The organism is Pseudomonas syringae (genome assembly GCF_001698815.1).
Taxonomy (GTDB): Bacteria; Pseudomonadota; Gammaproteobacteria; order Pseudomonadales; family Pseudomonadaceae; genus Aquipseudomonas; species Aquipseudomonas syringae_A.
In genome coordinates this window covers 57672-158114 of the sequence record NZ_LGSI01000032.1, presented here as the reverse complement: position 1 = coordinate 158114, position 100443 = coordinate 57672, and the positions used below count along the sequence as shown (strand labels likewise).

General features: G+C 59.0%; 96 protein-coding genes (1 of these 96 cut by a window edge). 53 read left to right on the top strand and 43 right to left on the bottom strand.

The features are described from left to right. The 7 genes from AFK24_RS31165 to betT all read left to right on the top strand — a co-directional run. On the top strand, positions 1-600 hold a 600-nt coding region (locus AFK24_RS31165; RefSeq protein ID WP_430962151.1), incomplete at its 5' end, for a bacteriophage T4 gp5 trimerisation domain-containing protein. After that, a complete protein-coding gene (locus AFK24_RS08685; protein WP_065832857.1) occupies positions 597-1472 on the top strand; it encodes a DUF4123 domain-containing protein in 876 nt (291 codons plus the stop codon). The genes AFK24_RS31165 and AFK24_RS08685, both read left to right, overlap by 4 nt. Beyond that, positions 1465-4830, top strand: coding sequence for a toxin VasX (locus tag AFK24_RS08680; RefSeq protein ID WP_065832856.1), 3366 nt, complete (start codon positions 1465-1467; stop codon positions 4828-4830). The genes AFK24_RS08685 and AFK24_RS08680 overlap by 8 nt, the downstream gene beginning before the upstream one ends. A 4-nt stretch (positions 4831-4834) precedes the next feature. Then, the gene (locus AFK24_RS08675; protein WP_080482083.1) at positions 4835-5554 is read left to right on the top strand and encodes a hypothetical protein; all 720 of its coding nucleotides are present in this window, start codon (positions 4835-4837) and stop codon (positions 5552-5554) included. Positions 5555-5592: 38 nt separating this feature from the next. Then, positions 5593-6336 (top strand): hypothetical protein, encoded by a 744-nt coding sequence (locus AFK24_RS08670; protein WP_139110468.1) that lies wholly within the window; start codon positions 5593-5595, stop codon positions 6334-6336. Continuing rightward, positions 6329-7048, top strand: a complete 720-nt coding sequence (locus AFK24_RS08665) for a hypothetical protein (RefSeq protein ID WP_080482086.1) — start codon at positions 6329-6331, stop codon at positions 7046-7048. Before AFK24_RS08670 ends, AFK24_RS08665 begins: the two co-directional genes overlap by 8 nt. 280 nt (positions 7049-7328) lie before the next feature. Next, positions 7329-9284 (top strand): choline transporter BetT, encoded by a 1956-nt coding sequence (betT, locus tag AFK24_RS08660; RefSeq protein WP_240500363.1) that lies wholly within the window; start codon positions 7329-7331, stop codon positions 9282-9284. 194 nt (positions 9285-9478) lie between these two features. On the opposite strand, the gene ntrC is transcribed toward betT, so the two are convergent. The 7 genes from ntrC to glnA all read right to left on the bottom strand — a co-directional run bounded on the left by ntrC (position 9479) and on the right by glnA (position 16337). Beyond that, on the bottom strand, positions 9479-10915 hold the full coding sequence (gene ntrC, locus AFK24_RS08655; RefSeq protein ID WP_020291930.1) for a nitrogen regulation protein NR(I): 1437 nt from the start codon (positions 10913-10915) through the stop codon (positions 9479-9481). Then, positions 10912-11997: a nitrogen regulation protein NR(II) gene (glnL, locus tag AFK24_RS08650; protein ID WP_065832851.1), complete on the bottom strand. Its 1086-nt coding sequence runs from the start codon at positions 11995-11997 to the stop codon at positions 10912-10914. The genes ntrC and glnL overlap by 4 nt, the downstream gene beginning before the upstream one ends. 322 nt (positions 11998-12319) lie before the next feature. Continuing rightward, the gene (locus AFK24_RS08645) at positions 12320-12937 is read right to left on the bottom strand and encodes a DUF4124 domain-containing protein (protein WP_065832850.1); all 618 of its coding nucleotides are present in this window, start codon (positions 12935-12937) and stop codon (positions 12320-12322) included. Between the two features lie 10 nt (positions 12938-12947). Next, positions 12948-13478 (bottom strand): DUF4124 domain-containing protein, encoded by a 531-nt coding sequence (locus AFK24_RS08640; RefSeq protein WP_065832849.1) that lies wholly within the window; start codon positions 13476-13478, stop codon positions 12948-12950. Between the two features lie 53 nt (positions 13479-13531). Next, positions 13532-13987, bottom strand: coding sequence for a cupin domain-containing protein (locus AFK24_RS08635; protein ID WP_240500362.1), 456 nt, complete (start codon positions 13985-13987; stop codon positions 13532-13534). A 200-nt stretch (positions 13988-14187) separates the two neighbouring features. After that, positions 14188-14748 carry a chorismate mutase gene (locus AFK24_RS08630; RefSeq protein WP_065832866.1) on the bottom strand — a complete coding sequence of 187 codons (561 nt, stop codon included), beginning with the start codon at positions 14746-14748 and terminating at the stop codon, positions 14188-14190. 182 nt (positions 14749-14930) lie between these two features. Further along, the gene (glnA, locus tag AFK24_RS08625) at positions 14931-16337 is read right to left on the bottom strand and encodes a glutamate--ammonia ligase (protein ID WP_020291936.1); all 1407 of its coding nucleotides are present in this window, start codon (positions 16335-16337) and stop codon (positions 14931-14933) included. A 333-nt stretch (positions 16338-16670) separates the two neighbouring features. On the opposite strand from glnA, the gene thiI reads away from it, so the two are divergent. Then, positions 16671-18125 carry a tRNA uracil 4-sulfurtransferase ThiI gene (gene thiI / locus AFK24_RS08620; protein WP_065832847.1) on the top strand — a complete coding sequence of 485 codons (1455 nt, stop codon included), beginning with the start codon at positions 16671-16673 and terminating at the stop codon, positions 18123-18125. Between the two features lie 145 nt (positions 18126-18270). Then, on the top strand, positions 18271-20091 hold the full coding sequence (gene typA, locus AFK24_RS08615; protein WP_065832846.1) for a translational GTPase TypA: 1821 nt from the start codon (positions 18271-18273) through the stop codon (positions 20089-20091). 210 nt (positions 20092-20301) lie between these two features. On the opposite strand, the gene AFK24_RS08610 is transcribed toward typA, so the two are convergent. The 3 genes from AFK24_RS08610 to AFK24_RS08600 all read right to left on the bottom strand — a co-directional run bounded on the left by AFK24_RS08610 (position 20302) and on the right by AFK24_RS08600 (position 23693). Beyond that, positions 20302-20757, bottom strand: a complete 456-nt coding sequence (locus AFK24_RS08610) for a YkgJ family cysteine cluster protein (protein ID WP_065832845.1) — start codon at positions 20755-20757, stop codon at positions 20302-20304. 148 nt (positions 20758-20905) lie between these two features. Beyond that, a complete protein-coding gene (locus AFK24_RS08605) occupies positions 20906-22321 on the bottom strand; it encodes a GTPase/DUF3482 domain-containing protein (RefSeq protein ID WP_065832844.1) in 1416 nt (471 codons plus the stop codon). Next, positions 22314-23693 carry a DUF2868 domain-containing protein gene (locus tag AFK24_RS08600; RefSeq protein ID WP_065832843.1) on the bottom strand — a complete coding sequence of 460 codons (1380 nt, stop codon included), beginning with the start codon at positions 23691-23693 and terminating at the stop codon, positions 22314-22316. The genes AFK24_RS08605 and AFK24_RS08600 overlap by 8 nt, the downstream gene beginning before the upstream one ends. 106 nt (positions 23694-23799) lie before the next feature. Here AFK24_RS08600 and AFK24_RS08595 point away from each other — a divergent pair, with 106 nt between their 5' ends. Beyond that, on the top strand, positions 23800-24312 hold the full coding sequence (locus AFK24_RS08595; RefSeq protein ID WP_065832842.1) for a dihydrofolate reductase: 513 nt from the start codon (positions 23800-23802) through the stop codon (positions 24310-24312). 321 nt (positions 24313-24633) lie between these two features. Further along, positions 24634-25689 carry a phosphorylcholine phosphatase gene (locus AFK24_RS08590; protein ID WP_065832841.1) on the top strand — a complete coding sequence of 352 codons (1056 nt, stop codon included), beginning with the start codon at positions 24634-24636 and terminating at the stop codon, positions 25687-25689. 215 nt (positions 25690-25904) lie between these two features. Here the strand turns inward: AFK24_RS08590 and ilvD are convergent, their stop codons facing one another. The 4 genes from ilvD to AFK24_RS08570 all read right to left on the bottom strand — a co-directional run bounded on the left by ilvD (position 25905) and on the right by AFK24_RS08570 (position 31840). Continuing rightward, positions 25905-27752, bottom strand: coding sequence for a dihydroxy-acid dehydratase (ilvD, locus tag AFK24_RS08585; protein WP_065832840.1), 1848 nt, complete (start codon positions 27750-27752; stop codon positions 25905-25907). Positions 27753-28068: 316 nt separating this feature from the next. Next, positions 28069-30915, bottom strand: a complete 2847-nt coding sequence (locus tag AFK24_RS08580; protein WP_065832839.1) for a class I adenylate cyclase — start codon at positions 30913-30915, stop codon at positions 28069-28071. A 188-nt stretch (positions 30916-31103) separates the two neighbouring features. Continuing rightward, positions 31104-31352 (bottom strand): TIGR02647 family protein, encoded by a 249-nt coding sequence (locus AFK24_RS08575; RefSeq protein WP_020291946.1) that lies wholly within the window; start codon positions 31350-31352, stop codon positions 31104-31106. Between the two features lie 212 nt (positions 31353-31564). Beyond that, positions 31565-31840 carry a hypothetical protein gene (locus tag AFK24_RS08570; protein ID WP_065832838.1) on the bottom strand — a complete coding sequence of 92 codons (276 nt, stop codon included), beginning with the start codon at positions 31838-31840 and terminating at the stop codon, positions 31565-31567. A 202-nt stretch (positions 31841-32042) separates the two neighbouring features. On the opposite strand from AFK24_RS08570, the gene AFK24_RS08565 reads away from it, so the two are divergent. Next, positions 32043-32702 carry a glutathione S-transferase family protein gene (locus tag AFK24_RS08565; RefSeq protein WP_065832837.1) on the top strand — a complete coding sequence of 220 codons (660 nt, stop codon included), beginning with the start codon at positions 32043-32045 and terminating at the stop codon, positions 32700-32702. Positions 32703-32807: 105 nt separating this feature from the next. On the opposite strand, the gene argH is transcribed toward AFK24_RS08565, so the two are convergent. Continuing rightward, on the bottom strand, positions 32808-34202 hold the full coding sequence (argH, locus tag AFK24_RS08560) for an argininosuccinate lyase (protein WP_065832865.1): 1395 nt from the start codon (positions 34200-34202) through the stop codon (positions 32808-32810). A 111-nt stretch (positions 34203-34313) separates the two neighbouring features. Between argH and AFK24_RS08555 the strand changes: the two genes are divergently transcribed. The 8 genes from AFK24_RS08555 to AFK24_RS08520 all read left to right on the top strand — a co-directional run bounded on the left by AFK24_RS08555 (position 34314) and on the right by AFK24_RS08520 (position 41935). Beyond that, entirely contained in the window at positions 34314-35396 is a 1083-nt protein-coding gene (locus AFK24_RS08555) for a sensor histidine kinase (protein WP_065832836.1), read from the top strand. Then, the gene (locus tag AFK24_RS08550) at positions 35393-36139 is read left to right on the top strand and encodes a LytR/AlgR family response regulator transcription factor (RefSeq protein WP_065832835.1); all 747 of its coding nucleotides are present in this window, start codon (positions 35393-35395) and stop codon (positions 36137-36139) included. The genes AFK24_RS08555 and AFK24_RS08550 overlap by 4 nt, the downstream gene beginning before the upstream one ends. 222 nt (positions 36140-36361) lie before the next feature. Then, on the top strand, positions 36362-37303 hold the full coding sequence (hemC, locus tag AFK24_RS08545) for a hydroxymethylbilane synthase (RefSeq protein ID WP_065832834.1): 942 nt from the start codon (positions 36362-36364) through the stop codon (positions 37301-37303). After that, positions 37300-38073, top strand: a complete 774-nt coding sequence (locus AFK24_RS08540; RefSeq protein WP_065832833.1) for a uroporphyrinogen-III synthase — start codon at positions 37300-37302, stop codon at positions 38071-38073. Before hemC ends, AFK24_RS08540 begins: the two co-directional genes overlap by 4 nt. Before the next feature lie 67 nt (positions 38074-38140). Then, a complete protein-coding gene (locus AFK24_RS08535; RefSeq protein ID WP_065832832.1) occupies positions 38141-39286 on the top strand; it encodes a uroporphyrinogen-III C-methyltransferase in 1146 nt (381 codons plus the stop codon). Further along, positions 39283-40527, top strand: coding sequence for a heme biosynthesis protein HemY (locus tag AFK24_RS08530; RefSeq protein ID WP_065832831.1), 1245 nt, complete (start codon positions 39283-39285; stop codon positions 40525-40527). The genes AFK24_RS08535 and AFK24_RS08530 overlap by 4 nt, the downstream gene beginning before the upstream one ends. Before the next feature lie 230 nt (positions 40528-40757). Continuing rightward, entirely contained in the window at positions 40758-41285 is a 528-nt protein-coding gene (locus AFK24_RS08525; protein WP_065832830.1) for a disulfide bond formation protein B, read from the top strand. A gap of 176 nt (positions 41286-41461) precedes the next feature. Then, positions 41462-41935 carry an Rsd/AlgQ family anti-sigma factor gene (locus AFK24_RS08520; protein WP_065832829.1) on the top strand — a complete coding sequence of 158 codons (474 nt, stop codon included), beginning with the start codon at positions 41462-41464 and terminating at the stop codon, positions 41933-41935. A gap of 108 nt (positions 41936-42043) precedes the next feature. Here the strand turns inward: AFK24_RS08520 and AFK24_RS08515 are convergent, their stop codons facing one another. Beyond that, complete coding sequence (locus AFK24_RS08515; RefSeq protein ID WP_065832828.1) at positions 42044-42721, bottom strand: FKBP-type peptidyl-prolyl cis-trans isomerase; 678 nt, start codon at positions 42719-42721, stop codon at positions 42044-42046. A gap of 217 nt (positions 42722-42938) precedes the next feature. Between AFK24_RS08515 and AFK24_RS08510 the strand changes: the two genes are divergently transcribed. After that, entirely contained in the window at positions 42939-43952 is a 1014-nt protein-coding gene (locus tag AFK24_RS08510; protein WP_065832827.1) for an AlgP family protein, read from the top strand. Here AFK24_RS08510 and AFK24_RS08505 read toward each other — a convergent pair. Continuing rightward, positions 43949-44413, bottom strand: coding sequence for a TIGR02444 family protein (locus AFK24_RS08505; protein WP_065832826.1), 465 nt, complete (start codon positions 44411-44413; stop codon positions 43949-43951). The genes AFK24_RS08510 and AFK24_RS08505 overlap by 4 nt on opposite strands. A gap of 46 nt (positions 44414-44459) precedes the next feature. On the opposite strand from AFK24_RS08505, the gene AFK24_RS08500 reads away from it, so the two are divergent. From AFK24_RS08500 to AFK24_RS08490, 3 genes are all read left to right on the top strand, one after another. Next, positions 44460-46370 carry an ATP-binding cassette domain-containing protein gene (locus AFK24_RS08500; RefSeq protein ID WP_065832864.1) on the top strand — a complete coding sequence of 637 codons (1911 nt, stop codon included), beginning with the start codon at positions 44460-44462 and terminating at the stop codon, positions 46368-46370. 16 nt (positions 46371-46386) lie between these two features. Further along, positions 46387-46977 (top strand): mechanosensitive ion channel family protein, encoded by a 591-nt coding sequence (locus AFK24_RS08495; protein ID WP_020291962.1) that lies wholly within the window; start codon positions 46387-46389, stop codon positions 46975-46977. A gap of 95 nt (positions 46978-47072) precedes the next feature. Further along, the gene (locus tag AFK24_RS08490) at positions 47073-47699 is read left to right on the top strand and encodes a LysE family transporter (RefSeq protein WP_065832825.1); all 627 of its coding nucleotides are present in this window, start codon (positions 47073-47075) and stop codon (positions 47697-47699) included. 142 nt (positions 47700-47841) lie between these two features. Here the strand turns inward: AFK24_RS08490 and AFK24_RS08485 are convergent, their stop codons facing one another. Further along, complete coding sequence (locus AFK24_RS08485) at positions 47842-48621, bottom strand: exodeoxyribonuclease III (RefSeq protein WP_020291964.1); 780 nt, start codon at positions 48619-48621, stop codon at positions 47842-47844. Positions 48622-48703: 82 nt separating this feature from the next. Between AFK24_RS08485 and pyrE the strand changes: the two genes are divergently transcribed. Beyond that, entirely contained in the window at positions 48704-49345 is a 642-nt protein-coding gene (pyrE, locus tag AFK24_RS08480; RefSeq protein ID WP_065832863.1) for an orotate phosphoribosyltransferase, read from the top strand. 55 nt (positions 49346-49400) lie between these two features. Next, on the top strand, positions 49401-50006 hold the full coding sequence (locus AFK24_RS08475) for a DUF4124 domain-containing protein (RefSeq protein ID WP_065832824.1): 606 nt from the start codon (positions 49401-49403) through the stop codon (positions 50004-50006). Here the strand turns inward: AFK24_RS08475 and AFK24_RS08470 are convergent. The 5 genes from AFK24_RS08470 to coaBC all read right to left on the bottom strand — a co-directional run bounded on the left by AFK24_RS08470 (position 49995) and on the right by coaBC (position 58047). After that, positions 49995-52550 (bottom strand): hypothetical protein, encoded by a 2556-nt coding sequence (locus AFK24_RS08470; protein ID WP_139110466.1) that lies wholly within the window; start codon positions 52548-52550, stop codon positions 49995-49997. The genes AFK24_RS08475 and AFK24_RS08470 overlap by 12 nt on opposite strands. Before the next feature lie 213 nt (positions 52551-52763). Then, on the bottom strand, positions 52764-53669 hold the full coding sequence (argB, locus tag AFK24_RS08465) for an acetylglutamate kinase (RefSeq protein WP_065832822.1): 906 nt from the start codon (positions 53667-53669) through the stop codon (positions 52764-52766). Positions 53670-53697: 28 nt separating this feature from the next. Next, positions 53698-56277 carry a phosphomannomutase/phosphoglucomutase gene (locus AFK24_RS31875; RefSeq protein WP_346424277.1) on the bottom strand — a complete coding sequence of 860 codons (2580 nt, stop codon included), beginning with the start codon at positions 56275-56277 and terminating at the stop codon, positions 53698-53700. Between the two features lie 99 nt (positions 56278-56376). Then, positions 56377-56832: a dUTP diphosphatase gene (gene dut, locus AFK24_RS08455; RefSeq protein WP_065832820.1), complete on the bottom strand. Its 456-nt coding sequence runs from the start codon at positions 56830-56832 to the stop codon at positions 56377-56379. Positions 56833-56838: 6 nt separating this feature from the next. Beyond that, complete coding sequence (coaBC, locus tag AFK24_RS08450) at positions 56839-58047, bottom strand: bifunctional phosphopantothenoylcysteine decarboxylase/phosphopantothenate--cysteine ligase CoaBC (RefSeq protein ID WP_065832819.1); 1209 nt, start codon at positions 58045-58047, stop codon at positions 56839-56841. A 131-nt stretch (positions 58048-58178) separates the two neighbouring features. On the opposite strand from coaBC, the gene radC reads away from it, so the two are divergent. Next, positions 58179-58853, top strand: coding sequence for a RadC family protein (radC, locus tag AFK24_RS08445; RefSeq protein WP_065832818.1), 675 nt, complete (start codon positions 58179-58181; stop codon positions 58851-58853). Positions 58854-58978: 125 nt separating this feature from the next. Here radC and AFK24_RS08440 read toward each other — a convergent pair whose 3' ends face one another. Then, positions 58979-60568 carry an ABC transporter substrate-binding protein gene (locus AFK24_RS08440; protein WP_065832817.1) on the bottom strand — a complete coding sequence of 530 codons (1590 nt, stop codon included), beginning with the start codon at positions 60566-60568 and terminating at the stop codon, positions 58979-58981. Between the two features lie 364 nt (positions 60569-60932). Between AFK24_RS08440 and rpmB the strand changes: the two genes are divergently transcribed. Continuing rightward, positions 60933-61166, top strand: coding sequence for a 50S ribosomal protein L28 (gene rpmB, locus AFK24_RS08435; protein ID WP_007920377.1), 234 nt, complete (start codon positions 60933-60935; stop codon positions 61164-61166). A gap of 11 nt (positions 61167-61177) precedes the next feature. Then, complete coding sequence (rpmG, locus tag AFK24_RS08430) at positions 61178-61333, top strand: 50S ribosomal protein L33 (protein WP_003437824.1); 156 nt, start codon at positions 61178-61180, stop codon at positions 61331-61333. 70 nt (positions 61334-61403) lie between these two features. Here the strand turns inward: rpmG and AFK24_RS08425 are convergent, their stop codons facing one another. Then, positions 61404-61637, bottom strand: coding sequence for a hypothetical protein (locus AFK24_RS08425; RefSeq protein WP_065832816.1), 234 nt, complete (start codon positions 61635-61637; stop codon positions 61404-61406). A gap of 83 nt (positions 61638-61720) precedes the next feature. Next, positions 61721-62083, bottom strand: coding sequence for a cupin domain-containing protein (locus AFK24_RS08420; RefSeq protein ID WP_065832815.1), 363 nt, complete (start codon positions 62081-62083; stop codon positions 61721-61723). A 259-nt stretch (positions 62084-62342) separates the two neighbouring features. Between AFK24_RS08420 and AFK24_RS08415 the strand changes: the two genes are divergently transcribed. Together AFK24_RS08415 and AFK24_RS08410 are read left to right on the top strand one after the other, a co-directional pair. Beyond that, a complete protein-coding gene (locus AFK24_RS08415; RefSeq protein ID WP_065832814.1) occupies positions 62343-63836 on the top strand; it encodes an aldehyde dehydrogenase in 1494 nt (497 codons plus the stop codon). A 148-nt stretch (positions 63837-63984) separates the two neighbouring features. Further along, entirely contained in the window at positions 63985-65130 is a 1146-nt protein-coding gene (locus AFK24_RS08410) for an MFS transporter (RefSeq protein ID WP_065832813.1), read from the top strand. Here AFK24_RS08410 and AFK24_RS08405 read toward each other — a convergent pair. Then, a complete protein-coding gene (locus tag AFK24_RS08405; protein ID WP_139110471.1) occupies positions 65127-66710 on the bottom strand; it encodes a phospholipase D family protein in 1584 nt (527 codons plus the stop codon). The genes AFK24_RS08410 and AFK24_RS08405 overlap by 4 nt on opposite strands. Before the next feature lie 69 nt (positions 66711-66779). Then, entirely contained in the window at positions 66780-68198 is a 1419-nt protein-coding gene (locus AFK24_RS08400; RefSeq protein WP_065832812.1) for a PLP-dependent aminotransferase family protein, read from the bottom strand. Positions 68199-68371: 173 nt separating this feature from the next. Between AFK24_RS08400 and AFK24_RS08395 the strand changes: the two genes are divergently transcribed. Next, a complete protein-coding gene (locus tag AFK24_RS08395; RefSeq protein WP_065832811.1) occupies positions 68372-68605 on the top strand; it encodes a DUF1127 domain-containing protein in 234 nt (77 codons plus the stop codon). Positions 68606-68717: 112 nt separating this feature from the next. Here AFK24_RS08395 and AFK24_RS08390 read toward each other — a convergent pair whose 3' ends face one another. Next, positions 68718-70031 carry an NAD(P)/FAD-dependent oxidoreductase gene (locus AFK24_RS08390; RefSeq protein ID WP_065832810.1) on the bottom strand — a complete coding sequence of 438 codons (1314 nt, stop codon included), beginning with the start codon at positions 70029-70031 and terminating at the stop codon, positions 68718-68720. A 146-nt stretch (positions 70032-70177) separates the two neighbouring features. Here AFK24_RS08390 and AFK24_RS08385 point away from each other — a divergent pair, with 146 nt between their 5' ends. After that, complete coding sequence (locus AFK24_RS08385; protein WP_065832809.1) at positions 70178-70531, top strand: YkgJ family cysteine cluster protein; 354 nt, start codon at positions 70178-70180, stop codon at positions 70529-70531. 130 nt (positions 70532-70661) lie between these two features. Here AFK24_RS08385 and AFK24_RS08380 read toward each other — a convergent pair whose 3' ends face one another. Next, positions 70662-71150: an Lrp/AsnC ligand binding domain-containing protein gene (locus AFK24_RS08380; protein WP_020291984.1), complete on the bottom strand. Its 489-nt coding sequence runs from the start codon at positions 71148-71150 to the stop codon at positions 70662-70664. A gap of 155 nt (positions 71151-71305) precedes the next feature. Here AFK24_RS08380 and dadA point away from each other — a divergent pair, with 155 nt between their 5' ends. From dadA to AFK24_RS08355, 5 genes are all read left to right on the top strand, one after another. Further along, positions 71306-72604, top strand: coding sequence for a D-amino acid dehydrogenase (gene dadA / locus AFK24_RS08375; protein WP_065832808.1), 1299 nt, complete (start codon positions 71306-71308; stop codon positions 72602-72604). After that, positions 72579-72932, top strand: a complete 354-nt coding sequence (locus AFK24_RS08370) for a RidA family protein (RefSeq protein WP_065832807.1) — start codon at positions 72579-72581, stop codon at positions 72930-72932. Before dadA ends, AFK24_RS08370 begins: the two co-directional genes overlap by 26 nt. 152 nt (positions 72933-73084) lie before the next feature. Beyond that, a complete protein-coding gene (alr, locus tag AFK24_RS08365) occupies positions 73085-74158 on the top strand; it encodes an alanine racemase (RefSeq protein WP_065832806.1) in 1074 nt (357 codons plus the stop codon). A 163-nt stretch (positions 74159-74321) separates the two neighbouring features. Beyond that, the gene (locus tag AFK24_RS08360; RefSeq protein ID WP_065832805.1) at positions 74322-74870 is read left to right on the top strand and encodes a cupin domain-containing protein; all 549 of its coding nucleotides are present in this window, start codon (positions 74322-74324) and stop codon (positions 74868-74870) included. A 182-nt stretch (positions 74871-75052) separates the two neighbouring features. Further along, positions 75053-75478: a c-type cytochrome gene (locus AFK24_RS08355; RefSeq protein WP_065832804.1), complete on the top strand. Its 426-nt coding sequence runs from the start codon at positions 75053-75055 to the stop codon at positions 75476-75478. A 152-nt stretch (positions 75479-75630) separates the two neighbouring features. Here AFK24_RS08355 and AFK24_RS08350 read toward each other — a convergent pair whose 3' ends face one another. Then, positions 75631-76692: an aminopeptidase gene (locus AFK24_RS08350; protein WP_065832803.1), complete on the bottom strand. Its 1062-nt coding sequence runs from the start codon at positions 76690-76692 to the stop codon at positions 75631-75633. Positions 76693-76784: 92 nt separating this feature from the next. Between AFK24_RS08350 and AFK24_RS08345 the strand changes: the two genes are divergently transcribed. Continuing rightward, positions 76785-77198 carry a hypothetical protein gene (locus tag AFK24_RS08345; RefSeq protein WP_080482080.1) on the top strand — a complete coding sequence of 138 codons (414 nt, stop codon included), beginning with the start codon at positions 76785-76787 and terminating at the stop codon, positions 77196-77198. Here AFK24_RS08345 and AFK24_RS08340 read toward each other — a convergent pair. Beyond that, positions 77195-77428, bottom strand: coding sequence for a DUF1161 domain-containing protein (locus AFK24_RS08340; RefSeq protein WP_065832802.1), 234 nt, complete (start codon positions 77426-77428; stop codon positions 77195-77197). The genes AFK24_RS08345 and AFK24_RS08340 overlap by 4 nt on opposite strands. Positions 77429-77604: 176 nt before the next feature. On the opposite strand from AFK24_RS08340, the gene AFK24_RS08335 reads away from it, so the two are divergent. After that, complete coding sequence (locus tag AFK24_RS08335; RefSeq protein WP_170826304.1) at positions 77605-78264, top strand: hypothetical protein; 660 nt, start codon at positions 77605-77607, stop codon at positions 78262-78264. Between the two features lie 53 nt (positions 78265-78317). On the opposite strand, the gene AFK24_RS08330 is transcribed toward AFK24_RS08335, so the two are convergent. Next, positions 78318-78749, bottom strand: a complete 432-nt coding sequence (locus AFK24_RS08330) for an OsmC family protein (protein ID WP_065832801.1) — start codon at positions 78747-78749, stop codon at positions 78318-78320. A 235-nt stretch (positions 78750-78984) separates the two neighbouring features. Between AFK24_RS08330 and AFK24_RS08325 the strand changes: the two genes are divergently transcribed. After that, on the top strand, positions 78985-79986 hold the full coding sequence (locus tag AFK24_RS08325; protein ID WP_065832800.1) for an LLM class flavin-dependent oxidoreductase: 1002 nt from the start codon (positions 78985-78987) through the stop codon (positions 79984-79986). Positions 79987-80109: 123 nt separating this feature from the next. On the opposite strand, the gene AFK24_RS08320 is transcribed toward AFK24_RS08325, so the two are convergent. Then, positions 80110-80334 carry a DUF1161 domain-containing protein gene (locus tag AFK24_RS08320; protein WP_065832799.1) on the bottom strand — a complete coding sequence of 75 codons (225 nt, stop codon included), beginning with the start codon at positions 80332-80334 and terminating at the stop codon, positions 80110-80112. A 141-nt stretch (positions 80335-80475) separates the two neighbouring features. Beyond that, a complete protein-coding gene (locus AFK24_RS08315) occupies positions 80476-80691 on the bottom strand; it encodes a dodecin (protein ID WP_065832798.1) in 216 nt (71 codons plus the stop codon). A gap of 166 nt (positions 80692-80857) precedes the next feature. On the opposite strand from AFK24_RS08315, the gene AFK24_RS08310 reads away from it, so the two are divergent. Further along, positions 80858-81184 carry a DUF883 family protein gene (locus AFK24_RS08310; RefSeq protein ID WP_020291998.1) on the top strand — a complete coding sequence of 109 codons (327 nt, stop codon included), beginning with the start codon at positions 80858-80860 and terminating at the stop codon, positions 81182-81184. A gap of 7 nt (positions 81185-81191) precedes the next feature. Here AFK24_RS08310 and AFK24_RS08305 read toward each other — a convergent pair whose 3' ends face one another. Continuing rightward, on the bottom strand, positions 81192-82094 hold the full coding sequence (locus AFK24_RS08305) for a LysR family transcriptional regulator (protein WP_065832797.1): 903 nt from the start codon (positions 82092-82094) through the stop codon (positions 81192-81194). Between the two features lie 123 nt (positions 82095-82217). Between AFK24_RS08305 and trpB the strand changes: the two genes are divergently transcribed. The 3 genes from trpB (at position 82218) to AFK24_RS08290 (ending at position 84889) form a co-directional block, all read left to right on the top strand. Further along, positions 82218-83447, top strand: a complete 1230-nt coding sequence (gene trpB, locus AFK24_RS08300; RefSeq protein ID WP_065832796.1) for a tryptophan synthase subunit beta — start codon at positions 82218-82220, stop codon at positions 83445-83447. Continuing rightward, complete coding sequence (trpA, locus tag AFK24_RS08295; RefSeq protein WP_065832795.1) at positions 83444-84256, top strand: tryptophan synthase subunit alpha; 813 nt, start codon at positions 83444-83446, stop codon at positions 84254-84256. The genes trpB and trpA overlap by 4 nt, the downstream gene beginning before the upstream one ends. A gap of 123 nt (positions 84257-84379) precedes the next feature. Beyond that, complete coding sequence (locus tag AFK24_RS08290; RefSeq protein ID WP_065832794.1) at positions 84380-84889, top strand: anti-virulence regulator CigR family protein; 510 nt, start codon at positions 84380-84382, stop codon at positions 84887-84889. A gap of 223 nt (positions 84890-85112) precedes the next feature. Here the strand turns inward: AFK24_RS08290 and AFK24_RS08285 are convergent, their stop codons facing one another. Then, positions 85113-85445: a DOPA 4,5-dioxygenase family protein gene (locus AFK24_RS08285; protein ID WP_065832793.1), complete on the bottom strand. Its 333-nt coding sequence runs from the start codon at positions 85443-85445 to the stop codon at positions 85113-85115. Between the two features lie 93 nt (positions 85446-85538). Here AFK24_RS08285 and AFK24_RS08280 point away from each other — a divergent pair, with 93 nt between their 5' ends. Further along, on the top strand, positions 85539-86159 hold the full coding sequence (locus AFK24_RS08280) for an NAD(P)-dependent oxidoreductase (protein WP_065832792.1): 621 nt from the start codon (positions 85539-85541) through the stop codon (positions 86157-86159). Between the two features lie 145 nt (positions 86160-86304). Here the strand turns inward: AFK24_RS08280 and AFK24_RS08275 are convergent, their stop codons facing one another. Further along, on the bottom strand, positions 86305-87255 hold the full coding sequence (locus AFK24_RS08275; protein WP_065832791.1) for a choline sulfate utilization transcriptional regulator: 951 nt from the start codon (positions 87253-87255) through the stop codon (positions 86305-86307). Positions 87256-87370: 115 nt separating this feature from the next. Here AFK24_RS08275 and betC point away from each other — a divergent pair, with 115 nt between their 5' ends. The 3 genes from betC (at position 87371) to AFK24_RS08260 (ending at position 91593) form a co-directional block, all read left to right on the top strand. Next, positions 87371-88876, top strand: a complete 1506-nt coding sequence (gene betC, locus AFK24_RS08270; RefSeq protein ID WP_065832790.1) for a choline-sulfatase — start codon at positions 87371-87373, stop codon at positions 88874-88876. 35 nt (positions 88877-88911) lie between these two features. Next, positions 88912-89838, top strand: a complete 927-nt coding sequence (gene choX / locus AFK24_RS08265; protein WP_065832789.1) for a choline ABC transporter substrate-binding protein — start codon at positions 88912-88914, stop codon at positions 89836-89838. A 186-nt stretch (positions 89839-90024) separates the two neighbouring features. Beyond that, the gene (locus tag AFK24_RS08260; RefSeq protein ID WP_065832788.1) at positions 90025-91593 is read left to right on the top strand and encodes a SulP family inorganic anion transporter; all 1569 of its coding nucleotides are present in this window, start codon (positions 90025-90027) and stop codon (positions 91591-91593) included. 82 nt (positions 91594-91675) lie between these two features. On the opposite strand, the gene aroE is transcribed toward AFK24_RS08260, so the two are convergent. Next, on the bottom strand, positions 91676-92497 hold the full coding sequence (aroE, locus tag AFK24_RS08255) for a shikimate dehydrogenase (RefSeq protein WP_065832787.1): 822 nt from the start codon (positions 92495-92497) through the stop codon (positions 91676-91678). Between the two features lie 170 nt (positions 92498-92667). Continuing rightward, entirely contained in the window at positions 92668-93585 is a 918-nt protein-coding gene (gene hemF / locus AFK24_RS08250) for an oxygen-dependent coproporphyrinogen oxidase (protein WP_065832786.1), read from the bottom strand. Positions 93586-93757: 172 nt separating this feature from the next. Here hemF and AFK24_RS08245 point away from each other — a divergent pair, with 172 nt between their 5' ends. Next, positions 93758-94735, top strand: a complete 978-nt coding sequence (locus AFK24_RS08245) for a quinone oxidoreductase family protein (RefSeq protein WP_065832785.1) — start codon at positions 93758-93760, stop codon at positions 94733-94735. A gap of 135 nt (positions 94736-94870) precedes the next feature. Here AFK24_RS08245 and AFK24_RS08240 read toward each other — a convergent pair whose 3' ends face one another. The 3 genes from AFK24_RS08240 to AFK24_RS08230 all read right to left on the bottom strand — a co-directional run bounded on the left by AFK24_RS08240 (position 94871) and on the right by AFK24_RS08230 (position 97728). Continuing rightward, positions 94871-95428 carry an L-threonylcarbamoyladenylate synthase gene (locus tag AFK24_RS08240; RefSeq protein ID WP_065832784.1) on the bottom strand — a complete coding sequence of 186 codons (558 nt, stop codon included), beginning with the start codon at positions 95426-95428 and terminating at the stop codon, positions 94871-94873. Between the two features lie 38 nt (positions 95429-95466). Continuing rightward, on the bottom strand, positions 95467-96579 hold the full coding sequence (dprA, locus tag AFK24_RS08235; protein ID WP_065832783.1) for a DNA-processing protein DprA: 1113 nt from the start codon (positions 96577-96579) through the stop codon (positions 95467-95469). Positions 96580-96702: 123 nt separating this feature from the next. Beyond that, positions 96703-97728 carry a LysM peptidoglycan-binding domain-containing protein gene (locus AFK24_RS08230; protein WP_065832782.1) on the bottom strand — a complete coding sequence of 342 codons (1026 nt, stop codon included), beginning with the start codon at positions 97726-97728 and terminating at the stop codon, positions 96703-96705. A 141-nt stretch (positions 97729-97869) separates the two neighbouring features. On the opposite strand from AFK24_RS08230, the gene def reads away from it, so the two are divergent. From def to rsmB, 3 genes are all read left to right on the top strand, one after another. Next, positions 97870-98376, top strand: a complete 507-nt coding sequence (gene def / locus AFK24_RS08225) for a peptide deformylase (protein WP_065832781.1) — start codon at positions 97870-97872, stop codon at positions 98374-98376. A 137-nt stretch (positions 98377-98513) separates the two neighbouring features. Next, positions 98514-99473, top strand: a complete 960-nt coding sequence (fmt, locus tag AFK24_RS08220) for a methionyl-tRNA formyltransferase (RefSeq protein WP_065832780.1) — start codon at positions 98514-98516, stop codon at positions 99471-99473. After that, positions 99470-100443, top strand: the 5' portion of a protein-coding gene (gene rsmB, locus AFK24_RS08215) for a 16S rRNA (cytosine(967)-C(5))-methyltransferase RsmB (RefSeq protein WP_065832779.1). The gene runs 343 nt beyond the window's last position; 974 of the gene's 1317 nt are visible here — the first part of the coding sequence; it begins with the start codon at positions 99470-99472; the stop codon falls past the right edge of the window. The genes fmt and rsmB overlap by 4 nt, the downstream gene beginning before the upstream one ends.

Below are 100443 nucleotides of genomic sequence, written 5' to 3'. Positions count from 1 at the left end.
GGCGGTGGTTATAACGAACTGCGCATCGAGGACCGCCAGGGCCAGGAAGAAATCGCCATCCGCGCCCAACGCGACTGGAAAGAGCATGTCCTCAACGACCAGTCGATCCAGGTCGACAACCAGCGCAGCGTCCTCGTCACCGGGCTGTCCAGTCATGAACTGCAAGGCGAAGAACATCACCTGACCCTCGGCGCGCGCAAGACGCAGGTGCTAGCGGATGATTCCCTGACGGTGGTGGGCAATCAGCACATCAGCGCGGCGAATCATCTGGTCAGCGCGGCACTGGAAGTCCACCTGGCTGCCGGGCAGCACATGATCGTCGACGCGACCCTCAGCACCACAATCAAGGCGGGCGGGCACTGGATTTCGATTACTCCTGCAGGGATTTTCACCAGCGTGCCGATCCTGCTGGGCGGTGTGCCGATGCCGGGGATGCCAGCGGTGCCGCTTCCACCTATGCCGCTCGGAAAAAGAGTCGCGGCTCCCGGTGCTCCGTCCATGCCGGTGTCCGAGGTGGCCGTCGAGGCCCTTCGCGATGAATTCAAACTCCTACCGTCTCGCTGCGAAGCGTGCGAAGCGCTGGTGGAGTCTGGTCAATGAATCATCCTGCCCAAGCCAACTATCTGCTGATTGACGGTGCATTGAGGGCAGACGCACTTGTGGGGCTTTATCAGCGCCACGAACTGTTCGAAATTGACGCGCTATATCTGGGAACCCGATGGAAGGATCTTCACGATCTGGGACCGATCCTGATCAAGCCCGATTCACGCAGCCCGTTATTGTCGGAATGGATTGACCACGAATCGCTGCGCAAGGACTCAACCCTTATCTACAGCCGCGCCGACATCGAACAACTCGCCGCTCACCTGCGCCATTTCATTTCTCCACCGGACTGTCTGGGCGGCGGCGGCCTGCTGCGCTTCGCCGACCCGCTGGTGACACATTTCTGGTTGTCGAGTTATCCCAATGGCGCAAGCCAGCACCTTGGGCCGATTGAGCAGTGGTGGGTTGGCGCGCCACGACAGAGCTGGGAATCACCACAGCAAGTGCAGTGGCAGACGTTCAGCGGCCCCGGCGCCGAATCCGTGTGGGACGAGCGCCATGCCGTGCTGGGCGAAGATCAGCTTGACGCGCTGGAACTGGCTCAGCACTGGCGATTTACCGGCCGTATCTACAACTGGCTTGGCGAGCGCTCACCGGATTTATTTTCTGGCTTAACCGGTTCGCAGATCAGCGACTGGCTGAACTCCAGTCTGCAAGCGGGTCTGGAATGGGGCCTTGTCACTGAACGTGCGCTCGCCATGTGGATGGAGGCTTGTGCCGACTACGGCCAGGACTTCGCCACCCGAGCGCAAGGCCCTTATCCGCAGTGGTTAAGCCAGAACGCGACGAACGCCGGACTGGCACCAGAGCTGCGCATCCGAGCTTTCGAACTCCATAGCCGCACGCACAAGGAAGTCGTTCATGACTGACAAAGACGGCCAATTGCCTCAACGCCGCGATTCCCAATTTTCCGACACCACCCTTTCCGGAACAGGCACTTGCCCGTTCAAGGGTCCTGACATCGCAATCGTGCCCATGCGCTATGCCCTGGACCGCTCACGCTACGACGTCGTGCCCGGCAAACCCACGCCTTTGGCCGCTAGCGGAAAATGGGCGCGCTATCCCAAGTTGCAAACCCGCAGCCTGACCTTGCGCCAACTGCGCGATGGATTTGTGTACGTCTATAACGAAACGGACGAGGTGCTGCATGAATATGCGTTCGTTGCCCAGGACGCGAGTTTGACGCGGATTGTCTGGAGCGACGCTGAGCCCGGGCTGGATATCCGTGCAAAAAAAGGCAAGAGCCGCACGCATCTGCTGTATCCACGAACCAGCACATTGCGCATCGCATTCTCGCCCTGGCAATGGACTTGGCGCACCTGTGAACAAATGCGTTCCAGCCCGGTAAATCGCTCGTCATGGATGCAGCCGCTGGACCTGCGCGATTACTGCCGCAACATGTCAGTCACGCATGCGTTGCCATTGGCCCGCTTGAGCGAAAAAGTTGTGGCCGACGTCGATCCTTACCCTGTCGATCACGACGGGCGCTTCGCCGATTCAGCCCATCCGCCGGTGGTACCTGAAGGTGCCGCATACAAGCCAGTGCCGCTGGCCGCAGATGTCGTCTGGACCGGCAGCGTCGAAGACAAATCCAGCGCCTTGCTGTTCGCTCTCGACGACTCATTGGGCATGCTGGAAGACCTGGGCATGCAACTCATCGCCGATCAGGCCGCGCTCTTCGCGTTTCAGGCCGAGCATGAGCATGCGATGAATATCGCGGGCATCGTCGAGCGCCTGTGCGGTGTCGGCGGCGACCCGGCATTGCTGCCAGCCTCGGTTAAAGGCGATGAGGCGAAAACCCGGCAATACATTCGCGACATCGAAGCGTATTTCGAGGAGCTGGACGTTGAGGACCGAGCCGCTGCGGGAACCGAAGGGCTCATCTTGGGAGTGGTCGAATTGCCTTCGACCACTCTGGGCTACGAGCTAAAAAGCCGCTATGGCCGCCTGCCCGATCCGGCATTGCGCAGCAGTTGGCAGGAGCGCAGCAAATGGCGTCGCGAAGTCGACCTGGATGCCGCACGGGATTTCACCGAAGCTCGACAGCCACAACTCAACAGCCTGAAGCAGCACATCACGCAAACCCAGGACGATATCAAGGCCATCGGCGAGCATATCGGCACTGATCCGATGCGTCTGTTCATCGACACCACCAACGCCACCTCGCTGCACTGCCTTCTGGACCTCACGGCCGAACTATTGTGCAGCCTCAGCCAGGACGTGGGCTTTTCCCGGTGGCTGGAAAAAGAGGAAGAGCGAAGCAGAACCCTGTTCGGCCTGACCCGCTACGGCTTCTCCGCGCCCATCAAAGAGGCGATGACCAACGAGGCCAATCGCTTGATGTCCGGCATCACCGACTTCACCGCCCTGGCGGGCCGGGCGGGAGAGATCAATGGTTTCCTCAATCACGATGCGATAGCGGCACATCCCTGGATAAGGGTCTTGAGCGAGCCCGTGCAGCTGACGCTCCAGGCGTTGACGGAATTAGCCAAGGGCGCAGGCAAAACGACCTTTGAAAAGATTCAGCTGGCGTTCATAGCGGTTGATAGTCGCATGAGCGATCAAGCCATCGCCCTGCGCAATCTCACTATTGGTCACCTGCTTTTTAACCATCAGGATCGGTTGAAAATTGATGAGCATTTCAATGAGCGCATCACCGCGTGGAACCAGCAAGGAGACAAGCTTCGCCAGGAAAAGAGGCTCATTGAGTACCGCTGGTCAAACCCGGGCGGTCGTTATGATCGCAAGAGAGTGGCAGAAATACTGGTTGAGCTGAACGAACACATCGACCAGCACAATCTGCAACGGCCGCATTTGGTGGACTACTCCCAAAACCGATACCTGCGCCGACTCCAACTGGAAATTGCCCACTTCCACAAAAACAGCGCCCAGCTGGCCGGCAACTGGCAAAGCCACGCCAGAGCCTTTACCGAACAACATGGGCTAAATGCAGGCGCAATTACCTGGGGGCTGGTGGTCGTCAACTTCTTCAACACAATGGCTACTTATCATCTCGCCAGTAAAGACGGCGAGTTGAATGCCAAGGACTGGGCAAAGATCGGGTCGGCGGCGGCTTACACCGGGAACGCGCTGATGGCGGTTTTTGTGGAGACGGCTTGGCCCGGGATAAAGGGGCTGGAGACGGAAATTGAAGGAAAACCAGTAAAAATCACCGGAAAGGCGGCGAGCTATTGGGCTATGAGTTCTGGCACCACACAATCTTGGGGAAAGCTGATCAGGGGTTTCGGAGGACGATTACTCGGCTTGGGTGGTTTTATGGTCGTGGCCGCGTGGCTAGAACTGTGGGATATCGAAGATGACCGTAGTCGAACGGATATTGCTTTGGATCAAAATTTTCTTGCGGTTAAAAGAGCAACGGTTCTAGGTATGCTGGTCATCGGCGGCGCGCAGGCTATGGCGGGAGTTTTATCACTTGCGGACTATGGATTTCTTATACCTTGGGTGATGAACCCTTGGTTTGCAGCCGCTACTGTGATAGTCGGGCTGGTGTATCTATTTGCAACTTACGCTCTTAATTACCTGAAGCGCGATATGGTTGGGCAGTGGCTGCATAAATGCCGATGGTCTCGATTCCCTGAGGAGCGATTCCAAGCCGAAGCAGAAGAAAATCAGTTGTTTTTGAGAATTCAACTGAGTCCCGCGGTGTTCGTAAAATCGACTATGGAAACTAAGTTCATCAGCACCGGCCCCACTGGTTATTCACCGCGAGAAGTACCGAACGGCGCCTGGATTCAATTAAGAGTTCCTGAAGTTTTACGCAGCAAAATAATCCTGATAAACCTGACGGCCAGTCGTCGCCCCGGCTTGATGATGCCGGTCGAAGCCTCAGGTAACAGCCTGAAAGAGTATTTCATCGGCTACGGAACCACCGAGTCTATTGCTGACTGGGGAAAAACCTCAGACACCAAAACGCAGATGCGCTACAACGACCCGCCCTACAGACCTGTGCCTCCAGAAGGCGAGGATGTTATATGGCAGACTTGGGTTCCAGTCGCTGACAATGCTCAATATCTGGAAATACAAATCTGGTATCCAGCTTCAATCCTACCGGTAAAAGCCGCCGATAAGGGATATCTGTATCAGGTAGAACTTGATGCCGACGGACTTTCAGAGGGCAATTCCAGTCTTGACGGCAATGACAGCGTATTGTCAGTCGAAAGTCTCGGCGGTCGTAAAGAAGCTGCAAGCATTCCGCTAATAGGTTAAAGCTATGAAAACAACAGAAATTGATAAAATTCGGCAGCTTGAATTTTCGAATCCAACTTCCGAGATAACTTCCGACCCGCCGCTAGATTCAGCGATGATGAGCTGGAAAATCAAGGCGCATCCGCATCCAATGCGAATGATTGATATAGCGCTAGGAATGCTGACATCTATACCAATTGGCTTTTTCCTTGCCGGACTACTATTTTATGAAGATGAGGCAGAAGGTAATTTCGTCGCTAGCCAAAGTGCTTTTCCCATGTTGCTGCTACTTTTTCTCTGGTTAGTAGTTGCGAGAAAAAAAACGATATATAGCTACATCCTTACCCAAGACGGCGTCCACGTCGAAGATTGGCAAGACTACGCGAGTTTTACGCCATACCTTTTCAAAGGTATTGCAATCATCTTCTTTGTCGCAGTTCTGACGATGGTTGCCATGGAGCCCAGCTTTATTTGGATGCTGGTCGGCCCTGGTGCGATGGCATTCGCGGCTTCTTCAAAATTAATGAAGTTTGAAAACCCAGTCAGTCGTTACGGCACCAAATGGTCACGCTACGACCTTGTCTTTATCGACCGAAAAAGAAAGATGATCGTCCCCAGCTACCTGAACAACACCATGGCCGGCTTCGAAATCCACGTCGAAAAACGCAAAATCGACGAAGTCGTCGCCCTTTTGAAAACCCTCATACCCAACGCCGAGTTTCGCGAGGAGGAGTGGAAGTGGTGAGTGACGCTCAGTTTGGTCTCGTCATAAGGAAATAAACTATGGCGAGCAATGATAGTGGCGCAGTTCTTCAACCAGAGCCATCAGAAAATGACCCTCAGTTACCCGATGTTGAGCCCGTTCAAGGAGCAGAGGATATGGCGTGGAGAATCAAAGCCCATCCACATCCAATGCGGATTGTAGACATGACATTTGGGGGATTCGTTTTGATTTTTTTTTCCTATTTCCTATACGGAGAGTTTTACGAGAGCGAAAGTGATCGAGAGTTCACCAGGATTACGAGTGTTTGTAGCATGTGCTTCGTTCTTTCCTTTTGGCTAGTCGTAGCTAGAAAAAAAACAGTCTACAATTATGTAATTACTCAGGCTGGAGGGTGCGTCGAGTACTGGCAGCACTATTGGGTTTACACTCCTTACGTGTTCAAAGGTATCAGCGTCTTTTTCTTTGTTGCCGTACTGACTATGATTTTAATAGAGCCGAGCTTCGTATGGGCGCTCGCCGGTCCGGCAGCAATGGCTGCGGCCTCAGCAAGCGGCTTACTAAAATGGAAAAATGAAATCAGCCGTAGCAGTTTTAAGTGGGATAGGCCACACCTCATATTCGTCGATAGAAAGAGAGGACTTATTGTTCTTCAGCGGCGCTATGATCCCGATATTGCCTTTGAAGAGAACTATCTTTATTTTCAGGCGTTTCTGCCAAACGACCGGCTTGACGAATTTCTTTCGCTCGCAAAATTATACGCACCGTCGAATGTGGATTATGAAGAAGGCCGTTGCTATGAGTGACAGCGAGAACGCTGATGACGTTAGTCTCGACGCAAATGAGAGCAAATCAGAACTGATGACTCGCGAAAACCTTAACGGTGCGAAAATCACTGGATGGACAATCAAGGCTCATCCGCATCCAATGAGACTGGTCGACCAAGTCTTTGGGGCATTTTGTCTTGTTCCTATTGGCTTTTATGCCTATATAAATGCTTATGGGGAGGAAAGTAGCAGGGGGCTTTATCAGGGCTCATGTATTTTTGTTCTAATCTTGCTGCTTTTTTTCTGGCTAGTAATCGCCAGAAAAAAAACGATATACAGCTACATCCTTACCGAAGACGGCGCCCACGTTGAAGATTGGCAAGACTACGCAAGTTTTACACCATACATTTTCAAAGGTATCGCAATCACCTTTTTTGTCGCGGTCTTGACAATGATCGCCATGGAGCCAAGCTTCATATGGATGCTCGCCGGCCCTGGTGCGATGGCGTTTGCGGCTTCTTCAAAACTGATGACGTTCGAAAATCCGGTCAGGCAACGCACAAAAAAATGGTCACGCTACGACCTTGTTTTTATTGACCGAAAAAGAAAAATGATCGTCACCAGCTACCAGAACAACACAATGGCCGGCTTCGAAATCCACGTCGAAAAACGCAAAATCGACGAAGTCGTAGCCCTTTTGAAAACCCTCATGCCCAACGCCGAGTTCCGCGAGGAGGAGTGGAAGTGGTGAAGCGGAAACGTTTCAGTAATCGTCTCTGCCTGAGGGGAACGAACCCCACAACCCCGGCGTCATAACCTCCCTTGAGCTAGTCTCCATCGGCCTGCGATTAGTCCCTGCGGGTGCTTTCGTGTTTTAATTGAACGATCGTTCAATATAAATCGGTGGTTCGCTGCCCGCTTACAACAGGAGGCTTACCCTTGCTGAACCCGTTTTTTGCTGCTGTTTTCCTTCATCCGGAGGTGCAGTTTTTATGAGCACATCTGCTTCGCAACCCAGCGGTTCGGTCCGCATGAATCCGCCGGTCTTTTATTTCGCGGCGTCTTTTATTCTGATTTTCGGCGTGGTCGTCATCGCGTTTCCTGAGGCTTCCGGCCAATGGTTGCTGGCGGCGCAGAACTGGGCGGCCAATACGGTCGGCTGGTACTACATGCTGGCGATGACTTTGTATCTGGTCTTCGTGGTGGTCACCGCCTTGTCTGGCTACGGCAAGATCAAGCTCGGTGCCGACCACGACGAGCCCGAGTTCAGTTATTTGTCCTGGGCCGGGATGTTGTTCGCCGCCGGGATCAGCATCACGCTGTTCTTCTTCTGCGTTTCCGAGCCGCTGACGCACATGCTGCAACCGCCGCAAGGCGAAGGCGGGACGACTGAGTCGGCGCGGCAGGCGATGCAGCTGCTGTTTCTGCATTGGGGTCTGCACGGCTGGGGTGTGTTCGCCTTCGTCGGCATGGCGCTGGCGTATTTCGCGTATCGGCATAATTTGCCGCTGGCCCTGCGTTCGGCGCTATATCCGCTGATCGGCAAGCGAATCAATGGACCCATCGGCTATGCGGTGGATGGCTTCGGCATTATTGCGACCATCTTCGGCCTCGGCGCTGATATGGGCTTTGGCGTGTTGCACCTGAACTCTGGTCTGGACTATCTGTTCGGCGTGCCGCATACCCAATGGATTCAGGTCGGGTTGATCACGTTGATGATGGGCGCGGCAATTCTGGTGGCGATTGCCGGTGTTGATAAAGGCGTGCGCGTCATGTCCGACATCAACATGTTGCTGGCCTGCGCGCTGCTGCTGTTTGTGCTGTTTGCCGGGCCAACGCAGCATTTGCTGAATACCCTGGTGCAGAACATCGGCGATTATCTGGGCGCGCTGCCGACCAAGAGTTTCGATGTCTACGCCTATGACAAGCCGAGTGACTGGCTGGGCGGCTGGACAGTGTTCTACTGGGCCTGGTGGATTGCATGGTCGCCGTTTGTGGGCTTGTTCATCGCGCGTATTTCCCGGGGGCGGACCATTCGTGAATTCGTCTTCGGCGTGCTTTTGATTCCGTTGGGTTTCACCCTGGCGTGGATGTCGATTTTCGGCAACAGCGCTATCGACCAGGTGATCAATCACGGCATGGTCGCCTTGGGGCAATCGGCTATCGATGACCCGTCGATGACCCTGTATCTGCTGCTGGAAACCTACCCGTGGAGCAAAACCGTCATCGCGGTGACGGTGTTCATCAGTTTCGTGTTCTTCGTGACCTCGGCAGACTCGGGCACTGTGGTGCTCTCAACCTTGTCGGCCAAAGGCGGTAATCCCGATGAAGACGGTCCGAAATGGTTGCGGGTTTTCTGGGGCGTAGCGACGGCGCTGATTACCAGCGGCCTGTTGTTCTCCGGCAGTATCGATGCGCTGAAGTCCGCAGTGGTGCTGACTTCGCTGCCGTTCTCGTTGATTCTGTTGCTGATGATGTGGGGGCTGCACAAAGCGTTCTTCATGGAATCCCAGCGACAGATTGCCCAACTGTATTCGTTGGCTCCGGCTTCCGGTGCGCGGCGTGGCGGCTGGCGTCAGCGCTTGAGTCAGGCGGTGCATTACCCGTCACGGGACGAGGTGTATCGCTTTCTTGAGCAGACGGTGCGGCCTGCGATTGAGGACGTGACCAACGTGTTCGCCGAGAAGGGCCTGAATGTGGTCGCTCAGCCTGATCCGGCCAACGACAGCGTGAGTCTGGAAATCGGCCATGGCGAAGAACGACCGTTCATTTATCAGGTGATGATGAAGGGCTTCTTTACCCCGTCGTTTGCTCGCGGTGGGATGGGCTCCAAGGAGTTGAATAATCGTCGCTACTACCGCGCCGAGGTTCACCTGAGCGAGGGCAGCCAGGACTACGACTTGGTGGGCTACACCAAGGAGCAGGTCATCAACGACATTCTTGACCAGTACGAACGCCATATGCAGTTTTTGCATCTGGTGCGATAAGCAGCTGATTGCGGGCAAGCACGAACCGAAGGATAGATATCCGTTGGAGCGAGGCTTGCCCGCGAATCGGCCGTAGGAGCGACCGTAGGAGCGACCGTAGGAGCGACTTTAGTCGCGAGAGCACCAATTGCCCTCCCGGCTAAAGCCGGTCCTACAGCAAGCCACGCTCCAACAGATCGTTCATCGGCTTTTGATCAGCCCTCATCACCCTCGTCGTCATCCCCGCCATCGATCTTCATACCCAACTCCTTGATCTTGCGCGTCAAGGTGTTACGACCCCAACCCAGCAAAACGGCGGCGTCGCGACGGCGGCCAGCGGTGTGCTTGAGGGCGGTTTCGATCATGATGCGTTCGAACGTCGGCACAGCGCTGTCGAGCAGGCTGGACTGGCCGCGCGCCAGTGCCTGATCGGCCCATTGGCGCAGCGCTTGTTCCCAGTTGGTCACGGGCGCGGCGTCTTGCGGCAGGCTCAGCAGTTCAGGCGGCAAATCGCTGATGTGCACTTCACGGCCGGATGCCATGACGGTAATCCAGCGGCAGGTGTTTTCCAGCTGACGAACGTTACCCGGCCATGGCAGATGCTTGAGGTATTCCTCGGTTTCCGGCTTGAGCAGTTTTGGCTCGACCGCAAGCTCCTGGGCTGCACGGCTGAGGAAGTGCTTGGCCAGGGTCGGAATGTCTTCGCGACGGTCGGACATGCGCGGAATGTGGATGCGGATCACGTTCAGACGGTGGAACAAGTCTTCACGGAATTTACCCGCTTGCACCAGGGTTTCCAGGTTCTGGTGAGTCGCAGCGATGATTCGTACGTCGACCTTGACTGGCGTATGACCGCCAACACGATAAAATTCGCCATCCGCCAGAACCCGCAGCAGGCGCGTCTGGGTGTCGGCCGGCATGTCGCCGATTTCATCGAGAAACAGTGTGCCGCCATCGGCCTGCTCGAAACGACCGCGACGCAGGTTGGCCGCGCCGGTAAAGGCGCCTTTCTCGTGGCCAAACAGCTCGGATTCCATCAAGTCCTTGGGAATCGCCGCCATGTTCAACGCGATGAACGGCGAAGCCGAACGCGGGCTGTGGCGGTGCAAAGCGTGGGCAACCAGCTCTTTACCGGTACCCGACTCACCGTTGATCAACACGGTGATGTTGGAATGGCTTAAGCGGCCGATGGCGCGAAACACTTCTTGCATCGCTGGCGCTTCGCCAATGATTTCCGGAGTGCGCGTCAGGGTTGGGGCAACGTTTATGCCTTGCTGTTCCTGGGCATGCTGGTTGGCACGCTTGACCAGAGACACCGCTTCATCGACGTCAAATGGCTTGGGCAAGTACTCGAACGCGCCACCTTGATAGGACGCCACGGCGCTATCGAGGTCGGAATGGGCGGTCATGATGATGACCGGCAGGCGCGGGTGCTGTTCGCGAATCCGCGCCAGCAGGTCCAGACCACTGGCGCCGGGCATGCGGATATCGGAGATGATCACGTCCGGTTGCTGACGGGCCAGGCGGCTCATCACGCCGTCGGCGCTGTCGAAGCTTTGCGTGGTCATGCCTTCCTGTTGCAAGGCCTTTTCCAGTACCCATCGGATGGAACGATCGTCATCAACGATCCAGACAGTTTCACTACGGCTCATGTCGAAGCTGCTCCTTGTTCCAGCGGCAGGAAGATCGAAAACGTTGTGTGGCCAGGATGGCTGTCACACTCGATCAGTCCTTGGTGCTGACTAATTATGTTCTGGGTAATGGCAAGTCCGAGCCCGGTGCCGTCGGGACGGCCGCTGACCATCGGGTAAAAAATGGTTTCCTGAAGCTCGGCCGGAATACCGGGGCCGTTGTCGATGATTTCAATCTTGGCCACCAGCCGATGACGAACATGACCGATGGTGAATTGACGCATGGCGCGGGTGCGCAGACTGATGCGGCCCAGGCGCAGCTCGTTCTGCCCGCTGATGGCCTGCATCGCGTTGCGCACGATATTGAGCACGGCCTGAATCATCTGTTCACGGTCGATCAATACGTCGGGAATACTTGGATCATAGTCGCGCACCAAAGTGATGCAACCCTGGCTTTCCGCGTCGACCAGACTGCAGACGCGCTCCAGCACTTCATGCACGTTGGTCATTGCCAGCGAAGGCAGCTTGTTCGAGCCCAGCATACGATCCACGAGGTTCCGCAGGCGGTCCGCTTCCTCGATGATGACGTTGGTGTAATCCTTGAGGCTTTCTTCGGGCAGCTCGCGGGCCAGCAACTGGGCCGCGCCACGAATCCCGCCCAGCGGATTCTTGATCTCATGGGCCAGGCCACGCACCAGCATCTTGGTGGTTTCCTGCTTGGACAACTGGGCCTCTTCCTTGGTGATCCGCAGCAGGCGATCACGGGGATGGACTTCCAGCAGCAGCATGGTTTCGCCTTGGCTGAGGATCGGTGTAACCGCGTAATCAACTGTCAATGTCTGACCCGTCAGGGCAGTCAGCATCGCCTCGCGCTTGGTGAACGGGTGCGCTTGTTCCACAGCCTGACGCAGCGAGCTCAAGGCTTCTGCCGACTCGGTGAACAATTCACTGATGAATTGCCCATGGCTGCGTTGACCGCTGATGGCCAGCAGCATTTCCGCTGCGGGGTTCATGTACTCAAGGCGCAGGTCGGCATTGAGCAGAATGGTGGCAGTGGTCAGGTTATCCAGTAACAAACGGTGCAGCGCGTCGCTGATAGTCATGAAAGTCGTTGACCTCTTTTGGCACATTGCAACCCAGGCAAGCCCGGTATCGCAGGCACTGGTTGGTCTTCTCCAGCGTTGGCAAAACCACTGATACGCTCGCGCACAGTGCAAATAAGGATGCTGTTGCGGGGAAGTTGCAAAAACCAAACCAAGGCTCCGAAAAGAAGCGTTTAATCTGCAAATCCGGGCTTTTTTTGGACAGAGGTCTGCTTTCAGTCACGGGCGCGGGCTTTTTTCGACCCAAAATGGGCTCAAGCTATCGCAGGCTGCCATTTTATTGCACCAATATGGAGCTTAGCCGTTAAGCAACACGTCGCACTTAGAAGAATGGCAGGAAACTGCTTTTTTCTTCGGGCTTGGTGCTCAGCGGGCATTCAGGACGAACGCCGTAATCGTCAGTCTTGCAGGGCTGCGCCAGTCGTTTTTGTGCCAAGGAGATGCGCTGCATGTGGAAAGGCTGGTTAGGCGTTCGCTCCAGAACCCGGCCCGCTTCGTCGACGATTTCCACCGACAGTTGATGCGTCCCTCGATCGATATTGCTCAGGGGAAAGACCGGGCTACGTCCGGCATCGGCGTAAGGTTTGCCATCTACCAGCAATCGATAACCGTGACCCGGCTGCAGCGCCGGGTCGCTGGTGACGCTGACGATCAATTCGCCTGGAGCGCTGCGCACCGTGGCGTCGGGTTCAGGCACCAGAATCCGCAGCAATTCGTAACGAAACATCGCTTTTGCCTTGGGCTTGGCGGGGCTGGTTTGCAGCGCACGCTTGGGTGGCGCACCGGTGGTGCTGTTGCTGGGCAGGATCTCCACCCGCTTGGCATTCTTGCGGGGCTGGTCGGTGAATACGCGATTCCCCTCGGCGTCGATATAGGTGTAGACGTCCGCCATTGCCGGCAGGCCAATCAGCAGCAACAGCCAGAACACTGCGCAGCGCATCAGGCGCGACTCAAGGCTTGCCAATATGGACTCGCTGCACTGTAAGGGTGACGGTCGGACTTTGCTGAACAATGCCTTGTTGATCCCGCACGATAACTGCGAAGCTGTGTTCGCCCCGATCAAGATTGACGACCTGCAGCCGCGGAACATTGCCCGGCTGGCCATACGGATTGCCATCCACCAGCAGTTGCAGTTGATGGCCCGGCGCCAGACGTGGCTGGATCATCACGCCGACGGTGAAGGTGCCATTGTTGGCGCGCAACGCTTCGCCAGCAGGCAGATCGGTCAGCTCCAGCACCTGATAGGCCGCCTCAGGCTGAGCAGAGACCGGGCGTGACCCGCTTGGTGGGTTCTGCACAGGGCTCGACAGCTTCGGCGTTTCGACGCTGTTCAGCGGCGGCAGCTCGATGACCTCCGCCTTGATGCCATCCGGAGGCTGATTGGTAAACGCGGTGTTGCCATTGGCATCGGTGTATTTGTAGATCTGCGCCGCCGCAGGCAAGGCGATCAACAGCAGCAGGCAGATAAGGCTTCGACGCATGAACACTCCAATGACAATGGCTTGCGCGGTTGCTCTGGTGGTTACTGTGGCAGCTACTCCGACAGTGCAACGCCCGGAGTACCAGCATAGAACACAATGAGTTCCACCGGGCTATCGCCGGTTTTGCCGCGATGCATGATATCCACCAATTCTGCCAGGGTGTCACCCTGTTTCAGGCGGATTGATTTGCTGCCGTCCTGTGTTTCGACTTCCAGCTCGCCCGAGGCCACATAAGCGGCATTGGGAATCGGGTGTTTGTGCCAGTTCAGTGTGGTTTTCGCAGGTATGTTGATTTTCAGCAGGGTCAATTCCGGCTGGCCGGCAGGGTAAGCCTTATAGGCTGTGCCGTCCCAGGAAGTGGTCGATTTGAGCAGTACGGTTGAATCAAGCTCGCCTGGCTGTGCTTTACAGGCGGTGGTGGTTAACAGTACGCCAAGGACAACGAGCACTTTTTTGAACATATCTGGAGCATTCCTTTCTTCGTTGGAGCCTGCCCAAAGGCGGCTCATTGCACTCCTCGGAATCGAGCAGGTGCGCGCAGTGCGAAGGATGTCTAAAAGGCCGGAGGTGAGTGCGGTAACCCGATACCACATCGGAATACTGATTTTCAGCGAGCATAAAAAAGGCCTCGTGAAGGAGGCCTCTTTGCCAAGTCGACATTGATGTGGCTTCGATACTGTTCAGCGGAGTTGATTGATGAACGCGGTGCTCATTGGCTCTTGATGCACAATTCCCCGGTTGCCCGTACCAGCGCCAGATCATGAACCGTATCCCTGGCCTGCCGCGCGCGTTGCTGGCCCAACCAGTTCGGGCAGTCTGGGTCGCGCCGATAGGGGGCAAACGCGGCGTAATTTTGCAGCAGCTGGATTTGCAGCTGATCAAGTTTTGGACGGATCTGCTTGGTCAGGTCCGGCCTTGGGCTGTCGGGAGCCTTGCCGGCCGCGTGCCAGGTGGCAAGCAGCGCGTATTGCACCAGTTTGTTCGCTTCGATCTGGGCCGCCAGGAACTGGCTGACTTCATCGCCATCGAGCTTGTAGCTCGGCGCAAGTTTGGCTGCGGCTGCAATGACTTGCTGCTCGCGCGGGCTGTCCTGAATCGGTTTGCCGCTGTCCCATTTGGTCAGCGCAACCTGATCGGCGATGGTCAGGCGCTCACTGATGCTGCCGAGCAAGGGTGCGAGTGCTGCGGGGGGCGGCGGAGGAGCCGGGAGATTCGAGGTACACGCGCCAATACTGACGATGCATGCGGGAAGAAGAAGACGTCGAACCATTTTGCTGGCGTTGGGCATCGGTTGATCTCTACATTGTTTTTGTGGGATCCAAGCGTTGCGCTGCAAGGGCGCACTCGAGCGGTTTGCGCGCAGGGCCGGGTAGTCAACCAGAAAACCGGCCCATAAAAAAGGCCTCCCGAAGGAGGCCTCTTTGCTACGTCAAAACTGCTGACGTGACTGGATCAGCAGCTGTAGTACAGCTCGTATTCCAGTGGGTGTACGAAGGTGCGTACTTTGATTTCTTCTTCGCTTTTCAGAGCGATGTAAGCGTCGATGAAGTCGTCGCTGAAAACGCCGCCCTTGGTCAGGAACGCACGACCTTTGTCCAGCTCTTCCAGGGCTTCTTTCAGGCTGCCGCAAACTTGTGGGATCTCTTTGGCCTCTTCAGGCGGCAGGTCATACAGGTTTTTGTCAGCTGCGTCGCCAGGGTGGATCTTGTTCTGGATGCCGTCCAGGCCAGCCATCAACAGTGCAGCGAAGCCCAGGTACGGGTTGGCTGCTGGATCCGGGAAGCGCGCTTCGATACGGCGGGCTTTAGGGCTCGACACGTAAGGAATACGGATGGAAGCAGAACGGTTACGAGCCGAGTAGGCCAGCATTACCGGAGCTTCGAAACCTGGGACCAGACGCTTGTAGGAGTTGGTCGACGGGTTGGTGAAGCCGTTCAGGGCCTTACCGTGCTTGATGATGCCGCCGATGAAGAACAGGGCGGTATCGGACAGACCGGCATAACCTTCGCCAGCAAAGGTGTTCTTGCCATCTTTGGAGATGGACATGTGAACGTGCATACCCGAACCGTTATCGCCGTACAGAGGCTTAGGCATGAAGGTAGCGGTGCGGCCGTAAGCGTCGGCAACGTTGTGTACGCAGTACTTGAGGGTCTGAACTTCGTCAGCCTTCTTGACCAGCGTGTTGAACTTGACGCCGATTTCGTTCTGACCGGCAGTCGCCACTTCGTGGTGGTGAACTTCGATGACCAGGCCCATTTCTTCCATGGCATTACACATGGAGGTACGGATTTCGTGGTCGTGGTCGAACGGCGGAACAGGGAAATAGCCGCCTTTCACGCCTGGACGGTGGCCTTTGTTGCCGCCTTCCACGTCCTGGTCAGACATCCACGAACCTTGTTCGGAGAAGATCTTGAACATGGAGCCGGAGATGTCGGACTTGAACTTCACTTCGTCGAAGATGAAGAATTCTGGTTCCGGACCAACGAATACGGTGTCGCCGATACCGGTGGACTTCAGGTATTCCTCGGCACGGTGAGCGATGGCGCGTGGGTCGCGGTCATAGCCTTGCATGGTCGAAGGTTCGATGATGTCGCAAACCAAGATGATGGTTGGCTCTTCGGTGAACGGGTCGAGCACGGCTGTGCTGTCGTCCGGCATCAGGATCATGTCGGAAGCTTCGATGCCTTTCCAGCCAGCAATGGAGGAGCCGTCGAACATTTTGCCGATTTCAAAGAAATCTTCATCCAGCGCGTCGCGAGCCGGCATGGTCACGTGATGCTGAGTGCCTTTGGTGTCCGTGAAGCGCAGATCAATCCACTTAACGTCATGATCTTTGATGAGTTGAACCGACTTCGACATGGTGTCCTCCGGGTGGCTTCGGGCCGTTTTATGGTTTAGGCCCTTAGAATTTGGGTGATGCCGGCGCGAATACTCGGCTAAGGCAACCTGCCTCACAAGGGAGCAAATTGCATGCCAGTGCCCCGTGTTGGGTTTTTTGCGTCAAACACGCTCTTTATAGGGGGGAAAACCGATTTTTACTAATTCCTGCGCACCTTAATGACGCGGACAACTAGTCGACAGGTCCGTTTTGGTGCATCGATGATTGGTTGCACGATAACTGGTTAAACCTTGAGCAATTTCCGCTATAATCCCGCCCCCTCTTTTTCGGCTGGCACCTCGCGCGCTGTTTACATGAAACTAATCGTAAAAGTCTTCCCCGAAATCACTATTAAAAGCCGGCCGGTGCGCAAGCAATTCATCCGCCAGCTGGCCAAGAACATCCGTACCGTGCTCCGTGATCTGGACCCGGCGCTGGTGGTGGGAGGCGTGTGGGACAATCTTGAGGTTCAGACGCGTATCACTGAGCCCAAGACCCTGCACGAGATGACTGAGCGCCTCAGTTGCATGCCCGGCATCGCCAACTTCCTGCAGGTGGCTGAATACCCGCTGGGCGACATGGACGACATCCTGGCCAAGTGCAAACTGCACTACGCCGATCTGCTGCCGGGGAAGATTTTTTCCGTGCGCTGCAAGCGTGCCGGCAAACATTCGTTCAGCTCGATGGACGTCGAGAAGTACGTCGGCAGCAAGCTGCGCATCGAGTGCGGTGCTGCCGGAATCGACCTGAAAAAGCCGGAAATCGAAGTGCGGATGGAAATTCGCGACCAACGGTTATTTGTGATTCACAGCCAGCACAACAGCATCGGCGGCTATCCACTGGGCGCGCTCGAACAGACCCTGGTGTTGATGTCCGGCGGTTTCGATTCGACGGTCGCGGCCTATCAGGTCATGCGGCGCGGGCTTATGGCGCACTTCTGCTTCTTCAACCTGGGCGGTCGTGCCCACGAACTGGGCGTGATGGAAGTCGCGCATTTCATCTGGAAGAAGTACGGCAGCTCGCAAAGAGTGCTGTTTGTCAGCGTTCCTTTCGAGGAAGTTCTCGGAGAAATTCTGCAGAAAGTCGATAACAGTCATATGGGTGTAGTTTTGAAGCGTATGATGTTGCGCGCTGCATCCTCTATTGCTGATCGCCTGGAAATCGGCGTGCTGGTAACCGGCGAGGCGATTTCCCAGGTGGCCAGCCAGACGCTGCCGAACCTGTCGCTGATCGATGCGGCCACTGACAAGCTGGTCTTGCGCCCGTTGATCACCAGCCACAAGCAGGACATCGTCGATCAGGCGGTTGAAATTGGCACTGCCGATTTCGCCAAGCACATGCCTGAGTATTGCGGGGTGATTTCGATCAACCCCAAGACCAACGCCAAGCGCAACCGCGTTGAGTACGAAGAACAACAGTTCGACATGGCGATTCTCGAGCGAGCGCTGGAGAATGCCAAGCTGGTCTCGATCGATCGGGTAATCGACGATTTGAGCCGCAGCATCGAGATAGAGGAAGTCAGTCAAGCGCTGGCAGGTCAGGTCGTCATCGACATCCGTCATCCGGATGCCCAAGAAGACCAGCCGCTGCAATTGTCTGGCATTGAAATACAGGCGCTGCCGTTCTATGCATTGAACAGCCGCTTCAAGGAACTGGATAACACGCGCCAGTACCTGTTGTATTGCGACAAAGGCGTCATGAGTCGCCTGCATGCTCATCATTTGCTCAGTGAGGGGCATGCCAATGTGCGCGTTTATCGACCGAGCTAAGTGCCCGGGGCTGTTTGCCTGTGGCTTGCGTCACCGGCCCCCCGACGCCAGTCGTCTAGCCGTAACGGCTTTTGGCCGACTCTAACGTTATAAATAGCTGTCTAGATTTATTCAGCTGACCGAATCCTCTGATCGAGATACACAAGTGATCGAAAATCTACGCAACATCGCCATCATTGCTCACGTTGACCATGGTAAAACCACCCTGGTAGACAAACTCTTGCGTCAATCCGGCACCCTGGAACGCGGTGAGCTCAACGACGAACGCGTGATGGACTCCAACGACCAGGAGAAAGAACGCGGTATTACCATTCTGGCGAAAAACACCGCTATCAACTGGAACGGTTACCACATCAACATCGTGGATACCCCGGGCCACGCCGACTTCGGCGGTGAAGTAGAGCGTGTGATGTCGATGGTTGACTCCGTTCTGCTGCTGGTTGACGCTCAAGACGGCCCTATGCCGCAAACCCGTTTCGTGACCAAGAAGGCTTTCGAAGCCGGCCTGCGTCCAATCGTGGTCATCAACAAGGTTGACCGTCCAGGCGCGCGTCCGGACTGGGTTCTGGATCAGATCTTCGACCTGTTCGACAACCTGGGTGCTACCGAAGAACAGCTGGACTTCCAAGTCGTTTACGCGTCCGCGCTGAACGGTATTGCCGGTCTGGAACACACCGCCATGGCGGAAGACATGACCCCGCTGTACCAGGCGATTGTTGACCACGTTCCTGCTCCAAAGGTTGACCGTGAAGGTCCGTTCCAGATGCAAATCTCGGCACTGGACTACAACAGCTTCCTGGGCGTCATCGGCGTTGGCCGTATCGCTCGCGGCAAGGTCAAGCCGAACACCCAGGTTGTAGCGATCGACGCTGACGGCAAACGCCGCAACGGCCGTATCCTGAAACTGATGGGTCACCACGGTCTGCACCGCATCGACGTTGAAGAAGCAGCTGCCGGCGACATCGTCTGCATCAGCGGCTTCGACCAGCTGTTCATCTCCGACACTCTGTGCGACCCACTGAACGTCGAAGCGATGAAGCCGCTGACCGTTGACGAACCAACCGTTTCCATGACCTTCCAGGTAAACGATTCGCCTTTCTGCGGTAAAGAAGGCAAGTTCGTCACCAGCCGTAACATCAAGGAACGTCTGGACAAAGAGCTGCTGTTCAACGTTGCTCTGCGCGTTGAAGAAGGCGACACCGCTGACAAGTTCAAGGTTTCCGGCCGTGGCGAGTTGCACCTCTCGGTACTGATCGAAACCATGCGTCGTGAAGGCTTCGAAATGGGCGTTGGTCGTCCTGAAGTGATCATCCGCATCGTTGACGGCGTCAAGCACGAACCGTACGAAAACGTCACCATCGACCTGCCGGAAGAGTCCCAGGGCGCGATCATGGAACAGATCGGTATCCGTAAAGGCGACCTGACCAACATGGTTCCGGATGGCAAAGGGCGTGTTCGCCTTGAGTACAACATCCCGGCTCGTGGCTTGATCGGTTTCCGTAACGAGTTCCTGACCCTGACGTCCGGTGCCGGCATCCTGACCAGCATCTTCGACCGTTACGACGTAATGAAGTCCGGCGACATGTCCGGCCGTCAGAACGGCGTTCTGGTTTCGGTTGCTACCGGTAAGGCTCTGACTTACTCGCTGGAAACCCTGCAGGCACGTGGCAAGCTGTTCCTGGGCCACGGCGAAGACGTGTACGAAGGTCAAATCGTCGGCATCAACAGCCGCGACAACGACCTGGGTGTAAACCCAACCAAAGGCAAGAAGCTCGACAACATGCGTGCTTCCGGTAAAGACGAAACCATCGCTCTGGTTCCGCCTATCCGTTTCACTCTGGAACAAGCGCTGGAATTCGTTCAAGAAGACGAACTCTGCGAAGTGACTCCAAAGTCGATCCGCCTGCGTAAGAAAATTCTTGGCGAAAGCGAGCGTACCCGCGCTGCCAAGAAAAGCGGCAACTGATTAATCAGTTAGTCGGCTAAAAACAAAACGCCCCCGACCGCAAGGTCGGGGGCGTTTTTGTTTGTGTGGTCATTGAGTAACTTCAACCCGCAAAAAGGGCGGGCATCGTAGGACCGGCTTTAGCCGGGAGGGCGCTAGTCGGCTCGGAACAAATTTGTCCCAGGTAGACCGCCCTCCCGGCTGAAGCCGGTCCTACAGAATGAATGTTACTTAGAACTTCGGAAACGGCGTGCTGGTGTTGTTCTTCAGCGTGCCGGTGTCCTGACGGACCAGATCCTTGGGCTTGTAGGCGCAATAGCCGGGACGCGGGCCGACCTTGGGGTGGTTGCGGCAGGTGTCCGGGCGTTTCTCGTAGATCGTGCACAGGCGGCTCTTGCGATCCAGGTACAGGCAGTCGTTGTTGCTCATGCGCTGCAACGTGAAGATCTCGGACTTCTGGTTGTAGCGCTCGACGATGCCTTCCTTCTGCAAACGCTTGGCGATGTTCTTGGCCGGCTCCCCGCGCTCGAATTCATCGACGATGCCGATGCGGATCAAATCCTTGATCTTCACTTCAACAGGCAGCGTGCAGCAGCTGGAAATACAGCCCCCGCACATATGGCTGGAGTATTTGGCCCAGGTATCGATACGGTCGAGTTCTGCGGCGGCGATCAAGGTGGGCTTCATGTGAATACGGTTCCGGGTGTATCGGGCGCGGGATGATACCGGTGTCCGGGATAATCGAGTAATTAAAAATGACGAATACGACTGCCGGGCACTTGATTTTGTGGGAGCGAGGCTTGCCCGCGAAGAACGATAACGCGGTTTGTCTGTCTCACCGCGTTGACTGATTCGCGGGCAAGCCTCGCTCCAACAGGGTTTGCGTGAGACTTTCGATCTGCTCCTGCCGTTCAGCCTGGCTCAGCCTGGCCCCCGGATTGAGCGACGACCATTGCGGGTGCGCGCGCGCCTTGTGCAAGGCTTCGGGGAGTTTGCCTTCGCGCCAGGTCATGTCCTGCGGCGTGGTCAGCTTGATGCTTTCCATCGCCGCATGACCTCGTGCGCCGAGGGCTTGCAGCAGGTGACGCTGACGCAACGCCAGCAAGCGCAACACCGCGTCATCGACGGTCAGTTCGCGCTGGCCCTTGATCTTGCCCAGCAAGCGGCCGCCGTAACTGCGGGCGGTCTGCAATGCGCCGCCGGCAATCGCCCCGACCAACGCCGCCGCGCCCAGGGTGATGCCGCCCACCAGCAGATCAACGCCCGCTCCAGCCGCCGCGCCCGCCGCAATACCGCCACCGACCCGCACGCCCAGTTGCTTGAGGGTTTCCGGGTTGAACAAATCATCGCCCCAGCGACCATCCAGCAGCGGCAGATCACTGGCCGCCGCGTCCTGCGTGCGAAACGCATACAGCTTGAGCAGCGCCTCGACACAACGCTGTTCCCGCTGACGCACCGCCTTGCGCAGTTCATCAATGGCCAGTTGCTCCTGGCCGGATTCGGTCGACACGCTGCGTCGGCATGCTGCGCAGTCGATCAGCAGCTCGGCAATCAACCGCGCCGCGCTCTGGCGTCGGGTTTCGCGCTGGGCTTCCTGATCCAGGATCAGGCGCTCCAACTGGCCGCGTGAATTCTCCAGCAGCAGTGCGAGGCTTTCATACAGGCGCCGCTCGCCATCTTCCGGTGGCGCGACGCTGTCGAAACGTACCAGCGCATGCAGGCCAAGCCGCGCCAGGGCTTCACGCCAGGCCGGTTCGCGATGGTCGGCGCTGCTGACGAAATTCAACACCGGCAACAGCGGCTTGCCGCAACTGGCCAGCACCGACAGTTCGTCACGGTATTTCGCCAGCACCGGCTCGCGAGCATCGATCACATACAACCCGGCATCCGACGCCAGCAGTTGGCGCAAGACTTTGGCTTCCTGCTCGAAACGCTGCCGCGCCTCGCTGCCCTCAAGAAACCGCGCCAGCCGCGCCGGGCCATCAAGCCGCTCGCCGGGACGATCCAGGCGCTCCAGATAATCCAGCAGCGCGATGGCGTCTTCCAGACCGGGCGTGTCGTACAGCTCCAGCAAAGCCTCGCCATCCACCGACAACCGCGCGCCTTCCACATGGCGGGTGGTGCTGGGCCGATGGGAGACTTCACCAAAGCCGACGTCGCGGGTGAGTGTGCGCAGCAACGAGGTCTTGCCGACATTGGTGTGGCCGACGACGGCGAGTTTTAGTGGGCGAATCTTCTCGGTCTTACTCATCACCCGTCTCCAGCCAGTTAAGCGGCGCAGTTTCGGTCCACTTCAGCTCCAGCTGTTGCAGCCCGGCATGCCAATCGCTGACCCGGTCTGCATCCAGATTCTGACCCGCAGGCGCGGCGAGCAGCCATACTCGGGTGCTCCCGGCGCAGCGCGCCAGCTCGGCGATCAGCGCCAGGCTGCCACGGTCTGGCGAGCGTCGTGGGTCGCAGGCAATGACCAATCGCGCCGGAGGAAAGCGCGTCAGCTGGTCGAGCAGTTTTTGTCGGGACTCGCGACTGTCGAGAATCCCGGCATCTGCAACAGTTGCCGGCAGCGCGGGCGGCCATGGCTGATCGTCATCCAGTTCGATGGCGACCAGCAACGCGCCTTCACTGTTCTGGCTGCCGTGCTGCGGGGCAATCTGCGGCAACAATTCTGGCGCGGCATCACTGACGCCAAGCCGTTCGCTGCTGGGCATGAGGCGTTCGCGCAGCTCGCTGTAACCGGGCAGGCTCAGGTCCAGGCTCAACGCCGCGCGACCGCGTTTCCACAGCGACAAGCAAACCAGCGCCAGGATCAAACGAGGCACGATACCGTAGACCAGCAAAACGCCCACTAGCCATGCGGCCCAGGCTTGCCTTGCGGACTCGACCACCAATGCGCTGTCGCCGCTGGCGCGGATCATGGTTTCGCTCGGCACGCTGAACCCCAGCATTGCCGGAAGCGTGCCGAGGGTTTGCGTCAGGCTGACAAAGGTGTCGCTGCCCAGAATCGTGGTTTCCCAGACGAAGCCGTAGCGCCGCGTCGCCATCAGCATCAACAGCAACACCAGCGCGCTGACCAATGCCAGCAGCCATAAGCCATGCACCAGCGCACCTAAGGCCCAGCGATTCAGGCGTCGGCGTTGCAGCAGCAGAATCAGGGCCGGTGCCAGTTGCGCGGCCTGGGCATCGCGGGCGAGCTTTTCACTCAACCACAGCCACAAGCGCCCGAGGCTGGCTGTGCTTCCCCCGGCGAAGGCCAGGCCCAAGGCCCAGCTGATCAGCAGAATCAGGTTCAGCCCGAGCAAGCTGCCCAGCGCCCAGAACACATTGACCGGCTTCTGCCCGTCGCCCATGGCCGCGAAGGCCAGTCCGGCGCCGCTGATGACCGCCAGAATCGCCAGCGCAATAAACGCCAGCCGCGCGCCTTGTTTCCAGCGGCGCAGTGCTTCGAGCATGCCATCGCGCTCGGCCAGCCACAGGGCACGATGCACAATGCGGCTCGGCAGGTCGCCCGCTTGAGCGCGGGCGCGGCGGTTGGCTTCAAGGTCGTCGAGTTGACCGGCCTGTTGTTCGCGCAGACGCACGGCTTCGGTCAGCCAGAGGTTATCGAGTGGGGTCAGAGCAGTCACACGGCGTCTCGTTGGTAAAGTCAGGGATGAGCATAACCTCTGCGTCGTGCATTCGAGCGAAAAGCACGGTACGAATTCACTGCCGTGCTCTGCTATTCTCGCCGCCATGAAAACTCAACTGCCCCTCAGCCTGATTGCCGCTCTTGGTGAAAACCAAGTGATTGGCGTCGACAATTCCATGCCCTGGCATTTGCCGGGGGACTTCAAGTATTTCAAGGCGACCACTCTCGGCAAGCCGATCATCATGGGCCGCAAGACCTGGGATTCGTTGGGTCGACCGCTGCCCGGTCGCTTGAATCTGGTGGTGACTCGCCAGACGGATTTGCAACTGGAAGGTGCCGAAGTCTTCACCTCGCTGGAGTCCGCCGTTACTCGTGCCCAAGCATGGGCGCGGGAGCAGGGCGTCGATGAAGTCATGCTGATTGGCGGCGCGCAGCTGTATGCTCAAGGCTTGCCGCAAGCTGATCGGCTGTACCTGACCCGCGTGGCACTGAGCCCTGAGGGCGATGCGTGGTTTCCAGAGGTTGATCCGGCTCAGTGGGTTTTGGTATCAGAGGTGTTGAATCCAGCGCTGGATGGCAAGCCGGCGTACACCTTTGAGGTGTGGCAACGCAGGTGAATCGGACACCTGTAGGAGGGGACTTGTCCCCGAATGCGATGGTCCTTACAACGAAAATCCGGAAAATTGACACCGCCTGATCCACCGCCTTCGGGGACAAGTCCCCTCCTACGCTATGTTCGGTGTCAGTCCCGCGTAACCCGCAAAAAAACCTCGCGAACAAGTCGCTGCTACGGTCACAAAAATGTCGCAATCGGCGAATCCCGTCGTGAATCGTTCCCGACATGACGCCCTCGGAACGCGCGCGGTCGCTGACGCACTCAAACAGTAACGGCAATTTGCTACGGTCGAACCTCTAAATATCCGGGGGGGGAAACCATTATGAAATTCGCGCCAAAACTACTCGCTGTCGCGCTGTGCCTGGGTCTTGCCGGGCAGGCGCTGGCCACCGAATTGACGCACTGGCCCGAGCCTGCCGCCAAGGCGCTCAACGCCATGATCACGGCGAACGCCAACAAGGGCAATTACGCGGTGTTCGACATGGACAACACCAGCTACCGCTTCGACCTCGAAGAATCGCTGCTGCCGTTCATGGAAAACAAAGGCCTGATCACCCGCGAAAGCCTGGATCCCTCCCTCAAGCTGATGCCGTTCAAGGACACCGCCGACCACAAGGAAAGCCTGTTCAGTTATTACTATCGCCTGTGCGAAGTGGACGACATGGTCTGCTATCCGTGGGTCGCGCAAGTGTTTTCCGGCTTCACCCTCAAGGAACTCAAAGGCTACGTCGACGAGCTGATGGCTTCGGGCAAACCGGTGCCGGCGACCTATTACGACGGCGATGTGGTCAAGAAACTCGACGTCGAACCGCCCCGGATCTTCACCGGCCAGAAAGAGCTGTACAACAAGCTGATGGAAAACGGCATTGAGGTCTATGTGATGACCGCCGCTTCCGAAGAGCTGGTGCGCATGGTCGCGGCCGATCCGAAGTATGGCTACAACGTCAAACCGCAAAACGTCATTGGCGTAACCACCCTGCTCAAGGATCGCAAGACTGGCGAACTGACCACTGCGCGCAAGCAGATCACCGCCGGCAAATATGACGAGAAGGCCAACCTCGGCCTGGAACTCACCCCTTATCTGTGGACGCCAGCGACCTGGATGGCTGGCAAACATGCGGCAATCCTGACCTACATCGACGAATGGAAGAAACCGGTTCTGGTGGGCGGCGATACGCCAACCAGCGATGGCTACATGCTGTTCCACGACGTGGACGTGGCCAAGGGCGGCGTGCATCTGTGGATCAACCGCAAAGACAAGTACATGACCCAGCTCAACGGCATGATGGCCAAGCACGCAGCAGCTCAGGCCAAAGAAGGCCTGGCGGTGACAGCGGACAAGAACTGGGTGATCGTCAAGCCGGAGGACATCCAGTAAGGAGCCTGCCGGGATTTGCGCGATCTCACCGATTCCGCGCTGATTCCGCGCTGTAGGACCGGCTTTAGCCGGGAGGGCCGTCCTTTGCATCCGTGCACATCTTGGCGGCGAACGCTGCTCGCGGCTGAAGCCGCTCCTACGGGGGCTGTGCCGACCCCGCTACCCCACAAAAAACCCGGCATCTCTGCCGGGTTTTTTGTTCTAGCCAATCAAGCTCAAGGCACCAGTTTGTCCAGCAACGCCTTGTCGCGCACGGCGCCTTTGTCGGCGCTGGTGGCCAGCAGGGCGTAGGCTTTCAGCGCGGTGGTCACTTTACGTGGCCGCACTTCGACCGGCTTCCAGCCTTTCTTGTCTTGCTCGGCACGGCGCTCGGCCATTTCCGCGTCGTCGATCATCAGGTTGATCGAGCGATTCGGGATGTCGATCAGCACTTTGTCGCCGTCGCGGACCAGACCAATCGCGCCGCCCGCCGCTGCTTCCGGAGAAGCGTGACCGATGGACAGCCCCGACGTACCGCCAGAGAAACGGCCGTCAGTCAGCAGCGCGCAATCCTTGCCCAGACCTTTGGATTTCAGGTACGAGGTCGGATAGAGCATTTCCTGCATGCCCGGGCCGCCTTTCGGGCCTTCGTAACGAATGATCACGATGTCGCCAGCTTTCACTTCGTCAGCAAGAATGCCGCGCACCGCGCTGTCCTGGCTTTCGAAAATCTTCGCGTTGCCTTCGAACACGTGGATCGACTCGTCCACACCTGCGGTTTTCACCACGCAGCCATCCAGCGCGATGTTGCCGTACAGCACGGCGAGGCCGCCTTGTTGCGAGTACGCGTGCTCGACACTGCGGATGCAGCCGTTCTCGCGGTCGTCGTCCAGGGTTTCCCAACGGGTCGACTGGCTGAATGCCGTCTGTGTCGGAATACCGGCCGGGCCAGCCTTGAAGAAGGTGTGAACCGCTTCGTCGTCAGTCTGGGTGATGTCCCATTTGGCGATGCCTTCGGCCAGCGTCTTGCTGTGAACAGTCGGCAGATCGGTGTGCAGCAGGCCGCCACGGGCCAGTTCGCCGAGGATGCTGAAAATCCCGCCCGCGCGGTGCACGTCTTCCATGTGGTACTTCTGGATGTTCGGCGCGACTTTGCACAGCTGCGGCACTTCGCGGGACAGACGGTCGATGTCGCGCAGATCGAAATCGATCTCCGCTTCCTGGGCCGCTGCCAGCAAGTGCAGGATGGTATTGGTCGAGCCGCCCATGGCGATGTCCAGCGTCATGGCGTTTTCAAAAGCCTTGAAGTTGGCAATGTTACGCGGCAATACGGCCTCGTTGTTTTCGATGTAGTACTGGCGGCACAGGTCGACGATGGTGCGGCCAGCTTGCAGGAACAGTTGCTCGCGGTCGCTGTGGGTCGCCAGTTGCGAACCGTTGCCCGGCAAGGCCAGGCCCAGCGCTTCGGTCAGGCAGTTCATCGAGTTGGCAGTGAACATGCCGGAACAGGAACCGCAGGTCGGGCACGCGCTGCGCTCGTACTCGGCGACTTTCTCATCGCTGGCGGTATCGTCAGCGGCGATGACCATGGCGTCGACCAGGTCCAGACCGTGGGCGGCCAGCTTGGTCTTGCCGGCTTCCATCGGGCCGCCGGAAACGAAGATCACCGGGATGTTCAGGCGCAAAGCCGCCATCAACATGCCGGGGGTGATCTTGTCGCAGTTGGAGATACAGACGATGGCGTCGGCACAGTGGGCGTTGACCATGTATTCCACGGAGTCAGCGATGATCTCGCGGCTCGGCAGCGAATACAGCATGCCGTCGTGACCCATGGCGATGCCGTCATCGACCGCGATGGTGTTGAATTCTTTCGCCACGCCACCGGCGCGTTCGATTTCACGGGCAACCAGTTGGCCCATGTCCTTCAGATGCACGTGCCCCGGTACGAACTGGGTAAACGAGTTGGCGACGGCGATGATCGGTTTCTTGAAATCCGCATCCTTCATCCCGGTGGCGCGCCACAAGGCACGAGCGCCGGCCATATTGCGGCCGTGGGTGGACGTTTTCGAGCGGTAATCAGGCATGGAGCACTCCTGGCGGCTAATCAGGTAAATAGGTAAGGGAGTGAGCTTCTAGTGTCGTCACACACAAACGGCAGTGACCGGATGTTGCGAAGGAAACCGAAAGCGCTACGGGATCGCCGTACGCTCGGCCTGAGCTCATAAACCCGCCGGGGATGACTGGCGATGGATAAAGACGATTCTACACCTGTAGAAGCACAGTGGAATGGCAGGAAGTCGGAGAGGGGGGAATTAGCGTGGATGATAGTGGGGTTGAGGCGCCTGCTGCGAGATGCAGCCTGACTCATGCCGTTGAATCGATCCTGCCCAATCAGCGGCTTCAAGCCCTGTCCATCGCCTCATTCAGCGATTTTTCCAGATCGGCCTTGTAGCGCAGGTAAAGGATGCTTTGGCCGTGGTCGTCACCCAGCAGGCCTGACAGGTCGAGATCGGTGATGTAGCAGCGGTAGCGTTGTGGTTCGTGGCGCTGGGCCAGAATCTGCCGCGCAACGGCGCTGTACAGCTGGTCGCCATATTCCAGTTCGGAAAACTCATTGTTGTTGCAGTACAGCGTGACGCTGACTTGCCCCGGCGAGGCTTCTTCGACGATGGCCTGTACATCATAGAAAGGCTTGTCCACGGCCGTCGGCGCGGCGCGGGATTCGATGCGGCGGGCGCGTCCCGGACCGGAGGGCAAAACCTGGTAATACAAGGTTTCCAGGGATACCGGTTCCAGAGGATTTTCCAGGGGCAGCATCGCGCCCCGGCGATAAACCAGCGAATGGAAAAACCGCTGCAACGGCAACAGCAGGCTCGACTCGTCGTGGTAAGGCAGGCGCTGGTGCCAGAGCGCGTTATGTTCGTCGAGCACGTAAACATCGGCGTCCGGCTCGTTCAGGCGGTAAAACACCTGAATACACTCGGGCTGGCCGTGGGGCAGGATCAGCGAAAGATCGTGTTCGTCCAGCGCATGCGGGTCCAGATGCAGCGGGCTGTAGCGCGCCAACTCCTCGCCCAGATATTCGAACAGCCCGGAAAGACTGTTGATCACCACGTGGGTGACCCGACCAGGCACCATTTCCAGCACGTGATACTGCTGCTGCACCTGGATCAGATAGCGATGGTTCAGTCGCCGGGCCAGCAGCAATTGGGCGGTGGCCACCAGTTCTTCGACACGTTGCGCAATGGCAGGCGCGCGGTTGTGGCAGAAGCAGCGCACCCGCACTCTCGGTTGTGTCGAGCCTTGGGGCATGCTGCTCAGCAGTTCGCTGAGGCAGTCGAGCAATGCAAAGGGTCCGTCAAAGCGGCTGACGAGGATTTCGTTCCAGCTATTGACAGTGATCTGATCGAGCGTCAGCACCAGGTTTTCCCGCACGCCCGCATAACTCAGGGAATCGGTGCGCTCGGTGGTCATCAGGATATTCAGATCCCGATGATGCTTGAGCGGATCGACGCCGACGTTGACCAGCAAGAGGATTTCCCCGGGAATACTGGCGTTCAGTAGGCGCTCTTCGCTCACCACTTCCAGCGGCACAGGGATCGTCTGTTGCAGCGCGCCCAGCAGGTTGAACAGCTCGAATTCGGTCAGGTCGCTGGTGCCCGGATGCAGGGCGAGCCGGGTAGTGGTGTCGATGACGTTGTTGCGATGACACCAGGTCAGCAGGTCGAGCAGTTCCCGGCTGCGCTTGATCGGCGAGAAATTCTGCCAGTCATGCGCGGCCAGATTGCCGTTGTACAGCGCCCACTGGTTTTTCCCCGGCTCACGCTTGTTGCGTGACTGCACCAGCGTCAGGGTGTCTTCAGCCAGGTCCGGGGCGATGCCGGGGTTGATGAATTCAACCTTGCCAGCCTTGCGCTCGAATGCAGCATAAAGGCGGCGACCAAGGACGTTGAGATCCCGGGCATTGATCGAGTTGGCGACCTTGTGTGTGCGGGCGAACTGCGTCAGGAAGCGATAGCTGTAATTCAGCTCGTTGACCAGTGCGCGGCGCTCGTGGGCGACCTGACGCACTTTCCACTGGCTGCGACTGTCGAGCAACGCCAACTGGCGCTCATCCCAGCCCCATTCCTGAGTCAGGCGCTCCAGCAACACGCGCTGCCAACCGGGATTGCGCAGCCGCGCGGCACCGGTCAGCTTTTTGTTCACTTTCAGGTACAGGCTACGGCGCACCAGCTCCAAGCGTTCAAGCTCGCCGCGGTCGGTGAGGTATTCCTCAATCCGGCGATACACCACCATGTACGGATCCAGTTCATCCAGATCCAGCTGATTGGCGAATACCGCGTGCTTGAAGCGCATGCTCAGGCACTGCACGCGCGGATGTTCGCTGGCGTAGACCTCGGTCAGCAGCAGCTTGAGTACGGACTTGTAAGGCGATTCGATGCCCTTGAACAGCTGCCACAGCCCGGCGCCAATGAATTCGCCTGGCGGAATCCGCGCCATATTGCCCAGGTCGAGGATTTCTTCGGCGCGAATGAAGCGCTTGGACAACAAGGTGTGGGTGTATTCGGCGTAGCGCTGCTCTTCGTAGGTCGGGACCAGCCACCACAGCGGCGTACGCCCGGCGAGCCAGATGGCGGTGCGATAGAACTCATCAAGCAACAAGTAATGCTGGGTGGTGCCGCAGTCTTCGGAGCTGAGCTGCGCATCCCGTTCGCCCAGCACAAAGCGTTGCGGATCAATCAGGAAAAAATGCGCTTCGGCGCCTTGGCTGTCGGCCCAGGCTTCCAGTGCCTGGCACTTCTTGCGCAGCTCTTCGATGGCTTCAGCGGGCAAGTCCGGTTCGTGGCAAACCCAGACATCCATGTCGCTTTGTTCCGCCTGAGCCAGCGTGCCCAGGCTACCCATCAAAAACAGCCCGTGAATCGGCTCAGGCGCATTGGCGCGTCGGGTCTTGTAGGAAAAGGAGCGGGTCAACCGTTGCGCTTCGGCCAGCGCCAGCGCATTTGGCTCGTACTGCGAGACGCCAGCGGGCGTGCTGCCGGATACGTAGCCGGGCAACAGCGGATGATTGACGTGGAAAAACAGCGGCAAGAGCGTCAACACCGATTGTTGCCGGGTAGACAAACCCTCCATGGCGCGGGCAAACCGGCCACTGTTCAATGCCAGAAAGCGGGCACGCAGCTGCGTCAGCACCTTTCGGTCGATGCCTTCATCCAGGTCGGGACGAATTTCAAAATTACGCGTCATCGCAATTCAAACCGGCTGCCGGAGCTCGTAAGGGTGATCATTCAGAATGAACGTGACGGCGGGCAGTTACAGTCTGAAAGCGAACACCTTCAGCGAGGTTTTTGTTCTGGCGCCAATTTTCTATCGGCCGCAGATTTTGTAAATGAAGGGTCCGTCAGAGCTTTTTTGCTGGCGGACCCTGTCTGAGCTCAAGCGGCTTCTTTGGCTACGTTCAATATGGTCAGCAACGACTGGGCGTGTTGAGCGGCTTCAAGCCCCAGGCTTGTCAGATAGCCTCCATCGACCTGCGTGGTCAGTCCTTTTTCGAAGAGTCTTTGGGCAGCGGCAATGGCGGTCGGGGCAGCAACGTGGTGGACTTTCAGCCCTTCAAGGGTATTGCCCAGATTGAACAGTGCGAGGATTTCCAGTTCGGCAACCAACTCAGGGGTATACGACATAGGTGCTCCAGACTTTTCTAGTGATACGCCGCGCTGGCCGGCGGGCTCTCTGGAATCGACAGGTCTGTGCTGCGCTTGTCGGTTCTGGATGACCGTTAAGGCTGGCTTGGCGTGACAGCCCCAGGGTGTTTCATGGCAGCGGGGCATTTGCAGTGTAGCCACAGTCTGAAATTTTTGCAGGGCTTATCTTGAGGGCCGTCAATCGAGCCGGATCATGCTTCTGGCGGCAACTCGGGCAGCTTGCGCAGCGCCTGTTCATACCACTCGGTATCAAACGGGCGGTCTGCTTCCAGCAGCGCATCGATTTCGACGGCCAGGACATGGGCCATCAGTTGCAGGATTTCTTCTCGCTCGTAGCCCACCAGGGTCAACTTGTTGAACGTGGCTTTGGCGGCGGGCGGGTTGTCGCTTTCAATCTGGTTCTCGATGGCCTGGATCAGGGTCGATTCTGCAAATTCTTCTTCGTCGTTGTCGATGGCGTCGGTCATGGCGTGCTCCTCGGAAATGGCCGCCAGTTTACCCGTATTGGGCACCAGAGTGATTCACAGACTCGGGAAACGTTGCAGGAGCGTTCTGTCAGCGAATTCTGAATTTTCCGGCGCCTTGCGTCGCGACCTCCCGAGTCCTGAAAAGCCTCTTAAAATCCATACTGTTCAAGGACTTGAGTCTTAACCGGTCAGGAGGCCCGCAATGCTGAAGCTGTATGGATTTGCCGCGAGCAATTATTTCAACATGGTCAAACTGGCGTTGCTGGAGAAGCAACTGCCCTTCGACATGATCCCGCTGCATGGCTGCCAGAACCCCGCTGTCCTGGCCATCAGCGCCCGTGGCAAGGTGCCGATCCTGCAAACCGCGCAGGGTTTTATCAGTGAAACGGATGTCATCCTGGGTTATCTGGAGGAAGTCTATCCGGCCCATGGCCTGGTACCCGCCGACCCATTCGAACGCGCGCAAGTCTGGACGCTGGCCAAGGAAATCGAGCTGTATATCGAGCTACCCGCACGGATTTGTTACGTCGAAGTCTTTTTCGGCGGCAGGCCGACGCCGCAGACGCTGAAAGACAAGGCGCAACGGGATCTGATCAAGGGTTTTGCGGCTTTGAAGCAACGCGCGCGCTTCGCACCTTATGTTGCGGGAGAGGCTTTTACGGTGGCGGATCTGTACTTTTTGTACAGCGTCGACCTTGCCCGGTCAGTGGGCAAACAGTTGTTTGATACGGATTATCTGCAAGACATGCCCTGCGCACGGGCATTGATTGCGCGCCTGGCGCAAAATCCCCACGTGCAACGCATCGCCATCGACAAGGACGCCGAGCTTCCGGCGTTTCTGAAGCGGGTAAGGCCGTCATAAGTATTACCCGTTGGAGCGAGGCTTGCCCGCGAAGGCGTCATTTCAGGCGAAATATATCGCTTGGAATTCAATTCGCGGGCAAGCCTCGCTCCAACGGGCTTGCTATTAACGCGCCGCCAGCAACGCCTGACCACGTACCACAGCGGCCTTGACCTGCGCCGGTGCGGTGCCGCCGATGTGGTTACGGGCGTTGACCGAACCCTCCAGCGTCAGCACGGCAAATACATCCTGCTCGATCTGAACGCTGAATTTGCGCAGCTCTTCCAGGCTCATTTCCGCCAGGTCCTTGCCGCTTTCCACGCCGTATTTCACAGCGTGACCGACGATTTCGTGGCAATCACGGAATGGCAGGCCGCGACGCACCAGATAATCCGCCAGATCGGTCGCGGTGGAAAAACCACGCAGCGCCGCTTCACGCATGATGGCGTGCTTGGGCTTGATCGCCGGGATCATGTCGGCAAACGCCCGCAACGAATCGCGCAGGGTATCGGCGGCATCGAACAGCGGTTCCTTGTCTTCCTGGTTGTCCTTGTTGTAGGCCAGCGGTTGACCCTTCATCAAGGTCAGCAGGCCCATCAAGGCGCCGAACACGCGGCCGCTCTTGCCGCGCACCAGTTCAGGCACGTCGGGATTTTTCTTCTGCGGCATGATCGAGCTGCCGGTGCAGAAACGATCAGGCAAATCGATGAACTGGAACTGCGCGCTGGTCCACAGCACCAACTCTTCGGAGAAGCGCGACAAGTGCATCATCGCAATGCTCGCCGCAGAGCAGAATTCGATGGCGAAGTCGCGGTCCGACACGCTGTCCAGGGAGTTGCCGCCCACGACGTCGAAGCCCAGCAGCTTGCAGGTCAGTTCGCGATCAATCGGGTACGTCGTGCCGGCCAGCGCCGCGCTGCCCAGGGGCATGCGGTTCAAGCGTTTGCGGCAGTCCACAAGACGCTCGTAATCCCGGCTGAGCATTTCGAACCAGGCCAGCATATGGTGACCAAACGTCACCGGCTGCGCGGTCTGCAGGTGAGTGAAACCCGGCATAATGGTCTCGGCTTCGCGCTCGGCCTGGCCCAGCAGGCCTTGCTGCAGACGGGTGATTTCGCTGAGGATCAGGTCGATCTCATCGCGCAACCATAGGCGGATATCGGTAGCAACCTGATCGTTGCGGCTGCGACCGGTGTGCAGCTTCTTGCCGGTGACGCCGATGCGGTCGGTCAGGCGCGCCTCGATGTTCATGTGCACATCTTCCAGATCGACGCGCCAGTCGAAACTGCCCGCTTCGATCTCGGCCTGGATGCTGTTCAGGCCGTCGACGATGGTGTCGCGCTCGGCGTCAGTAAGAACGCCGACCTTGGCCAGCATCGTTGCGTGGGCAATCGAGCCCATAATGTCGTGGCGATAAAGGCGTTGGTCGAAAGTGACGGAGGCGGTGAAGCGCGCGACGAAGGCGTCGACGGGTTCACTGAAGCGGCCGCCCCAGGACTGGTTGGTCTTGTCGGTGCTCATGGATTCGCTCGTTGATCTGCTGAAATTGGCGTGCCCGCGATAATAACAGGTTGCAGTTTTTTTATTGCGAGGCGGCTTGCCGCTGACCACCGCAACGTTGAGACTGAGCCGATGCGAAATGATCCCCTGAAGCACCGCCAGCCTGACGAACAAGGCAAGGAATTCTTCCTGCCTGAACTGTGCCTGCCTCAGGCGCTGTTGGTACTTGTGCTGCTCGCGGAACTGCTGGTGATCGTGCTGGTGCTGGTCGAGCCGATGCGCACCGGTTTCGACTGGGTGCGTCTGGCCCTGATGTCGCTGTTCGTGCAATGGATCGTCCTGCTTTCCGCAGCGTTATTGTGCGGTCTGCGGCCTTGGCTGGCGCGCTTGCCCGCTGGCATGGCAGGGCTGATCGGCTGTCTGCTGGTGGTGGCGCTGACGCTGATCTGTACGGCGGTCACCGATATCTGCCAGCTGACCGGCCGGCTCAATCCGGGCGGCATGGTCGAACGCTATCTGCGCTACGCCCTGATTGCGCTGATCATGTCGGCATTGATGTTGCGTTATTTTTATCTGCAAAGTCAGTGGCGCAAACAGCAGCAGGGCGAGCTGCGCGCCCGTATCGAGTCGCTGCAGGCACGGATCCGCCCGCACTTTCTTTTCAATACGCTCAACAGTATCGCCAGTCTGGTAGTGACCCAACCCGCCAAGGCCGAGCAGGCGGTGCTGGACCTGTCGGACCTGTTTCGGGCGAGTCTGGCCAAGCCGGGCAGCCTGGTGACGTGGCGCGATGAACTGGAATTGGCAAAACGATATTTATCGATTGAGCAATATCGTCTTGGCGAGCGTCTACAGTTGGACTGGGCGGTGAGTGCAATTCCAGACGACTTGCCAATTCCCCAGCTAACCTTGCAGCCATTACTGGAAAACGCTTTGCTTTATGGAATCGCACCTCGCGTTGAAGGTGGTGTCATAAAGGTGGAAGCGGACTATAAAAAGGGAGTGTTCATATTGTGTGTCAGCAATCCCTATGACGAAGTTGCCACCCGGCAGACGTCCAACGGTACTCAACAGGCCCTGGTAAATATCGGTGCACGCATTACGGCACTTTTTGGCCCGCACGCCAGTCTGAGCGTGGAGCGCCGTGACGGTCGTCACTTCACCTGTCTACGCTATCCTTGTGCGAGACTCACGCAGGAAGCCAGAGCAATATGAATGTCCTGATCGTTGATGACGAACCCCTGGCCCGCGAACGCCTGAGCCGATTGGTCAGCGAAATCGAGGGTTACCGGGTATTGGAACCTAGCGCCGCCAATGGCGAGGAAGCCTTGACGCTGATCGACAGCCTCAAGCCGGATATCGTGTTACTCGATATTCGTATGCCGGGCATCGATGGCCTGCAAGTCGCAGCAAAATTGTGCGAGCGGGAAAACCCGCCCGCTGTGGTCTTTTGTACTGCACACGACGAGTTCGCCCTTGATGCCTTCCAGGTCAGCGCTGTTGGCTACCTGGTAAAACCTGTGCGCCCCGAGCATTTAGTCGAAGCGCTCAGGAAGGCCGAACGCCCCAACCGCGTGCAACTGGCGGCGATGACCCGCCCTGCTGCGGAAAGCGGTAACGGCCCGCGCAGCCATATCAGCGCGCGCACCCGCAAAGGTATTGAACTGATCCCGCTGGATCAGGTGATCTTTTTCATCGCGGATCACAAATACGTCACCTTGCGTCACGAGGGAGGTGAAGTGCTGCTGGATGAGCCATTGAAGGCCCTTGAAGACGAGTTCGGCGACCGCTTCGTGCGTATCCACCGCAACGCGCTGGTAGCCCGCGAGCGAATCGAACGCCTGCAGAGAACACCTTTGGGGCATTTTCAGTTGTTTCTCAAAGGTCTCAATGGCGATGCATTGATCGTCAGCCGTCGGCATGTGGCCGGGGTGCGCAAGATGATGCAGCAGCTCTAGATTTAACTTTTGTGGGAGCAAGCTTGCTTGCGAAGGTGATATTCAGGTCGCATCCGTGCTGGATGGACCAACGCATTCGCGAGCAAGCTCGCTCCCACAAAGCTTTGTGTCCGCTGATTCCTTGACCAGGATCAACCCTCCACAACGCTCTGTTCACACAGCGCTGAGTCGTTTTGCCTGAGCTGTTATTATCCGTGGCAACCATCAAGTACGGATTGATTCATGTCCTCTCGCGAAATTCGCATTGCCACTCGCAAAAGTGCGCTAGCCCTCTGGCAGGCCGAATACGTCAAAGCCCGGTTGGAGCAGGCTCATCCCGGCTTGATCGTGACGCTGGTGCCCATGGTCAGCCGCGGCGACAAACTGCTCGATTCCCCGTTGTCGAAAATCGGCGGCAAAGGCCTGTTCGTCAAAGAACTGGAGACAGCCTTGCTGGAAGATACGGCCGATATCGCCGTGCATTCCATGAAAGACGTGCCGATGGATTTTCCGCCTGGCCTGGGCCTGTTCTGCATCTGCGAGCGTGAAGACCCGCGCGACGCGTTCGTCTCCAATAACTTCGCCAGTCTTGAGCAACTGCCTGCCGGCAGCATCGTCGGCACGTCGAGCCTGCGTCGTCAGGCGCAGCTGTTGGCGCGGCGCCCGGACCTCACCATTCATTTCCTGCGTGGCAACGTCAACACCCGGCTGGCCAAGCTCGATGGCGGTGAATATGACGCGATCATCCTTGCCGCCGCCGGCCTGATTCGCCTGGGTTTCGAAGACCGGATCACCGCCAGCATCAGCGTCGAGGACAGCCTGCCAGCCGGTGGCCAAGGCGCGGTTGGCATCGAATGCCGCAGCGCCGATGCGCAAATTCACGCCTTGCTCGCACCGTTGCATCACGCTGACACCGCCGTGCGGGTCATTGCCGAACGCTCCCTGAACAAACACCTCAATGGCGGTTGCCAGGTTCCCATCGCCTGTTATGCCGTGCTCGAAGGCGATCAGATCTGGTTGCGCGGACTGGTCGGCGATCCTTCCGGCGCCTTGCTGCTGCACGCCGAGGCCCGCGCGCCACAGGCCCAAGCCCAGGCGCTCGGCGTGCAGGTCGCTGATGCATTACTGGCCCAGGGCGCCGCGAAAATCCTCAAAGCCGTTTACGGTGAGGCGGACCCGGAATGACCGACTGGCGACTGCTGCTGACCCGGCCTGCCGAAGAGTCGGCAGCGCTGGCGCAGACGCTCGCCGATGTCGGCATCTTCAGCAGCAGCCTGCCACTGCTTGAAATCGAACCTGTACCGATCACTCCGGCGCTGCGTTCGATACTCGATGATCTCGATCACTACCGCGCCGTCATTGTGGTCAGCAAACCCGCCGCACGCCTGGGCCTGGCTTTGCTGACCGAGCGGTGGCCGGTGCCGCCGATCCAGCCATGGTTCACGGTCGGCGAAGGCACCGCGCAGCTGTTGCAGGAACATAATCTGGACGTGAGCTGGCCCGAACAGGGCGATGACAGCGAAGCCTTGCTTGAGCTGCCCCGGTTGCAACAAGCCGTCGCCTTGCCCGGAAGCCGCGTGCTGATCATGCGTGGCGAAGACGGCCGCGAGCTTTTGGCCGAGCGTTTGCGGCAACTGGGTGCTAGTGTCGACTATCTGCCGCTGTACCGCCGCAACTTGCCGCTGTACCCGCCGTCGACGCTCATGCAGCGTGTGAAAGCGGAACGCTTGAACGCGCTGGTGGTCAGCAGTGGACAGGGTTTTGAACACTTGCGTCAGTTGGCGGGCGATGCCTGGCCTGAACTGGCGCAGTTGCCTTTATTTGTACCGAGCCCTCGCGTCGCTGAACTGGCGACGCAAGCCGGGGCTCGAACAGTTGTGAATTGCCGGGGCGTGAATGCCGCGGCCTTGCTGGCGGCGTTGCGGGAACAACCCGGACCCGTGCAGATTTTGTGAAATTCAGACGCATTGATCGACCTGCTTGTCGTTCAGTCGATTACGCCCAAATGCAAAGGATGGATACGTGAGCGAAACAGTCTTGCCCAAAGATGATTCCGAACCGGTGCTGGTCAACTCCGCGCCGACACCCGACCCGATTGGCCCGAAGCGTTCCGGCAGCCGCAGCAATGGTCTGGTGATACTGGCTTTACTGTTTGGCGTGGCGGGCATTGGCGTAGCCGGGTGGGGCGTCTGGCAGCTGCAAGCGGTTCAGGCCAGTCATCAGGTGCAACGCACGCAAATGCTCGACCTCGCGGCCCAGACTCAGACCTTGCAACAGCACGAACAGCAGCTCTCGACTCAGTTGGCGCAATTGCCAGCCGCCGGCGAACTCGAAGAGCGCCGTCGTCTTGTCTCGCAATTGCAGGGTGACCAGCAGCGTTTGAGTCAGCGTCTGGAAACCGTGCTGGGCGCCAGCCGCAAAGACTGGCGACTGGCCGAAGCCGAACACTTGCTGCGTCTGGCCAGCCTGCGTTTGTCTGCTTTGCAGGACATCAACAGCGCTCAGGCACTGGTGCAAGGTGCTGACGAAATCCTCCGCGAGCAAGACGATCCCGGCTCTTTCGCGGCACGCGATCAATTGGCGAAAAGCCTGGCGGCGCTGCGCAGTATCGACCAGCCGGATCGTACCGGCCTGTTCCTGCAACTGGCTGCGCTGCGCGATCAGGCCGCACAGCTCAACGAGCTGGCACCGGAATACAAGGACAAGGGCGAGTCGCTGCTGGGCCTGACTGTCGGCGACAATCAAGACAGCCGCTGGGCGCAGTGGTGGGATGAAATCTCGCATTACATCCGTATCGACTTCAATGCCGACAAAAATGTACGTCCGCTGCTGGCCGGACAGAGCCTGACCCAGGTTCGTCTGGCGTTGAGTCTGGCTATTGAGCAGGCGCAATGGGCTGCGCTCAATGGCGAGCCACAGGTGTACACCCGAGCGCTGGTTGAAGCGCGGGACGTGCTGCTGAGCAATTTCAATCAGGATAACTCGCAGGTCAAATCCCTCAGCGAACGCCTGGAGGCATTGCGCGGCCAGCCCGTTTCGGTGAAGACGCCCGATCTGGCCCAGAGCCTGAGCGCGGTCCAGGCTTACCTTGGGCGCCGACACATGGCGACTGATGCGCCGGACTCAAGCAGCCAACCTGCCGAAACCAAGCAGGGGATCAGCCCATGAAGCGTGCCTACATCCTGCTGTTCGTTGCGATTGCCATCGCGGCACTGATCGGCGTGGCAGTTGCCGAACATTCCGGCTACGTGCTGATCGCGTACCAGAACTTCCGTTATGAATCGAGTCTGTGGGCCACGTTGGGCCTGCTGATCGCCGTCTGGCTGGTGGTTTACATTGTTCGGCTGCTGCTCGGTCTGGTGATGACTTCCAGTGGCGTGGTCAATCCATGGTCGCGACGCAATCGCAGCCGCCGGGTGCAAGTGGCCATCGAGCAGGGTCAGATGGACCTCGCGGAGGGCCGTTGGGCCAGCGCCCAACGTCACCTGCATCGGGCTGCCGAAGCCGAGCCTCAGCCGCTGCTGTTTTACCTCGGTGCTGCCCGGGCTGCCAACGAGCAGGGCAAATACGAAGAATGCGACGGTCTTCTTGAGCGGGCGCTGGAGCGCCAGCCGCAAGCGGAGCTAGCGATTGCCTTGAGTCATGCGCAGCTGCAACAGGATCGCGGTGACACCGACGGCGCATTGACCACCTTGCAGGCCATGCAGCAACGCCATCCGCATAACGTGCAGATCTTGCGTCAACTGCAGCGCTTGTACCGGCAGCGCGGTGAATGGTCGGCGCTGATCAAGCTCATGCCTGAGCTGCGCAAGGATAAAGTCCTGCCGCCTCAGGAACTGGCCGAACTGGAGCGTCGCGCCTGGGGTGAAAACCTCACGCTGGCTGCCTATCGGGAACAGGAAGGCGATGCAGCCCCAGCGGGCCTGCCAGCGCTGGACAAGGCGTGGGACGGGCTCTCCTCGGCTCAGCGCCAGGAACCCCAGCTGGTTCTGGCGTATGCCGAGCAACTACGCCGCCTTGGCGCTGATGCCAAGGCCGAAGAAGCGTTGCGCTCAGCACTCAAGCGCAACTACAACAGCCACCTCGCGCGCCTTTACGGGTTGGTGCGCGGCAGCGATCCGGGACGCCAATTGCAGACAGCCGAGGGCTGGCTCAAGGAACATTCCACGGATCCCAGCCTGTTACTGACACTTGGTCGGCTGTGCCTGCAAAGCAGTTTGTGGGGCAAGGCTCGGGATTACCTGGAAAGCAGCCTGCGCTTGCAGCGAAATCCTGAAACCTGTGCAGAGTTGGCGCGCCTGTTGGGCCAGTTAGGGGAAACCGAGCGCAGCAATCAGCTGTTTCAGGAAGGCCTGGGCCTGCTTGACGAGCGGCTGCTGGCGCGTCCATTGCCAGCATTGGCAGGCTGACTTCAGCCAGCAATCGTGCAACGGTGTTGAGCGCTTCGATGGCGAAATGTAGGAAAATTCTCCCGCAGTTCGCCATCGCAGGTTTTTTCTTTCGATGGGCTGTATAGAAGCGCTGCTCTTCTGTCAGGAACTCCCGCCCCAATCACGGAAGTATCCTCACGGCAGCTCCTTGAAAGGGCTGTGCGCTTTCCTCTACCGTAACCATCTTCGTTTCTTGTTACGGATTCGCCATGCCTCTGGCTCGCACGCGCTCCCTGTTTTTCCTGGCGTTCATCGCATGTGCATTGATCATCGGCACCGTCGTATATCTACAACGGGTGTTCGGACTGACCCCTTGCGTGTTGTGTCTCTGGCAACGCTGGGTCTTCCTGCTGTGCGCCGTCATGTCGCTCGCAGCTGCGTTGCATGCGCCGGGCACAGCGGGCAGTCGTCGCTATGGCGTGCTGATTCTGCTGCTCGCCTTGTCCGGCGCAACGCTTGCCGGTGCACAGGTCTGGTTGCAAACGGCGACGGCGGACGAGCTGGTACCGGTGATAGCCGCAATTGAACGAGGCCTGGATTTTCTCTTTCTGGGTGATTATGTCGACCGCTTACGCCTGGACGCTGGCATGTGCGCCGAAATCAACTGGTCGCTGTTCGGCATCAGCCTGCCGGAATGGAGTCTGCTGGCGTTCGTGGGCCTTGCGTTGCTGGCGCTATACCCACTGTGCAGGCCGTCGGTGAGCCTTTCAGGTGCCGAAAGTCGGGTCGAGGATTAAACACTTGTATGAACTTTGTCTCCTGCGTACCTTGATGGCCTAGTCATGCGGGCATAATCTGGGCCGCAAGCGTTATTGGAATTATGCAAACCTTGCGCACATAGCCTGTCTCCTTCGCTGGGACAATCCAAAGGCCGAAGCAAGTCTGCATGCCCCTGAAGGGAAGAGAGAACATCATGTTGGAAAGTTGTCAGAATGCTCAGGAACGCTGGGGTGGGGTCAATAAACTCATCGACCGCTGGCTACAGGACCGCCTGGAACTGATTCGCGTCTATGACGCACTCGGCGATACCCCCGAGGCGCTGGCCGCTGATCGCGACGGCCTGCAAAAATTTTGTGAAGTGCTGGTGGATTACGTGTCCGCCGGGCATTTCGAAATCTACGAACAATTGACCAGCGAAGCCAAGGCGTTCAACGATGAGCGCGGACTTGAGCTGGCGGAAACCATTTACCCGCGTCTGGACGTCATCACCAAGTCTGCCCTGGCATTCAACGACCGTTGCGACAAGGGCGATTGCTCTGACTGCACCGTGGTTGCCGCTGAGTTCAATACGCTGGGTGGCTTGCTGCATGAGCGCTTCGAGCTGGAAGATTGCCTGATCGAAGTGCTGCACAATTCCCACAAGGAAGAAATCGCTGCTCAGGCTTGAAGCCTGCTTATTGCGATGGACATGTGCGATCAAAGTTGTTGTAGCCAAGGGGTGCGTTCTGCACCCCTTGGCACATCTGGACTTCGGGTTTTGCTTCCGATTGAAGCCTTACTGGCCGACAGCGACCAATTCGATCTCGAACACCAGCGGCGTATACGGATCGATCAGATCGCCCGCACCTTCGGCACCGTAGGCTTGGTCAGAAGGAATCACCAGACGCCATTTGGCACCCACCGGCATGCCTTGCAGCGCAGTGGTCCAGCCGCTGATCACGCTGTCCAGACGAAACCATTGCGGCTGGGCGCTCTGGTCGAAAACCGTGCCGTCCGGCAAACGTCCGACATAACGGACCTGAACCCGCCCATCAATATTCGGCTTGGCGCCAGTACCCGGCGTCAGCTCGGTCATCAAGATGCCGTCTGCCAGTTCCTTCACACCGGGCTTGGCTTTTTCGCTGTCCATGAAGCGCTTTTCGGCGCTCAGTGCCGCCTCACTTTGCGGTTCCGACACGCCTGAAGCTTCGGCTTGCGCGACTGCCGCGTCATGCTCGCTGAGGATTGCATCGATGCGTTCTTTTTTCAGCGCGAGCGGTTTGCCTTTGTAGGCTTGCTGCAAACCTTCGATCAAGGCGGGCAATTCCAGGTCTGGAACTTCCTGATGCAAACGCTCACCCAGGCTCGCCCCGAGACTGTACGCAAGATCATGCGCATCGCTGGACGCACCGGTTTCCGCGGCCTGAGCCAGGGGTAGCAAGAACAACAACGACGTTAACAGGTAGCGCGACATGAATGCTCTCCGGCCTGGGAAGTGAGCGATTATGCCAGTGCAATCGCCTGCATGTGATGACACTTGCCAAGTGTTTTTTGCAGGGCCTTGATCAAAGACGCCGCAAGCATTTTCCCGCGCATGCAACAGGTTGCTTTCTACACTGTCAACATGCGCTAGCGGCGGTGCAGGCAGAGGTCTAGTATGAGCCGCAATTCAGCCAGCCAGAGGGTAAATCATGTCGGCCAAAAAGAAGCCAGTAAACACCCCGTTGCATTTGCTCCAACAGCTTTCGAGCAGCTTGCTCGAGCACCTCGAAGACGCCTGTTCGCAAGCTATGGCTGATGCCGAGAAACTGCTCGCCAAGCTTGAAAAACAACGTGGTAAGGCACAGGAAAAACTGCACAAGTCGCGCACCAAATTGCAGGACGCGGCTACTGCCGGTAAAGCCAAGGCGCAAGCCAAGGCCAAGAGCGGCGTCGCCGAGCTGGAAGAATTGCTCGACGCTCTCAAGTCTCGCCAGACCGAGACGCGCACCTACATCCTGCAACTCAAGCGTGACGCTCAAGAAAGCTTGAAGTTGGCTCAGGGCGTTGGTCGCGTCAAGGAAGCTGTCAGCAAAGCCCTGGACAGCCGCGCCGCCAAGCCAGCGCCAGCCAAGGCCACTGCGGCCAAAGCCGTTACCGCCAAAGCGCCAGCGCCAGCCGCCAAGCCAGTTGCAGCCAAACCGGCTGCCAAAGCTGTTGCCGCCAAGGCACCGGCCAAAGCACCAGCAAAAACCGCTGCCAAGCCGGCAGTCAAAGCAGCACCCGCCAAGGCTCCGGTTAAAGCTGCGGCCAGCGCATCTGCGGCAAAACCAGCGGCCGCTAAACCTGCCGCTGCCAAAGCTGCCGCCGCCAAGCCTGCTGCCAAACCGGCCGTTGCTAAACCAGCCGCTGCCAAGCCTGCGCCAGCCAAACCAGCCGCCGCTAAAGCGCCAGCTGCCAGCGCTGCTGCCAAGCCTGCGGTAAAAGCGCCTGTCAAAGCAGCCGCCAAGCCAGCAGCCAAAGCTCCGGCCAAAGCCGCTGCCGCGAAACCTGCTGCCAAGCCAGCCGCAGCTAAACCAGCCACAAAACTGGCCGCTGCCAAACCCGCTGTGGCCAAGCCGGCAACACCGGCCGCTACCGCAACTCCAGCGCCAGCGCCGACAGCACCTGCAGCAACGCCAGCAGCACCGGCAACCAGCGGCACAACACCAACCAGCGCTTCCTAAGTCTGGTTTGCCGCGACGCGCAGCACATGCAGCGCGTCGCGGTTCCTGTTGGCCGCGTCACCCGCCAACAGCGTCAACCAGTCTTCCTGATCCCTTGTTCCGGTCGCTGACCAGCCCTGCGTCTGCGCTTCCAGCCTCGCCAATAATTCACGCTCGGCCTCAAGCTCCAGTGCCTTGACGCGCTCGCGAAACGAGCCCAGCGCCGCATCATGCTGTGCCGCATTGCGCCATTGCGTGCGCAACTCCCGAAGCGGACGCACCACATCGTCATGCCAGGGCGTCGCCAACTGTCCGATTTCCAGGGCGCGTTGCGCGTTGCAGACCACATCACGGCGCATCAGCCAGACGCCACATAACAGCAGGCAAACGTTGGCTCCGCTGGCTTGCAAGCTCAGGCAGGCCGCTTCGATCCCCGGTTTGGCATAGAAGTCGAGGGTGAAACTCCAAAGGTCAGCATGCATAGTGATCTACCTGTTTGAGACGAAGCTGGTAGACTCCGCCGCCATTATGATTCGACTTCAAAGCCTTACCTTACAGCGTGGCCCGCAACGTCTGCTAGAAGACGCCGAGCTGACCCTGCACGCCGGTCAGAAAGCCGGCTTGATCGGTGCCAATGGCGCCGGTAAATCCAGCCTGTTCGCGTTGCTTCTGGGTGAGTTGACCCCGGACTCCGGCGACTGTCTGCTACCCGCCGACTGGCGCATCGCTCACATGCGGCAAGAGATCGACACCCTCGACCGCATTGCGGTGGACTACGTGCTCGATGGCGACCTGCGCCTGCGTGAAGTGCAGCGTCTGCTGGCACAAGCCGAAACGGCGCAGGACGGTGCCGCTCAGGCGCGCATGCACTCGGAGCTGGACAGCGCCGATGGCTACACCGCTGACGCCCGAGCGCGCAAATTGCTCGCCGGCCTGGGCTTCACCAATGAGCAAATGGACAAGCCGGTATCCGACTTCTCCGGTGGCTGGCGGATGCGTCTGAACCTGGCGCAAGCCTTGATGTGCCCGTCAGACCTGTTGCTGCTTGATGAGCCAACCAACCACTTGGACCTCGACGCCATCCTGTGGCTGGAAGACTGGCTCAAAAGCTATCCCGGCACCTTGTTGTTGATTTCCCACGACCGGGATTTCCTCGATGCCGTGGTCGATCACGTGGCGCACGTCGAGCAGCGCAAGATCACCCTTTATCGCGGCGGCTACAGCGCCTTCGAACGCGCCCGCGCAGAACGTCTGGCCCAGCAGCAACAGGCTTATGACAAGCAGCAGGCGCAGCGCGCGCACATGGAGAAATACATCGCGCGCTTCAAGGCCCAGGCCACCAAGGCCAAACAGGCCCAGAGCCGGATCAAGGCCCTGGAGCGGATGGAAGAACTGTCGGCGGCGCATGTTGATTCGCCTTTCGACTTCACCTTCCGCGAGTCCAGCAAAATCTCCAGCCCACTTCTGGATTTGTCCGACGCCCGCTTGGGTTACGGCGACCGTGCAGTGCTGGAGAAGGTCAAGCTGCAACTCACGCCGGGCGCACGCATTGGTCTGCTCGGGCCAAATGGCGCGGGTAAATCGACGCTGATCAAAAACCTCGCCGGCGAACTTGAGCCGTTGAGCGGTCGGCTGGTGCGCGGCGAAAACACCGTGGTGGGATATTTTGCCCAGCATCAGCTGGACTCGCTGGATTCCAAGGCCAGCCCGTTGCTGCACTTGCAGCGCATTGCGCCGACCGAACGCGAGCAAACTCTGCGCGACTTCCTCGGCGGCTTCGACTTCCGTGGCGCGCGTCTCGACGAGCCGGTGCTGAATTTTTCCGGTGGTGAAAAAGCCCGTCTGGCCCTGGCGCTGATTGCCTGGGAAAAACCCAACCTGCTGCTGCTCGACGAACCCACCAACCACCTGGATCTGGAGATGCGCCTGGCCTTGACCATGGCCCTGCAGGAGTTCAGTGGCGCGGTGCTGGTGGTTTCTCACGATCGGCATCTGCTCAAAAGCACCACCGATGACTTCCTGCTGGTGGCTGACGGCCGCGTGCAGGAATTCGACGGCGATCTGGAAGACTACGCGCGCTGGCTGGTGGAATACCGCCTGCGTAACGCACCGGTCAGCAACACGCCGATCAACGTCGACAAGACCGACAAGAAGGCCCAGCGCCAACAGGCAGCGGCCTTGCGTCAGCAATTGGCACCGCACAAGAAACAGGCCGACAAGCTGGAACGCGACCTGGGATTGCTGCACGAGAAGCTTGCCAAGGTCGAAGCCGCACTGGCCGACAGCGCGAACTACGAAGCCGCCAACAAAGACAAGCTGCGCGATCTGCTGGCCGAACAAGCCAGCCTGAAGGTTCGCGAAGCCGAACTGGAAGAGTCGTGGATGGAATCGCTGGAACTGTTGGAGTCCATGCAGGCCGAACTGGAAGCCTTGTCGTGATGCGGGTTCGTGCCTGATGGGCAGTTTCAACTTGCCGGTGCCGCCTTACTGGGTCGAACCAATCTGGCTGGGCGTGCAGATTCTGCTGATTCTGCTGGCGGGCTATCTGCTGCAACGTCTGGTGGGGCGCTTCCTGACTCGCCTGGGCGAGCGCTATCCCCTACCACCGGAACTGCTGATGCCGCTGCGTGGCGGCTTGCGCTGGCTGATTATGGGCAGCGCGTTCGTCTTCGTGCTCGGTCGGCTGGGTGTTTCCGCCACTGTCCTGTGGACTGCGCTGTCGGGCTTTGTCGCCGTGGCCGCCGTAGCGTTCTTCGCCATGTGGAGCGTGCTCTCCAACCTGCTGTGCGCGATCCTGATCTATACGATTGGGCCGTTCCGTATCGGCGATGTGGTTGAGCTGGTCGACACCCTCGACAAGCCCGGCGTCAAAGGCCGCGTCACCGCCATCAATTTGATGTTCACGACGCTGATCGAACTGCCCGAAGCAGGCGGCGCACTGGTGCAGGTGCCCAACAGCCAGTTTTTCCAGAAGTCGGTCCGACGCTGGCGTGGCAGTGATGTTCTGCCGATAGCCTCGGCCGAAAAGCATCTGGGCGATCAGTAGTTTTCCTGAAACTACACGCGATTGTAATAAACCGATGGTCAAATGCCCGCGCAAACACTAGCTTATCCGGTACTTCCGGAGGATTGAGGTGTGTGATGGCGTTGGAAACATGGCTGGGTTTTTTTGCCGCGTGCTGGGTAATCAGTTTGTCGCCGGGGGCGGGCGCGATTGCGTCGATGTCCTGCGGCCTGCAATACGGTTTCTGGCGCGGCTACTGGAACGCACTAGGCCTGCAAATCGCGCTGGCGGTACAGATTGCGATTGTCGCAGCGGGCGTTGGCGCGGTGCTGGCAACCTCAGCATTGGCCTTTACCCTGATCAAATGGTTTGGCGTCGCGTACCTGATTTATCTGGGCGTTAAGCAATGGCGAGCGCTGCCTGCCGACATGTCCGACAATCCGGCCATTCGCCCCATCGGCAAACCGCTGAGCCTGGTATTGCGCGGCTTCCTGGTCAACATCAGCAACCCGAAAGCGCTGGTGTTCATGCTGGCGATCCTGCCGCAGTTCATCGATCCGACCGCACCGCTGCTCGCTCAATACCTGACCATTGGTGCGACCATGGTCTGCGTCGACATGATCGTCATGGCCGGTTATACCGGGCTCGCCTCGCGGGTGCTGCGCCTGCTGAAAACTCCGAAACAGCAACGCCGGATGAATCGCACATTCGCCGGTTTGTTCGTGGGCGCGGCGGGTTTTCTGGCGACGTTGCATCGGGCTTGAGGTTGCTGGCGCGCCGTAAACCCGCGATTGCTGTAGGAGCGGCTTTAGCCGCGAGACCGCTCTCCCGGCTAAAGCCGGTCCTACGGGACAATTTTCGTAAAAAAGCCGACACGAAGTCGGCTTTTTTGTGGGCGATTGAACGCTAGATGGTCAGCGTCCAGTCGTAGTCCACGATCAGCGGCGCGTGTTGCGAGAAGCGCGGCTGGCGTGGCAAGCGGGCGCTGCGTACGAAACGGCGCAGGCCTGGAGTCAACAGTTGATAGTCGAAACGCCAGCCAAGGTTGAGCATTTCGGCCTGTTCGTTATCCGGCCACCAGCTGTATTGATCACCTTCGCGACTGACTTCGCGCAAGGCATCGACATAACCCATGGTGCCGACAATCTCGTCCATCCAGGCGCGCTCTGGCGCCAGGAAGCCCGGTGATTGCTGGCTGTCACGCCAGTTTTTGATGTCCAGCTTCTGTTGCGCCACGTACAGCGAGCCGCAATAAATGTACTCGCGACGCTTGCGGCGCTGCTTGTCCAGATACTTGCCGAAATCGTCCATAAGCTTGAATTTCTGATTCAAGTCTTCGTCGCCGTTCATTCCCGAAGGAAGCAGCAAGGTAGCAATACTGACTTTGTCGAAATCTGCTTGCAGGTAGCGCCCGTAACGATCGGCTGTTTCGAAGCCCAGACCGCTGATTACCGCTTTCGGTTGCAACCGCGAATACAGCGCCACACCACCCTGGGCCGGCACTTCTGCTTCGCAGGCATATAGGAAATAGCCATCCAGTTGGTAGGCTGGGTCGTCCAGTTCGAAGGCGGAGGCGCGGGTATCCTGAAGGCAGATGACGTCGGCATTCTGAGCCTGCAGCCAACTGAGCAAACCACGCTCGACTGCGGCCTGAATGCCATTTACGTTCACACTGATGATCCGCATAAATGGCCCCAAAAATCACGTGCGTGTATGATACCCGAGCTCTACCTAATTAGCTAAATCCGTGGTATTCGGGGCTTTTTTCATGCAAGCGTATCAGCGCGATTTCATTCGTTTTGCCATCGATCGCGGGGTTTTGCGCTTCGGTGAGTTCACTCTCAAGTCCGGACGCACCAGTCCGTACTTCTTCAATGCCGGCCTGTTCAACAGCGGTTCAGCCCTGGCGCAGCTCGGTCGTTTCTATGCGGCGGCAGTGGTCGAAAGCGGTATTTCCTTCGACGTGCTGTTTGGGCCGGCTTATAAGGGCATTCCCCTGGCGGCCGCTACGGCCGTGGCTTTGGCTGAACATCACGGGATGGATTTGCCGTGGTGTTTCAACCGTAAAGAAGCCAAGGCCCATGGCGAAGGCGGCAGTCTGGTGGGCGCACCGTTGACCGGCAATGTGCTGATCATCGATGACGTCATCACCGCTGGCACGGCGATTCGCGAGGTCATGCAGATCATCAAGGGCCAGGACGCGACAGCGGCCGGAGTCTTGATCGCACTCAATCGACAAGAGCGCGGCAATGGCGAGCTTTCCGCGATTCAAGAGGTCGAGCGCGATTTCGGCATCCCGGTGGTGAGCATTGTGTCGCTGAACCAGGTGCTGCAATTTTTGGCAGATGATCCGCAACTCAAGCAACATTTGCCTGCGGTCGAGGCCTATCGGGCTCAATACGGGATCTAAAGGACGCTTATGCCAGCTGGCTTTGAGCTTGTGATCGCGACGTCGAAGGAGCGCCATGCGTAGATTGAGCGTCATTTGCTTCTGTTTATCGCTGGGCCCATTGCTTTCGCCGTTTGCGATCCAGGCGGCAGAGGCACCTGAAACTCTGCTCTATCGCTATGTGGATAGCCGCGGCGTGACCGTCCTGGATCGTCAGGGCGTACCGCCGGAATATGCCGCAAAGGGTTATGAAGTGCTCAATTCGCGCGGGCGGGTGGTGCAGGTTGTGCCGCCGCCGCCGACTGCCGAAGAGCTGGAGCAGGCGCAAGTCGCCAAAGCCAAGGCGACCGCCGATGAGCAACTGTTGCGCCAGTACAGCAGCGTCGACGACGTGGACCGAGCCAAAGCACGCAAGCTCGCCGAGCTGGATGCCCTGGTGGATGTGGCCAAGGGCAATATCCTCAATCTCAATGCGCAGCAGAGCAGCCTGCAAAAGCAGGCCGCCGATCAGGAGCGGGCAGGGCGCGCCGTACCGCAGACCTTGATCGACCAGCTTGCCGATCTGCGCACTCAGCAGCAGAGTCTGCGCACGGACATCCAGCGCAACCAGGCCGCACGCGCTCTGGCCGAGGTGCAGTTTGCCGTGGAGCGGGCACGGATCACTAAACTGTTAAGCCACTGATTCCGTTTTTTTACGATTTTGACGGGCTTTGTCGCTCGGCAACTCCTCCAGCGCCGGGCCGTACGGATTGCCGGACGCCGTATTGATGAGATAGCTTCTGACGCGATTGTTAGCGCCAGGAATATCACGCACAGCAACGCAATGCACGTCGTGGATCATCGCGAGCCTGTCGCCCAAGGCAATGGGCCGCCATTTATGAGGGTTGGCGGCAGACTCCAGGCCGTTGATGTACGCAAACTCTCCCGGCTTACCCAAGGTATTTCCGACTGACTCGTTGAGTTTGTAGGCCAGCTTGATCATAAAGCCCACACCTCCAACGACTGGCCCAGCCCGGAACAAAAGTCCTTCGAAGGGGTTTAAGCCACTGCGGTAAGAGTTTGCTGAAGAGACCAGGAGTTTTTTGGTTAGCGTGCCCAGCGCCGGAAGGCTCCGAGTTACAGAGGGTACGCTGGCTTTCAGGATCAACTTTACGAAACCCCGGAAGAAGCTGAATACAGGCTTCGCCAGCACAAGCCCGATGTCTATTGTGCAGGCAAGCACGGGGCGCTCGTCCGTCTGGAGCGCATTGAAACAGCCGAGCCCAGGAACAATCACCTCCAGTAAACGCAATATCGGCGGGTAGGTATTGCTAACAAACTCTGAACCGGTTTGATGTTTGTTTTGATCGAATAGAGCGCGCTCATTGAAAAACAGGTTTCGTCTGGCAATAAGAACACCAATGCGGCTCAACCGGGTAGATGACAAGGGGCTGACAGAAGGCGCGGGATGCACCACTGTCGGTAGAGCATGACCAATATGAACGGTAACGACACGGCTGGTGATATTCAGCCTGGGCTGCGCAAGGGTTTCATAAGCGGTCCAGTCCACCGCCAGATCAATACCGCCTCGGTGCATCTGATTGGAAACTAGCTTCGGCATACCGTCAGGCGGCAATGGATGCAGGTCTGTACGCCGCTGCACGATGCCGGACAGGGGGAAAACTTCATACGCAAATGTGTTGCCGTTATAACGACAGACAAGGATGAAGCCTTGCCTGCCCTGACATAACGCCCGCTGTCTCTCGGTTTCCAATTCCATGGGTATACCGGTCTCACGCCGCAGCAGGTAAAAATCCAGCCGGCCAAATTCAACAGCCAATCGGTCCTGGAAGGGAAGTCCAGACAAGAGCATTTCAATGATAAAAGCATAGGCAGTTTCAACATCACGCCTGTAGTCGGCGAACGCCTTGCGGTACATCTCGTTAATATCGATGTCCTTCAGCTGCTCAATATCGGAGGCATAGGTATCGGCCCAGAAATCCTCATCATATTTAAGATGGGGCTCGAACTTATCCACGCCCTCTTTCATAGGCCCGGCTACGAATAGATCCAATAAATAAAACCTGCCTGCACGAGCGGAGGGATCCGGGTTCCTGAGTGAGTACTCCAGTTCCTTGCCCAGGGTAGTGGGCCGCATGATCAGCTGCTCCAATACTCTGGCGTTATAACCCAGCACCTCATTGAATTTTGCCAGGCCAATCTCCAAGCGGTCAGGCGCTTTGCGTAACAGGACTTCAATCGCAGCGGCTAGTTTGAACTGGTGCTCGTCCAGTGCTTTGGAGGCTGTCTCGATCTCAGTGACGGAATAATCAGCCAGCGCCTTCATTGGCAAAATATTGTTGGCAATCGCCCATTGAATTGTCGGAGCCAGGCGCATTTCGATGATGAGCTGTCTTTCGCTATCCGTTGCCATGTGAATCAGGTTGAGCGGGATTTCAACCAGCTGTCGGTAGTCGAGCCGCTGCGACGAACCCGGAAACAGCCTTTCCGCCATCGCTACGCCATGGGCAAAGTTCACCCATAACCCAGTGCCATAGCGAAGCTCCTCAGCTGGTTTGCGAAAGGCCAGCTCCGGTTGCAAAGGCGCCAGTATACGCGTGGCGATCCGGGCTGAATTCCTGGAGCGCCCGCCCTGAAGGTCACGCGTCTTCCACTCAAGGATGCTTGCGAACTCCTCTTGAATAGCAGACAGGCGTTTGCCCCAATTCTCCGGTTTTGCGAGTTCATACCCGCCAATACTCCAGGGCTTGGCGTGATCGGTCGGATCGAGCTCCAGAATCAAAGCCTTCCATACCAGTTGCCGGACGATCATGGGATCAGCCCGTTCGTTTTCCGCAGCGCCGTACCAGCCCAGCGCCACAGTCAGACGCCGGCCAATTTCGCTGGCTGTCTCGCTGCTCAACATGCTTTCGAACAGCAGGTCGAGCTGTTCATCCGACAGCAATGCGTCGCCAGCGGCAGCCAGACGCTCCCAGGACAATAGCTGCAGCAGCGTCGCCAGCTCGAAGGGGATCGCAGCCACGCCGCTGCTTTGCGCCTCAAGAATGGGCAACGCTTGCGCACGTACACCAGCGCTCTGCTCCTGCACATAATCGCGGACAGTTTTTTGGATCAGCTCGATTTGCGGTGGTTTCAACAACGGCGCCAACGCACCGATTCCGAAACCCGGACTGACAGGCCCTTCCTCCGGTACATGAACAGACGCGGGGAGTATGTCGATAGACATGGCATTTTCTCGATAGAGGGAACATCCCTAGACGTTCCCCGATCGGAAAAAAAAGAAATGCAGGCAGTGCCTGTGATCGCCGCACGACACTTCACAGCACCCAGACAGGTACTTCTTCCTGAGCGGTCATCCCCTTCTGACACGCAAAAAAAACCCCGCCGGATTTCCCGGCAGGGTTTTTGATCAAGGGTTGAGCGTCAGACGCTCAACCCATCAATGCCGCTTGCGATTGGTGATCTGCGTGCCCACGCCGCTGTCGGTGAAGATCTCCAGCAGCACCGCGTTCGGCACGCGACCATCGATGATGTGCGAGCTGTTGACGCCACCCTGGACCGCTTCCAGCGCGCAACGAATCTTGGGCAGCATGCCGCCGTAGATCGTGCCGTCGGCGATCAGGCTGTCGACTTGCTCGGTGGTCAGCCCGGTCAGGACTTCGCCCTGCTTGTTCATCAGGCCGGCGATGTTGGTCAACAGGATCAGTTTCTCGGCCTTGAGAGCCTCGGCAACCTTGCCCGCCACCAGATCGGCGTTGATGTTGTAGGACTCGCCATTGGGGCCGACGCCGATTGGCGCGATGACGGGGATGAAGTCGCCTTTGACCAGCATGTTCAACAGATCGGTATTGACCCCGACGACTTCGCCAACCTGGCCGATATCAATGATTTCCGGCTTGGTCATTTCCGGCGTCTGACGCGTGACGGTGAGTTTCTTCGCCCGAATCAGCTCGGCGTCCTTGCCGGTCAGGCCGATAGCGCTGCCACCATGCCGGTTGATCAGGTTAACGATGTCTTTGTTGACCTGGCCGCCCAGCACCATTTCCACAACGTCCATGGTCTGCGCATCAGTGACGCGCATGCCATCGATGAAGTGGCTTTCGATGGACAGGCGCTTAAGCAGATCACCGATTTGCGGCCCGCCGCCGTGAACGACCACCGGGTTGATTCCCACAGCTTTCATCAACACGATGTCGCGCGCGAAGCCGGTTTTCAGCTCGTCGCTCTCCATGGCGTTGCCGCCGTACTTGATCACCAACGTCTTGCCGACAAAACGGCGGATGTAGGGCAGCGCTTCGGACAAAACCTTGGCGACGTTGGCTGCGGAATCACGTTCGAGGGTCATTCAGGGCTCCAGTCAAAGGAAAAAACAATCAGAAAGGCAGTTCGAGGTCCGGCGCGACTTTTTTCAGTTCGGCGTGGAACACGTCCTTGATGCGCTGCAACTCGGCCTCGGTTTCAGCTTCGAAACGCAGCACCAGTACCGGCGTGGTATTGGAGGCGCGAACCAGACCCCAGCCTTGCGGGTAATCCACGCGAACGCCGTCGATGCTGGTCAGTTTGGCGTCGCCCCATTGAGCGTCTTTTTCCAGCGCTTCAATGATGGTGAACTTGGTGACGTCGGTGACCTTGATATTGATTTCAGGGGTCGAGATGTCATTCGGAAAGGTTTCGAACAGCTCTTCGGCGGTCTGCGATTCCTGGCTGAGGATTTCCAGCAGGCGTGCAGCGCTGTAGATGCCGTCGTCGAAACCGAACCAGCGTTCCTTGAAGAAGATGTGGCCGCTCATTTCGCCGGCCAGCAATGCGCCGCTTCTGCGCATTTCTTTCTTGATCAACGAGTGACCGGTTTTCCACATCACCGGACGACCGCCATGCTTGCTGATCAGCGGGGTCAGGCGGCGCGTGCATTTCACGTCGAAAATGATGTCGGCGCCGGGGTTGCGCTTCAACACGTCCAGCGCGAACAACATCAGCAGGCGGTCTGGATAGACCACGTTGCCCTTGTTGGTCACAACACCAACGCGGTCGCCGTCGCCGTCGAACGCCAGGCCCAGATCAGCGCCGGTTTCTTTAACCTTGGCAATCAGGTCTTGCAGGTTTTCCAGCTTGCCCGGATCCGGGTGGTGGTTCGGGAAATTGCCATCGACTTCGGCGAACAACGAAATCACTTCACAGCCCAGCGCTTCGATCAGTTGTGGGGCAATGACGCCAGCAGCACCGTTGCCGCAGTCCACGACAACCTTCATTTTGCGCGCCATGACGATGTCGTCCTTGATCTGCTTGTAGTAGCGATCAAGGATGTCGACTTTGGTCACGCTGCCTTTTTGCGAGGTCAGGTTGCCGGTCTTGATGCGCTCGTGCAGCGCCTGGATCTGCTCGTTGGCGAGGGTGTCGCCGGCGATGACGATTTTGAAGCCGTTGTAATCCTTCGGGTTGTGACTGCCGGTGAGCATCACGCCGGTCTTGCCCGCCAACACGTTGGCGGCGTAGTACAACGCCGGGGTCGGTACCAGGCCGACATCGCTGACGTGGCAGCCGCTGTCGTGCAAGCCTTGAATCAGTTGCTGTACCAGCTCGGGGCCGGAAAGACGGCCATCGCGGCCAACGCTGACGTTCGGCTCGTTCTGCGCCAGGCTCTCGGAGCCGATCGCGCGACCGATCCAGTACGCTGTTTCAGCGCTGAGTGTGTCCCCGACCACGCCACGAATGTCGTATGCGCGAAAAATGTCGTCAGGGAATTTTGGTGCCACGGATGCTGGGGTGTTCATAACTGGGGGGTGCTCCGATCTCAGGAAGTCCTGGTTTTCGTCGAGGATGTCGATATCGAGAATGTCGGTATCTTGAAACAGCGGATCGGTCCAATCGCTTAGTGCTGCGGAGGAAGCCGACGCTGAAGCACTGCTTTGTTCAATGTCCGGTATTGCGCCTGATTGCCCACCGGCCACATCGACGGCCGGGGCCGAGGACTGGTTGCGCGGTGAAAAGCGGGCGAGGCTCTGGGCCAGGCTGTGAAGCGCGGGCAGGTCCAAACCGAAAGGTTTGACGGCTTTTCCGCTGGAGAGTTCTTCAAGCAGCTGATTGAGCTGACGGGCGTCAGCCTGGATCCGCCGCTGCAAGGCTCGCTCATTGAGGTACAAGCCCAGCACAACGCCTGCCAGAGCGATCAACGCCGCCAGCGCCAGCAGCAGAAAGGGCGGCGAAGATTTCAACGCCGGCCCGGGGGTAAATTCCAGTTTCCAGTTGGCAAAGCCGGTATCGATGCGTTCGGGTTTGCCGCCATCGGACTGCCCGCGCTGCAGAAACACCTGCTCGGGGCCATTGCCGAACTGCTGGATCAAGCGAACCTGGCCCACCGACTCGGGGATGACCGGCAGCGCATTGAGCAGACGTTGCGGATCGTAGGCCAGCAGCAAGGTCCCACTGACCGGCGCCGTCGGACCGGCACGCAGCGGCGCCGCGCTGTAGATCATCCAGCGCTCACCGACTTTGCGCGCCTCGGGAGCCGCCTGCTGACCGCGCGCGGCCTGACTGAGCATGTCCAGCGTCGAAAAGCTGATCGGCATCGCGCCTTGGGCATCAACGTCAGTCATACCCAGCGGATTGACTCGCGCACCCAGCACCCCGTCCCAGAAGCGCAGCGGACTGACCGTGGCCTCAAGCACCGCAGGATTGTTGGCTTGCAGCGCCACGACCAGACCGGCGTTCAACGCTGCGGCCTGGGTGTCGGCATTCATCTGCTTGAGCGCCACGCCGACCGATGCCGCCTGCGCGTTACCCCAGACTTGCTCGGCCTGAACTTGCTGTTGCGGCTTGTTGATGAGCGCCATGCACACCAGCACGCTCGCAGCGCCCAGCCCGATAACGGCGGGCCACAAACCGGGGGAGAGGGCGCGCAGGCGCGCAGCCAGAAGCTGGGTGCCTTTATTTTCGGAACGCTGGGTGGCTGTCACCTGACCTCTCTCCACGAATTCATCCTGAACTGCCTATCCCTTGCTCGCTTGAACGCAGCCCGCATCACGCGTGCCGCCATCCAGCATTCGGGTCAAGAATCAGTGGCTGCCGGAATGGCCGAAACCGCCAGTACCGCGCTGGCTGACGTCGAACTCTTCAACCAGTTCGAAATGCGCCTGCACCACTGGCACCAATACCAACTGGGCAATACGTTCGCCGATGGCGATCTTGAATGCGGTCTGGCCGCGATTCCAGCACGACACCATCAATTCGCCCTGGTAATCAGAGTCGATCAAGCCCACCAGATTGCCCAGCACGATGCCGTGTTTATGGCCCAGACCGGAGCGCGGCAGAATCATCGCGGCAAGGCCTGGATCGCCGATGTAAATCGACAGGCCGGTCGGGATCAGCAAGGTCTGGCCCGGCTCCAGCGTGGTGTCTTCCTTGAGCATGGCGCGCAGGTCAAGGCCGGCGGAACCGACGGTGGCGTAGGCCGGCAGCGGAAATTCGTTGCCAATGCGAGGGTCGAGGATCTTGGCTTGTAGAGCGTGCATTCGTGATTAAACCTGGTTCATTCGTTCGGCGATAAAGGTGATCAGCTGGCGGGCAATCTTGCCCTTGCTGGTCTGGGCGAAGAGCGTTGCGTGCAGCGCCCGGTCGATCACGCTGCAAGCGTTTTCTTCGCTGTTGAAGCCAATGCTTGGATTGGCGACGTCGTTGGCGACGATCAGATCAAGGTTCTTGTCCTTGAGCTTGCGGGCAGCGTAGTCGAGCAGGTGTTCGGTTTCGGCGGCAAAACCGACGCTGAAAGGCCGATCCGGACGGCCTGCGATAGTGGCCAGGATGTCCGGGTTGCGCACCATTTGCAGCAGCAAGCCGTCACCGGTCGCAGGATCTTTCTTGAGTTTGTGTGGGGCGACGACTTCTGGACGGTAGTCCGCTACCGCTGCAGAAGCGATGAACAAGTCGCAGGGAATCGCGGCTTCGCAGGCGGCCAGCATGTCGCGGGCGCTGACCACGTCGATTCGCGAGACGCGATCCGGCGTCGGCAAGTTGACCGGCCCGGTGATCAGCGTGACGCGGGCGCCAGCCTCAACAGCGGCTTCGGCCAGGGCAAAACCCATTTTCCCGGAGCTGTGGTTGGTGATGTAGCGCACCGGGTCGATGTTTTCCTGGGTCGGCCCTGCGGTAATAACCACGTGTTTGCCGGTCAGCGACAGGCGCTGGAAACAATCGGCAGCACATTGGGCAAGGTCGGTGGCTTCGAGCATCCGGCCAAAACCCACGTCGCCACAGGCCTGGCTGCCGGTCGCCGGACCGAAGACGCGAAAATCCCGCTCTTCCAGCTGGCGTGTGTTGGCCTGCACCGAAGGGTCGCGCCACATCGCCTGATTCATCGCCGGAGCAATCGCCACGATGGCGTCGGTGGCCAGGACCACGGTGGTCAGCAAGTCGTTGGCAATGCCTTGGGCCAGCCGGGCAATAAGATCGGCAGTCGCCGGGGCGATCAGGACCAGATCGGCCCACTTGGCCAGCTCGATATGCCCCATCGCCGCTTCAGCGGCCGGGTCGAGCAGATCCATGTGCACCGGGTGCCCGGACAAAGCCTGCATGGTCAGGGGCGTAATGAACTCAGCCCCGCCACGGGTCATGACGACCCGAACTTCGGCACCCTGGTCGCGCAAACGCCTGACCAGCTCTGCGCTCTTGTAGGCCGCGATGCCGCCGCCGACGCCGAGAACGATGCGTTTCCGATACAGCCGCTGCATAGGCCTGCCTTTTAGTCGAGTGATACGCAACGGCGATGACGTTCCCCAGGCCAATCGCCGCGCAAAAAAGATGGGCTAAGATAGCACAGCGACCGCACTGGAACAGCGGCGCCCACACACATGGAGGTGCTATGAGTATTCGTGATTGGCCTGCGGCGGAGCGCCCGCGGGAGCGGCTGTTGGAACTGGGTGCGGCGAGTCTTTCCGACGCTGAATTGCTGGCGATCTTTTTGCGCACCGGAGTGACCGGAAAAAGCGCTGTCGACCTGGCCCGTCATCTGCTGAATCAATTTGACGGACTGCGCGGGCTACTGGATGCGGACCTGGCAACATTCAGTTCACATTTGGGTCTCGGATCAGCGAAATTCGCCCAGTTACAGGCCGTAATGGAAATGTCGCGCCGACACATGGCCGAGTCCCTGAAGCGTGATTCCGCGCTGGAAAGCCCATCCCAGGTGCGAAATTACCTCAAGGCCCGATTGCGCCACGAACCCCACGAAGTCTTCGGCTGCCTGTTTCTGGACAACAAACACCGCGTGCTGTGCTTTGAAGTGCTGTTCCACGGCTCGATCAACACCGCGCACGTGCATCCTCGGCAGGTGGTCAAGCGCGCGATGGTGCACAACGCCGCGAGCCTGATCCTGTGCCACAACCACCCCTCGGGCATCACCGATGCCAGCCAGGCCGACATCGAGCTGACTCAGCGCCTCAAAGACGCGCTGTGGCTGATCGACGTGAAGGTGCTCGACCACGTGATCATCGGCGACGGCGATCCGCTGTCGATGGTGGAATGTGGGTTGATGTAGGGAACGATTCACTGCCCTCGCAGGAGCGGATTCATCCGCGAAAGCTCGATCAGGCGACAGATTAGTCTCTGCCGCCGACGCTTTCGGGAATAAATTCCCTCCTACAGGTTCATCCCCGGCCGAACCTACTTCACCTGCACCTTGAAGAAGTCCTGCCGACCGAACGGGCTGACTTGATATCCCGTCACGTCCTTGCGAGTCAGCGCGGCGGCGGTTGGGTGGGCCAACGGCAACCACAAGGCCTGCTGCTGGATCTGCTCCTGCGCCTGGTGATACAGCTTGCTGCGTGCCGCCTGATCGCTGGTGGCCTTGCCGTCGCTGATCAGCTTGTCCAGCTTCGCGTCGCAATAACGGGCGAAGTTGGTGCCTGACTTGACGGCGGCGCAGGAAAATTGCGGCGTCAGGAAGTTATCCGGATCGCCGTTATCGCCTGCCCAACCCATGAACAACAGGTCATGCTCGCCCGCTTTGGCGCGACGAATCAGCTCGCCCCACTCGATCACCTTGATCTCGGCAGTGATGCCAACTTTGGCCAGATCGGCCTGGAGTAATTGCGCGCCGAGGCTTGGGTTCGGGTTAAGCAGGCTGCCGGACGGCCGCGTCCAGATGGTGGTCTTGAAGCCGTCTTTCACGCCAGCCTTGGCCAGCAGTTCCTTGGCCTTGGCGATGTCCAGCTTGTAGCCGGGCAAATCTTTGGCGTAGCCCCAGGTATTGGGCGGATACGGCCCGTTGGCAGCTTCGGCGGTGCCTTCGAACACCGCCTTGAGATAGGTCGGTTTGTCGAAGGCCAAATTGATGGCCTGACGCACTTCAGCCTTGTCGAACGGCGGATGCTGGCTGTTGATCGCCAGGAACGCAGTCATGAACGCCTCGGTTTTTTCGACTTTCAGCGCAGGATCTTTCGCGGCTTCCTGGATATCCAGAGGCTTGGGCGACAAAGTGATCTGGCATTCATTCTGGCGAATACGCTGCAAACGCACGTTGGCGTCCGGCGTGATCGCGTAGACCAGCGCGTCGACGCCAGGCTTGCCGGCGAAATAATCAGCATTGGCCTCATAACGGACCACGGCGTCCTTCTGGAAGCGCTTGAACACAAACGGCCCGGTGCCGATTGGCTGGCTGTTGAGTTTTTCCGGCGTGCCGGCCTTGAGCAACTGCGCGGTGTATTCAGCCGAATAGATCGAGGCGAAGCCCATGCTCAGCGTGGCGAGGAAAGTGGAGTCGGCATGATCAAGAGTAAACCGCACGGTCAACGGGTCCGGGGCGTCGATTTTCTTGATCAGCGCCGGGAGCTGCATGGACTGCGCATGGGGGAAGCCGCTTTGGGCGACTTTGTGCCATGGGTTCTGCGGATCGAGCATGCGCTGGAAGCTGAACACCACGTCATCAGCGGTCAGTTCGCGGGTCGGGGTGAAGTAATCGGTGTGATGGAATTTCACTCCCGGGCGCAGCTTGAAGTCATAGGTCAGGCCGTCCGGGGAAACCGTCCAGCTCTGCGCCAGGCTTGGCACCAGCTTGCCGCTCTTGGCGTCGAAATCCACCAGACGGTTCATCAGCACGTCGGCCGAGGCGTTGGTGGTCGTCAGGGAGTTGTATTGCACGACGTCGAAACCTTCGGGGCTGGCCTCGGTGCAAACACTCAAAGTCGTCGCGGCCTCGGCCAGCAGCGGGGCGAACAAAGGAGCGAGCAAAAACGGTATCGCAGCAAGACGCATGGCTATATTCCTGTCAGAAAAGGGCCCCATCTGCAGGCGCAGTCTGGTAAGGGACTTACCCTAGACCATGCATCGGCTCAGAACAATCGCTGTAACACGACGAGCGGTAGATTTGCTATCGTCCCCGCTGGCGCGCCACTGCTGGGCTGAACGGCCTGCGATATCGACAGGCAAAGCGCATTGCCTGTTGTTGCATGCCAGCCTTTCTGGTATAAAGCAGCGCTCTTTTCTAGGGGCCCGGTTCCTTCACTGTAGGTGTAGCCGGTAAGACCCTTAAAGAAACGCGGCGCCTGGCGCCAAATGACTGAGAGATTAAGCGGCCAACCCATGCCGGGTTGGGCATGTGGTTTTAGAGGGCTGAGGCATGTCGAGAGTATGTCAAGTTACCGGTAAGGGTCCGGTGACTGGGAATAACATTTCCCACGCAAACAACAAAACCCGTCGTCGTTTCCTGCCAAACCTGCAGCATCACCGCTTTTGGGTTGAAGAAGAGAAACGTTTTGTTCGTCTGCGCGTATCTGCTAAAGGCATGCGTATCATCGACAAGCGTGGCATCACTGTCGTGCTTGCTGAACTCCGTCGCGACGGCAAAATTTAAGGGAGAAAGTCATGCGTGAATTGATCCGTTTGGTGTCGAGCGCTGGTACAGGCCATTTCTACACCACCGATAAGAACAAGCGCACCACTCCGGACAAAATCGAAATCAAAAAATTCGATCCGCGGGTTCGCAAGCACGTGATCTACAAAGAAGCCAAAATCAAGTAATTGATTTTTCTTCTACAAAAAAGGCCCACATCTCACGATGCGGGCCTTTTTTGTGGGCGATGCTAAAACTTCAGCCAATGAGAAAGTCGACGATCATGCCCTGCTCATCGGTATCGATGGAAATGCGCTGGGGATCGTATTCAAAACTCTCGGATGAATAATCGTAGGCAGGAATAAACATCACACTGTCCGGACCGACAACGCTGGTCCTGCCGGTCAGGCAACTGATATAGGCTTTGACGCAAGGGTTGTACGGGTTGCCGATCATGTGTTTGATTCGCTCGTAAGCGGCTTCGTTGGTCACGCAGATCTTCCTTGTATGCTGGGGATTTCCTTGAGTGGAAACACTATTCTCAACCCCGACAAACGACGCCGCGCGGTACACACCTATATTTTTTGCTCGAACACCACGTAGATCTTGCGGCACGGCTCCAGCACTTCCCACGTGCCTTTGAAGCCCGCCGGGATCACAAAGCGATCACCGACGCGCAGGGTTTTCGAACTGCCCGCTTCGTCCCGCAGCACCGACACGCCCTGGACGATTTCGCAGTACTCATGCTCGGTGTAATTGACCAGCCACTGCCCGACCTGACCTTCCCAGACACCCGCACTCATTTGTCCACACGGGCTGTTGTAGTGGTTGTAGAGCGTCTGATCAGGATCACCTTTGAAGATCTTCTCTGGCGCAGGGCGGTAGTGTTCGGCAGGGGTGCCGGCTTCGCTGAAATCCACGATGCTGTCGATGGTCATTTTTCATTCTCGCGGTAGAGGCAGTGCTGGTTTGACGAAGCGCTAGGGCAATAGTGCCCGGCTGCATCAGCCATGTTGAATAAAACGAACATCGCCGGGCCGCTCAGGTCGTTTCTGTCAAATATATTGGAAATCGCCCAGTCACTGGTTTAGGGTGGCGAATGCCGTTATTTGATCTCATCGTATTCTCAAAGCGTGCGTTTCTGGCCGTGTTTGCCGATTCGAGCATGCTTCAACCTATCAAGCGGAGGACATTCGTATGACAACCCTGACCCATGCTGACTGGGAAAAACGCGCCCAGGATCTGAAGATCGAAGGCCGCGCCTTCATCAATGGCGAATACACCAACGCCGCATCCGGCGATACATTCGAATGCCTTAGCCCGGTTGATGGCCGACTGTTGGCCAAGGTCGCCAGCTGCGACATTGCCGATGCCCAGCGCGCTGTTGAAAGCGCCCGCAACACATTCAATTCCGGGGTCTGGTCGCGTCTGGCGCCGGTCAAGCGCAAGGCTGCGATGATCCGCTTTGCCGCGCTGCTCAACAAAAATGTCGAAGAGCTCGCACTGCTTGAAACCCTGGACATGGGCAAGCCGATCAGCGATTCGTTCGGCATTGATATTCCCGGCGCTGCCCAAGCCTTGAGCTGGAGCGGCGAGGCTATCGACAAGCTGTATGACGAAGTTGCCGCCACCCCGCACGACCAGCTTGGGCTGGTGACACGTGAGCCGATTGGTGTGGTCGCGGCTATCGTGCCGTGGAACTTCCCGCTGCTGATGGCCTGCTGGAAACTCGGCCCGGCGCTGTCCACGGGTAACTCGGTGGTGCTCAAACCGTCGGAAAAATCGCCACTGACCGCCATTCGTGTTGCCCAACTGGCAATCGAAGCGGGCATTCCGGCGGGCGTGCTTAACGTGGTGCCAGGTTATGGCCACACCGTGGGCAAGGCGCTGGCCTTGCATATGGACGTCGACACCGTGGTGTTCACCGGCTCGACCAAAATCGCCAAGCAATTGCTGGTGTATTCGGGCGAATCGAACATGAAGCGCGTCTGGCTCGAAGCCGGCGGCAAAAGCCCGAACATCGTGTTTGCCGATGCGCCGGACCTGCAGGCTGCCGCCGAGTCCGCTGCCAGCGCCATCGCCTTCAACCAGGGCGAAGTCTGCACCGCCGGTTCGCGCCTGCTGGTTGAGCGTTCCATCAAGGACACCTTCCTGCCGCTGGTCATCGAAGCGCTGAAAGCCTGGAAGCCGGGCAATCCGCTGGATCCGGCCACTACGGTCGGCGCGCTGGTCGATACCCAGCAGATGAACACCGTGCTCTCGTACATCGAGTCCGGTCACAGCGACGGCGCCAAACTGGTCGCGGGCGGCAAGCGCATCCTGCAGGAAACCGGTGGCACCTACGTTGAGCCGACGATTTTCGACGGCGTGACCAATGCCATGAAAATCGCCCAGGAAGAGATTTTCGGCCCGGTTCTTTCGGTATTGACGTTTGATACCGCCGAAGAAGCCATCCAGATCGCCAACGACACGCCGTACGGCCTCGCTGCTGCGGTGTGGACGGCCAATCTGTCCAAGGCGCACCTGACCGCCAAAGCGTTGCGTGCCGGCAGCGTGTGGGTCAATCAGTACGACGGCGGCGACATGACCGCGCCATTCGGTGGCTTCAAGCAATCGGGCAACGGCCGCGACAAGTCGCTGCATGCGTTCGACAAATACACCGAGCTGAAGGCGACGTGGATTAAGTTGTAAAAATGTAACAGGCCCGTTGGAGCGAGGCTTGCCCGCGAATGAGGCCGTTAGATCCAATGCATATCTTGCGTCAGGAATATCGTCTTCGCGGGCAAGCCACGCTCCAACGGGTGAACTGTCACAGTCCTTGACCCACAGGAGCGTGGCAATGCGTTGGGGGACTTATTTTGCGGTGCTGGCTTCGGTACTGAGCGTCGGGCTCGCCTTGGGCGTCAGCATGCCGCTGGTGTCATTGCGCCTGGAAAGCTGGGGCTACGGCTCGTTCGCGATCGGCGTGATGGCGGCGATGCCAGCCATTGGCGTGTTGCTGGGCGCGAGTCTGGCCAGTCAGCTTGCCGCACGTTTCGGCACGGCAGCGCTGATGCGCCTGTGTCTGTGGGCGGGCGCGCTGTCGGTGGGCTTGCTCGCGCTGCTGCCGTATTACTCGATCTGGCTGGTGCTGCGCCTGATGCTCGGCGTGATCCTGACCATCGTGTTCATTCTTGGCGAAAGCTGGATCAACCAACTCGTGGTCGAGCGCTTGCGCGGCCGCCTGGTGGCGCTGTACGGCAGCACTTACGCGCTCTGCCAACTGGCCGGGCCGTTGCTGCTCGGCGCGCTGGGTACCGAAGACGATTACGGCTTCTGGGTCGGCGTGGCGTTGCTGGTCAGCTCGCCACTGCTGTTGCTCGGACGTAGCGGGGCGCCCAGCGCTGATTCCTGCAGCGTGACCTTTATCGACTTGTTCGGCTTCTGCCGCTCCATGCCCGCCATTGCCTGGGCCGTGGCGCTGTTCGCGGCGTTCGAAGCCTTGATCCTGACGCTGCTGCCGATCTACTGCCTGCGCCAGGGTTTCACTGCGGAAATCGCCTTGGCGATGGTCAGCACCGTGGTGGTCGGCGACGCGTTGCTGCAACTGCCGATTGGCGCGCTGGCCGACCGCATTTCCCGACGCACGCTGTTTTCCGCTTGCGCAATGGCGCTGATGATTTCCAGCCTGCTGGTGCCGCTGATGGTCGATACGGTATTGATCTGGCCGCTGTGGGTGCTGTTTGGCGCCAGCGCAGGTGGCTTGTTCACCTTGTCGCTGATCCTGATCGGCGAGCGTTTTCGCGACGATTCGCTGGTCCGCGCCAACGCCCATGTCGCGCAACTTTGGGGGATTGGTTGTCTGATCGGGCCATTGGCGGCCGGAGCGGGCAGCCAATGGGTCAGCGGGCAGGCACTGCCGCTGTTGATGGCAGCGGGCGCATTCGGGTTAGTGCTCTTGTCGCAGCGGCGCGGCGCTTTCGGCGTACAGCCGGTCGCAGCCTAGAGCATTTTCTCCAGGCCGACGGCGCTGCTGAACCACGCATTGAAGCGGCGCCATGCGTCACCCGGTTCCTTGTGCAAGGTGTGGATCTTGCCGTCGTCCTCGGTTTCCCACACCACTTTGCCGTCCTCCAGCTTCGCCTGATAGCTCAAGGCCGGCGCCATGCCTTGCAGGGTCAGTTCGCGCAAGTATTCAGTGAGCTGCGGGCTGTCGACCAACACGCCGACTTCGGTATTCCACAGCACCGAACGCGGATCGAAATTGAACGAGCCAACAAAGATTTTCTGTCGATCAAAAATCATCGCCTTGCTGTGCAGGCTGGAGTCCGAGCCGCTGTTGATGAACGCGGCTTTCTTGAACAGATGCGGACCGCTGCCGCCGCTGGTCCCGGTATCGCCCGGTTGGCGACGCATTTCGAACAGCTTAACGCCATGCTCAAGCAACGCCTTGCGATAGGGCGCGTAACCGCCGTGTACCGCCGGAACATCCGTGGCTTCCAGAGAGTTGGTCAGCAAACTCACCGCGACCCCCGCATCGGCACGCCCCGTGAGGTAAGTCAGGCCTTCGTTGCCGGGCACGAAATAGGCGGAAATCAGCACCAATTCTTCATGAACGTTGAGCAGTTCCGGGGCCAGCTGCGTGGTCAGCAGCAAGTGCGGGTCCGGCTCGTCGCGGGCCAGCACCTTGGTCGGCGCATCCCACAGCGCCTGGTTATGCGCCCAGATCAGCTCGTTGAGCCAGGTTTTCATGCGCGGCTGGGTTTTGTAGGCCATCAAGCGGTCGTACAAGGCGCGGTGTTGCTGGTGCGACTTCTCCAGCGAGTCTTCGAGCTGCACCCGCGCCTTGGCGAGGTCGCGCACGGTCGGCAGGAAGTACATGAATTCGGCGATGGGTTTGCTGAGCGCGCTGTTCCAGTATTGATCGAAGCTGTGCCCTAATTGCTGCGCCACCGGGCCGACGCTGAGCATGTCGATATCGGTGAAATTGAGGTTTTCCTCGGCGTCGAAATACTCGTCGCCCAGATTGCGCCCACCGACAATCGCCACGCTGCTGTCGGCCAGCCACAGCTTGTTGTGCATGCGTCGATGTTGGCGGGACAAATTGAACAGGCGGCCCATGCTGCGCGTCACGCCGGTTTCGCGGCCCAGCTCTTGCGGGTTGAACAGGCGGATCTGAATGTTCGGGTGCGCGGCGAGGGTGGCGATGGCCTGATCGAGGCCGTCGCTGGTGGTGTCATCCAGCAGGATTCGCACCCGAACGCCGCGATCTGCCGCTTTGAGCAACTCGTCGATGAGGGCGCGAGTGCTCAGGCCGTCGTGAACGATGTAGTACTGCAAGTCCAGGCTGGTGCGCGCATTGCGGATCAGCTCGGCGCGGGCCATGAAGGCTTCGGTGCTGTTGGGCAGCAGGCGAAATCCCGAACGGCCTTCATGGGGCATGGCCATGGACTGAATCGAGCGGCCGAACGCCGAATCCGTCGGCGGCAACGCCTGACTCGGTTTATTGGGAATACTGACATGGGCGCAGCCACTGACGCACAACGCAAATAGCAGACAAAGGGACGACGCCCACGCTCTCTTCAAACTCACCACCCGCACACTTCGATATGGCGATATGACCCTCGAAACCCGATAAAAGTTACGCCAGGCGTATTACTGCTGGGCGATCAGTTGCGAAATGGTCTGGCCGACGGTGCGTACGGCCGCCTCGACATCCGCCGTGGGCTTGGCGGCGTAGTTCATTCGCAGGCAATTGCGGTACTTGCCCGAAGCAGAAAAAATACTGCCCACCGCGATCTGTACGCCTTGCGGCAGCAATGCCCGATTCAGGCGCTGAGTATCGAAATCCTCGGCCAGCTCGACCCACAACATGAAGCTGCCCTGCGGCCGACTGACTCGCGTGCCCGCCGGGAAGTAACGCGCCACCCAGTCAATCATCAAGTCGCGGCTGCGCTGATACTGGCTGCGCATACGCCGCAAATGGGGCTCGTAATGCCCGCCCTGCAGAAACTCGGCGATCGCCAGTTGAGGCTGCGGCGCGGTGGAACCGGTGCTGATGTATTTCATGTGCAGCACCCGCTCAAGGTAGCGTCCCGGTGCAACCCAACCAATGCGCAGCCCCGGCGCCAGCGTCTTGGAAAACGAACTGCACAACAGCACCCGGCCATCTTCGTCGAAGGACTTGATGGTGCGTGGTCGCGGGTACGTGTAGGACAGATCGCCATACACATCGTCTTCGATGATCGCCACGTCAAAGCGCTGGGCCAGGGTCAACAGCGCCCGCTTGCGTGCTTCAGGCATGACGTAGCCCAGTGGATTGTTGCAGCTGGGCGTCAACTGTATGGCCTTGATCGGCCACTGCTCCAATGCCAGCTCCAACGCGTCGAGGCTGATCCCGGTCAGCGGATCGGTGGGGATTTCCAGGGCTTTCATGCCCAGCCCCTTGAGGGTTTGCATGGCGCCGAAAAAGCTCGGCGAGTCCACCGCCACGATATCGCCGGGATCACAGATGGCGCGGATGCTGGACGACAGCGCTTCATGGCAGCCGGTGGTAATCACCAGGTCATTGGCGGTGAGGTTGCAGCCCGAATCCAGCAGCAGACGCGCGACTTGCTCGCGAAGTGTCTGGGTGCCGTAGATATTGTCGTAATACAGACCAGGCATGTCCTGATTCCGGCTGATCCTCGCCATGGCACGCAGCAACGGCCGCAGCGTCGGACTGGTCACGTCCGGCATGCCCCGTCCAAGTTGCTGGAGCTTGGGATCGGTCTTGGCGCGAATCAGCTCCAGCACCTGATCCCACTGGGAGATATCCACCGGCCGCTGCGCCGGACGACCGATCACCGGCAGCGCCGGAACCGTGCGGCTGGCGGGCACGAAATACCCGGATTTGGGCTTTGGCGCCGCGAGGCCATTGTCTTCCAGCAGCCGATACGCCTGCTGCACGGTGCTCAGGCTGACGCCATGCTCGACACTCAAGGCGCGCACTGAAGGCAGCCGGTCGCCAGGACGATAAAAACCGTTTTCAATCCGCGAGCCGAGTAACTCGGCGAGGTTGACGTAGAGGGTCATGGCGTACTTCCGGCCGCTATATAAATGGAAACCATACAGATGCGTGAAAAATACAGCATTCAGGACAAGTTTGAAATCATCTGTATGCAAATTAATAGATTTGTTTGGATCTGTAACGGTTTCTCCCGCGCAGCCATCATGTCGCCACAGACAACGTGATGAGGGTTTGAACAATGAACGGGTTCAGTGATGTGCGGTTGGCGCTTTACAGCCAGGAACTGAGTGAAGGGCAAGCAGTTGTCGTCAAGACAGCCTGCGCCCCTAAGCTGAGTCGCTGGGCTCTGTATGGCCATCGCTGGACGTCACGCAAAGTGCTGCTGAACCTGACCCTGGATGAGTTGCAGGATATTGGCATCACGCCGGGGCAGGCCAGGACGGAAGGGTTGAAGCCGTTTTGGAGAGAGTGACATCTCGCCCTACAACCATGGAAATATGAAAACCCGTAGGACCGGCTTTAGCCGGGAGGGCATTCTCCCGGCTGAAGCCGGTCCTACGGGATGCATTCCAATTCATAGAATTTCAGCGCAACTCCATCAACCGATGCCACAACATCCCCAGCGCCAGCAGCGGCGAGCGCAGGTGTTTGCCGCCGGGGAAGGTCATGTGCGGGACTTTGGCGAATAAATCGAAGCCATCGCTGTGCTGCCCGGCGATGGCCTCGGCCAACAACTTGCCTGCCAGGTGCGTGGCGTTCAGGCCATGCCCGGCGTAAGCCTGGGCGTAATACACGTTGGGCTGATCCGCCAGCCTGCCAATTTGCGGCAGGCGGTTGGCGCCGATGCCAATCATGCCGCCCCATTGATAATCGATCTTCGCCCCGGCCAGCTGCGGGAACACCTGAAGCATCTTGGGCTGCATATAGGCCGCGATGTCCTGAGGATCACGCCCGGAATAATGACAGGCACCGCCGAACAACAGGCGGCGATCCGCCGAGAGCCGGAAGTAATCTACCGTCACGCGCTGGTCGCACACCGCCATGTTTTGTGGCAGCAGTTGATGAGCCTGAGTTTCGCTCAAGGGTTCGGTGGCGATGATGTAGCTGCCGGCGGGCAGGATCTTGCCGCTCAACTGCGGATTGAGGTCATTCAAGTAAGCATTGCAGGCCAGCACCAGGGTTTTGGCCGCGACCGAGCCTTGGGCGGTATGCACTTTGACCTGCGGGCCGTAGTCGATACGCGTTACCGCCGAGTGCTCAAACACTTGAACACCCAGTGACCGCGCCGCAGCCGCTTCGCCCAGCGCCAGATTCAACGGATGCAAATGCCCGGAACCCATGTCGATCATGCCGCCGACATACCGATCAGAACCCACCACGCTGTGCATTTCGCTGGCTTGCAGCAATTGCAGATGATGGCGGTAACCGAGGCTGCGCAGCTCTTCGGCGTCTTCGGCCAGACTGACCAGATCGCGCGGTTTGTTGGCCAAGTCGCAATAACCCCAGGTCAGATCGCAATCGATGGCGTAGTGCTCGACGCGCTGGCGCACGATCTCCACGGCTTCCAGCCCCAGCAGTTTCAACTGGCGCACGCCGTCGTTGCCGATCACATTGGCGAACTGCTCAAGGCCATGGCCGACGCCACGAATCAACTGACCGCCATTACGCCCGCTCGCACCCCAGCCGATCTTGCGCGCTTCGAGCAACACGACGCTCAGCCCGCGTTCGGCCAGCTCGATGGCGGTGTTGAGCCCGGAAAACCCGCCGCCCACCACGCACACATCCGCCTGCTGCTCGCCTTGCAACGGCGGATGATCCGGTTGCGGATGGCTGCTGGCGGCGTAATAAGAAGCGGCGTGTTCACTGGTCGCGGCAAAGGGTCGGGCGCGGGCGTCCATGGCGTGGGTTCCGTTGGCGGTGTTTGAAAAACTTCACGGAGGATAAGCCGCAGGTTCCGACGCGAGCAAGGATCGGTCCGACGGCACTGTCCTGAGTTGGGTAACTGAGGCAGAATCGCGCCCATTCACACGGGGTAATCGGTCCAATGAGCTGCAACAGTCAGAAAATTCGCTCGCTGCGTCAGCAGATTCCGTCTTTCGAGTGCGTTCCTGGCTGCCATGACTGCTGCGGGCCGGTGACTACGTCGCCGGAAGAAATGTCCCGTCTGCCACGCAAGACGGCAGCCGAGCAGGAAGCGGCCATGGACGAACTCAATTGCGTGCATCTGGGCCCCAACGGCTGCACCGTGTACGGCGAACGCCCGTTGATCTGTCGCCTGTTCGGCACCACGCCGACGCTGCCATGCCCCAACGGCCGCCGCCCCGTGGAGATGATCCACCCGCGGGTCGAGAAGCAAATTCACGCGTACATGGCGTCGACGCGGCAGGTTTTGGTGTAATCGAACACCGAGTCCGTAGGACCGGCTTCAGCCGGGAGGGCTAATGTCCTTACAACACAGCCGCTCCGAAGGGACTGGCCCTCTCCCGGCTAAAGCCGGTCCTACGGAATGCATTCCAAGCCTGGCGTCGTCACTCCGCAATCGGCAGATTCAAACTCTCTTTCACCTCTTCCATCACGATGTAGCTCTTGGATTCGCGCACATGCGGGAGTTTGAGGAGGATGTCGCCGAGTAGTTTGCGGTAGGACGCCATCTCTGAAATGCGCGCCTTGACCAGGTAATCGAAGTCGCCTGAAACCAGATGGCATTCCAGCACATGGGGCAGTTTCAGCACGGCGCGGCGGAATTCTTCGAAGGTGTCGCCGGATTTGTAATCCAGGCTGATCTCGACGAAAACCAGCAGGCTGGCTTTGAGCGCCTGCGGATTGAGCCGGGCGTTGTAGCCCATGATGATGCCTTCACGTTCCAGCCTGCGGACCCGCTCCGTGCACGGCGTGGTGGACAAACCGACGCGCTCGCCCAGCTCGGTGAACGAAATTCGACCATCGGCCTGAAGGATGCGCAGAATGTTGCGATCGATCTTGTCCAGCTCACGTTTTGACTGATGTTCTGTACGCAAGGGAAACCCCCTCTATCAAAGCGTTCTTTACCGAGAATTTCCGCCGAATATAGGCGTTTATATGGTGAAAAGCACTGCCAGATGCTGCATATACTGCACACATCCTTGATTAAAACTTCAAAACGTCAGCGGATATCCGCGATGAGGTCATCGACATGCGCGTTCTGGTCCTTGGTAGTGGTGTGATCGGTACGACAAGTGCCTATTATCTGGCGCGTGCAGGTTTCGAGGTCACGGTTGTCGACCGTCAGCCTGCTGCAGCCATGGAAACCAGTTTCGCCAACGCCGGCCAGGTTTCGCCGGGTTATGCGTCGCCCTGGGCCGCGCCTGGCGTGCCGCTCAAAGCCATCAAATGGCTGCTGGAACGCCATGCGCCTCTGGCGATCAAGGCCACTGCCAATATCGATCAGTACCTGTGGATGGCGCAAATGCTGCGCAATTGCACAGCCAGCCGCTATGCGATCAATAAAGAGCGCATGGTTCGCCTGTCCGAATACAGCCGCGATTGCCTTGATGAGCTGCGTGCCGAAACCGGCATCGCCTACGAAGGCCGCACGCTGGGCACCACCCAATTGTTCCGCACCCAGGCGCAACTGGATAACGCCGCCAAGGACATTGCCGTACTCGAACAGTCAGGCGTGCCGTACGAGCTGCTCGACCGCGCCGGCATCGCCCGGGTCGAACCGGCATTGGCCAGCGTCACCGATATTCTCGCCGGCGCGTTGCGTCTGCCCAATGACCAGACCGGCGATTGCCAGCTGTTCACCACGCGTCTTGCTGAGATGGCGGTGAACCTGGGCGTCGAGTTCCGCTTCAATCAGTCCATCGAGCGCATCGATTTTGCCGGTAGCCGCGTCAATGGCGTGTGGATCGACGGCAAGCTCGAAACGGCTGACCGCTACGTGCTGGCGCTGGGCAGTTATTCGCCACAGTTGCTCAAGCCGTTGGGCATCAAGGCGCCGGTTTACCCGCTCAAGGGTTACTCGCTGACCGTGCCGATCACCAATCCGGCCATGGCCCCGACTTCGACGATTCTCGACGAGACCTACAAGGTCGCGATCACCCGTTTCGACAACCGTATCCGCGTCGGCGGCATGGCGGAAATCGCCGGTTTCGATCTGTCGCTCAATCCTCGTCGGCGCGAAACGCTGGAGATGATCGTTGGCGACCTCTATCCTCAGGGCGGTGATCTGACCCAGGCCAGTTTCTGGACCGGCCTGCGTCCAACCACGCCGGACGGCACGCCGATTGTCGGCGCCACGCCGTTCAGCAACCTGTTTCTCAATACCGGCCATGGCACACTGGGCTGGACGATGGCCTGCGGTTCGGGCCGTTTGCTGGCCGATCTGATTTCGCGCAAAACGCCGCAGATCAGTGCTGAAGGCCTGAATATCTATCGCTATGGCAGTACCAAGGAGATCGCCCAACATGTCAATCCAGCGCCAGCTCACTAATGAGCGCATGAGCCAGGTCGTGGTCAACAACGGCACCGTGTATCTGTCCGGTCAAGTGGGCGACGACCTGACTAGCGGGATCGAGCAGCAGACCCGCGAGACCCTCGGCAGCATTGAACGCTTGCTGGATCTGGCCGGGACCAACAAAAGCCGCATCCTGTCGGTGACGATCTACCTGAAAGACATCGACGCCCACTTCGCAGGCATGAACAGCGTCTGGGACACCTGGCTGCCAAAAGGCGTCGCGCCAGCGCGTGCCACGGTTGAAGCCAAACTCTGCGAGCCGGAAATTCTGGTGGAGTTGTCCGTGATTGCCGCGCTGCCGTAACCGTAAGCAACAAATCCGTAGGAGCGAGGCTTGCCCGCGAATCGGCTGTAGGAGCGACTTTAGTCGCGAAGGCGTCAATTGCCCTCCCGACTAAAGCCGGTCCTACACCAAGCCTCGCTCCAACAGTCTTAACCCACTATCAGATCCCCATCATGCGTCCAGCTCGCGCCTTAATCGATCTTCAAGCCCTGCGTCACAACTACCAGCTAGCCCGCCAAGCCACGGGAGCCAAGGCACTCGCGGTGATCAAGGCCGATGCTTATGGTCATGGCGCCGTACAGGTCGCCCAGGCCCTGGAAGCCGAAGCCAACGGTTTCGCCGTGGCCTGTATCGAAGAAGCGCTGGAACTGCGCGAAGCAGGTATTCGCGCGCCGATCCTGCTGTTGGAAGGCTTTTTCGAGGCTGATGAACTGGCGCTGATCGTCGAGCATGATTTCTGGTGTGTAGTGCATTCGTTGTGGCAGCTCGAAGCCATCGAGCAGGCCAGCTTGCGCAAGCCGATCATTGCCTGGCTCAAGCTGGATTCGGGCATGCACCGCGTTGGCCTGCACCCCAAGGATTTCCGGGCCGGTTATCAACGTCTGCTGGCCAGCGGCAAAGTGGCGAAGATCGTCCTGATGAGTCACTTCGCTCGCGCCGACGAACTGGACAATCCGTGCAGCCAGGACCAATTGGCGGTGTTCGAAGCCGCACGCCAGGGTTTGGCAGCTGAAATCAGCTTGCGCAATTCACCTGCCGTGCTCGGCTGGCCGAATATGCCCAGCGACTGGATTCGCCCCGGCATCATGCTCTACGGCGCGACACCCTTCGATCAGCCGCAGGTGCTGGCCGATCAGTTGCAACCGGTCATGACCCTGGAATCGAAAGTGATCTGCGTACGTGAGTTGCCTGCCGGTGAGCCGGTCGGTTACGGCGCAGCGTTTATTACCGAGCGCACCAGTCGTGTCGGCGTGGTCGCCATGGGTTATGCCGACGGCTATCCACGCGAGGCACCCACCGGCACGCCGGTGTGGATCGACGGCCAGCCGAGCCAGCTGTTGGGTCGGGTATCCATGGACATGTTGTGCGTCGATCTGACCCATTTGCCGCAAGCCGGGCTGGGCAGCCGCGTCGAGCTGTGGGGCAAGAACGTTCTGGCCAGTGATGTCGCAGCCCGCGCCGGAACCATCCCCTATCGGATTTTCTGCAACTTGCGCCGGGTGCCAAGGCTCTATTCCGGGGCCTGACAGCCTTTCGCCAGCATTCACCTGTCCATTCAAGCGCGGCCCTTGCTGGCCGCTAGTCTCCTCAGTCAGTCCCTGGCCGGTCGAAGTGTTGTAAATACTGAACGCTGTTGCCATCATGGCGTTCATCTCGACCTAACCAGACTGAATCAGGAGGACTGCCGCATTGGACGTCGGTGAACGACTGCAATCCATTCGTAAACTCAAGGGCCTGTCCCAGCGCGAACTCGCCAAGCGAGCCGGCGTGACCAACAGCACTATTTCCATGATCGAAAAAAACAGCGTAAGCCCATCGATCAGTTCCCTGCGGAAAGTGCTCGGCGGTATACCGATGTCCATGGTGGAGTTCTTTTCCGAAGAGCTTGAGCAAGAAAATCCAACGCAAGTGGTTTACAAGGCCAGCGAGCTGATCGATATCTCGGACGGCGCGGTCACCATGAAACTGGTGGGCAAGGCGCATCCGAGCCGCTCAATCGCATTCCTGAACGAGATCTATCCGCCAGGTGCCGATACCGGCATCGAGATGCTGGTTCATGAGGGTGAAGAAACCGGCATCCTCGTCGAAGGACGACTGGAACTGGTGGTCGGCCTGGATACGTATATTCTCGAAGCAGGCGACAGCTATTATTTCGAGAGCACCAAGCCACATCGTTTTCGCAACCCGTTTGATGTTCCGGCGCGACTAATCAGCGCAGCTACACCGGCCAATTTCTAATATGAGAGCGTAGATTGCCCCGTAGTTACGGGACAGCGACAAATACGCCGAAAACGCTAGACTGTCAGGGAATAACCCTTCTTGTTATAAGGGTGTTTCGGACTGACAGGCTAAACGCTATACTTGCGCCCGCCTGCTAAACCGTGGCTGCGGGCGTGAATAGTCACCATGAGGGTGTAAGCGTGAACCTAACTAATAAGATTCTGGCAGTTGCTGCTACGTTGACTTTTTGGGCGTTCACCGCTCAGGCAGCAACCAATGACGAAATCGCTAAACGGCTGGAGCCGGTGGGCCAGGTTTGCGTTCAGGGCAAGGAATGCGCAGGGATGGAAGTCGTTGCGGCGGCGGGTGGCGCCGGAGGGGCCAAGTCGCCGGATGACGTTATCGCCAAGCACTGCAATGCATGTCACGGCACCGGTTTGCTGAACTCTCCGAAAATCGGCGACGCTGCAGCCTGGGGAACCCGCGCCAAAGAGCAAGGCGGTTTGGACGGCCTGCTGGCCAAGGCCATCACCGGCATCGGTGCCATGCCGGCAAAAGGCACCTGTGCCGACTGCTCGGACGCCGAACTAAAAGGCGCAATCGAGAAGATGTCAGGGCTGAAATAAGCCGATATCAGCAACGTCGCAAATGCCGTGGGGGCAAACTTGCTTGCGAAGGCAGTATTTCAGCCAACGAAAATGTGTTGGCGGAATTGGCTTCGCGAGCAAGCTCGCTCCCACAACAACTTGCTCCCACACAAGCTCACTCTCACACGTTGTCAGTCAGTCCGGGATAGCCCGCGAAGTGCTGTTTTGCGCTCCGCCATCGGCAACCCACCCAACCGCTCCACCGCCGCGTAAAACGCCGCCCAATCCCCATCGACCTGTTTGAACAGCGCTGCAAACGCCGGCACCCATTGGTCGTACAGTCCGAAGGGCAGCAGTTTGGCGTTGTTCAGCGGTGCGTTGATCCAGGCGTCATAGCGCTTGTCGCCAGCCCACTGGGTATCGCGCAATGCGCGGTAGTTGTTGCGCAGCGTTTCGAATTCCGCCGCTTTGCCCTCGCGCATCTGCTCAGCATTCAAGGGTTGGCTGTAGAGCCGCTTGAGGCGTTCCCGCGTGTCGAGCACCAACCGGGTGAACTGATCGCGCTGCCTGGATTGCGACAGGCGCTCGGCGGGCAAGCCTCGTGCGGCGCGCCATTGGCGAGTGCCTTCCTGCTCGACAAAGCTGGCGAAGGACTCATTGAACTCGCTGTCGTCCTTCACGTAGAACTGCTGGTGCGCCAGCTCGTGGAAGATCAAGGTCGCCAGGCGTTCATCGCCCCAGCCCAGCATTGAGCTGAGGATCGGATCGTCAAACCAGCCCAGGGTCGAATAAGCCTCGACGCCGCTGACATACACATCTTGCCCGGCCTGGCGCTGCAACGCCGCCGCACCCCGTGCGCCGCCCACGCTGTAATAGCCGCGATAGGCCACGCAGCCAGCAATCGGGAAACAATGGGTGACCGGTTCCAGCGAGAACTCGCCCGTGGCGAACACATTCCAGACCACATACGGGCGGCCCAGATCGGCATACAGGCGATAGCTGCGATTGTCCGGCAGGTGCAACTGACGGCTGGCGAAGGTCCGGGCCTGTTGTGAATGCTCCAGCATCTGGCGCAGACGCGGGCTGCGCGTCGGGTCGGCGATGACTTCGGTTACCGGCTGCCTGGCGCGCAAGAGCTGCAACTGACCGCTCACCAACTGGTCGTAATAATTGACGCTGGAACAACCACCGAGCAACACAAGCGCCACTAACGGCAGGCTGCGCCCCAGGCGGGAAAGGGTAATACTTGGCATGGACCGCCTCAACATTCGAAACATCACGCGTTATGCCGGACAGCACTGCCGTTACGCAACTATCATCGCTGTCCGTCCATACGGAGCCAACCATGCGCTACCTTTCGCTCATCCTCGCCCTGACCGCCCTGACCGGATGTGCCGGCCCCATGCCAGCGGTGAACCCGCAACAAGCCTGGGTCGATATGCGCACCATCACCGGCAAAATGGTGATGGCCGATAAAGTCGACGGCGTGACCACTTACGACGGACGCTACTTCCAGGTCCCACCCGGCAGCCACGAGCTTCAGGTGCGTTACGACTACGAAATCAACTACGGCGGTTTCAGCGCAATGAGCGACGATTTCACCGAGCTGACCTGCTACATCGACCTGAAATACGACCATTTCGCGGCGGGGCAGCGCTACATGATCGAAGTCCGCTCGATCCACAACTCCATTACTGCCTGGCTCTATGACGCGCAACGCAATGAGCTGGTCGAGCAAGAGGAATCAAACTGCATCTAGCGATCATTTTTCTGATAAATGATCTTTTTCGTGCCGTTGTCGCACGTACCGACGACCATATTCTGATCGTGGACTTCGTCATTGCTGACGATTTCCAGAGTGTAGGAGTTGACGTTGTTGGCCTGGATCTTGGCTTCGATCTCGGCTTTGAGTTCTTCGCAGGATTTAGGTGCAGCCAGGACACTGGTGGCCATTACAGTCCCTATCACGGCTAATGCAAAACGTTTCATGCTCGACTCCTTCGATACGGTCCGCAGCGGGACATCAGGCAGATTACCGCGCCAGCGCTGCAGTGTTTCATAGACCTCAACGCGCCCGTGCAAGTTCGTTCTACGTTGGTCGCACGGGTCGAACTTCTGCCCGGATGGTCTATCAGAGCGGGACGACCATTTGACTGCGAGTAGTAATGAATTCCCCTTTTATCCAATGGGTCATCCAGTACAAAGACGCCCTGACCGTGATGATCAGCATCGGCACGCTGATTGTCTGGGTGATGTACGCGCAATTGCTTTTGAACAATTACCGCCGCCAGCGCAGGCCGCGCATCATCATCAATCGTGGCGCAGGCAAAGGCATCGGCTCGCTGTGCCTGATCAGCAACATGAGTGCCGAGCCCATCTTCATCAATCAGATCGTGCTGTTGCTCGACACCAATCAGGGCCGACTGTGCTGCGACGTCACCGATATCCGCGAAGAGAGCAAAGGTGAGATTGATCAGGATTTGGTGCTGCACAACGCGACGCGCCAAGGCCCACTGAGGACTGGGGATTTCACTCATATCGGCACGTTTGGCACCTTGATTCAACGCCTGGCCATTCTGCATGCGATCCCCATGACCGGCCATTTGCCGGGCGAAGGCTGGACGTTTTCCGGGCTGGAAGTCCGGGTCATTGCTTTCTATGGCTCGGATAAAGAGGCCATTGGCGCGGCGCGATCCTTCCACCTGGGTCAAGCCGAGGAGGGCGGTTGCCAACTGGTCGCTCACACCCGCGAGAGCCACCAATACAATTCCCACTGGCAGCGCCGGCAAGTGCGCAGGTACTGGATGATGGACGTCGAGGCCTGAAAAAAAGACCCGGTCGGTTTAACCGAGCGGGTCATTGGGTGCGACGGAGTCAATCAGCTGACCAGCGTAGCGTCCAGGGTGATTTTGGCGTTCAGGACTTTGGAAACCGGGCAGCCTTCTTTGGCCTGCTTGGTCAGCTCGTCGAACTGTTCCTGAGTCGCGCCCGGCACTTTGGCCTTCAGAGTCAGGTGTACCGCAGTGATGGCGAAACCACCGTCGACCTGGTCGAGGGTCACGTCAGCGGTGGTGTCGATGCTTTCTGCAGTCAAGTTTGCGCCGCCGAGGATCATCGACAGTGCCATGGAGAAACAGCCCGCGTGGGCTGCGCCGATCAATTCTTCTGGGTTGGTGCCTTTGCCGCCTTCGAAACGGGCTTTGAAGCCATATGGGGCTTCGCGCAGAACGCCGGTTTCAGTCGAGATGCTGCCGATACCGGATTTCAGATCACCTTCCCAATGGGCGGATGCTTTCTTGACGATGCTCATGATGTCTCCTCATGGATGCGTGCGAGGTTTCGCACATGGACGAAGGTTCTGAGGATAGCTGGCTTTATAAAGTTCAACGTAGAGGAGAAACCTAGTTAATTAGTAGGATATTTCCTGATTGGGCATTGAATCTGGAGCATATGCCCTCATTTTCATTCACAGCTGTGGGCTTTTGGTCATCTGCGTCTTCATGGGCCAGGCCTGCAAAACCACTGATGAGGAGATGTAGCGGCCTATGAAACGTCTTGCCGATGTAAAAATCTCAACCCTCGATCTGGTGCCTGTGCGCCACGACAAAGGTCCGGCAGAATCCCTGCGCAACTCGCTGGATCTGGCGCAACACGTCGAAAAACTCGGTTACAACCGCTTCTGGGTGGCCGAGCACCACAACATGGACGGTATCGCCAGTTCTGCCACGGCCGTGCTGCTGGGCTATCTGGCGGGCGGCACTTCGACGATTCGCGTCGGCGCGGGCGGCATCATGTTGCCCAATCACGCGCCGCTGGTCATCGCCGAACAATTCGGCACACTGGCGAGCCTGTATCCGGGCCGCATCGACCTGGGCCTGGGCCGTGCACCCGGCTCCGATCAAATGACCGCGCGCGCCCTGCGCCGCGAGCGCTCCGGTAGCGCCGATGACTTCCCGGATGACGTCACTGAGCTTGCGGCTTTCCTCGGCCCGCGCACCCCGGATCAGCGCGTGATCGCGGTGCCAGGTTCGGGCACCAACGTGCCAATCTGGTTGCTGGGTTCGAGTTTGTTCAGTGCGCAACTGGCAGGCCAACGCGGTTTGCCATATGCCTTCGCCTCGCACTTTGCGCCGCGCTACATGCACGAGGCGATCCGCGTCTATCGCAATCACTTCCAGCCTTCGGCGGTGCTCGACAAGCCGTACGTGATGCTCGGGATTCCCTTGGCCGCCGCGGATACCGATGAGCACGCCGAATACCTCGCGACCTCGGTGTACCAGCGCATTCTGGCGCTGATGCGCGGCCAATCGCTGATGCAGCGTCCGCCGGTCAAGAGCATGGAAGGCCTGTGGTTGCCTCATGAACGCGAAGCGGTGGGTGACTTCCTCGGCCTGGCGATGGTCGGTGGCCCGGAGAAAATCCGCGCCAAGCTGGATGTGCTGCTGGAACAGACCGATGCGGATGAGCTGATCTTCACCTGCGACATGTACGATCACGCCGATCGGTTGCGCTCGTATGAAATCCTCGCCGAAACCGCGCGCGGGTAAGTCGTAGGACCGGCTTCAGCCGGGAGAGCGCTCTCCCGGCTGAAGCCGGTCCTACAAAATGTCGCTCAGCGCGCCAAAAAAAACCGACTTCAACGAGTCGGTTTTTTATATTCCGCAATCTGATCAGCCGCGCTGATACACAATTTCCTTGGTGCCGCCATCACAGCTGCCGACAACTTTCTTGTCGGTCACGCTGCCTTTTTCGACGACTTCAAGCGTGTAGGACGTAGCGCCGTTTGCCTTGATCTTTGCGTCGATTTCCGCTTTCACGTCATCGCATGGCTTACCGGCAGCCATTGTGGTGCCAGCAATGCTCAACAGACCTACCGCCAACAGTAACTTCTTCATTGGTCTCACTCCTTCGTCAGCCAAAACAGGTCGCCTCAGCACAATGCACTTGGAAGGACCTGAATACATTAGCCACGCCAACGATTTCGCGACAGCGGGCGGAGTTTATGGCATTGCGCCAGCGTAAAAGTTCAGGCCGGATCAGCTATTGACGATGCGAAAACCGACTTTGATGGTGACCTGATAATGGGCGACCTTGCCGCCTTCGATGTGACCACGGGTTTCCAGAACTTCAAACCACTCCAGGTGCTGAAGGCTTTTGCTTGCCTCGGCCAGAGCGTTGTTGATCGCGTCTTCGATAGTCGTGGTCGACGAGCCAACCAGCTCGATCTTCTTGTACGTGTGGTGATCAGTCATGGCAGTTCTCCTAAAGGGTCATTACGAGCGTAGCAGTGATCACGCTCCATACCTCTGTGGGGAATTTCTGCGGAAAAGTTCAGCGATTTCCGAAAACAGCACCGCACTTTCTGAAAGCGCTGTAGTCGGAAACAACACACGCCACTCACCTTGCAGGAGAAACATCATGGCTAGTAATTCACTTAGTAAAGCCTCGTTGAAAAGCATGGAAGCGGAAATCGAAAGTCTGCTCAAGTCCCTGGAAAGCCTGAAATCGGACGCTTCGGACGAGTCGCGCAGAACGCTGAAAAGCCTGAAAGCCAACGCAGAAAGTGCCCTGAGCCATTCGCGCAGCCTGCTCAGCGACGTGTACGAAGACGTCAAGGTCAAGACTCGCGAAACCAGCGTTGCTACCCGTGACTACGCTCAAGAACACCCATGGACTACCGCTGGTGTAGCCGTTGGTGCAGTTGGCCTGCTGGCCGCTTACCTGCTGTGCAAACGCGGTAATTGATTGGTCGCTATTGCGGGTTCCCCGAACGCCTCAGCTCATTTTTTAGCCACTTCGCTAGCGATTGAGCGCGCCCATCAACGGCACGTTTGGGAACCCACAACGCCAGTTGCGCCGGGGTTTCACTGAAACCCCACGGTGCCACCAGGCGTCCCGCCTTAAGGTCATCTGCAACCAAAGGTTCAGGTGCAATCGCAACGCCCAGGCCCGCAACGGCCGCTTCCAGCAAATAATACAAATGCTCAAACCCTTGCCCATAGCGCAGCGTCTGTGGATCGATGCCGTTTTGCTGCGCCCAGCTGGGCCACGCTTGCGGGCGTGAAGTAGTTTGCAGCAGGGTTTCGTCGAGCAACACCTTGGCCGGCGCGTCCTGCAGGCGCTCAAAGTGCGCGAAACGCGGGCTCAATACCGGACCGATACGCTCGCTGGCCAGCTCGAAGACCTGCATGTCCGCTGGCCATGGCGGTTCGGCAAAAATCAGCAGCGCGTCGAGTCCAGGACGACGCGGATCAAGATCGCCTTCCCCGGCCGACAAGTGCAGGCGCAGGTCCGGCAGCTCGGCGTTCAGTCGTCCAAGCCGTGGGATGAACCAGCGCGCCAGCAAACTTCCCGAACAACCCAGCACGAACGGCGCATCTGCGCCGCCCTGGGTTAATTCAGCGCAGATACTGCGCAGGCGGTCGAAAGCATCGCTGCTGGCGTCACGCAACCGAATTCCGGCATCTGTGAGTTTCAGGCCACGTCCGTCCTTGATAAACAGCACCACGCCCAAGTGTTCTTCGAGGACTTTCAGCTGACGACTGACAGCGCCGTGTGTGACGTGCAGCTGTTCAGCCGCCTGACTGACGCTGTTCAGGCGGGCTGTCGCTTCAAAGGCGCGCAAGGCGTTAAGGGGAGGAAGGTCGCGGCTCATGGTATCTGTGAGTTTTCCTGACAGGTTGTGTCGATCTTATCGGTTTTCATCCGGGCTGGCGCTGGTTAAAGTGTGTTCATTGCCGATTCGGCTCCCTCATTCGTTCAACGACCTGGAGGTCCCATGACCCAGTCCAAATTCAGCGCTGGCCCAGATGCAAACGGCCTGTTCGGCTCCTTCGGTGGCCGCTACGTTGCAGAAACCCTGATGCCGCTGGTTCTCGATCTGAACCGCGAATACGAAGCCGCCAAGTCCGACCCTGAATTTCTTGAGCAGCTGGCCTACTTCCAGCGCGATTACATCGGTCGCCCGAACCCGTTGTATTTCGCTGAACGCCTGACCGAGTTCTGCGGCGGCGCGAAAATCTACTTCAAGCGCGAAGAGCTCAACCACACCGGCGCGCACAAGATCAACAACTGCATCGGCCAGGTGTTGCTGGCCATGCGCATGGGCAAAAAGCGCCTTATCGCGGAAACCGGCGCGGGCATGCACGGCGTGGCCACGGCCACCGTTGCGGCGCGTTTCGGTCTGCCGTGCGTGATCTACATGGGCGCCACCGACATCGAGCGTCAACAGGCCAACGTGTTCCGCATGAAGCTGCTGGGCGCTGAAATCGTGCCGGTGACTTCCGGCACCGGAACCCTGAAAGACGCCATGAACGAAGCGCTGCGTGACTGGGTAACCAACGTCGATGACACCTTCTACCTGATCGGCACCGTTGCCGGTCCGCACCCGTATCCGGCCATGGTCCGCGACTTCCAGTCGATCATCGGCAAAGAAACCAAAGTGCAGATGCAGGAGAAGGAAGGCCGCCTGCCGGACAGCCTTATCGCTTGCGTCGGCGGTGGTTCCAACGCCATGGGCCTGTTCCATCCGTTCCTTGATGACGCCAGTGTGGAGATCATCGGCGTCGAAGCCGGCGGTCATGGCGTGGACACCGACAAGCATGCCGCCAGCCTGAACGGCGGTGTTCCCGGCGTCCTGCACGGCAACCGCACCTATCTGCTGCAAGACACCGACGGCCAGATCACTGACGCGCACTCCATTTCCGCTGGCCTGGATTACCCAGGCATCGGCCCGGAACACGCCTTCCTGCACGAAGTGAAGCGTGTCGAATACGTCAGCATCACCGATGAAGAAGCCCTCGAAGCCTTCCATCACTGCTGCCTGCTCGAAGGCATCATCCCGGCGCTGGAAACCGCCCACGCCCTGGCTGAAGCCATGAAGCGCGCCACCAATTTGCGCGACGATCACCTGATGGTGGTGTGCCTGTCCGGCCGTGGCGACAAAGACATGCAAACCGTCATGAATCACATGGCCGCCGCTGAAAAGAATCAGGAGATCCTGGCATGAGCCGCCTCGAACAACGCTTTGCCCAGCTGAAAACCGAAGGCCGCGCCGCTCTGGTGACCTTCATCACCGCTGGCGATCCTGGCTACGACACTTCGCTGAAAGTCCTCAAGGGCTTGCCAGCGGCAGGCGCTGACGTGATCGAGCTGGGCATGCCCTTCACCGATCCGATGGCCGACGGCGTTGCCATTCAGCTCGCCACGCTGCGCGCGCTGGACGCCGGACAGACACTGCCGAAAACCCTGAAGATGGTTGAAGAGTTCCGGGTCGACGACCAGACCACGCCCATCGTGCTGATGGGTTACTACAACCCGATCCACCGTTTTGGCGTCGAGGCCTTTGTCGCAGCGGCCAAGCAAGCGGGCGTTGATGGCTTGATCATCGTTGACCTGCCGCCTGAGCATGACGCCGAGCTGGCGACTCCGGCTCAGGCATCGGGCATCGACTTCATTCGTCTGACCACGCCGACCACCGACGACGTGCGTCTGCCACGTGTGCTGGAGCGCAGCTCGGGTTTCGTTTACTACGTTTCGGTTGCCGGTGTGACGGGCGCAGGTTCAGCCACCACGCAACACGTCGAAGGCGCCATCGAACGCCTGCATCGCCATACCAGCCTGCCGATTTGCGTCGGCTTCGGCATCCGTACGCCTGAGCAAGCGGCCGCAATCGCACGCCTGGCTGACGGTGTTGTGGTCGGTTCGGCGCTGGTTGATCAGATCGCCAATGCCGCTTCGCCAGAACAGGCGGTAGATGGCGTATTGAGCTTGTGCGCCGCGCTCTCGCAAGGCGTGCGCAACGCTCGAATCAGCTAAAGGTAAAGTTCCTGATACAAAGGAATCAACGGCTTGGTGCAGGTTCCAAGTAGTTAGGCAAAGGGGTTCAAGGCTGATGTCTTGAACCCCTTTTTGCTGACTTGAATTATCCAGGAGCAACACATGAAATTGCCGAACCGTTTGATTGCAGGGCTGGGCATCTTGATGATCAGCGCCAGTCCGCTGTTGCAAGCAGCGCCGCAAGATCAGCGCGGTGACCATGACGACAACCGTCCGGGCCAGCAACAAGGCCAGGGTCCGCAAAGCAATGGCGGGCACGATCAGGGCAACGGCAAAACCAACAACGGCCGCGGCAATGACAACCGTCCGCAGCAGCAGGCGCATCAGGACAACCGTGGTGGCAACCGCCCGCCCGAGAATTTTGATGACGTGCGCCACACGATCCAACAGCACCGCGACGTGATCGGCCGTGGCCAGCCGCTGCCGCCGAATATCCACGTGGTCAAAGGCCATCGCCTGCCGCAAGGCTACGGCAAACGCCTCGACGCGCGTTCGCTGCAACACCTGCCACATTACGAAGGCTACGAATGGCGCCGCACCGGCACCGATATCGTGCTGATCGCCGTGGGCACCGGGATTGTGTATGCGATTCTGGATGGTGTTTTGAACTGATTATCTGAGTTGCCTGAACTGAGCTGACCCCAAAAGTTGGACGGACTTGTAATACGGCTTGTTCCGGCCTCTTCGGGGACAAGTCCCCTCCTACCGGGTTGTATAGGGCTCGGTAGGACCGGACTTGTCCGGGAAGGCGCCATGTCGGTCGACACAGAGGTTGGATCTGCTCGCCTCATCGGGGACAAGTCCCCTCCTACGTTGTCCTTGCGCCATCATTCCATCAGAGCTTGAACATCCCCACATCCAAAGGCCGCACGGCGCCCATCCACATCGCGTGCTCGGTATGGTCCGCCAGGTCATCGCCGGTCAACGGATGAATCAGCACCACCAACCCCTGCCGATTGAGCGACAGCCACAGCATCAGGTCCGCGAACTGCCCGTGATCGAAAGCCAGCTGGCAGCTCCAGTCCACATGCGGGCCGACCAGCCGCTCGTGAATGCGCCCCATCTTCACACCGAACCGCTCAGCCGCTGCCTCGCATAAGGCGCGTGCCTGTTCGATGGTCTGTGCGTCGAAATAGACGTGAGCGTGATAGCCCTGAATCTCTGGCATTTACCTGATCTCCCCTGGAAATTGGCTGAACGCTGCATACCGTTGCGAGTCTGAATCTTTGCGAGAGTTATCCACAGACCTGGATCAATTCCTATGAAGAATGCAGAAACGCCTGTCGTGAAAATCGTCCTGTTCGGCGCGATCAGCAGCCTGGGCAGCGCACTGATGGCTGAAATGCTGCGCCGCCAGCATGAAGTCATCGCCATTCTCGACGACCTGAACGCCCTGGCGCCACGACCGGGATTGCGCACCAAAGTCGGCAGCCTGTTCGATGCCGAGCGCGTCAGTGAAAGCATAGCGGGCAGCTCAGCGGTGATTTGTCTGCTGGATGCCAAGGTCCTGCCGGTCGGCGCAGAACATAACCGGCCTGACCGCGATCTGGATCTTCAGGAGCAGACGTGCGCCACGCAAACCTTGCTCGCCTGCATGCAGCGCATGGACATCAAGCGCTTGATCCTGGTGGGTGATTTTGCCGAGATGGACGACTCATTACCGATGTTCCAATCCCTGAGCGCCAGCGACGTGGCCTGGACACTGGTCAACGCTCCCCAGGGCGTCGCGGGCTTGAGCATCGAGCATTTCAGCCAGATCAGCAGCACCCTCGAACCCGGACTGACCGAACCATTGGAACGCCTGGCGCGGGTAGCGGCGGGGATCGCCGATGAATTGCGGTTGAATCTGCATGTGCGCGAGTTGGTGAATTTTGTGGTGTGACTGGCCCCAAACCCGTTGGAGCGAGGCTTGCCCGCGAAGAGGACAGTACATTCTCCGAAGCTCCAAACCAGAAACGACGCCTTCGCGGGCAAGCCTCGCTCCAACAGATTCAGCGACAAACATAGAATGTCGTATTTGTTCGGCATCACACCGCAATCGAAGGCAACGGCCGTCCCGCCAATCCATCACCACTGCGCGCTTGTTCACTGGCCAGCCAGTCCACGAACTGCTGCACCACTTGCACGCGGCGCTTGCGTTGCGGCAGGACGACGTAATAGCCGAAACCGGAAATCGCCGAGGCTGCGATGGGTCGGCAGAGCAGCGCCTGATCAATAAGCGCGTCGACCAGATGCCGCCAGCCGATGGCCACGCCTTGCCCGGCAATCGCGGCCTGGATCAGCAGCGTGTAGTTGTCAAAGCGCAACTGACCAGGTGCTGGCGCCTGCGGGATGTTAAGGGCGCGGAACACGCCCGCCCAGTCAAACCAGTTGCTGCTGCCTTCGCCGCGCAAGTGCAGCAGCGGAAACTCGCGCAACACGTCGTTGGTCAACGGCGGTTCGCGACCCGCCAGCAATTGTGGGCTGCAGACCGGGAACACTTCCTCGCTGAACAACCAGCGGCTTTCGCCCTGTTTGAAACGCCCGTCGCCGAACAGAATCGCCACGTCGATATCAGCGCGCAACATGCTGTGCGTGCGTTCGCTGGTGACCAGGCTGACGTCCACATCCGGATTGGCCTTATGAAACCGGTGCAGGCGCGGCATCAGCCAATAGGCGGCGAAGGCGAAGTCGGTGGCGACCTGCAATACCTCGTGTTGGCTCTGATGGGTAATCGCGATCAGCCCGCTGTCCATCGACTGCAATCCGGTCTGCACATGGCTGAACAACACTTCGCCCGCTTCGGTCAGTTCGATGCCGCGATAAATGCGGTCGAACAGCCGCGTCGCCAGTTGTTCTTCAAGGCGCTTGATCTGCTGGCTCACAGCGGGCTGAGTCGTGCCCAACTCGATTGCCGCAGCGGTAAAGCTGCGCAAACGTGCGGCCGCTTCGAACGCGCGAAGCAGATCCAACGAGATATCACCAAGGGCTTCAAACATAAGCTGGGCTTATCCTAGGTATTGTTTTGCATGGGCTTTACCATAACTGCCATGGGTCTCATCCTCAAGCGCAGCACTTTCGCATAAATATTCACTATGGGATGCCGCGAAATACATGAAGCGCAAAAACATACTTTTTATCATGGCCGATCAAATGGCCGCGCCGATGTTGCCGTTCTACGCCTCATCTCCTGTCAAAATGCCCAACTTGAGTCGCCTCGCCGCTGAAGGCGTGGTGTTTGATGCTGCTTACTGCAACAGCCCACTGTGCGCGCCATCGCGTTTCACTCTGGTGAGCGGCCAGCTCCCGAGCAAGATTGGCGCCTACGACAACGCTGCGGATTTCCCGGCGGATGTCCCGACTTACGCGCATTACCTGCGCCGCCTTGGCTACAAGACGGCGTTGTCCGGCAAGATGCACTTCTGCGGCCCGGATCAACTGCACGGCTACGAAGAACGTCTGACCAGCGATATTTACCCGGCCGACTACGGCTGGTCGGTGAACTGGGATGCGCCGGACGTGCGCCCGACCTGGTATCACAACATGGCGTCGGTGCTGCAAGCCGGGCCGTGCGTGCGCACCAATCAGCTGGATTTCGACGAAGAAGTGGTCTTCAAAGCCCAACAGTATTTGTTCGATCACGTGCGCAATGATGGCGATCAGCCGTTCTGCCTGACCGTTTCCATGACCCATCCTCACGATCCGTACACCATCCCGAAACCGTTCTGGGATCTGTACAGCGACGAAGAAATCCCGCTGCCGGAATTCCAGCCGGATCAAGCCGATCAGGACCCGCATTCCCAGCGCCTGATGAAAGTCTATGATCTGTGGGACAAGCCACTGCCGGATGACAAGATTCGCGATGCGCGTCGGGCTTATTTCGGTGCGTGCAGCTACATCGACAGCAACGTCGGCAAACTGGTGCAGACCCTTGAAGAATGTGGCCTTGCCGAAGACACCATCATCGTGTTCTCCGGCGACCACGGCGACATGCTCGGCGAGCGGGGCCTCTGGTACAAGATGCACTGGTTCGAGATGTCGGCGCGGGTGCCGATGCTGGTGTATTCGCCAGGTCAGTTCCAACCCGGTCGCGTGACTGCCGCCGTGTCCACCGCCGACCTGTTACCAACCTTCGTGGCCATGGCTGAAGGTGAACTGAACGAAGGCTTGCCGCTGGATGGCCGCTCTCTGCTGCCGCATTTGCTCGGCGAAGGCGGCCATGATGAAGTGTTTGGCGAATACATGGCAGAAGGCACCAACAGCCCGTTGATGATGATCCGGCGCGGTGCGTACAAATTTATTTATTCGGAGCAGGATCCGTGCCTGCTGTTCGATATTCATAACGATCCAAAAGAGCGCGAAGAGCTGAGCCAATCGGCCGCTCACCAGCAACTGTTCAATGATTTCCTGGCCGAAGCACGGGCCAAATGGGATATACCGGCGATACACCACCAGGTGCTCGCCAGCCAACGCCGGCGGCGCTTTGTCGCTGAGTCGCTGGCACTCGGCAAGCTGAAGAGTTGGGATCACCAGCCGCTGGTAGACGCCAGTCAGCAGTACATGCGCAACCATATCGATCTAGACGATCTGGAGCGCAAGGCACGTTATCCACAACCTTGACCCTGCCCAAAAAAACGAGAACCTAGGGGAAGTTAATGAAGACGTTATCTACAACACTTGCGATGGGTGTCCTGGCTTTGAGCAGCTGGTCGGCATTTGCGGCTGATGAGAGTTGCAGCACCGTGAAGATGGCTGATCCTGGCTGGAGCGATATTGCTGCCACCAACGCCATCGCCGGTATTTTGCTCGAAGGCATGGGCTACAAGGCCAAGGTCGATACGCTGGCGGTGCCGATTGCCTACGGCGGCCTGAAAGACGGCAAGATTGATGTCTTCCTCGGTAACTGGATGCCTGCGCAGCAAGGTTTCTACGACAAATTCGTCGCCACCGGTGACGTGACGCAGTTGTCGAAAAACCTCGACGGCACCGAATTCACCCTGGCCGTGCCGGACTATGTCTGGGATGCCGGTGTGCATAACTTTGCCGATCTGAACAAATTCGCCGACAAGTTTGGCAAGAAGATCTACGGCATCGGCTCCGGCGCGCCGGCCAACCTGTCGTTGCAGGAAATCATCAAGAAAAACGAATTCGACCTGGGTGGCTGGAAGCTGGTCGAATCCAGTGAGCAGGCAATGCTCGCCGAAGTGAATCGCAACGTGAAGAAGCAAGCGTTCGTGACCTTCCTCGGCTGGACACCGCACCCGATGAACGTGCAGATCAAGGGCATGCATTACCTCAAGGGTGGCGAGAAATACTTCGGCGACACCGGCACGGTTCACACCCTGACCCGCAAGGGCTACGCTGCTGCCTGCCCGAACGTGGGCAAACTGCTGACCAACCTGACGTTCACTCAGGACATGGAAAACAGCATCATGGCTGACGTGACCAACAACAAGGTCAGTAATGCCGCTGCTGCAAAAGCCTGGATCAAAGCCAACCCGGCGGTGCTCGACAAGTGGCTGGATGGCGTGAAAACGATCGATGACAAAGATGCGCTGTCGGCGGTGAAGGCGACGTTGTAAAAGCCGCTGACTTTGGCTTTTGTGGGAGCGAGCTTGCTCGCGAAGCCCGTCAATCCGACGCATCTTTTGCGTCTGATAAATTGACTTCGCGAGCAAGCTCGCTCCCACAATTCTCGCTCCCACAATTGCGCTGGCTTCGCTGACACCGCACCCTTACACCCTCCGCAATTCTTCCAAGAGAGTTTCATGGGTCGGCTCAATCGCCACACATTCCTGCCTTTTCTCGCCTGGCTCCCCCGGCAGACCCGCGCCAGCGTGGGCCGCGATGCCGTGGTGGGGCTCAGCGGAGCGGTTTTGGCCTTGCCGCAATCCATCGCCTACGCCTTGATCGCCGGGCTGCCGCCTGAATACGGCCTGTACGCCGCTATCGTTCCGGTCTTGATCGCGTGTTTATGGGGTTCGTCCTGGCATTTGATCTGCGGCCCGACCGCTGCGATTTCCATCGTGCTTTACGCCAGCATCAGTCCGTTGGCGGTTCCGGCCAGTCAGGATTACATCGGCCTGATCCTGTTGCTGACGTTCATTGCCGGGGTTTTCCAGCTGTTGCTGGGCATGCTGCGCTTCGGCGCACTGGTCAATTTTGTCTCCCATTCCGTGGTGCTGGGTTTCACCCTCGGCGCGGCGGTGGTCATTGCCTTGGGGCAGATGCCGAACCTGATGGGCATCGATCTGCCCAGCCAGACCACGGCGCTGAAAAGCCTGATGGCCGTGCTGGAGCATCGCGGCGAACTCGATAAGCCATCGCTGATTCTTGGACTGCTGACCCTGTTCCTCGGCGTCGGCTTGAAGATTCTGGTGCCACGCTGGCCGACGCTGCTGATCACGCTGGTATCGGCCAGCCTGTTGGTCTGGCTGTGGCCGGCGATGTTCGGCCATGTGAAAACGGTCAGCGCGTTCGTTGGCCATTTGCCGCCTTTCAGCCCGCTGCCGCTCGACCTGGAGCTGATCCTCAAATTGCTGCCGACTGCGGTGGCCGTGGGCATGCTCGGGCTGGTCAACAGCCTGTCGATTGCCCGCTCGCTGTCGGCGCGCTCCCAGCAGTTGCTCGACGCCAATCAGGAAGTCCGCGCGCAAGGCCTGTCGAACATGGTCGGTGCGCTGTTCTCCGGTTATCTGTCGGCCGGGTCTTTCACCCGCGCGGCGCTGAGCTTCGAAGCCGGGGCGAAATCGCCTTTGGCTGGGGTGTTTTCCGCGTTATGGGTCGCGCTGTTCGCGGTTGCGGGCGCCTCGTTGATCTCGCACATTCCGATCCCGAGCATGGCGGCGTCGATCCTGCTGATTTGTTGGGGGCTTATTGATCGGCGCGGTATTCGGGCGTTGTTCCGGGTCAGCCGCGCGGAGTTTCTGGTGATGGCGCTAACCTGCCTGGCGACGCTGTTGCTGGAGTTGCAAACGGCCATTTATGCGGGCGTGCTGGCGTCGCTGTTCTTCTATCTCAAGCGCACCTCGCAACCCCGCGTGCAGCAGTGGCGCGACGGCGACGAAGACATCATGCGCGTCGGCGGCTCGATTTTTTTCGGCGCCAGCCACTACCTGCAAACGCGACTGCAACGCACCGAAGGCAAGCATGTAGTGATCGACGCGCAGCAGATCAACTTCATCGACTATTCAGGCGTCGAGATGCTGCATCAGGAGGCCCGCCGCCTGCGCATTCTTGACCGCACGCTGACCCTGCGCCGCGCGCGGCCGCAAGTCATCGAGGAGCTGCAAAAGCTGGAAGGGGCGGACAAATGCCCCATTCTGTTCGAGCATTAATGTAGGACCGGCTTCAGCCGGGAGGACGTTCTCCCAGTCAAAGCCGGTCCCACGGAATCAAGGGCGTTGCGTGGGCACAGCGTCAGCTCGCCAGTTGACGCCGCAGCTCAGCCAGCACCGGTGCTGAGTCCGGGCGCACGCCGCGCCACAGCAGGAAAGCTTCGGCGGCCTGTTCGACCAGCATCCCCAAACCATCCACTGACTGCGCCGCGCCATGCTCGGTCGCCCAACGGCGGAACGCGGTGGGTTCCTTGCTGTACATCATGTCGTAGCAGAACGTATGGCCAGCCTGAATCAGGCTCGGCGAAATCGGCGGCAACTCACCGGCGAGGCTCGCGGACGTGGCGTTGATGATCACGTCCACCGACTCTTCCAGCCAATCGAAACCACTGGCGAACACCGGGCCCAGATCCGCGAACTGTTGCGCCAGTTGCTCGGCTTTCTCGACCGTGCGGTTGGCGATCACCAGTACCGCCGGGCGTTCGGCCAGCAACGGCTCCAACGCGCCGCGCACCGCGCCGCCAGCGCCCAGTAGTAACACGCGCTTGCCACGCAGGCTGATGCCGCAATTGACGGTCAAATCACGAACCAGCCCCGCGCCATCGGTGTTGTCGCCGAGCAAGGTGCCGTCAGCCAGCTTGCTCAAGGTGTTGACCGCGCCGGCACGCTGGGCGCGCTCGGTCAAGCTGTCAGCCATGCGGAACGCCTGCTCCTTGAACGGCACGGTGACGTTGGCGCCGCGTCCTTCATTGAAGAACGCCTGGGCGAATGCGGTGAAGTCATCCAGCGGCGCCAGCGCAGTTCGGTAATCCAGCGTCTGGCCGGTTTGTTCGGCGAACAGGCCATGAATCAGCGGAGATTTGCTGTGGCCAATCGGGTTGCCGAAGACGACGTAGTGGTCCATTTGGTATTCCTGAGCACATAACTTTTTGTTTAACCACTGAACCCGTTGGAGCGAGCGGGCGGCGTTCCGACTGGCCCGCGAATCGACCGTAGGAGCGACTTTAGTCGCGAAGGCGCCAATTGCCCTCCCGGCTAAAGCCGGTCCTACAGCAAACCTCCCACAGAGTTGAATCAACCCAACGCCAACCAATCCCGATCCTGCAGGAAATACTCGGTCAGGCGCGCTTCTTCGCTGCCGGGCGCGGCTTTCCAGTCGTAGCCCCAGCGCACTTGCGGCGGCAGCGACATGAGGATCGATTCGGTACGCCCGCCCGATTGCAGGCCGAATAGCGTGCCACGGTCGTAAACCAGGTTGAATTCCACATAACGGCCCCGGCGGAATTCCTGGAATTCGCGCTGCTGCACGGTATACGCGGCGGCCTTGCGACGGCGCACGATGGGCAGGTACGCCTCGATAAAGGCATCACCGATGGCACGAATGAAAGCGAAGCTGGTGTCGAAATCCCACTGATTCAGGTCATCGAAGAACAAGCCGCCAATACCGCGCGGTTCATTGCGATGCTTGATGTGGAAGTAGGTGTCGCACCAGGCTTTGTAGCGCGGATACACATCGGCCCCGAACGGCGCGCAGGCCTGTTCGGCAACGCGGTGCCAATGCACGCAATCCGCTTCGACGCCGTAATAAGGCGTCAGGTCAAAACCGCCGCCGAACCACCAGACAGGTTCTTCGCCATCTTTTTCAGCGATGAAAAAGCGTACGTTGGCGTGGGAAGTCGGCACGTGCGGATTGTGCGGATGAATCACCAACGACACGCCCAACGCCTCGAAGCCACGCCCGGCAAGCTCGGGCCGGTGCGCGCTGGCCGACGGCGGCAGGCCGCTGCCGAACACATGGGAGAAATTCACGCCGCCCTTCTCGATCACAGCGCCGTTCTCGATCACTCGGGTTCGACCGCCGCCGCCCGCCGGCCGCGTCCAGGCGTCTTCGACAAAATGCGCGCCGCCGTCTTCGTGCTGCAAAGCGGCGCAGATTCGATCCTGCAAGTCGAGCAGGTAGGCTTTGACGGCGTCGGTGCGAGTAGATGACATGTCGATCCCTTTAAAAGCTGCAAACGACCGAGCCCCCGTTCTGGAAGGGCCACAGCGAAATTGGGGCGTAGCATACCACCGGCCCGCCGCGCGCCGCAGTTGACGAAGACCAAGTGAAGGAGTCCGATAGGCGCTTTCACATTCTTGTTTCGATTCATTACGGAGAGAGCAAATGGCAAAGCGTATCCAGTTCAGCACTATCGGCGGCCCGGAAGTTCTCGAGTATGTGGACTTCGAACCTGCCGAGCCAGGCCCGCAACAGGTACGTGTGCGCAACCAGGCCATCGGCCTGAATTTCATCGACACCTATTACCGCAGCGGTCTGTATCCAGCGCCGTCGATGCCATCGGGCATGGGCAATGAAGGGGCGGGCATCGTCGATGCGGTAGGCAGCGAAGTCACCCGCTTCAAGGTCGGCGACCGCGTGGCTTACGGCACCGGCCCGCTGGGCAGCTACAGCGATCTGCACACATTGCCCCAGGATCATCTCGTGCATTTGCCGGAAGCGATCAGCTTCGAGCAAGCCGCCGCCGTGATGCTCAAGGGCCTGACCGTGCAGTATCTGCTGCGCCAGACCTATGACGTGAAATCGGGCGACACCATTTTGTTCCACGCTGCCGCCGGTGGCGTCGGTTCGCTGGCCTGCCAGTGGGCGAAGTCATTGGGCGCGAAAGTGATTGGCACCGTCAGCTCGGCTGAAAAGGCCGCACACGCCAAAGCCCTGGGCGCCTGGGAAACCATCGATTACAGCCATGAAGATGTCGCCAAACGTGTGCTGGAGCTGACTGACGGCAAGAAATGCCCGGTCGTCTACGACGGCGTGGGTCAGGACACTTGGCTGACCTCGCTCGATTGCGTGGCACCGCGCGGCCTATTGGTCAGTTTCGGCAATGCGTCCGGGCCAGTAGCTGGCGTCAATCTGGGAATCCTCGCGCAGAAAGGCTCGCTGTACGTGACGCGTCCGACCCTGGGCACTTACGCCAATAACGCCGAAAACCTGCAGCGCATGGCTGACGAGCTGTTCGAGATGGTCGCCAGCGGCAAACTGAAGGTCGACAACATCCAGCAATACGCCCTCAAGGATGCCGCCAAGGCGCAGATCGAATTGTCCGGCCGACGCACGACGGGTTCGACAATTCTGGTGCCTTGATTTACCAAAGAACCGGAACGCATTTTCCGTAGGACCGGCTTTAGCCGGGAGAAAGCCAGCGCACTCTGGAGATTTTTGTCGCCGGGAATCACGCCCTCCCGGCTAAAGCCGGTCCTACGGTCGCCTCCACAACTGCTACCCCGCCCGGACTACCTGCCCCGTGGCGATATCGCGTATCACGCTGGGGTTGCGGCGGCCGCCCAGGTTGCCGCCGAGCACGCCATCGATCTGCCCCCGGAAATACTGCTCGACGCGAATCCGCGTGCGGGCAGCCGGGCGGCCGGCAGGGTTGGCCGACGTCGAGATCAGCGGGCCGACCAAGGCGCACAGTTCACGCACCGTCGGGTGATCGCTGACGCGCAAGGCCACGGTTTCATGAACCCCGGTGATCCACTCGGGCAACAGGTTTTGATGAGGCACTAGCCAGGTGTTCGGCCCCGGCCAGGTGCTGGCCATGCGGTCGAGCCACAATTCGGGGAAGTCCTCGAACAGGAAATCGAACTGGCGGATATTGTCCGCAACCATGATCAGGCCCTTGTCCACAGGACGTGACTTGATCGCCAGCAAGCGATACACCGCCTCTTCGTCCCATGGATCACATCCCAAACCCCATACCGCTTCGGTTGGGTAGGCAATTACCGCACCGGCGCGAATCTCGCGAGCGGCTTGTTGCACACGCCAACTGCTGACCATTGGTTACATCTCCGATAAACACTGCGAGCAGTTTAACCTTAGCGCGCGCGGCCGAACCATCGTCCCGCTTCACGGGCGATATGGCCGTCCAGCTCAAGCTCGGTCAACGCCGCCAGGACTTTGGGCAACGGCCAGCCGCTGGACACCGCCAGCGCTTCACTGGTCTGCGGCGCAGCGTAAAGCAGCGCGAGCAACGGATGGTTCGGCGCAGCTTCAGGCGCAGGCGTGGTGCAGGAAGGCGTTGGTACCTGCCAGCCACGCAAGGCTTCAAGAATGTGCTCGACCGTTTCCACCAGCACTGCGCCGTCACGAATCAGCTGATGACAGCCACGCGCGCCAGGATGGTGAATTGAACCAGGAATGGCGTACACCTCGCGCCCTTGCTCAGCCGCCAGCCGCGCAGTAATCAACGAACCGCTGGCGACGCTGGCCTCGACCACCAGCACGCCGAGGGACAAACCGCTGATGATCCGGTTGCGGCGCGGGAAGTTACTGGCGACCGGCCCGGCGTCCAGCGGGAACTCGGAAACCACCGCGCTGCCTTCGGCGGCCATCCTCGCTGCCAACTGACGATTACGCTGTGGATAAAGTTTTTCGAGGCCGGTGCCAAGCACGCCGATTGTCGCGCCGCCGACATCCAGCGCACCTTGATGCGCGGCGGCGTCGATGCCCAGCGCGAGACCGCTGGTAATCACAAATCCGGCGCCGGCCAGGCTGCGTGCGAACGCTGCGGCGGTGTCCAGTCCAGGGCGTGATGCGCGACGGCTGCCGACCATGCCCAGCTGCGGACGTTCGAGAATATGGGTGTCGCCTGCGACGAACAGCAGTGGCGGCGGATCGGGGATTTCTGCGAGCAATGCGGGGTAGTTCGGATCATCCCACATCAATAGATGCTGGCCCGGACGCTCTAGCCAGGCCAAAGCGGCGCTGGCTCCATCGCGAACATTTGGCTCGCGCCGCGACTCGGCGCAGGCCGCGGGCAGGCCCAATGCGCGCCATGCACTGGCTGGCGCTGACAGCGCGGACGAGCCGCAACCAAACGCGTCAATGAGCTTGCGAAAGCGCTTGGGCCCGACCTCCGGCAAGCGATGCAGGCGCAGCCGCGCTTCAAGTTCGGCAGGCGAAGGGGCAGCTTTTTCGAACAGCGGCATAAGATCTTCCTTGATCTGTAGCCCACCTCAAGCGATGGGCAAACCTGTGGATAACTCTGTTAACAACTATTTGATAACTGAAGGTTGGAAACGAGAATCTGTATCAATTCTGCAAACATACGGCTATGGATTGCGGACCTTGTCCATAATCGCCAAAGATCGGTTGGCGTGCAAAACCAGACCGTAGCTGAGTTTGTCGTAGGTGCGGAAAATCATCAGCAACCCGGAACGCTCATCAGGAACTTTGACTTGTTCACCGGTGATACGATCCCGAACCATCTCGCCGGTTTTGAAGATTGCCAGGACGTTGCCTTCTTCCAGGCCGTCGCGTTTGCCCTTGTCCAGTGTGACCACGTCGAACACGCCGATCTGCGTCACGCCACGAGGCACGTCGAGGATCAAGCCGTCGATATTGGTCTTGGGCGCACTCGGCAAAAAGCTGGAGTTGATCGCGCGCTCTTCGCTGATGAACAAACGGTCGCCCAAGCGGACTTCCTGATTTGAACGGCGCAGCATCAGGGTCGAGATGTCACCTTCTGTCGCAATTATTTCGCCGCCGCCGATGTCATCGGCGTTGATGCCGAGCACTTCCTGAGTCACCGGATCGGTGTACGTCTTGCCCTGACGGAAGATGCCATACACCGGATGCGCAGGGTCGAACGTGCCTCGCGCGTAGATTCGATCGCCCACGCCGCTGAGCACGCGCTCGGCGTTGCCGGCGACAATGTAAGGTGCTTCATTGAACTGCGCGGGATCGTCGACGATGCGGTTGCTAAGCAGGAATGCATTGATCGCGCCCAGCGGAATGCTCGGGATGGCCTCGACCATTGGCGTGCTGCGTATGCTCGGCGAGAGCTTGATCGTGCCACGGGATTCGCCCCGGTTGAGCACGATGCGCGGCTGGCCGTCGATGTAGACCAGCGCCAGCGAGTCGCCGGGATAGATCAAATCGGGGTCGTGAATCTGCGGGTTGGCTCTCCAGATCTCCCGCCATTTCCACGGCTCGCTGAGAAATTTGCCGGAAATGTCCCAAAGCGTGTCACCAGCGACAACCGTGTAACGCTCCGGGTGGCCTTCCCTGAGTTGCACTTGCGCCTGCACAAGACCGGTCGAGGCCAATAGCAGCAGGGCGAGTAGTGATTTCCTCATGCAGTGAATCCCTTTATCATGTTGCTTTGCGTGAACATAGAGCCCCATCAGGCTCGGTTTCAAAAACTGGTTGCTCCGCTTCGACGTCTAAAGCCCGGCAGCCGATTTTGACTTTACCCTACAAGTGCAGCTCTTACGTATATGGCTATTTTAAACATCCTCGAATTTCCCGATTCGCGCCTTCGCACCATCGCCAAACCTGTGGCTGAGGTGGACGACGGCATTCGCCAGTTGGTCGACGACATGTTTGAAACCATGTACGAAGCGCCAGGCATCGGTCTTGCTGCAACGCAAGTCAATGTGCATAAGCGCGTCGTGGTCATGGACCTCAGCGAAGACCGCAGCGAGCCACGGGTTTTCATCAACCCGGAAATCGAAACCCTGACCGACGAAGTCGACCAGTATCAGGAAGGCTGTCTTTCGGTGCCAGGCTTCTATGAGAATGTCGACCGCCCGCAGAAAATCCGTATCAAGGCCCTGGATCGTGACGGCAAGCCGTACGAGGAAGTCGCCGAAGGTCTGCTGGCGGTGTGCATCCAGCATGAGTGCGATCACCTGAACGGCAAACTGTTCGTCGATTACCTGTCCAACCTCAAGCGCGACCGGATCAAGAAGAAGCTGGAAAAACTGCACAAGCAGAACGCTTGAAGTTGCTGGCGATGGCGTCGTAGGACCGGCTTTAGCCGGGAGGGCATTCTCGCGGCTAAAGCCGCTCCTACGGCCGAATCGCGCTCCGCAGAGCGACCCCGGTCCCGCATTCAAACCCCTTTCCCTACGAGAAGCCCATGACTGAGCCACTGCGCATCGTCTTCGCCGGCACCCCCGAATTTGCCGCCGAACACCTCAAGGCCTTGCTCGACAGCCCTTACCAGATCATCGCCGTCTACACCCAGCCTGATCGCCCGGCAGGTCGTGGACAAAAGCTGATGCCCAGCCCGGTCAAGCAGCTCGCCTTGCAACATGACATCCCCGTGCTGCAACCGCCGACCCTGCGCGACGCAGCGGCGCAGGCCGAACTCGCGGCACTCAAGCCTGATCTGCTGGTGGTGGTCGCTTATGGCCTGATCCTGCCGCAAGTGGTGCTGGATATTCCGCGTCTGGGCTGCATCAACAGTCATGCCTCGCTGCTGCCGCGCTGGCGCGGGGCGGCGCCGATCCAGCGTGCCGTTGAAGCCGGCGATGCGGAAAGCGGCGTGACTGTGATGCGCATGGAACTGGGTTTGGACACCGGCCCGATGCTGCTCAAGGCCGTGACTCCGATCACTGGCGAAGACACGGGCGGCACGCTGCACGATCGCCTTGCCGAACTCGGCCCCTCGGCGGTTCTGCAAGCCATTGCGGGTTTGGCCAACGGTTCGCTGGTCGGCGAAGTGCAGGACGACAGCCTCGCCACTTACGCCCACAAACTGAACAAAGACGAAGCACGCATCGACTGGAATCGTCCGGCCATTGAGCTTGAACGGTTGGTGCGCGCCTTTAATCCATGGCCAATCTGCCACAGCACACTCAATGGCGAAGCCTTGAAAGTGCTGGCCGCAAGCATTGCCGAAGGGCAGGGCGCGCCGGGCGAAATTCTCGCCGCCAGCAAGGACGGCCTGGTTGTCGGCTGTGGCGAAGGCGCCTTGCGTCTGACCCGCCTGCAACTGCCCGGGGGCAAGCCGCTGAATTTCACTGATCTGTTCAACAGCCGCCGCGAGAAGTTCGCCGTCGGCACCGTGCTGGGCCAACCGGTAGCGGGCCAATGAACCCGCGTCTGGCCGCCGCCAAGGCATTGGCCGCTGTACTCAGCGGCAAAGCGTCGCTGAACAGTTCGCTGCCGACCCAGATGGATAAAGTCGAGGTTCGTGATCGTGGCCTGACCCAGGATCTGGCCTTCGGCACCGCCCGCTGGCAGCCTCGACTGTCGGCGCTGGCCGCCAAATTGTTACAAAAGCCGTTCAAGGCCGCCGATGCCGACGTCGAAGCACTGCTGCTGGTGGGCTTGTATCAGCTGCTCTACACGCGAATCCCGGCCCACGCCGCCATCGGTGAAACCGTCGGTTGCGCAGAAAAACTGAAAAAGCCGTGGGCCAAAGCCCTGCTCAACGCCGTGCTGCGCCGCGCCCAGCGGGAAAGCGAAGCGTTGCTGGCCGAACTGGAACACGATCCGGTGGTGCGCACTTCGCACCCGCGCTGGCTGCAAAAGGCGTTGAAAGCAGCGTGGCCGGAGCAGTGGGAAGCGATCTGCGCCGCCAACAACGCGCATCCGCCGATGATCCTGCGGGTCAATCGTCGGCATAACAGTCGTGACCAATATTTGCAGTTGTTAGGCGCCGCTGACATTGAAGCCAGCGCCTGCACGTTCAGTCAGGACGGCATTTTGCTGACTGAACCGTGCGATGTACGTAACCTGCCGGGCTTTGCCGAAGGCTGGATCAGCGTGCAGGACGAAGCCGCGCAACTGGCCGCCGATCTGCTCGAACTGGCGCCCGGCCAGCGTGTGCTCGATGCCTGCTGCGCACCTGGCGGCAAGACCTGCCATTTGCTGGAAGTCCAACCGGCGCTGGCCGGTGTGGTCGCCGTGGACCTGGAAGCCAAACGTCTGGTGCGCGTTCGGGAAAACCTCGCACGTCTGGGCCTGAGCGCCGAGCTGATCGCTGCCGATGCCCGGGAAACCGCGCAATGGTGGGACGACAAGCCATTTGATCGCATCCTGCTCGACGCACCGTGCTCGGC

What these genes read in the sequence shown, in the direction of transcription:
- trpB (WP_065832796.1), top strand. Translation starts at nt 82,218, where the DNA reads ATGACCCAGTCCAAATTCAGCGCTGGCCCAGATGCAAACGGCCTGTTC.
- dut (WP_065832820.1), bottom strand. Translation starts at nt 56,832, where the DNA reads ATGCACGCTCTACAAGCCAAGATCCTCGACCCTCGCATTGGCAACGAA.
- AFK24_RS08390 (WP_065832810.1), bottom strand. Translation starts at nt 70,031, where the DNA reads ATGGACGCCCGCGCCCGACCCTTTGCCGCGACCAGTGAACACGCCGCT.
- AFK24_RS08635 (WP_240500362.1), bottom strand. Translation starts at nt 13,987, where the DNA reads ATGAGCCGCCTTTGGGCAGGCTCCAACGAAGAAAGGAATGCTCCAGAT.
- AFK24_RS08505 (WP_065832826.1), bottom strand. Translation starts at nt 44,413, where the DNA reads ATGCATGCTGACCTTTGGAGTTTCACCCTCGACTTCTATGCCAAACCG.
- AFK24_RS08350 (WP_065832803.1), bottom strand. Translation starts at nt 76,692, where the DNA reads ATGCCAAGTATTACCCTTTCCCGCCTGGGGCGCAGCCTGCCGTTAGTG.
- alr (WP_065832806.1), top strand. Translation starts at nt 73,085, where the DNA reads ATGCGTCCAGCTCGCGCCTTAATCGATCTTCAAGCCCTGCGTCACAAC.
- def (WP_065832781.1), top strand. Translation starts at nt 97,870, where the DNA reads ATGGCTATTTTAAACATCCTCGAATTTCCCGATTCGCGCCTTCGCACC.
- AFK24_RS08310 (WP_020291998.1), top strand. Translation starts at nt 80,858, where the DNA reads ATGGCTAGTAATTCACTTAGTAAAGCCTCGTTGAAAAGCATGGAAGCG.
- AFK24_RS08470 (WP_139110466.1), bottom strand. Translation starts at nt 52,550, where the DNA reads ATGTCTATCGACATACTCCCCGCGTCTGTTCATGTACCGGAGGAAGGG.
- AFK24_RS08420 (WP_065832815.1), bottom strand. Translation starts at nt 62,083, where the DNA reads ATGACCATCGACAGCATCGTGGATTTCAGCGAAGCCGGCACCCCTGCC.
- argH (WP_065832865.1), bottom strand. Translation starts at nt 34,202, where the DNA reads ATGAGCACCGACAAGACCAACCAGTCCTGGGGCGGCCGCTTCAGTGAA.
- AFK24_RS08525 (WP_065832830.1), top strand. Translation starts at nt 40,758, where the DNA reads ATGCCTCTGGCTCGCACGCGCTCCCTGTTTTTCCTGGCGTTCATCGCA.
- AFK24_RS08540 (WP_065832833.1), top strand. Translation starts at nt 37,300, where the DNA reads ATGACCGACTGGCGACTGCTGCTGACCCGGCCTGCCGAAGAGTCGGCA.
- fmt (WP_065832780.1), top strand. Translation starts at nt 98,514, where the DNA reads ATGACTGAGCCACTGCGCATCGTCTTCGCCGGCACCCCCGAATTTGCC.
- AFK24_RS08610 (WP_065832845.1), bottom strand. Translation starts at nt 20,757, where the DNA reads ATGAAGCCCACCTTGATCGCCGCCGCAGAACTCGACCGTATCGATACC.
- AFK24_RS08515 (WP_065832828.1), bottom strand. Translation starts at nt 42,721, where the DNA reads ATGTCGCGCTACCTGTTAACGTCGTTGTTGTTCTTGCTACCCCTGGCT.
- radC (WP_065832818.1), top strand. Translation starts at nt 58,179, where the DNA reads ATGAGTATTCGTGATTGGCCTGCGGCGGAGCGCCCGCGGGAGCGGCTG.
- AFK24_RS08680 (WP_065832856.1), top strand. Translation starts at nt 1,465, where the DNA reads ATGACTGACAAAGACGGCCAATTGCCTCAACGCCGCGATTCCCAATTT.
- glnL (WP_065832851.1), bottom strand. Translation starts at nt 11,997, where the DNA reads ATGACTATCAGCGACGCGCTGCACCGTTTGTTACTGGATAACCTGACC.
- hemC (WP_065832834.1), top strand. Translation starts at nt 36,362, where the DNA reads ATGTCCTCTCGCGAAATTCGCATTGCCACTCGCAAAAGTGCGCTAGCC.
- AFK24_RS08280 (WP_065832792.1), top strand. Translation starts at nt 85,539, where the DNA reads ATGAAGAATGCAGAAACGCCTGTCGTGAAAATCGTCCTGTTCGGCGCG.
- AFK24_RS08260 (WP_065832788.1), top strand. Translation starts at nt 90,025, where the DNA reads ATGGGTCGGCTCAATCGCCACACATTCCTGCCTTTTCTCGCCTGGCTC.
- AFK24_RS08645 (WP_065832850.1), bottom strand. Translation starts at nt 12,937, where the DNA reads ATGCGCTGCGCAGTGTTCTGGCTGTTGCTGCTGATTGGCCTGCCGGCA.
- dadA (WP_065832808.1), top strand. Translation starts at nt 71,306, where the DNA reads ATGCGCGTTCTGGTCCTTGGTAGTGGTGTGATCGGTACGACAAGTGCC.
- AFK24_RS08485 (WP_020291964.1), bottom strand. Translation starts at nt 48,621, where the DNA reads ATGCGGATCATCAGTGTGAACGTAAATGGCATTCAGGCCGCAGTCGAG.
- AFK24_RS08495 (WP_020291962.1), top strand. Translation starts at nt 46,387, where the DNA reads ATGGGCAGTTTCAACTTGCCGGTGCCGCCTTACTGGGTCGAACCAATC.
- AFK24_RS08510 (WP_065832827.1), top strand. Translation starts at nt 42,939, where the DNA reads ATGTCGGCCAAAAAGAAGCCAGTAAACACCCCGTTGCATTTGCTCCAA.
- AFK24_RS08490 (WP_065832825.1), top strand. Translation starts at nt 47,073, where the DNA reads ATGGCGTTGGAAACATGGCTGGGTTTTTTTGCCGCGTGCTGGGTAATC.
- AFK24_RS08580 (WP_065832839.1), bottom strand. Translation starts at nt 30,915, where the DNA reads ATGACGCGTAATTTTGAAATTCGTCCCGACCTGGATGAAGGCATCGAC.
- pyrE (WP_065832863.1), top strand. Translation starts at nt 48,704, where the DNA reads ATGCAAGCGTATCAGCGCGATTTCATTCGTTTTGCCATCGATCGCGGG.
- dprA (WP_065832783.1), bottom strand. Translation starts at nt 96,579, where the DNA reads ATGCCGCTGTTCGAAAAAGCTGCCCCTTCGCCTGCCGAACTTGAAGCG.
- AFK24_RS08230 (WP_065832782.1), bottom strand. Translation starts at nt 97,728, where the DNA reads ATGAGGAAATCACTACTCGCCCTGCTGCTATTGGCCTCGACCGGTCTT.
- AFK24_RS08630 (WP_065832866.1), bottom strand. Translation starts at nt 14,748, where the DNA reads ATGGTTCGACGTCTTCTTCTTCCCGCATGCATCGTCAGTATTGGCGCG.
- aroE (WP_065832787.1), bottom strand. Translation starts at nt 92,497, where the DNA reads ATGGACCACTACGTCGTCTTCGGCAACCCGATTGGCCACAGCAAATCT.
- betC (WP_065832790.1), top strand. Translation starts at nt 87,371, where the DNA reads ATGAAGCGCAAAAACATACTTTTTATCATGGCCGATCAAATGGCCGCG.
- AFK24_RS08245 (WP_065832785.1), top strand. Translation starts at nt 93,758, where the DNA reads ATGGCAAAGCGTATCCAGTTCAGCACTATCGGCGGCCCGGAAGTTCTC.
- AFK24_RS08575 (WP_020291946.1), bottom strand. Translation starts at nt 31,352, where the DNA reads ATGTCGTATACCCCTGAGTTGGTTGCCGAACTGGAAATCCTCGCACTG.
- AFK24_RS08285 (WP_065832793.1), bottom strand. Translation starts at nt 85,445, where the DNA reads ATGCCAGAGATTCAGGGCTATCACGCTCACGTCTATTTCGACGCACAG.
- AFK24_RS08410 (WP_065832813.1), top strand. Translation starts at nt 63,985, where the DNA reads ATGCGTTGGGGGACTTATTTTGCGGTGCTGGCTTCGGTACTGAGCGTC.
- AFK24_RS08290 (WP_065832794.1), top strand. Translation starts at nt 84,380, where the DNA reads ATGAAATTGCCGAACCGTTTGATTGCAGGGCTGGGCATCTTGATGATC.
- AFK24_RS08315 (WP_065832798.1), bottom strand. Translation starts at nt 80,691, where the DNA reads ATGACTGATCACCACACGTACAAGAAGATCGAGCTGGTTGGCTCGTCG.
- AFK24_RS08555 (WP_065832836.1), top strand. Translation starts at nt 34,314, where the DNA reads ATGCGAAATGATCCCCTGAAGCACCGCCAGCCTGACGAACAAGGCAAG.
- AFK24_RS08240 (WP_065832784.1), bottom strand. Translation starts at nt 95,428, where the DNA reads ATGGTCAGCAGTTGGCGTGTGCAACAAGCCGCTCGCGAGATTCGCGCC.
- AFK24_RS08325 (WP_065832800.1), top strand. Translation starts at nt 78,985, where the DNA reads ATGAAACGTCTTGCCGATGTAAAAATCTCAACCCTCGATCTGGTGCCT.
- AFK24_RS08595 (WP_065832842.1), top strand. Translation starts at nt 23,800, where the DNA reads ATGAAAACTCAACTGCCCCTCAGCCTGATTGCCGCTCTTGGTGAAAAC.
- AFK24_RS08570 (WP_065832838.1), bottom strand. Translation starts at nt 31,840, where the DNA reads ATGACCGACGCCATCGACAACGACGAAGAAGAATTTGCAGAATCGACC.
- choX (WP_065832789.1), top strand. Translation starts at nt 88,912, where the DNA reads ATGAAGACGTTATCTACAACACTTGCGATGGGTGTCCTGGCTTTGAGC.
- AFK24_RS08590 (WP_065832841.1), top strand. Translation starts at nt 24,634, where the DNA reads ATGAAATTCGCGCCAAAACTACTCGCTGTCGCGCTGTGCCTGGGTCTT.
- AFK24_RS08395 (WP_065832811.1), top strand. Translation starts at nt 68,372, where the DNA reads ATGAACGGGTTCAGTGATGTGCGGTTGGCGCTTTACAGCCAGGAACTG.
- glnA (WP_020291936.1), bottom strand. Translation starts at nt 16,337, where the DNA reads ATGTCGAAGTCGGTTCAACTCATCAAAGATCATGACGTTAAGTGGATT.
- betT (WP_240500363.1), top strand. Translation starts at nt 7,329, where the DNA reads ATGAATCCGCCGGTCTTTTATTTCGCGGCGTCTTTTATTCTGATTTTC.
- coaBC (WP_065832819.1), bottom strand. Translation starts at nt 58,047, where the DNA reads ATGCAGCGGCTGTATCGGAAACGCATCGTTCTCGGCGTCGGCGGCGGC.
- rpmB (WP_007920377.1), top strand. Translation starts at nt 60,933, where the DNA reads ATGTCGAGAGTATGTCAAGTTACCGGTAAGGGTCCGGTGACTGGGAAT.
- AFK24_RS08530 (WP_065832831.1), top strand. Translation starts at nt 39,283, where the DNA reads ATGAAGCGTGCCTACATCCTGCTGTTCGTTGCGATTGCCATCGCGGCA.
- AFK24_RS08275 (WP_065832791.1), bottom strand. Translation starts at nt 87,255, where the DNA reads ATGTTTGAAGCCCTTGGTGATATCTCGTTGGATCTGCTTCGCGCGTTC.
- AFK24_RS08475 (WP_065832824.1), top strand. Translation starts at nt 49,401, where the DNA reads ATGCGTAGATTGAGCGTCATTTGCTTCTGTTTATCGCTGGGCCCATTG.
- AFK24_RS08665 (WP_080482086.1), top strand. Translation starts at nt 6,329, where the DNA reads ATGAGTGACAGCGAGAACGCTGATGACGTTAGTCTCGACGCAAATGAG.
- AFK24_RS08685 (WP_065832857.1), top strand. Translation starts at nt 597, where the DNA reads ATGAATCATCCTGCCCAAGCCAACTATCTGCTGATTGACGGTGCATTG.
- AFK24_RS08330 (WP_065832801.1), bottom strand. Translation starts at nt 78,749, where the DNA reads ATGAGCATCGTCAAGAAAGCATCCGCCCATTGGGAAGGTGATCTGAAA.
- argB (WP_065832822.1), bottom strand. Translation starts at nt 53,669, where the DNA reads ATGACCCTCGAACGTGATTCCGCAGCCAACGTCGCCAAGGTTTTGTCC.
- AFK24_RS08500 (WP_065832864.1), top strand. Translation starts at nt 44,460, where the DNA reads ATGATTCGACTTCAAAGCCTTACCTTACAGCGTGGCCCGCAACGTCTG.
- trpA (WP_065832795.1), top strand. Translation starts at nt 83,444, where the DNA reads ATGAGCCGCCTCGAACAACGCTTTGCCCAGCTGAAAACCGAAGGCCGC.
- ilvD (WP_065832840.1), bottom strand. Translation starts at nt 27,752, where the DNA reads ATGCCTGATTACCGCTCGAAAACGTCCACCCACGGCCGCAATATGGCC.
- AFK24_RS08320 (WP_065832799.1), bottom strand. Translation starts at nt 80,334, where the DNA reads ATGAAGAAGTTACTGTTGGCGGTAGGTCTGTTGAGCATTGCTGGCACC.
- hemF (WP_065832786.1), bottom strand. Translation starts at nt 93,585, where the DNA reads ATGTCATCTACTCGCACCGACGCCGTCAAAGCCTACCTGCTCGACTTG.
- AFK24_RS08345 (WP_080482080.1), top strand. Translation starts at nt 76,785, where the DNA reads ATGCGCTACCTTTCGCTCATCCTCGCCCTGACCGCCCTGACCGGATGT.
- AFK24_RS08415 (WP_065832814.1), top strand. Translation starts at nt 62,343, where the DNA reads ATGACAACCCTGACCCATGCTGACTGGGAAAAACGCGCCCAGGATCTG.
- AFK24_RS08440 (WP_065832817.1), bottom strand. Translation starts at nt 60,568, where the DNA reads ATGCGTCTTGCTGCGATACCGTTTTTGCTCGCTCCTTTGTTCGCCCCG.
- AFK24_RS08520 (WP_065832829.1), top strand. Translation starts at nt 41,462, where the DNA reads ATGTTGGAAAGTTGTCAGAATGCTCAGGAACGCTGGGGTGGGGTCAAT.
- AFK24_RS08550 (WP_065832835.1), top strand. Translation starts at nt 35,393, where the DNA reads ATGAATGTCCTGATCGTTGATGACGAACCCCTGGCCCGCGAACGCCTG.
- AFK24_RS08640 (WP_065832849.1), bottom strand. Translation starts at nt 13,478, where the DNA reads ATGCGTCGAAGCCTTATCTGCCTGCTGCTGTTGATCGCCTTGCCTGCG.
- AFK24_RS08565 (WP_065832837.1), top strand. Translation starts at nt 32,043, where the DNA reads ATGCTGAAGCTGTATGGATTTGCCGCGAGCAATTATTTCAACATGGTC.
- AFK24_RS08370 (WP_065832807.1), top strand. Translation starts at nt 72,579, where the DNA reads ATGTCAATCCAGCGCCAGCTCACTAATGAGCGCATGAGCCAGGTCGTG.
- thiI (WP_065832847.1), top strand. Translation starts at nt 16,671, where the DNA reads ATGAAACTAATCGTAAAAGTCTTCCCCGAAATCACTATTAAAAGCCGG.
- AFK24_RS08675 (WP_080482083.1), top strand. Translation starts at nt 4,835, where the DNA reads ATGAAAACAACAGAAATTGATAAAATTCGGCAGCTTGAATTTTCGAAT.
- ntrC (WP_020291930.1), bottom strand. Translation starts at nt 10,915, where the DNA reads ATGAGCCGTAGTGAAACTGTCTGGATCGTTGATGACGATCGTTCCATC.
- AFK24_RS08670 (WP_139110468.1), top strand. Translation starts at nt 5,593, where the DNA reads ATGGCGAGCAATGATAGTGGCGCAGTTCTTCAACCAGAGCCATCAGAA.
- AFK24_RS08385 (WP_065832809.1), top strand. Translation starts at nt 70,178, where the DNA reads ATGAGCTGCAACAGTCAGAAAATTCGCTCGCTGCGTCAGCAGATTCCG.
- AFK24_RS08605 (WP_065832844.1), bottom strand. Translation starts at nt 22,321, where the DNA reads ATGAGTAAGACCGAGAAGATTCGCCCACTAAAACTCGCCGTCGTCGGC.
- AFK24_RS08305 (WP_065832797.1), bottom strand. Translation starts at nt 82,094, where the DNA reads ATGAGCCGCGACCTTCCTCCCCTTAACGCCTTGCGCGCCTTTGAAGCG.
- AFK24_RS08340 (WP_065832802.1), bottom strand. Translation starts at nt 77,428, where the DNA reads ATGAAACGTTTTGCATTAGCCGTGATAGGGACTGTAATGGCCACCAGT.
- rpmG (WP_003437824.1), top strand. Translation starts at nt 61,178, where the DNA reads ATGCGTGAATTGATCCGTTTGGTGTCGAGCGCTGGTACAGGCCATTTC.
- AFK24_RS08335 (WP_170826304.1), top strand. Translation starts at nt 77,605, where the DNA reads ATGAATTCCCCTTTTATCCAATGGGTCATCCAGTACAAAGACGCCCTG.
- AFK24_RS08400 (WP_065832812.1), bottom strand. Translation starts at nt 68,198, where the DNA reads ATGACCCTCTACGTCAACCTCGCCGAGTTACTCGGCTCGCGGATTGAA.